This window comes from Bacteroides zhangwenhongii, from assembly GCF_009193325.2.
In the GTDB taxonomy this organism is placed as follows: Bacteria; Bacteroidota; Bacteroidia; order Bacteroidales; family Bacteroidaceae; genus Bacteroides; species Bacteroides zhangwenhongii.
This window is the reverse complement of record NZ_CP059856.1, coordinates 1,151,499-1,266,841: the sequence shown is the minus strand read 5'-3', so window position 1 is coordinate 1,266,841 and position 115,343 is coordinate 1,151,499. Positions and strand designations below refer to the sequence as shown.

Below are 115,343 nucleotides of genomic sequence, written 5' to 3'. Positions count from 1 at the left end.
CGTATATAAATAAGAAGCACCCAGCAACATGCCTGCCAGCAAAAGGTTGATCATCGGCAAGGCATTTATTTCAGGATTAAAAATATGCAGGAATGCGAATAACGATGCCGAGATAAACAGGGAAAGGAATTTATTCAGACGAGTATGTAATAAACGTCCCAATATATAGCCACGCATCAGAATCTCTTCAAACACTGCGACAAGCAGGAAAAACACCCACGCCCCCGCTAAATCCCAAGCCTTGAACTGAAAACCGACTACTTCCACTTCGCCCATAGCCAACGACAAACCGAAGCCTACCATATACAACAGGACAGCCATCAAAAAACCGTACCACAACCCTTTCGTATGTCCTCTGACGGACAGCCCCAAGTCAGAGAACGGGCGGCGTTCAAAACGTAACATGATAGCGGCGGCAGTGAGAACAGCCAGCAGCATACTGCTTTCCAACAGAATATACCCCACCAATCCCGGATGACGGGCCTCCACTCCAAGCACCATCGACAAGAATCCTCTTGCCAGCGTGCCGTACAATCCCATAAATATGAAAAATATTCCTATAAACAATGGGATACACGCCCATACAGGAAGTCTCTTAGGTTCTTTTTTCTCCACAATATCTTCTGCCGTCATTTTACAATTTGTTAATCCACCTGCAAAATTAGATATAAAACATAAAAAAACATCATATAATTTCGTTTTTTCCTATATTTGTCAGAACAAATTCGCATGATTATGAAAATTAAACTACTATTGATAAGCTTCTTATTGGCAGCCAACGCTTTAGGAGCAGTAGCACAAGTGAGTAAAACTTATTATGTAAGCAAACCCGGAACACTTATTTCCATGATGACGGAGGATGAAGCCAACGCCGTCACCCATCTCACCCTGACCGGTAAGCTGAATGCAGAAGACTTCCGACATCTGCGTGACGAATTCGCCAGTCTGAAAGTACTGGACATCTCGAATGCCGAGATCAAGATGTACAGCGGCAAGGCGGGCACTTACCCCAACGGAAAGTTCTACATTTATATGCCGAATTTCATTCCCGCATACGCATTCTCAAATGTTGTAGACGGAGTAACCAAAGGCAAGAAGACGCTGGAGAAGGTAATACTTTCGGAAAAAACCAAAAATATAGAGGATGCAGCCTTCAAAGGTTGCGAAAACTTGAGAATCTGTCAGATTCGCAAAAAGACAGCTCCCAATCTGTTGCCGGAAGCGTTGGCGGACAGCGTTACCGCCATCTTCGTACCTCTAGGCAGCAGCGATTCTTACCGTAATAAGGACAGATGGCAGAACTTCGCTTTCATCGAGGGTGAACCAGTAGAAGCAACCTTGCAAGTGGGACTGATGGGCAAATTGGAAGAAGAGATTCTGAAAGCCGGATTACAACCTAGAGACATCAATTTCCTGACTGTAGAAGGCAAACTGGACAACGCCGATTTCAAACTAATCCGCGACTATATGCCGAATCTGGTAGCGGTCGACATTTCAAAAACAAACGCAACGGCCATCCCCGACTTCACTTTCTCACAGAAAAAATACCTGCTGAAAATAAAACTACCCCGCAATCTGAAATCCATCGGTCAACGTGTATTCAGTAATTGCGGCCGTCTGTGCGGCACATTGGAACTTCCCGCCGGTGTGACGGCTATTGAGTTCGGCGCATTTATGGGATGCGACAATCTTCGCTATGTAGTGGCTACCGGAGACAAGATTACGACCGTCGGAGACAGTTTGTTTGGCGAAGGAGTGCCGAGCAAGTTGATTTATAAGAAATAAATGATTCTAACAACGATAATGGCGGTATCTCTCATGGGGATACCCGTCGCTGACGAGCCCAAAGACTCGGTGATGCGGAAAGAGGCAGACGCGTTCATGGCACGGATGAGTCCGACGCTGCAGCCCACACAGCGTGACGCTATATTTACAGCTATCAACGGAAATACGAAGAAGTTGGAAAATGTAAGAAATGCGCGTAATGGCAAACCTACTTATCCCGCAAATGTAAAAGTGACAGAGCCCGCCGGTAATCTGAGGCTTTACACCCCTACCACTTCCACCAACAATACATTGCTTATCTATCTGCATGGCGGAGGATGGACAATCGGCAGTTTGAACAGTTGTGCCCGGTTTTGCAGCGAAGTCTGTTCGAGAAGCGGCATAAGTGTCCTCGCTGTTGACTATCGTTTATCCCCCGAACACCCTTATCCGACACCGCTTGACGATTGTGAGGAAGCGATCAGATTTGCAATAAAGAATGCAGCCCGTTGGGGATGTTCTCCCAACCGGATAATGGTAGGCGGTGATAGTTCCGGCGGCAATCTCGCCATTTCTTCCACATTGAGAATGAACGAAGGGGATATAGCGGGGCTTTTGCTTTTCTATCCCGTTGTGAAGGCATGGAATGACCATAGCCCTTCATGGCAGAAGTACGACAAGGGATTCGGGCTGGACGGAGATTTAATGGAGGCGTTCAACCAAAGTTATGAGCCATCACCCGATAGGATACACAATCCGGAAATATCCCCCATGTCGGCCACAGACAAAACCTTGAAAAAACTACCTCGTACACTCCTTATCGCAGCCGGACGAGATATCCTGGCTTGTCAAGGGAAAGAGTTTATCGACCGTATCACCTCTCTTGGCGTGAATGCTACCCGACTCGAATTTCCCTCGGCAGTGCATTTGTTTATCACTGTGCCCGGTCAAGAAACAGCTTTCTATGAAGCGGTGAAGCATACAGTGGAGTTTCTTGGCAAATAAAAAGTAATCAAAACTCAACTATGGAGATAAAAACAGCTGTTTTCTTACAAAATAACAAATAAACGAATAAATAAGTGGCTTTAAAAATGCCACTTTCATCCGTTTTCCGTATATTTGCTTCGATATGAATTAAAGAAGGGAATCGTGATATGATGAAACAAATACCATACGGATTGACGGATTTCGGACGCATCCAAAAAGAAAACTATTATTATGTGGATAAGACGATGTTTATCGAAAAGATAGAAATGCAGCCGTCTTATCTCTTCCTCATCCGCCCCCGACGCTTCGGGAAAAGCCTCACGCTGGCGATGTTGGAGGCGTACTATGATGTCCGTTACGCTGACCAGTTTGACGAATTGTTCGGGAAGCTGTATATCGGGCAACATCCCACACCCATACATAACCAGTTTCTCATCATGAGATTCAATTTCTCGGAGGTAAGCTCGAATATCAATGAGGTGGAGGAGTCTTTCCGGATGCATTGCTGCGGGAAGCTTTCCGATTTTGTTTACAGATACGAACATCTGCTGGGAAAAGACATCTGGAAAGTGCTGGATGAAAAAACAAAAGAAGAGCCCGGCGCTTTTTTGTCAGCCATCAACACTTACGCTACCCGCAAGGGAGACATCAAAATCTATCTACTGATCGATGAATACGATAATTTCACGAATACCATCCTATCGACTTACGGAACGGACTTATATCGGAAAGCGACGCATGGCGAAGGGTATATCCGGAGATTCTTCAATGTAATCAAAGCCGCCACGACGGGAATGGGTTCCGCCGTCAACAGACTGTTTATCACGGGAGTAAGCCCGGTGACGATGGACGACGTGACAAGCGGATTCAACATAGGAACGAATATCACAAACGATCCCTGGTTTAACGACCTGGTGGGGTTCAGCGAGAAGGAGCTGCGGGAAATGCTGGCCTATTATAAGGAACAAGGAGCTCTTTCCATGTCGATAGACGACACGGTGGCAATGATGAAACCCAACTATGACAATTATTGCTTCAGTGAAAATAAATTAACGGATTGCATGTTCAACTCGGACATGGTGCTCTATTGCATGAAGTCATTGATATTGCACGGAGTCAAACCTAAAGAGATTGTAGATCCGAATATCCGGACGGACTTTAACAAGCTTGCCTACCTCGTACGTCTTGACCACGGACTGGGAGAAAACTTCTCCGTCATCAAGGAGGTTGCGGAAAAGGGAGAAATAATAACCGAAATTGTCACTCATTTCTCCGCGTTGGAAATGACGGACGTAAGCAACTTCAGGTCGCTGCTGTTCTATTTCGGGCTGCTTTCCATCAAAGGAGTCGATATGATGGGACGTCCTATCCTGCACGTGCCTAACCTGGTGGTTCGAGAACAGCTGTTCAATTTCCTAATTCAAGGATATGCCCGTCATGAAATATTCAAGCTCGACGTGAACAGGTTGCTCACGCTGTTTGAGAATATGTCCTTCAAGGGAGAATGGAAACCGTTGTTCGAATTTGTAGCAGAGGCCATTCGGGAGCAGAGCCGTATCCGAGAATATATAGAAGGGGAAGCCCATATCAAAGGATTCCTACTCGCCTATCTAAGTATGTTCCGCTATTATCAACTGTATCCGGAATATGAAATGAACAAGGGATTCGCTGATTTCTTCTTCAAGCCCAGTCCGGCCGTACCCGTATCTCCACCCTACACTTATCTGCTGGAAGTGAAGTATGCGAAAGCCGGTGCTCCGGAAAAGGAAATAAGGGAGCTTGCCGATGAAGCGCGGGAGCAGCTGATCCGTTATAGCAAGGACGAATGTGTGGCGGAAGCCCGTCAGAAAGGGAAACTGAAACTGACAACGGTCGTATGGAGAAGCTGGGAGCTGGCGCTGATGGAAGAGGTAGAATAACAGAGGGTCAGTTCATTCATTCAAATGAACTGACCCTCTCTTTCTTTTAAGTGGTCACTTATTTGTCTCCGTACATCTTCGCCCGCAATTCCTTAATATGGTCGGAAGTGATATATTCGTCATATTCCATCATCTTGTCGATGATACCGTTCGGTGTCAGTTCGATGATGCGGTTGGCAACGGTCTGGATAAATTCGTGGTCATGAGACGAGAAGAGGATATTTCCTTTGTACGTCTTCAGGTTGTTGTTGAACGCCTGGATAGATTCCAAGTCCAGATGGTTGGTCGGAGTGTCCAGAATGAGGCAGTTGGCATTGCGCAGCTGCATACGGGCAATCATACAACGCATCTTCTCACCTCCAGAGAGTACGCTTACTTTCTTCAGCACCTCTTCGCCGGAGAAAAGCATACGGCCAAGAAAGCCTTTCATATATACCTCGTTGCCTTCTCCGAACTGACTCAACCAATCTACCAGATTCAGGTCGGTATTGAAGAAGTCGGTGTTATCCAGCGGCAGATAAGCAGTCGTGATAGTCACTCCCCAGTTGAAATGCCCTGCATCCGGTTTCATATTTCCGTTAATGATCTCAAACAAAGCTGTCATCGCGCGCGGATTGCGTGAGAGGAATACTACCTTGTCACCTTTCTCTATGTTAAAGTTCACGTCGTTGAAGAGCACTACGCCTTCCTCCGTCTTCTTACTCAGTCCGGAAACCTCCAGAATCTGGTTACCCGGCTCACGTTCAGGAGTAAAAATAATGCCCGGATACTTACGTGAAGAAGGTTTGATTTCTTCTATATTCAACTTCTCAAGCATTTTCTTACGACTAGTAGTCTGCTTGCTCTTCGCTACGTTCGCACTGAACCGACGGATAAACTCTTCCAACTCTTTCTTCTTCTCTTCCGCCTTTGCCTTCTGGTTCTGCTGCTGACGGAGAGCCAACTGGCTGGATTCGTACCAGAAGCTATAGTTACCGGCAAACATATTGATTTTTCCATAGTCAATATCTACGGTGTGCGTACATACAGAGTCGAGGAAGTGACGGTCGTGACTCACCACCAATACCGTATGCTCGAAATTGGAAAGATATTCCTCCAACCAGGTTACCGTCTCCATATCCAAGTCATTGGTAGGCTCGTCGAGCAAAAGATTGTCCGGATTTCCGTACAACGCCTGAGCCAGCATGACACGAACTTTTTCTTTACCGCTCAGTTCACCCATCAATGTATAGTGTTTGTCTTCTTTAATGCCCAATCCGCTCAGCAACATAGCTGCGTCACTTTCGGCATTCCATCCGTCCAACTCGGCAAATTTTTCTTCCAATTCGGATACTTTCAGTCCGTCTTCGTCTGTGAAATCTTCTTTTGCATACAATTCTTCGCGTTGCTTCATGATGTCCCACAACACGGTATGTCCCATCATGACGGTATCCATGACGGTATATGAATCCCACTTGAAGTGGTCCTGACTCAACACTGAGAGACGTTCGCCCGGTCCGAGCGCAATCGTACCTGTTGTAGGGTCCAGATCTCCGTAAATCGTACGGAGAAACGTAGACTTTCCCGCACCGTTCGCACCGATAATACCATAACAATTACCACTCGTAAACTTCAGGTTTACGTCATTAAATAACACTCTTTTACCAAACTGAACCGATACGTTCGAAACTGTAATCATCTTATTATTTACTATTTTACTAGTTACTACTTATTGTTTTAGCGTGCAAAGGTAGACATTTAAAATGAATTATGAGCTATCCGATATGTGCCAATCTGACATAAAAGTGTTACCTTTGCTGCGTTTTCTGGCAAAAACGCCGACTTGGCAAAGTTTTTGCAAGCAAGACTAATGACATCCGGTCAGTCCGGTATGTCGAATAGACGGTATCTCTAAAAAAGATAACGTGTTTTTAAACAATAAATAGTAACTAGTTAAATAGTAAATACCAAAATGGATCCAAAAGAAAAAAAAGTGAAGGAAGAAGAACTGAACGTTGAAGAAACTCAGAACGGTGCGGATGAACAACCGCAAAACGAACAAGCTGAAGAGGCGGCTCCACTGACGCACGAAGAGGAGTTGGAAAAGGAATTGGAAAAGGCTCAGGAGACTATTGATGAGCAGAAGGACAAATATCTGCGCCTGTCCGCCGAATTCGACAATTATCGTAAACGCACCATGAAGGAAAAGGCGGAACTGATTCTGAACGGTGGAGAAAAAAGTCTCAGCAGCATTCTTCCGATAGTGGATGACTTCGAGCGTGCCATCAAAACGATGGAGACGGCAACCGATGTGAGTGCCGTGAAAGAAGGTGTCGAGCTGATTTATAATAAATTCATGGCTGTATTGGGGCAAAACGGTGTAAAGGTTATCGAGACTAAAGACCAACCGTTGGATACCGATTATCACGAAGCCATCGCGGTAATCCCTGCTCCATCTGAGGAACAGAAAGGTAAGATTCTGGATTGTGTACAAACGGGTTATACATTGAACGACAAAGTGCTCCGCCACGCTAAAGTGGTAGTAGGGGAATAAGGACAACCCATAAAACTCATATTTTTTTAAAGAAGCATGGCAGAAAAAAGAGACTATTACGAAGTACTGGAGGTGACAAAGACGGCCACAGTAGAAGAAATAAAAAAGGCTTACCGCAAAAAAGCGATTCAATATCACCCCGACAAGAATCCTGGCGACAAGGAGGCGGAAGAGAAGTTTAAGGAAGCTGCGGAAGCGTATGATGTATTGAGCAATCCGGAAAAACGTTCGCGTTATGACCAGTTCGGTCATGCGGGAGTGAGCGGTGCGGCAGGAAATGGAGGACCGTTCGGCGGTTTCGGTGGCGAAGGCATGTCGATGGATGATATTTTCTCCATGTTCGGTGATATCTTCGGAGGTCGCGGCGGCGGTTTCGGAGGTGGCTTCGGAGGTTTTAGCGGATTCGGTGGAGGCGGTGGAGGCTCACAGCAACGCCGGTATCGGGGTAGCGATCTTCGCGTCAAAGTGAAACTGACTTTGAAGGAGATCTCTACGGGAGTGGAAAAGAAGTTTAAATTAAAGAAATATGTTCCGTGCGATCAGTGTCACGGTTCGGGTGCCGAAGGTGACGGAGGTTCGGAAACGTGTCCTACTTGTAAGGGTAGCGGCTCCGTGATCCGTAACCAGCAGACGATTTTGGGCACGATGCAGACTCGCGTCACGTGTTCTACTTGTGGCGGTGAGGGTAAGATTATCAAGAACAAATGTAAGAAGTGTGGTGGCGACGGAATCATTTACGGTGAAGAAGTGGTGTCGGTGAAAATCCCTGCCGGAGTGGCAGAGGGTATGCAGCTTTCTATGGGTGGCAAAGGAAATGCCGGCAAACACAACGGTGTGGCAGGCGACTTGCTGATTCTCGTAGAGGAAGAACCGCATCAGGACTTGATTCGCGACGAGAATGATTTGATTTATAATCTGTTGCTTAGTTTCCCGACTGCTGCTCTGGGCGGAGCCGTGGAAATTCCGACTATCGACGGCAAAGTGAAAGTGAAGATTGATTCGGGTACTCAACCGGGTAAGGTGCTTCGTTTGCGCGGCAAGGGATTGCCGAATGTGAACGGGTACGGAACAGGGGATTTACTCGTCAACATCAGTATCTATGTGCCGGAAGCGCTCAATAAAGAGGAAAAGAGCACGCTCGAAAAGATGGAGGCTTCGGACAACTTCAAACCTAACACGTCGGTGAAGGAGAAGATTTTCAAGAAGTTCAAGAGTTTCTTCGATTAATTTTTTGCTATAATATATAAGGTATAAGTGAGCTGCAATCTTTTTTGTGGCTCACTTCTGTTTTTAGGGCTTGTCCTTTTAAAAAAAAGACATATATTTGTGTAGCAAATAAATAGAGACTAAATATAGACTTCAAGTATGGCAGAACCTTTTAAGAATATGTACAACGAGCAATTTTTCGACCTATTTACGAAAGATTTGAAACTTGTTATCGATGATTTTGATGCTCACGGGTTTGTTTCTCAAGTTATGGATGATGAATGGGAAGGCAGGGAACTTAAACAGCGCTGCATACATATCACTACCATTCTGAAAAAGTTTTTGCCGGCAGATTACAAAGAGGCAATCGCTAAGATTCTTGAGTTGTTGGATCATGTAAAAAGTACGCGGCCTGATTTTTCGGTGATAGATGATACGAAATTTGGATTGATGCTGGAGTATGGGGCGATTCTGGATAATTATGTCGAGCAATATGGGTTGGATGATTATGAAACGTCTGTCAAGGCGATAGAGAAAATCACGCAGTTCACAAGTTGCGAGTTTGTGACTCATCCTTTTATTATAAAATATCCGGATAAAATGATGAAGCAGATGTTGGTTTGGTCGAAACATGAGCATTGGGGAGTAAGGCGGCTTGCGTCAGAAGGTTGCCGTCCGCGTTTGCCTTGGGCGATGGCTTTGCCGAATCTGAAGAAAGATCCGACACCTATTATTCCTATTTTGGAGAATCTTAAAAATGATCCGGCAAGATTTGTACGGTTGAGCGTTGCCAATAATTTGAATGATATTGCGAAAGATAATCCGGAAATTGTCATTGATTTGGCAAAGAAATGGAAGGGTGAATCGAAAGAGGTAGACTGGATTATTAAACACGGTTGCCGGACGCTCTTAAAGCAAGGGATTCCGGAGGTGATGGAGTTGTTTGGTTTTGATTCTATCAGAAATAATATTAGTGTGAAGGATTTTCAGATTTCAAGTCCTAAGGTTAAAGTCGGGGATTCGTTGGAGTTTGGTTTTAACTTGTTGAATCATAGCAATAAGACAATCAAAATACGGCTTGAATATGGTATTTATTACCAAAAAGCAAATGGAACGCTGACGAAGAAAGTTCATAAAATCAGCGAAAAAGAATATACCGGGAATTCTACCACACGAATAACGCGAAAGCACTCTTTCCGCGTGGTTACGACGAGAAAATTCCATCTCGGGCTTCATCAAATTGCTATAATAATCAATGGGAGTGAATTTGAAAAATATGATTTCGATTTGATTGAGTAATTCGATTGCTGCAACAAATAATATAAATCCTCGATTCTCCGGATGAAAATCGAGGATTTTTTATTTTGATTACTACTATCTTCTTCCTAATACCCCGGATTCTGCTTCAACCTCTCATTCATCACCCGTATTTTCTCCGGTATAGGGAATACAGTTGTATATCCACTTGCTTCATCCGGCAGTTGCGGACGGCTGCTGTAAGCTCTTGTAAACTTCCCGAAGCGGACTAAGTCCTGTCGTCTCCATCCTTCCCAAGCCAGTTCCAGCTGACGTTCGGCAAGGATATTCTCTAAAGTGGCAGTGCGAGGAGAAGCGTTGACACGGCTACGAACTTCATTGAGTTCTTCATCTCCGTTTGCTCCGTTCCGGACTTTCGCTTCACTCTTCATCAACAAAGCGTCTGCATAGCGGAACAATACAATGTCATTCTCCATCAACTTACCGTCTTTTGTGGCAGTCGGGTCGACTTCATACTTTTTCATGCGGGCTCCTGCGGTTTGTTCGTATGAGGTGTCTGTTATATCCAGAGATACTTTCCAGGGCAGATATTCCAGTACCGTTCCATTATCTAGTTTGATTATGTTTCCTTTCAGGTCGTGGACAATTCCTGCAAAATAGCAAATATCAAAACGGGGATCTTGTTCCGCGGTTTCATAACCGAAAGTTTCGAGGGCTTCAATGGTGGCGCTGGGACCGTTCTCACCGCTTAGTCCGTAAGCCTTGGCGTGATTATAGTGGCGGGAACGGAAGAGATATTGCATCTGGTTGGTGTACAGAGTTTTGTTCATCGGGATAGTGAAGACATTCTCTACGGACGGTTCGTTGAATATGGAGAAATTCGTTTCGTATTCCGGTTCCAGTTTGTAGCCCATAGTCTTGAGTTGGTCACAATAGTAGATGACTGTTTCCCAGGCATTGAGTTCGCTGCCGTTCACTGTGAACTTTATATTTTTTCCATCCGGGCGTTGTCCGTCCGTCCAATCATTGTCTGTATAAACTTCGGAGTTCAAAGCCAGTTTGGCCAGTAGGAAAGTTACCACGGGGCGAGTGATACGGCCATAGTAAGGACCGGACTGGTTGCTATGTGCATCGCTCAACAAAGGAGCCGCCTCTTGCAATTCCTTGACAACAAAGTCAAAGACCGTTTTCCGTTCACTTTGCACTACATCTTTCATTGCTACGGAAGAGGATTGAACTAGCGGGATGCGTCCGAACAAATCCATCAGGTAATAATAATACATAGCCCGTATGGCACGTACTTCGGCACGGTATGTCGGCAGTTCCGTAGCGGAATGAGTTTCGGCGAATTTGTCTATCCGTTCCAGTGATTTGTTACTTAACATGACGACTTTATAGAGATATTCCCATGTAGCCTGAATGGCATCATTCTCTATTCCCCAATCGTGCAGGTAAAGTCCTTGCCAAAAACCACCGTCATACCAGTCACCTCCACGGGTGGGGATAATGGCTTCGTCGGAGGTAAAGGTGTTCAGGTCGTAGACTCCCCTACCCGTTCCCTGCAATCCCTGACTATCACTATAACCGCCTACGTATGTATAAAGCGAAGCTACTGCATTGAGATATACTTCCGAGATTGTATTGTAAACGTCATCTTCGGGTAACTTATCTTTCGGATTTTCCTCCAAAAACTTACTACATGAGAATAAACCCAGACACATTGCCAGAAAGAATCCTAACCGACTTTTATTTTTCATATATTGTTTCATCATCTCCTCCTCCATTAAAAGTTAATACTCAATCCCAGTGTGTACGTCCGCGCCAACGGATATCCCCGTTTATCATCCACGCCTAAAGTGGAGTTCACCGTTGAACTGTTAATCATAGGTGAAAGTCCCGAATAACCGGAAATGGTTGCCAGGTTGTTGACTGTAAATGCCAGACGCAGGGAACGGACATATTTCTTCAGTTTCTGTACTTTCTCAATCGGCACGTTCCAACCCAGCGTCACATAGTCGAAGTTGACATAATCTCCCTTTTCCAACCAATAGTCGGTGGCGGTTTGATCCTTGATGTTCTGTTTCGGGGCTTTCTTCATTACGTTATAGTCGGGAAATATATTCATGTTCATATAGGTCAGGGAGGTTCCGTTGTAAATTTTATGTCCGAAAGCTCCGTTAACCTGCAAAGACAGGTCGAAACGCTTGTAGCGGAAACTGATGTTGGAGCCAAGAATCGTTTTAGGTACGGCTTGTCCTGCCACGTAGCGGTCTTCACCATCTTCAAGGCTGACACCTCCGCCATTCAGATCGGCGATGCCATAGGTGTATCCACCGTTTCCATCGGATTCGAGTCCCGTACTGTGGGGAAGATAGAACACGCCCAACGGTTGACCCACCATCTGATATACGATGTGGTTGTATCCTCCGTGAAAGCCTGCTCCGTCGAGGCTGGCAAGACTTTTATATTCGGGGGCAGAAAGCATTTCGCCGTTGTACATACCGCTTAATGAGAGCAGTTTGTTGCGCTGGAAAGTGATATTGGCATTGATATTCAGTTCCATATCCTTGGTCTTCAAGGGGGTGATGCCGATGGCGATTTCCGTACCCCAGTTGCGCATGGAACCGATGTTGGCAAGTAAGGTGTTATAGGTGAAAGGCGGTACGCTTACGTTGTAAAGGTAAAGCATGTCTGTGGTTCGGGAGTTGTAATAGTTGGCGGAAAGCAGCAGGCGGTTGCCGAAAAGAGCTACGTCGATACCGGTATTAAAGGTATGTTTCACTTCCCATTTCAGGTCGGGATTTGTGTTCCGTAAGTCTCCTAAAGATACGACGGCGGAGTTTCCGACGGGGACTACACCGTTCGGCTTTACAAGGTTCAATGTAGTGTATGAGTCAATCCCGCTCTGATTACCTGCCAAACCGTAGCCAATACGGAATTTCAGATTATCCACCATCGGCAACTGCTTCATAAATTCTTCTTCACTAATCACCCATGCGGCAGATGCGGAGGGGAAGAATCCCCATTTATGGTTCGCTCCGAATTTGGAGGAAGCATCTGTACGGGCGTTCAGCGTCAGTACGTAGCGGTCGGCGTATGTATAGTTGAAACGTCCCATGAAAGATGCCAGACGGGGTTGGTCGTAGTAAGAATTAGTGCCTTCCCACAAGCGGAGTGCGCCTGCCTGAAGATTATTATACCCGAATTTGTCGGTGCTGAAATTGCTTACTGTTGTATAATATCCCGTGTAGGTTTCTTTTTGAAGTTCGGCAAGTGCCAGCACGTCAAAGAAATGTTTTTTCCAGTTTTTCTTATAGGTCAGCATCATGTTGCCCAGCAAGGATTCTCGCTTTTTGGTTCCTTTGTAAGCCTGGCCGTTCGCCCAGACGGAGGTGGGAAGGTATTGCGAATTTTCCACGATATTATAGGTATAAGCGCCGAAGAGGTTTAGTTTCAGTCCTTCCAGCAGATTGAAAGTCAAACGGGCGTGCGTGCTGATGTGCGAAGTGGCATCATCGTCCTGCACTTCCATCCATGCCAATGGATTGGTGATTTGGCTGGCAGTCGTTATTCCGTCCCAGGAATTGGTGACGGGGTCTTTATGGTTGGGATAGGTGGGGTTGAATGTGGCTGCCGAATAGAACGTTTTCTGATAATCCACCAGATTATGATTCTTCTGAATGGAACCGAACATTCCCAGCTCGCAGTTCAGGAAGCCGTCGAACATTTTCTGATTCATGTTCATATTCGAAGTGAAGTTTTTCATGTCTTCATTCAAAATCACTCCCTGACGATCCATGAAACCAAGAGAAACGCGATAGCTGGACTCACTGGAACCGCCATAAAAGGCGATGTGATGGTTTTGTTGTAGTCCTGTCTGTTCAATCTCTTTCTGAAAATCGGTGTTATTTCCTTTATCCAGAATGGAAATCCCGCGTTCCGAGGCGACACGGCGGTACTCATCGCCGGACAGCATTTTCAGATTCTTGTAGACGGTGGAAATTCCGAAGCTACCGTTGTAGGCTACCTGTGTTCTGCCGCTCATTCCTTTTTTAGTGGTGACTTCAATCACACCGGAGGCTCCTCGTGAACCGTATTGTGCGGTTTCGGAAGCGTCTTTCAAAATGGTGAAGCTCTCAATATCCGTAGGGTAAATGGAGGTGAGCATACTCAAGTCGCCAAATACTCCGTCGACGATTATCAAAGGGTCATTGCCACTGGTCAGTGAGGTGGTTCCCCGCAGGCGTACCGCATCCAAGGCTGCCGGACCGTTTGATCCGCGTTGGACGGTCAAGCCCGGCACACGTCCGCGGATTGCTTCCAAAGGGTTCGTTATCTGGTCTTTATTCATCTGTGTCTCCGTAATCTTCTCTACGGAACCGGAGAGGGTTTTCAAACTTCCGGTGGCATATCCAACAGTTATCAATGAGTCTATGGGCGTGGTAACGGGTATCTCCTGAGCGAATATATCACTACATGAAGCCGACAAAAGAAAAGTGAGCAATGTTAGTTTACCGTGTCGTCGTATCATAATTGTTAGTTTTTAAGGTAATACTATAAATATAACAAAAAAAGAAGGAATCTGGTTGAGTGGATTCCTTCTTTTTTTTATTTTTGGGACACGGAGTACCGCACGGTTATTTCACGGATTATTTCACGATTATCTCATCTGTGAATATCCAGCCTCCGAACTCTTTTCCGGCTTGAGCCTGATAGCGAATGTATCTTCCTGTCGCATTCCCCTTCCATGAGATGTCCGTAAACTGGATAGGAATTTCTTTGGCGACTTCAAAAGTCCGGTGTTCCAATTCCGTAAAATTGGTTCCATCGTCAGAGACAGAGATTGTGACAGACTCAGGCAAAAACACCTCCGCACCCGTCACTTGCATGAAAGCAGCAGTAACGGAATGAATGGGAGTAACAGTTTCCATATCGATTGTCACATCCAACCGGTCACCGTCAATAAATCCCTGCCAACAACCGTCACCATACGTCCAATCGCCACGTATGCCGTCCGTTAGAGCGGTATTGCCCTGTGCCGGATAATGGGGACTATACGACGAATTGTATATTACCTTCTTACCCAATGCCAGATGGGCAACGGGTTGTACGGATTCCGGACGACTGCCGATTTCATTCTTCAAATCGAAAGGATGATACCCCTTTGCCTGTAACTCTCTCACCGCTTTCAAGGCGCGGGCATGGAAATCCGGCCATGACTTACGCTCGGGAGCAGACCAAGCCACTTCCGCCAATGCGAGGATACGGGGATACATCATATATTCAACCTGTTCGGGAGTGGGAATATATTCCACCCATAAGTTACCCTGCACACCGTAAACAAGTTTAGCCTGTTCTGTAGTCAGGGAAACGGAAACCGGATCGTACGAATACACTTTCTTCAATGGCAGGTATCCGCCGATAGCTTCCGGCTGTGAATAGGGTGCATCCTGATAACTGTCCAGATAACAATAAGCGCCGGGTGTCATGACTGCCCGATGACCGGAGGTTACGGCAGCGATCCCACCTTCTTCTCCACGCCAGGACATAACAGTAGCATTGGGAGCCATACCTCCTTGCAATATCTCGTCCCATCCCAGCAAATGACGACCGTGAGCATTGAGGAACTTCTCAATGCGGTGTATCAGGTAACTTTGCAGTTCATCTACATTGGCAAGATGTTCATCCTTCATTCTCTTTTGACACTTCGGGCACGTTTTCCATGCCGACTTGCCAGCCTCATCACCACCGATATGGATATATTCTGACGGAAAAAGTTCCATGACTTCGGTCAGCACATTTTCGAGAAAGGCAAAGGTTTCTTCATTACCGACACAGAAGTCCGAATTCTTGTACGGCTCGCCCGAACAGGACAGTTGCGGATAAGCAGCCAGCACTTCTTCCGAATGGGAAGGCATTTCTATTTCAGGGATGACCGTCATATAATGCTGACGGGCATATTCAAGTATTTCACAAATGTCTTTCTGAGTATAATAACCACCGGAAGCTCCAGGTTCATCGAAGCGAACGTATCCGCGTCCACCGTTCCACCATTTCTTCCAGTTCGGCTCCGTACGCCAAGCGGCAAAGTCAGTGAGCAAAGGGTATTTCCTTATCTCAATGCGCCAGCCTGCCGCATCAGTCAGATGCAGATGAAGCCGGTTTATTTTATAAAAAGCCAATGCGTCTATCTGCTTCTTCACAAATTCTTTGGAGAAGAAATGGCGGGAAACATCGAGCATAAAACCACGATAAGCAAAACGAGGAGTATCCTCTATTTCAACGGATGCGACGGAATAGCCCGTGCCCGAAGGGGTAAGCAACTGTAACAGTGTCTGCATTCCGTAAAATAATCCGGCTCCGGAAGTTGAACGGATAATGATTCGTCGGGGAGTGACGGACAGTGTGTAACTTTCCGGAGAGGGCAACCGCTCATTCTTTCCGGTTATCAGCAGTGAAAGTACTTGGCGTACGTCCTTTTTCGAACCTTTCTTCAACGAAACAGGAAGTGCTTGCAGACAGTTCTCCCAAAGCCTCGCTTCTTCCCCCTCTAAGTTTGTATAAAGTTTTGTCTTTTCTGATAGAAAAAAGTAGTCCGCACCCCGCTCCATTTTCAATGGAACAGGAATTACGGACTGTGCTTTGATGGGATGCACCGCAAGGCACATCCCTAATATCCATAAGAAAAGACAAACTTTAGCGTGTCTATTTCTTATATTCATTAATCAATACTGATTTCGTCTACAAACAAGAAACTGTTTTTACCTTTTCCACCATGCCATGTCGGCATTGATTTCTCCGGTGATGCAACAACTCTTACATACTGCGTTTTCACCGGAGTAAAGGTCAACTTATGATCATAGACACCGTCTTTATCATCTTCTTTCATTTCCGGATATTCTTCGGAAGCAACTTTAGTGAAGTTCTTTCCGTCATCCGAAACTTCTACGGACATAGTTCTCGCATCGAATACCCAATCGCCTTTGGCAACACAAGTAGAGATGGACACGCTTGAAATCTCTACGGGTTGTTGGAGATCAATCGTCATATCCATGTCATTTCCGTTGAAAGCAATCCAACGGCCGGATTTGTAACTACTGTTTCCTTTCAGACCGTCTATCAATGTAGCAGCTCCCTTGAACATATATTGTTCATTGATTTTCTGATTGGCAACAATCGGCTTCATGCTGGATTTGCTGAAATCAATTTTCTCGGTAAGCACCTTGCTGTCTCCTGAAGGACGAATAGCTTTGGCGGACAAGGTAGCATTTTCCTTGAGTTTCAACACACCTTCATACAAAGGAGAAGCAGCGGTAGGTTCCGTACCGTCCAAAGTATAATGAATAGGGGTCTTATCAATAGTAGATAACGTAATATCCAATGTTCCTTCTGCCGGATTCGGTTCAAATTGGGCTTGCACCTCAAAGACGTGTTTAGCATAATTATATCCTTCGGCTTCATACCATCTGATTAACTGAGGAAGACGAGACAGGAAGTCTGCATAATTCTTCTTATCGGGATTCGTCCACTGAACTTCACACAAAGCAGCCCAACGGGGCAATACCATATATTGCGCATGCGGGAATGTAGCGATATATTCGGTCCAAAGATTAGCTTGTACCCCTTTTATATATTGCTGTTCCTCCGGAGTAAGAGAAGCTGGCATAGGCTCGTAGCTGTATACTCTTTCCATCGGCAGATAACCTCCGATACCGAAAGGTTCATTTTCGATATCTTTAGACTGATAGTAGTCGAAATATAAATAAGTATTCGGAGTCATGATGACATCGTGTTTCTGCCTGGCGGCTTCAATACCTCCTTTTTCGCCGCGCCATGACATTACAGTGGCATTCGGAGCAAGTCCGCCTTCAAGGATTTCATCCCAACCGATAATCTGGCGTCCGTGAGCATTGAGGAACTTCTCGATATGATTGATAATGAAACTCTGCAAACGTTCTTCTTTAGAGTGTTCCTTATCCGATTTCAAGCCCAACGCCTTGGCACGTGCCTGGCACTTCGGACATTGTTCCCATCTTACTTTCGGACATTCGTCACCACCCACATGGATATATTCCGATGGGAAGATTTCAATCAATTCTCCATATACATCCTCGAGGAATTTCAATACCTGATCATTTCCGGCACAAAGCACGTCTTCAGATACTCCCCACTGTCTCCATACTTCGTACGGACCACCGGTACAACCCAGCTCAGGATAAGCGGCAAGGGCAGCTTGCATATGTCCCGGAAGGTCTATTTCAGGAACAACGGTTATGTAACGTTCTGCAGCATATTCTACAATTTCTTTTGCCTGTTCCTGCGTATAGAATCCACCGTAAGGTTTACCGTCATACTCACCGGAGTTGCGTCCGATGACGGTTTCCGTTCTATTGGAACCGATTTCTGTCAGCTTCGGGTATTTCTTGATTTCCAGACGCCATCCTTGATCATCCGTGATATGCCAATGCAAACGGTTCATGTTGTGCAATGCCTGCATATCGATGTAAGTCTTTATTTCATCTACCGTGAAGAAATGACGGCTGGTATCGAAATGGGCGCCACGATAACCAAAACGGGGAGCGTCTTTGATTTCTACGGCCGGGAGGGCTATATTTGTTCCCACGGCAATAGGCAAAGATTTACGCAAAGACTGGATACCATAAAATACTCCGGCTTCCGTAGAACCGGTAATGGTTACTCCGTCACCGGCAACTTTCAATTGATAGGCTTCCGGATTCTCATTTTCTGTCCCCAAAGCCAGGATAATGGCATTTTTTCCTTCTGTTCCGGCCTCAATGGTAAAGTCTTTTCCCGTAGCCGTCTTCAGATAGTCGGCCAGGAATTTCGCATTGCGCTGCATCTTCTCGTTTCCTTCCGGATAGAGAATCTTTACTCCGCTTTTCAGGATAAAGGGGGCTCCCTGCTCTACAACGATTTCCTGCGGCAAGGGAATTACCTGATAATTAGCTTCTTGCTGAACTGACTGGCAAGAAGCAAAAAGCCCTGCCACTGCCAAGCATCCGGTTAATTTCAAAAGTTGTTTCATAAATTAAAAAATTAAGTGTTAAGTTATTAATAAATTTATGGAGTCAAAGATATTATTTTTCTGCCATATTTCACATTTTCCATCATATTCCACGGATAATTTAACAAAATATATTAATTAGGTAAAACACAATAACCCATCAAAAATAGCTTTCTTCATAATATAATTATCTTATTCTTTAATAATATCTGTAAGCTTCACTGCTTGAAATGTCATATGTGCTACACTACTTTCGTATAAAATGCCTATAGTTTCTTTATCAATCATAGTCAGGCAGCTATATCCCCATCCCGGATCTTCATCCAATAAAAGTTGATGTTCCGGCAGCCAAGTAAGTCCTTTATCCAAACTTGCCTTTATTGTAATATGGTCACGTCCTTTTACTGTATTCGGATTTGAAAACAGAAGGATGTCTTTGTTCAACACATTATCCAGTGCTTTGACATTCAGCAAGCTGGCCATACATACGGGCTCATTAAGTGCTTTACGTGAAGAAGCGTGTTCGGTCCAGCTCTTACCCAAATCTTTTGTAATGGATACCGCCCGACTGCCTCCTCTGTTATCACGCATATTCAACATCAAAACTCCCGGTTCTATTTCTACAACTTGGGCTTCTGTGGTATTGGTACGGGCCATGTTATGCATCTTCCATGTCTTACCTTGATCCTTACTATACATAATTCCGGCATTAGGGATACGTGTCGAATCTATAAACTGGGTCGGAAAAACCAATGTGCCGTCACTCATCGTTATTCCGCGTCCCGGTCCTTGAAGTAGAAAGTACCAGGATGGATCTTTCACCTGCTCCGTTATATTGATTGGTTCCGACCACGTTTTACCATCGTCGGTACTTTTCACCATCATCAATTGCGCTGTATGATTCATATCCATTCCCGGATGTGAACTCCACCATGCACGCTGATTGCCCATACCATGCGTCCATGCAGCAACTATCCATACAGTATTTGTTTTTGTGTCTACCAAAATAGAAGGATCCCCTACTCCATTTTGAGCTTTTGGCAAACCACCATACTCACCAAATGAAAGAGGAAGACACATTTTTTCCCATGTCTTTCCTCCATCTGTACTACGGCTCAACCCAACATCAACATATTCTTGCAAATCAACGCTACTATTATAACGAACATCATATACTCCTAACAAAGTTCCTTTATTCGTAGTCACCAATCCCGGAATACGGAAAGCTGCCGATCCGTCATCTCCTGCGTGACGTACGCCGATAGCCATTCGATGAGAGATATTTTTAGGAGAAAGATATTTACAGTCCAAATCCTTGCCATCTACTTTTACCGCACATAGTTCAGAGTTTATTCGGGTATATAAAGAAGTTCCTTTTTTCATCTGCAAACTAATCCAAAAAAAATTTACGCCTGGAAATAATTTATAATTACTCTTAAGTACTACTTTATTGGAAGGTCTCACAACTTCCGCACATTTCACCGAATACGACGGATTGGCAGATAAGGTAGTTCCCGGATGAAAACTGGATATATATTCTACAGGAGCCATACGCTTTTTATCTCTATGCTGCAATGCCTCCGTGCCTCCATAATAGAGTTTTACTGACTGGATATCGTGCTGTGGCGTGCTTTTGCTGAAATCTAATACGACTTCATTCAGTAACTTACTGTCTTTAGCATCCAAACGGATATAAAACAAAACATTGTCTTGCCGTTCTATCAGAATGGGAGTTTGTGTTTCACGGATAAATACTGTATCTGAAGCTCGGACAGTATCTGAGGCTTGAACACTAAAGGAAAATCCTAATAAAATAAGAAGGAGAAAATAATGATTTCTTTTCATAATGGGGGTATTAGTTAGTTTAACGCGGTAAAGATAGGATTTTTCTTATACAAATTAAGTATTTTCTTTAAAATACAATATGAGAGCCACAAACTTTCTCTTTTTTACCAAGTTCTGGTAGGACTTGTTAATACTTTGACCACCATTTTGGCTCTTGTCATCATTGATAAAGTTGGTCGTAAGAAGCTGGTGTATTACGGAGTTTCGGGAATGATTGTTTCTCTGATTCTTATCGGCCTGTACTTCCTTTTCGGAGAAACACTGAATGTCTCAAGCCTCTTCCTTCTTGTTTTCTTCCTGTTCTATGTATTCTGTTGTGCCGTGTCTATCTGCGCTGTGGTGTTCGTGCTCCTTTCGGAGATGTATCCCACCAAGGTTCGCGGACTGGCCATGTCAATAGCAGGATTCGCCTTATGGATCGGAACGTATCTGATCGGACAGTTAACCCCCTGGATGCTCCAGAACCTTACCCCCGCCGGAACATTCTTTCTGTTCGCACTCATGTGCGTGCCGTATATGCTGATTGTATGGAAACTCGTGCCGGAGACGACCGGGAAGTCACTGGAGGAGATTGAAAGATATTGGAACCGCTCGGAACAGTAAAAAAGATCATATTAACTTAACACTTTAAAGATATATGGATTTAAAAAAACTATCGGACCAATACAGGGATGAATTGTTGAACAATGTTCTTCCTTTTTGGCTTCAAAACTCTCAAGACAAAGAGTTTGGCGGCTATTTCACTTGTTTGGATCGTGAAGGCAAAGTATTCGATACAGACAAGTTTATTTGGCTGCAAGGGCGTGAGGTATGGATGTTCTCCATGCTTTACAATAAGGTGGAGAAACGCCAGGAATGGCTGGACTGTGCCGTTCAAGGTGGCGAATTTTTAAAGAAATACGGACATGATAGAAATTACAACTGGTACTTTTCCCTCGACCGTTCGGGTAGACCGTTAGTAGAACCGTATAACATTTTCTCCTATACTTTTGCAACGATGGCTTTCGGACAATTGAGTTTGGCAACCGGTAATCAGGAGTATGCCGATATTGCCAGAAAGACATTCGATATTATCTTGTCCAAAGCTGATAATCCTAAAGGAAAATGGAACAAGCTTCATCCCGGTACGCGTAACCTGAAAAATTTTGCTCTGCCGATGATTCTCTGTAATCTTGCTATGGAAATAGAGCATATTTTAGGTAAAGACTACTTGGAACAGGCTATGGACACTTGCATCCATGAAGTTATGGACGTCTTTTATCGTCCCGAACTTGGTGGAATCATTGTCGAGAATGTAGATATAAACGGTAATCTTGTGGATTGTTTTGAGGGTCGCCAGGTTACTCCCGGTCATGCGATTGAAGCGATGTGGTTTATCATGGACTTGGGTAAACGTCTGCATCGGCCGGAACTGATAGAGAAAGCAAAAAACACGACTCTTACCATGCTTGAATACGGTTGGGATAAGGAGCATGGCGGTATCTTTTACTTTTTAGATCGTAACAGTTTTCCTCCCCAACAATTGGAATGGGACCAGAAACTCTGGTGGGTACATATCGAATCTTTAATTTCATTGTTAAAAGGCTATCAGTTGACAGGAGACAAACAGTGTTTGGATTGGTTTGAAAAAGTACATGATTATACATGGGTACACTTTAGGGACGCTGAGTATCCGGAATGGTACGGATACTTGAATAGAAAAGGTGAAGTATTGTTGCCCTTGAAAGGCGGCAAATGGAAAGGGTGCTTTCATGTACCAAGAGGACTGTTTCAATGCTGGAAAATACTTGAAACTCTTTCGCTACAAACATTTCCCGGATTATTAAATATTGCTGAAACACAATTTAAATCTATTTACTAAATTCAAAATTATGAAACAATGGACCTTAAACATGTCTAAATACCATTGCGGAATTTTAGACTCAAAAAAAGGACTACAATGTACTATGCTGTGTATTGCATTATTAGCACCTAGCTATACTACAGCAAGTACAAATGTAGGGAATGAGCAAAAATCATTCTATGAAGTAACACAACCTTTGTCAATGATGAAAGAGACATCAAACGTTTCTCCAACCGACAATTCTGTTCGTGGAACAATTATTGATGAGAAAGGTGTTCCTCTACCCGGTGTCAGTGTCGCAATTAAAGGCACATCCACCGGTGTGATTTCAGATATTAACGGTTATTACATTATTAACGCAAAAGCAGGAGATATTCTGGTATTCTCGTTTGTAGGCTTCAAATCGCAAGAAATCACAGTCGGTAAGAAACCGGCTCTTGACATCGTAATGAAAGAAGATGTACACGAACTGGAAGAAACGGTTATTGTCGGTATGGGTAAACAACGGAAAGCCAGCGTTATAGGTTCTATCTCTTCTGTTTCAATAAAAGAACTGGAAGTACCGCAACGAAATCTGACTAACGCTCTTTCCGGACGTATTGCCGGTGCAGTGGTCGTACAACGTTCAGGTGAACCAGGACAAGACAATGCTGATTTCTGGGTACGTGGTATTTCTTCGTTCGGAGCTAATCAAAAACCATTAGTATTAGTTGACGGAGTGGAACGGGATATGTCTGATTTGTCAATTGAAGAAGTAGAATCCATTTCTATCTTGAAAGATGCATCGGCAACGGCAGTATATGGTGTGCGCGCAGCCAATGGAGTTGTATTAGTAACTACCCGTAAGGGGGTTGCCCAAAAACCGGTCATAGAAGTAAAATTGGAAACAGGTTTCTCCGATCTCCCGACAATGCCGAAGTTATTGGACGGGGCCAATTACGCATTGCTAGCCAATGAAGCATTGGGTACTGAAAATTATACTCCGGAATACATTGACAATTTGCGAAATGGAACCAATCCTTTTCTATATCCGAATGTAAACTGGATGGATCAACTTTTCCGCAAGTATTCAACTAATACGAATGCAGCTATCAATATTCGTGGAGGTGGTGAAAGAGCACGTTATTATATTAGTGCCAGTTTTATAGAAGATAACGGTAACTTGAAAAATAATCCGGAAGCCGATTACAAATCAAACATTTCACTTCGTCGATATAACTTTCGTTCAAACATTGATTTGACATTGACTAAAACAACCAATTTATCATTGGAAATTGGTGCTAATATGACAGATATGCATCAACCCGGTTTAGGAAATGAGTATGTAGATAACAGATGGTTCAGTCCTGTTGAATTACTTTATTACTATTCCTATTTATCCAATCCGTTATCCGCTCCGGTTCGAGTACCTATCGGAAAAGATGCGTTTGGCAATACAGAATGGGGTTGGGGAGCACCATCACAGGTCGGTGAGGTGAATCCGGCAGAACGTTTGTTTGGCTCCGGCTATAATAAATCATTCCGCTCACAAATTATGAGCCAGATTACATTAAAACAAGACTTGAGCTTCTTATTAAAAGGCCTTGATATACAAGCTTCTTTCTCTTTCGATGCCAATAATCAGACCATACAGAACAGACGTAAAAATTCTTCTACCTATAACATAACGGGAGTTGACGATGAAACCGGAGAATTTCAAGTAGCGGAAATTACCAAAGGAAATGAATTCTTGGGATACAATGTAACTCCATCCAGTAACCGCGCCGAGGAACTGAAAGTGCAATTGAATTACAATCAGATTTTTAATGAAGCACACCGTGTCGGTGCAATGGCGATGTATTATCAGCGTGACTACGTAGACCAGACTGCCGGATCGTCTATCAAATCATTACCTTATAAGAAGCAAGGTCTGGCTTTAAGAACAACTTATGCTTTCAAAGACCGTTACTTTGCTGAATTTAATATGGGATATAATGGTTCGGAGAACTTTCCGAAAGGAAAACGTTTTGGTCTATTCCCGGCAGGAGCATTAGGGTATTTGATATCCAATGAGTCTTTCTGGCCTTTTAAAGCTGTTAATGTATTAAAAATCAGAGGCTCTGTTGGTCTGGTAGGTTCCGAATCATTGCCTGACAATATGCGTTTCGGTTATCTGTCATATTTTGGTGAAGGTTTAGGAGGATACTATTTCGGTATGGCCCCTAGCTTTCACGAAGGTATAGGAGAAGACCAAATCGGGGTAGCTGATCTAACTTGGGAGAAAGGTTTTAAGAAAGATATCGGTATTGAACTGAAAATGTTCGATAGCATGGTTTCTCTGGATCTTGACTATTTCCACGAAAAACGTTCCGATATTCTTATTCAACGTCAGTCTGTTCCTGCAACCATGGGAGTCATCAAACAGCCCTTTGCTAATATGGGTGTAATGGTGAATCAAGGTATAGACGGTACGTTGGAATTTAACCATTCAATTGGAGATTTCCGTTATAAACTCTATGGAAACTTCACCTACACTCATAATGAAATTAAAGAAATGGATGAAGCTCAGAAGAAATATGCATACCGTATGCAAACGGGACATCGTTACGGACAGCATTTTGGGCTAATTGCCTTAGGATTATTTCAAGACCAAAAAGAGATCAATGAAAGTCCTGAACAGAAATTCGGTGATGTACGTCCAGGTGATGTAAAATATTTGGATTATAACGAAGATGGCGTAGTAGATGAAGATGATAAATGTCCGATCGGTTATTCAAGTGTTCCGGAAATTGTGTATGGTTTTGGAGCTCAGCTTTTCTGGAAAGGATTCGACTTCGGTATTTTCTTCAGAGGACAGGCACATGTTACTTACGGTCTAGGAGGGGATACATTCATTCCATTCAATAAAGGAGTAGGGAAAGGTAACTTATTTGAAAAAGCACTTGATCGTTGGACGGAAGATAATCCTAATCCCAATGCATTCTACCCCCGTCTGTCCAATGGGGCCTCATCCAACAATTGGCAATCATCTACGCGCACCATTTATAATGGACGTTTGCTGCGCTTGGCGGACTTGGAACTAGGATATACTTTCAAGAAAAGCTGGATTGCTCCAATTGGCATGAAATCTCTTCGCATCTATTGTTTGGCGAATAATGTTGCATTGTTTGCACCATGGGATATGTGGGACCCGGAAACAGCTTCATTTAATGGTAGCAAATATCCTCTCCCGAGAAAAGTTAATATTGGAATTAGAGCTTCTTTTTAAAACGCATCGAATATGAAAAAATATATTATAGTTTTATTTAGTTTGTTGGCATTGTCGACTAGTTGTACTGACTACTTGGACAAACAGCCCGATGATATGAAAACAGATGAAATGGTTTGGAGTTCCCGCATGGAAACGGAGAAGTATCTGGCCAATTGTTATGGAGGAATTCCCACAGGGCATTTGCATCAACATGAACCTTGGGTTGGGGCAGCCGATGAATGTAATATAACCTGGAATTTCTATCAGGCGGATAACTTCAACAGAGGTGACTGGACACCCTCCAGCGAATTGGTGTGTGATAGATACGCTCGTTTTTATCAAGCTATTCGTGCTACTTTGACATTTGAGAACAATGTAGATCGTTGCGGCGAACTAAGTAGCGAGTTGAAAACACGTTATAAAGCTGAGGTCCGTTTTCTACGTGGATATTATTATTATCTTCTTCTTCGTCAATATGGTCCGGTAGTGTTAATTAAAGAATTGCTCCCTTCGGAAACAGATTTTGCAAATATGCAGCGTGCCCCCTATGATGAATGCGTAGAATATATTTGCCAAATGATGGACTTAGCAGCTTATGACCTACCGATGCATTATTGGGATGACCAGACCCGTTTGGGACGACCGAACAAATTGGTTTGTCTAGCAGTAAAAGCAATTGTACGTAATTTGGCCGCCTCTCCTCAATTTAATGGTAATGCGGAATATGCCAACTTCAAGAATCATGATGGTACCCCACTTATTAATACTACTTACAGTGAACAGAAGTGGAAAGATGCGGCAGCCGCAGCAAAAGCCGTCATAGATATGGCAGAGAAATATCCGGACACTCGTTTGAAACTATACCGGAATGATGAGAATGGGGATACAGAGTTTAATCCGTATAAATCATGTGTGGATGTTCAACTAAAGGCTTGGAATTGTGAGATAATATGGGCCAGGTCAGAAGGACAATATGATGATACATTTCAGCGGTCATGGATGGTACACAATACACCCGGTCCTCACTGTTTGGGTGGAGTAAGTCCCACTTTACGACTGGTAGATGCTTTTCTGATGAAAAACGGAAAGCCTATCGATGTGGCCGGTTCCGGTTATGTTGAAAAAGGATTTGCGGCTGACGGTGGAGATAATTGGAATCCCAACGGATATGATATTACTTCCGAAGAAGGTCGTAAAGGTATCATAGCAGACATCCGTGATAGTAAGGCATGGGGGCATTGGAAAGGTGACTGGAATATGTTCTGCAATCGTGAGCCTCGTTTCTATGCAGCTATCCTATATAATCACAGAGTGATACCTAGTCTGTCGGATGATAAAAACATTCGTAACGAATGGAGTACTGGAAGACAAAAAGATGGTTTCGGACGTGCAGAATTATATTTAGGAGGAGCAGCTCGTCCATCTATTAATTATGCGAACTACTCTAAAACGGGTATGTTAGTATTCAAGCGTAACGACCCGCAGGCAGATATGTATAACCGTGCTTATCCTCAAAACTATGCTTGCACTTACATACGCTATGCTGAAATCTTGTTAGACTATATAGAAGCGTTAAGTAATTATGATCCTACCAATGCGGACATTCGTAAATATTGGGATCAAATTCGTAAAAGAGCAGGTGTGGAAAGCGCGTTTGTCGCTACTCCTGAAATAGCTTCTGACCCAGCTTTAATGCATGAATACATTATTCGTGAACGTCAGATTGAGCTTTGTTTTGAAGGTGACCGTTATTTCACAACTCGTCGTCTTTGGAAAGCCCACACACCGGATAAAATTGTAACAGATCCTGTGACCGGTGAAGAAAAAGACGGTCGAATATATGGTGATGGAGGCAGTATGTGGGGAATGAATGTTGATGCTGGTGATGTAGGTTCAAATGATTTCAATTTTGAAGGTTTCTATAAACGTGCTGTTTTTGAAAAAAGGGTATTCAATAAAGAGTACTATTTATTCCCTATTCCGCAAAAAGAAATGGATAAGTGTCCGGGATTGGTTCAGAATCCATGGTGGAGTGGTAATACTGCTAATTAATAAAAAGTATATAGTTATGAAGAAAATATATTTATACGCAATACTCGCTACATTTGCAAGTATGTCAATGCTGACTTCTTGTGATGCGGATGCGGAGTTTGAAACAGAAGTTCCCGTGAATCCTGTAATGCGTCCTATCATCAGCTTGACGGCAATGGAACAAGAAGATATTTTTGAAGGTGTCATTGATGACAATAAACGTACTATTAAATTGGAAGTCGAAGCTTGGACTGATTTGTCAAATATGACTGTTAATTTGAATATACCGAAACGAGCTACACTTATATCTCCGTCAAGCCCGGAAGGTGTATGGGACTTAACCCAACCGGTAAATGTTGTGATAAACAATATCGAAAGAGATGTGACTTATACAGTAACGGCTAAGAAAAAGGCGGAGTTTATTGAAAAACCTCTTGTAAGTCTGGTGGCAAAAGCAGGCGGTGAGACTGCTACAGGAGAAATTGATTATACTAATCACACAATTAAATTAAATTTTGGTCCTTGGGTGGATTTATCAGAAACGACACTGACTATTGAAGTGAAACCACATGTGAAATTAGTAGATCCTATTGCTTTGGAAACGGTATGCGACTTTAGTGAAACTAAAACGAAATCTATCATTGTAAATGATGTACAGAAAGATGTTACTTACAATTTAGTGGTAACTCAGACCGAATTAGTCTCTACTTTGGTAGACTATACAACACTTAAAGAATATAAATTGGATAATGATGCAAATATTGTTGATAGTAGTCTTGGACTAGGTACAACTGATTTTGCTAAACTAATTGACGGTAAATATATGTCGTCTCCGTCCGATTATGGGGCTGTAGGATGGAGTCCTTTTGCTTGCCAATATAATGGTGCGGCAGATGCAACATTCCTAACAGTCGATGCTGGTAAAATGATGTATCTAGCAAAATTTAGTGCACATCGTTATTGGAATGAAGCAAATACCCAAGTTACCAAATTTGATCTTTATGGTTATTGTCAAGAAGGAGAACCTGCAAAGAATGGTTCTTTAGATGGTTGGACATTACTCGGCAGCTATAATTATAATCCAGATTCCCCAAGTAATTTTGCTGAAGGAGATTGTATTACAATTGAAAAGGAACAGGCCAAACAAGCCCGTTATTATCGAGTAAATGCCAAAGAAACCTGGTTTGTGCATTCTGGTTCCCCTGATGATTGGAGAGCTCGTGTTTATACTTTTACCGAATTCCGATTCTGGGAATATAAATAACATTCAATAACTTTTAGATGGTTGGTAGAGCTGTATAATCCTATCAGTCATCTAATTGCATTTTATAAACTACATAACTTCACAAAATTGATTATGAGAAAATTTATCAAATTCAGTGTACTTTTATTATGCTCTTTGATGGCATTATGTGTTTCATGTTCTTCTTCTGACGGTCCATCAGACGATAAAGAAGTTCCCCCTACTCCTCCGGTAAATCCGGGTGAGCTCTATCCATGGGAAGAGAATCGCACAGCACTTTTGAATTCCACTGATATGGTTCTTATTTATGGAGGAGGACATCACAGGGAACCTTATGATTGGGATGTAGACAGAATAAGTTCTTATGTAACTTATAAAGATAAGGCTGGAACAGAGCACTGGCTCTTCGACGCCTTTTTGTTTCTGGAATTGAAAGACACAGGTAATGGAGGAACCAATAAAACCTACACTTACGAAAATCAAGAAGGTCTGGATGCAGCCAATCAAAAGGATTGGAAAAGATTGGTTGATTATTATTTTGCAAGTAGTACCGGACTGGGAGCATTGAATCGTGCCATATCAAATGCACAAAAGCGTTTGGGAACCCCAAAAACGAAACATAGAGTAGTCATTGCCATTCCGGAACCGGTAACTCACAAGACACCGGCAAATGAAAATTCGACTACCGTATATTGGGGAAACTTGGATGGACATATCATGGATTTTTCCATCGCACAAGATCGGGTAGATGCTTGTAAATGGTACATAGACTATGTCCGCAGCAAATTCAACGAGATGCAGTATCAGAATATAGAATTGGCAGGCTTCTATTGGTTGGCGGAAACAGCTGGAACTACCAGAGATATTATATCTAAAGTAGGAGTTTACGTCAACCAATTCAAATATAGTTTCAACTGGATACCTTATCGTGGGGCAGAAGGACATGATAGATGGGAAACTTTGGGATTCAACAATGCTTACTACCAGCCTAACTATTTCTTTAATACAGAACAGTCATACGCTGTCCTAGAAGAAACTTGTAAAACAGCGAAAAGGGAAAATTTGGATATGGAATTTGAGTTTGATTATCGGGTGTTAGCAAATAATTCAGAACACAATATTTATTATCCCCGTATGAAAGACTATATGAAAGCATTTAAAACTCATCAAATATGGGACACTAAACGCCTAGCATATTATGAAGGCGGTGGAAACCTTCTTTCATTAAAGAGCTCTGCCAATGAAGCTGATCAAGCACTGTATCATGAATTCTGCGAATTTGTGATTACCCGTCCTATTCGTTCCAAATAACAATAACTATCATATTAGATGAAACGTATAAGAAGGTATATTCGTACATTGATTATAGTCAGTATCTTGTTCTTTACGACCCTGATAGTGAAAGCACAGCAAACGCTTCCCTATCAAAATCCGCAACTGTCCGTAGAAGAACGAGTGAACGACTTGTTAGGTCGGATGACTTTGGAAGAGAAAATAGGGCAGATTACCCATCTCCATTCGTACAAAGTATTTGACGGACAAGAACTAAATCCGAATAAGTTAGAAGTAACATGTGGCAACATAGGATACGGGTTCTTTGAGGGTTTTCCACTCACAGCCTCACATTGTCGCAAAAACTTCCGCCGGATACAAGAATATCTGATAAAGCACACACGTTTAGGCATTCCCGGATTCTCGGTTGCGGAGTCTCTTCATGGAGTAGTCCATGAAGGGACTACTATCTATCCGCAGAACATTGCATTAGGAAGCACTTTTAACCCTGAATTGGCGTATGCGAAAACCAAACATATTTCCGGTGAGCTGAACACGATGGGAGTTAAACAAGTACTCTCCCCCTGTATTGATGTAGCACGTGAATTACGCTGGGGACGAGTTGAGGAGTCTTTCGGAGAAGATCCTTTTCTTTGTTCTGCTATGGCAGTAGCGGAGGTGCGAGGGTATATGGATCATGGAATCTCCCCTATGCTAAAACATTACGGCCCTCATGGCAATCCATCAGGAGGATTAAACTTAGCTTCTGTTGACTGTGGGGTTCGTGATTTATTCGACATATATCTGAAACCTTTTGAAACGGTTCTTGCACAAAACCGCGTGATGGCAGTCATGTCAAGCTATAACGCTTGGAATCGAGTTCCCAATTCAGCTTCACATTTCATGTTAACGGAAATTCTTCGAAACAAATTTGGTTTCCGAGGGTATGTATATTCTGATTGGGGAGTAGTGGCTATGTTAAAATCATTCCATAAAACTGCAGGTGATGATTTTGAAGCTGCCCGTCAAGCTTTAGAAGCAGGTCTTGACGTGGAAGCCTCCAGTCCTTGTTTTGAAACATTAGCAAAGCAGGTGAAGAATGGAAACTTTGACATTCGTTACATAAATCAAGCTGTGAAACGTGTATTACGGGCTAAATTTGAATCAGGTTTGTTTGAGGACCCTTTTCAAGAGAAAGCTTCCTATCATCTTCCGTTGCGTGCAAAAGAAAGTATACAGCTTTCTCGTCAGATCGCTGATGAATCTACAGTATTATTGAAGAACGAAGGAGATTTACTACCTTTGGATTGCACAAAACTAAAATCTATCGCGGTAATCGGGCCTAATGCCGATTGTGTGCAATTCGGAGATTATACATGGAGTAAAAACCAAAGTGACGGCATCACGCCACTCCAAGGCATACGAAATCTGCTCGGAAAACGGGTGAAAATAAATTACGCAAAAGGATGTTCGTTAGCGTCAATGGATACGACATTGATAACGGAGGCTGTTAAAGCTGTTCACGATAGTGAGATTGCTCTAGTATTTGTAGGAAGTTCCAGTACGGCATTTGTGCGCCACAGTAATGAACCCTCGACAAGTGGAGAGGGAATAGACCTTAGTGATATTTCCCTAACAGGAGCGCAGGAACAACTCATCCGTTCCGTATGCGCGACAGGCAAACCTGTTGTTGTGGTTTTGGTAGCCGGCAAACCATTTGCCATACCCTATATAAAAGAAAAAGTACCCGCTATATTGGCTCAATGGTATGCTGGAGAACAGGCTGGAAACTCCATTGCTGATATTCTGTTTGGCAAAGTTAATCCTTCTGGAAAACTGCCATTCTCTTTTCCTCAAAGTACAGGTCATTTGCCTACTTATTATAATTATCTTCCTACTGACAAAGGATACTATAAAGAACCTGGCACATATACCTCTCCGGGACGAGATTATGTTTTTTCAAGTCCTGCCCCCTTATGGGCGTTTGGACATGGATTAAGTTATACCCGCTTTGAATACGTGCAAGCCACTACTGATAAAACAAGCTATCAGCCTCATGACACAATACGCATATCCGTAAAAGTAAAAAATAGTGGAGAATTAACGGGAAAAGAAGTTGTTCAGATATATATTCACGATGTGGTTAGCACGGTCATGACACCGGTCAAACAACTGAAGGGGTTTAAAAAGATAGAACTACAACCAGGCGAGGAAAAGCTGGTGCAGCTAAAAGTACCTGTACATGAACTTTACTTGACTAGTAATTTCGGAGACCGATATTTGGAACCTGGTAAGTTCGAAATCCAAGTAGGCACTTCTTCAGACGAAATATATTATAAATTACCAGTATGGGTAGGCAATAAGCCTATTTCTTTAGAGGAAAACAGTTTGTCAAAAGCCCCCGTAATAACCACCGGTAAAATTATACGCATAGAAGGAATTGTTCGTGATGTCCAAGCTACACCAATAGCCGGAGTGAAAGTAAAAACTATAAATTCTGAAGAGGAAGTTATGACTGATGCAAAGGGATCTTATTCCTTACCAGCACATTCAGATGATATTCTCTTGTTCTCCAAAAAAGGCTATGCGAGCCAAAAAGTACGGGCAAGCGGACAACATAAGATCAACATACAAATGATGAAAGAAAACTTTTAAAATTAATCTACTAAATAAAATGAGAAAATACAATTTTTTACTAGTAATGCTTGTGGCTATATTGGCCATTTCATGTTCACAATCTTCTTCTGATACACAAGTCTCAAATCTCGGAACAAAATGGCATTGGGATAAGGGGACTATTGTTATTGAAACTCCTGAACGTCCTACCGGGCAAACTAGTGTAATAGGTTTAAAAGCTCCCAAAATGGAATTTGTTCGTGTAGGATTCGTTGGATTAGGGATGCGTGGTCCGGCAGCGGTAGAACGTTTCACTTATATCCCGGGTGTGGAGATTGTAGCATTGTGTGACTATGAGAAAGAACGTGCGGAAGAATGTCAAAAGTTATTAAAGAAGGCTTCTATGCCCGAGGCTACTGTTTATTCAGGTGAAAAAGGATATGAAGAATTATGCAAACGGGATGATATTGATTTAGTTTATATTGCAACGGATTGGTTACATCATTTCCCTGTAGCTATGTGTGCAATGGAGAATGGCAAGCACACGGCTATTGAAGTGCCTTCCGCTATGAGCCTAAAAGAATGTTGGGCTTTGATTGATATGTCAGAAAAGACCCGTAAACATTGTATGATTTTAGAAAACTGTTGTTATGACTGGTTCGAAATGAATACCTTAAATATGGCTCAACAAGGGGTATTCGGTGAGGTCATTCGTGCACAAGGAGCTTATATTCATAACCTCGATGAGTTTTGGGATTATTATTGGAAAAAAGGAAAGGATGACAAACTTGGATGGAGATTGGAATATAACATGAAACATCGCGGAGATGTATATGCTACTCATGGTCTGGGGCCTGTGGCTCAAGCCTTAAATATCCATCGCGGAGATCGTATGAAAACATTGATTGCAATGGATACAAAATCTGTCATTGGCAAAGACCTGGTTGAAAAAAGAACAGGGGAAACGTGTAACGACTTCCGCAATGGTGACCATACGACTACACTTATTCGTACAGAAAACGGGAAAGTTATTGAAATACAACATAATGTAATGACCCCACAACCCTACAACCGTTTATATCAGCTTACAGGTACTAAGGGACTGGCTAATAAATATCCGACAGAAGGATATGCGTTGGATTCTAATCAGATGAGTGCATCCGGAATGAAGCCCAAAGTGGATAACTTGACCTCACATAACTTTTTACCTGAAAATGAGATGAAAACGTTAGTAGAAAAGTATCAACATCCTATTTTAAAAAAATATGGTGAGATGGCTAAAGAAGTAGGTGGACATGGCGGAATGGATTTTATAATGGATAGCCGTCTGATTTATTGTTTACAGAATGGATTACCATTAGATATGGATATCTATGATTTGGCTGAATGGTGTTGCTTGGCAGAATTAGGTGAATTGTCAATGGACAACAATTGTGCATCTGTCGCATTTCCAGATTTTACCCGTGGTGAATGGAACAAAATACAAGGTTACAAACACGCTTATGCTACTCAGGAAGAAGAAGCCAATAGTATGGAAAAAGCCAAGGCTTTTACTAAAAAACTAAAAGAAAAAAGTAAACTTAGGTAAGTGATCTTTATGTACCGAAATTGAATTAATGAAATACAATATTATGATAAACAGCATCCTGGATTCAATGGCATTATCAAAACTTTTGGATAACGCCATTGAACGGATGAACCGGTACATATCCCTATCAAGAAGAAACTCATTGTTCTTCGGTAGCCATAAAGGTGCTGAACGAAGCGCCATACTCTACACGATAGCACTCACTTGTAGGATGCATAAAGTGAATCTATTTGAGTATCTCACGGATGTGATAAACAGAACAGCCGAATGGCAACCGAACACACCACTTGAAAAATATAGAGAAATGCTTCCTAACAGATGGGAAAAGGCTAATGGATAAAAAGGGCTCATTAGCCTTTTTATTTTATCACACTATAGAGAAGCGCGGAGACGCTTACCAAACAGGTGCACTGATGAAAGGTGGGTGAAAGAGTGCCCTTCACCCGCTATCCTCGATGAACAGGGCGATGTAAAAGGTGAAGGGGATACATGCTATTTCTGTAGACAGAACAGATATACCTTTTATTGACTCTCAAAAGCATAGGTTTAGTCAGTCTAAAGCTAAGCTTTTCATTCCCTAAAGCTATGCTTTAGTCAGGTAAAACAGGTTCTAAAGTAATTTCATTGTCATTACGTTTCCAAGACGATTTTATTAGTCCATATCACTACTGTCCCGTAAAAGTGGATAAATAGTTCTTTGAAATTATTGAAGTATAGTCAATTATACGGTTATTCGAAATGAAACGGACTTGATTTTGCAACTTTGCAGTCGAATACAAATGACTGCAAAGTTGCAAGATAAATATGTTTTCTCTCAACTAACCGCTTTTTTGAACGAAGCACAAGTTCCTGCCTTCTATACTGTAACCACTGCATCGAGGCACGATTCCACAGCAATGTCATCTTTCAGCATTGGATGTCGCCAATCTTCATAAGAAAAGATGGTTGGTTGAACTGTTCTTCAAATGGTTCAAGCAACATCTTAAGATAAAGAAATTCTGGGGCACAACGGAGAACGCTGTTCGCATACAAATCAGTGTGGCTATTACAACATACTGTCTTGTGGCTATTGTCCAACATGATATGAACTTGAGACGCTCGACCTATGAAGTCTTGCAAATTCTCAGCATCTCATTGACAGACATTACTCTTTCCCATATCGTTCGTTGTCAAACAAAGTTAATAGTGAATGAGCCATAAAACCACTATTTTTTAAGTATCTTTTTAATCACAGGAGTCACCAGATCAGCATAACGCATCATACCCACATCGGTAAAATGAATGCCATCTACTGTTGCCTCACGATCGCTTCCAAGCATCATCTTTGAGGATATATAGTATATATTTTTCTCTTTTCCTTTTTTCAACTCATTAAATACACGACGTAAGGTATCATTCAAAGTCTTAATTTTCAGAGCATTGTCGTTATTGTAGTAGGAGTCCATGAACTGTGGATCTTCAATAAAGATGACAGGTGTATGAGGATGCCTGTCACGAAGTATACGGTAAAACTTCTCCATTCGCTCATTCATCTGCTCAACCGTGACATTAGGTACAAAATCAAGCACGAAAACACCGGCATCTACTCCAGCCATCACTTGAGCTACTCCAAGATCAAGAAAAGCATTGCCACTAAACCCGAGATTGATACATTCCCGATTCAAACGGCGTGAGATAATATTGGTGTGAGCCATGCCTGGACGGGAGGCACATCCGCCTTGAAGAATGCTGGTTCCATAAAATACTACAGGTTTTTCACGTATAGGACTTTCCTTTGCGGGCTGATTGATACTGGCGTCAGCATCGATTCCAATCGACAAAGAAACCAGTCCGTCGTATAGCGGTAAATAAATCATAAACTCCCGTTCTTTAGCTTCCATACCGCTGATGAGGCTAGATTCCGTACTTTTTCCCATGGGGCGAGCACTATTCACAAAGTACCAGTTCTTTCCTTCCAGACAATAGAGGTCAAGTCCTTTCACTGCTACATCAGTCATATGATCCATATGGAAGTTAAACAATGATTCCCATTTTACTGCAACTTGAGTCGAATTGCTTCGGAAACGCACTGCCATACCCGATGAATTCCGACTTAGTTGCCACAACGGTAAGCGAGAAATATGTTCCAATGAATCAGGCAAACGTACATACCGCTCTGTGGTAGCAGCGGTAGCCTTTCCCAATAGTTGGAATTCAGCCGCATCATAGTAGGTTACCTGAGCTGACAGATTACTTGCCACAAGTAATAAAATAAGGTTTGCTATCCTCCTATAAATTGAAAATGACATAGTATATATAATTAAAGTTCTTTACTTCACTAATCTGATATTAATATTTTTGCGTCCTTTCACCTCCATTTGTTGAGTGATGAATCTTGCTTTGACAAAAGCTATGGAATCATCAGTCCGAAGGTTGATAGAATAAAATCCCTTTTCATCAGTTTGAGTCTCCTGACCGGATGAAATGGCACGAACCGTAACATAAGCTACCGGAGTGGCTTGTGCATCACGTACAAATCCCTGTACAGTAATAAATTCACCACTTGGCGTGACTTTAATGATTTGAGGAGAATCAACTACAGGAGTCTTCTCAAGTTTACTCCCTACTTCGATAGAAATACGATGGACTATGCGATCTGATGCAGTGCCCACTTTTATCTCAAAAGTCCCGGGTTCCAAGTAGCGATTACCGATATTATCGGTCAGGTAGAGTTCGTGTACGGGGACTTTCAATGTGATCTCTTTCGTTTCGGCCGGATTCAAACTTATCTTTTCAAATGCTTTCAGCTGCTTTACCGGTGTCATAACAGTACTGACAACATCACGTATGTAAAGTTGAACGACTTCTTTGCCGACAACTTCTCCACTGTTTGCAATCTTTACTTTTACGGCTATGGTATCATGAGCTTGATAGTGAGTTTTATCGGCAATCGCTGAAACCAAATCAAATGTAGTATAACTCAATCCATGACCAAAAGCCCAAAGAGGGTTCGGAGAAGAAAATACATAATCTCGTCCCGGCGTTTCATAAGTTCCGGGCTCTTTATAGAATCCCTTGTCGGTGGTCAAATGATTGTAAAAAGCGGGAAGGTGACCGGAGCTTTGAGGAAAGGAAAAACTAATTTTCCCTGATGGATTTACTTTACCAAAGAGAATATCGGCAATGGAATTACCTGCTTGTTCTCCAGCATACCATTGAACTAAAATAGCCGGAACATTTTTCTTAGCGAAAGGTATAGCAAACGGTTTACCGGCTACCAATATTAGGACTACCGGTTTACCTGTTGCACAGACCGCTTCAATCAGTTCTTCTTGAGCACCAGTCAATTCAACACCACTTAAATCAATTCCCTCGCCACTAGTAGAAGGGGCACTGCTGTGGCGTACAAAAGCGGTACTTGAACTGCCAACAAACAGTAATGCAACATCACTCTGTTGAGCCGCACATACAGCTTCTTCAATGCCTGATTGATCAAACGAAGCGATAGAACAGCCTTGGGCATAGTTCACTTTCACCTTTTTGCCTGCCAAACGACAGATGCCTTGTAACGGTGTGATACCATCTTCTTTGTTTTTACTCCATGTATAATCGCCAAATTGCACACAGTCTGCATTAGGACCAATTACTGCCACCGACCGGAGTTTCTTTATATCCAATGGAAGTAAATTACCTTCGTTTTTCAGAAGTACTGTCGACTCATCAGCAATCTGACGTGAAAGTGAAACACACTCTTTGGCACGTAACGGCCAACGATATGAATTTTTCTCAAGGTAAGGGTCTTCAAACAAACCTAATTCAAATTTAGCACGTAACACACGTTTCACCGCCCGGTCGATATAGCGTACATCAAACTCACCAGCCAGCACTTTACTCTCAAGCGATTTGAAACAGAGACTCGACGCTTCAACATCCAAACCAGCCGTAAGTACTTGACTGGCAGCATCAAAATCATTACCAGCTGTTTCGTGAAAGTTTTTCAACATATCAATAACTCCCCAATCTGAGTAAACATAGCCTCGGAAGCCAAAACGGTTACGTAAAATATCAGTTAGCATAAATTTGGAAGCTGAATTGGGTTCGCGGTTCCAAGCATTGTAGCTTGACATAACTGCTAAAATATCGGTTTCAGCCAGTATGGCTTCAAAAGGTTTCAGATAGACATCAAATAAATCACGAATGCCACACTCCACTGATGCCAGATTTAATCCGCCCAATGGATTTCCATGCGGTCCGTAATGCTTTGCCATTGGTGAAATGCCATGATCCATATATCCTTTAACCTCTGCTACAGCCATACGAGCACAAAGGAAGGGGTCCTCACTAAACGATTCTTCCACTCTGCCCCAACGTAACTCACGAGCTACATCTATACAAGGAGCTAACACTTGTTTTACCCCAATTGTATTAAGTTCACCCGCAATATGCTTTGTCATTTCATAAGCCAATTCAGGATTAAATGTACTGCCTATAGCTATATTCTGCGGATAGATAGTAGAACCTTCATGCACCACTCCATGAAGTGACTCCGCTACCGAAAAACCCGGAATACCCAGACGTGTCTGCTCCAGCAAATAGGTTTGAATAATGCGGAAATTCTTCCTGCATTGCGCTGCCGTGAGTGGAAAACCTTCGAAGAAGCCATACCCTTTATCACCACACATCTTTGCTAACTTGGCGGTATTGAGCTTTTGTCCGTCAAATACATCCCACGATTGCAAATGGCTGATTTGAGCTATTTTTTCCTGCAATGTCATACGGTTCAACAGATCGTTTACCCGTTCTTCAGTGGGAAGTGATGGATTCTTGTATGGAAATGCATGCTGTGCATTCAATGAAGAGGCACAACAAAATAAGCATATGATCAGAATATCTTTAATTATAAATTTCATAGTTACGAAAATTTAGTTAACAATTACGGATATAATGAGCAGAAGTCATCATCATATTTTAATATCAGTTCTTTAGCCAAAGATATTGGATTTTCTTCAGAAATGATTGGAAAATCTTCATTTTTCAATGTCCACTCATACTCAAACTGTGTAATATCCTGATGAAATTTCTCTTCATCAAAGTTTTTATGCCTGGTCATAGCGGCAATTACTTCTTCTGTGAAACGTTTCCAGCGTTCCCTGTAGAATGTACGTGTCAATCCTCCCCATCCTCTATTGGCATAATCGTTCAGCTGGGTATCTTTCTGTCCCCATACCGTAAGAATGCACCGTGCATTTTCTTCATAATATTTTTGTTCTTGTTCATTCACTGCAAAATCTCTGGCATCTTTTATCCATTTGCCTATTGAGAAAACAGGACTGCAGCAGAGCAATCGATCTACATCGAGCAAAAGTTGGTCCATACGCTGTCCCCACACCTTAGTTCCTTCCAAATCTTTTTTCCGATAGCAATCGGTAAACTTATCACGATAGTCAGCAAAAAGATTACCTAAAACTTGCCTTCCCACATTAATTACATCAAAATGATATTCAGAATGATATACTTCTTCAGCTTTCAGCAACTCTTTCCAGATTTCCCACAAATCGATATTTTTATAATCGTACCCGGGAAGTGTGTTCCATCCTTCTACACCTTCTAACTGTGGACGAGCATTCATCAATACTGCTTGTCCGCAAAGGGCTGCTGAAGTATAGATCTTCTCATATAGTTGTTTCCATGCTTTAACAATATGATTATCTACATTCCCCCCTCTGCATTGGGCCCAATTTGCAATCCACTGGTGGACAGGCATTGAATTTTGCCATGCACGTTCAAAAACGAATTCATACATTAAAGGATTTACATCAAGACCTTCAAGCGTCACTCCCAAACCATATACGTTATCGCCTCCTTCTTTGAAAAGCCGATCAATTTTAAAATCTACATCATTCAGGTCACCAGCTAAAAAAGTGTTTCCACCAAAATTCCCTAAATAACACCAAATATAAGGTTTCCCGTAGTATTGCTCTGTATCACGCCATATTTCTGTATAATCACAATAATAATCAAGTAAAATCAGTTTATCTTGAGGAACAGCATTTAAAAAGGATTTGATACGGGGTTGAGTCCATTTCTCTTTGGCATGATAAAACATCCACGTCATCTGTAACCATTGAGCAGCAGAATCCACACCTTGGATCGATTTATAAATTTTATCAGATACATTAGACAAAAACTCCTCGTTCCAGTTGGGTGAGTCTACTTCATTGAAAGGATCGATACCATAAATGTGGTTGGTGCCATACACTTTTGTCTGTTCCTCTAAAAAACGACGTTGAATGACTGAATAAAGCGAATCCATGGGATCAATGAAGTGACTACGATACTTTTCATCGTATCCTCCCCATTGACTCATTGTGTAGATCTTGGCTTCCGGATAAAGTTCTTTTAGTTCAGCGGGAACATGTCCTGCAAAAGCAGGTAGAATGGGAGTCATATCAAAAGCCCGTTCACGTTCAAGAATTAACTTCTGTAGTTTTTCTTGGTCTGCCAACCATGATTGAGGTAGCGGACTTTGCCAATAATCGACGTTTGACATACGATGCCAGGGAAGGTGAGCCGGACCTGTAAAATAAGTACGAACCTCCTCATCAGACAGTCCCATCTCCGTCCATACTTTATACCATATAGACTCTTGACCGGTGATAGCCAACGGCATGGTTACTCCATTCAGAGCCATCCAGTCAATAAGTCGTTCCCAATCACTCCATTTCCAGTAGGGCATAGAGTAGCCAAAGGTGCAATAATTAAGAAAGAAACGATTCTTACACTTTGAACGTAAAATAACGGGAGCTTCTACTTCAGGTAGTTGAGCAGGCATTACTACACTATCCGAAGCATACCAAGAGACATGTGCCTGACAGTAATACTTCAAATAATGGTTTAGTCCTACGGCCAATGAATTCCGGTTGTTTCCTTTAATCAGAATCTTCCCATTGTCAGACTCAAGTGTAAAGCGGTCTATATCTACAGAATCAGTCAGAAGTTGAAATTGGAAAGAGTGAGCATATTGAGGAAACAAACGTTCGCACATTTCACTAAGTGTATTTGTAGCCGGATCTTGATTTCTTTGGCAACTCACCATAAAAAAAAGTAGTATAAGATAAAAGTATTTATTGTTCATAAGCATATCGTCTATTCAAATACGAGGAAAATGTTTTTTATAAGAATTTTAAGGGTGTCCTTCTTCGGACACCCTCGATTGCAAATGTGAAATATACTTGTTAATGTGAATCACGGATAGGACGTTCTATAACAAACTTGCAGAACTTATGATAAAGAGCCACGTCAGCCGGTTCACTAGAGTACTTCAAGGTAAGCAATGCGTTATTACTCTGATAGTAAGCCAAGCGGCATTTTTCCCATACACCATACTCCTTGAATTTTGCCATATAGTTTTCCAAACGGTAAGCTTTGCCGTGAGCTGCCAACACATCGTCCTCAAACTCTATCTCCATCTGCATATTACAACGCAAAGCTTCTTTGCAGGCTTCATCAAGACGTGTAAGAGGTATTTTATCATCAAAATAGTAATTGGGCTGGTAGTAAGCATAGTGAAATCCCAGTTCTTTCCAAGACTCGTGACCATCGGAATTGAAGAACGGAATCCAGTTGAAACTATATTTCAGTTCGTTCAGATAGTTGGCAATGGGAGTAATGATATTTCCGGTATGTGAAGCATCCTCGGCAATCCAATAGAATCCGGCTAAGTCGACATATTGATACTCCTTCTCGCTGAAACGGGCACGCACTTGATCGATGAACCACTTACAAGCCTTCACACGGTCGGCTGGTTTGGAGAAGTCGAGCGACATATTATCAATCTCACCCCAATATACACTCGACGAACCTGACACCAATTCATTCTGTACGTCAATAGGCTCAGGAATGCCAATTATTACTTGGCGTTTGTACGCAGGCGCCCCCATGGTAGTCATTGCTTTCTTTACACCGGCTTCGATAGCTGCAATACCAGTTTCTGAATTGAAATAACAATCGATGAGTTTCATCCACTCAGCCTTGGTGGCTGATTCATAGCGCATCCCCTTGGTATACTCTCTCACCGTTTGCCAATTGTCGGAAGTATTGAGGATTTCAAGCATGAGGAAGCTATCAAAGAACCAGTGTGAAGTGTTTTGCTCGTCTACATAAGTAATATAGGGTTGAGCGCGTTCCTGCGTCCAAATGGGACGTTGGTCACCACCCGAGTAAAAAAGTACCATATCGGTATTAGCCAAGATTGACTGACGGTTGGTTTCCCAATCGTATTTCTGGTCGGGCTTAATTTCAATTTCTCCACTGCCGTCTTCTGGAAAAACAGGAACGGTGTGTTCCTCATCGGAACAAGCTACCAATACTGAGCATAAACCTCCCATCAGTAGTGATACAAAAGTAAGAACAATCTTTTTCATACATTTCTTATTCATTGTTTTATGATGTTTAAATAGTTGTTTGAATATCGTTTAAATGATATTAAAAATAACATTAAGTATCGTTTACAGGCCTTTGAACTTTGTGAGTTCGAAAGCTATCAAGCCATGATCGGTAGTAAGCATATATACCTGTACGGCCAATCCGTCCTGACTTTTGGCAAAAATCACATCACCTGTACAAGGAATATTCTCACCAAGCACACTGCTCACTCCATCGAACGCCCAAGGAGAGGTATATCCCGTAGCTGTGTAACCTGAACCTGGTACGCCACCCGGCACATCTGCATTTCCTATTGTATTGCCTTGCTGTGAATCAAAGATGAAGCCATCGCTCATAGAATTAGCATTGGGATTCTTGGTGATGTCAGCCACATAAAGGCGTTGTGCTCCATTGAAGGAACCTGAACCATTCTGAACAGCCAACAATCTCGCGCCATTAAAATCAACATAATCAATACCTTTAGTGAATCCTTGCCAACCCCAATAATGTGAATCGGGAACTGTAAAAGCAAAAGCTCTGTCTGCACTATCACCAACAGGAGCACAAATCACCATATTAGTTTCATTGGCTGGTGTAGATATGTAGCTGAAAGGTTTCTCCGTATTAGTTGTAAGGATCTTCGTATAGTCTTCTACACGTGCACCACTCACATTAGCAAATTCCACATGCGCCTTGCCGCTCATTATGCCATCGACAAAGCTGATAAATACCATGCGATATGAGAAAGGAGACGTAGTGGTTAGTACAGCTTTTCCACTAGTAATGTCGCCTGTGATGTGAATAGAACTACCCATATCAATATTATAGTTCCAGTTAACTCCCATAGGTGCTTGATCGAAAACTGGATCACTGAAAGGTTTATCAAGTATCAATGTGGGAGTGTTTTCTATACCATTTTTCCATACCCATACATTAACATCCGTATAAGGAGTGGCATAGCTTCCTGCACGAGTACTCACGTAAGCCATGGCTACCATGTGTCCATTATCATCGGAGGTAATAGCACGTATGATGCGATTAGATGGTATACCGGTCACATTTACCTTCACCTGATCAAGCAACTTGCCGTTATATCGGTTAAACACCGGCATATTGACGAAATTATTGCTATTACTAAGGATGAGATAATCATCTACTACAGCCATAGTACGATTGGCACCCACTTCAAAACCATGCGAATTTTCTTTCAAAGTTTGGAAACCAAAGAGCCCGGCCACATAACCTACACCATATTCCACAAACTCAGGAGTTTTGTACACTGTTTCGTATACCGTTTTCTTCACACCATCCTGTGCTGTGATAGTAACGGTAGGCATCACACTTAAATCGAGGATTTTTGTCATAGGATCGTAAGCATCCGATTCAATGGTCGCCCATGGAGCAATGGTAATAAGTGCATTTTGCAATTCTCCGTCGATACTTGACGAGGTCTTATAGATAATAATTTGTCCTTTTTTATCCTCTTCAACAGGATCAGCTACTACAATCTGAGCACGTACATTGGCTAGTTCGACCTTAATGATATTGGCACGTTCCGACTTTTTATAAATAGCTGTAAAAGTGTAGTTTTTCTTGGAACCATCGGCTTCAATTAAGGTAGAAGAAAATCCTTCTTTTAAATTGTGAATACCCGACAAAGGGGGATCAAAACGGGCACCTACAGGAAGTGTAGCTTTAAGTCTCATACGAGTAATATCGCCTTGAATAGGTTCTGTATCTGAGATGTAGTAAGGAGCCTGCACTACAGCAGTACCGTTGACACGGTCGATAACGGCTTCATATTCAGTGTTCTCATTACCTGCAAATCGTCCGGTAATGATGAGTTGATCGGTGATTTCACTTTCGGTTCTTACCAAATCGTCAGGGTCAACACATCCCGCTAGGCAAAGCGAGAAAGCCCAAAAAACGTTTATGATATGTTTTAGTTTCATATTATCTACTTATTTAGATGGTAACCATAATTATTTCCAACCAGGAGTTTGCTCACACATTGTGTTATTTCGAAGCTCACTGGAAGGTATCGGGAAAATATTATATTTCTTAGGGAACTTACGATCCTGCGTGTCACATTCTACACGGGTATAAAGAAAGCTTGAACCGGTTTTTTCAATCTTGATACCATGCAGTCGTTGCCCATTGAGTACCTTTTGAGCAATATCCCAACGAACAAGATCATACCAACGATGTCCTTCGAGTCCCAGTTCACATACACGTTCCTTCGAGAGATCTTTAAGATAATTGTCCCAGGTAGACTGCTGAGCTAAAATAGGCAACCCCACACGAGTACGAATCTTGTTGAGATAGTCGTAAGCTTCCTTAAACTTATCTAAACGGGCATAGGCTTCGGAAAGGATAAGAACAATCTCGGCATAACGCATCTCAATCCAGTAGGATGTACTTTCAATATCTACGTAGTTGATATTGTCGCTTTCATCCATAAATTTACGGAAGATATAACCAGTGGTACTAGTGCGCACATAGTCCTGACTTGCCGATGTAGAGAAATCCATGTATCCGTCTTTACCACCTACGTAAAGTTCAAGTTGACGTCCTGTCCAATTGGCACCATTGTAGAGAATAGAAGCATAGAAACGTGGGTCGCGGTTTCCCCATGGTCCTTCGGAATATTCATCCAAATGAGTCCAATCAAACGATTTCCATTCCTGCCCCACCTTGATATCAAATGCAGAAGCATACTCATCGGTAGGCGTAGCGGCTGCACCCAACGTACCAGGTTGCAAGCCTGCTTTTTCTGTGTCATAGGGTGGGCAGAAGAAATGATTAAACATGTGTTGCTTAGTCTTTTGTTGAAAATAGACAGGCAAAATTAGCTCCTTATTATTCACAGTATTGAAAATTTGCATATAACTGTCCTTAGAAGTCCCTGAAAGAAGTTGATATACACCCTTTTTCTCCAGCTTTTCTACCTCTAATGCTGCATTAACAGCATCCTGCCAACGCTTGGCATAGAGAGCGGCACGGGCTTTCATACCATACGCAGCCCCCTTTGTAAGGCGGCCTGCCTCCGATCCTGTCCATTCTTCCGGTAGCACTTGGGCTGCTTTTTCATATTCGTCAAGGATAAAAGTCCAGCAATCGTCTTCTGACGAACGAGCTTGTGCGCGCTGGTTATGATCATCCACCCGGTCTTCGTTGATACGCAGGATTACACCGCCATGACGCAATACCAGCTCTTGATAAGCAAAAGCACGCATAAAACGAACTTCGGCTGTTCGAATGGCTAACTGATCGGAATCTAATTTATCAGCAAAGCCACTATGAACATCGTAAAAATACTCATTAAACCGACGAATCTGCTCGTACATGTCATCCCAATTAGAACGATAATTACCATCAGGACTCATCATATTGTCGTAATAAAAAAGTTTGTTCACGCTGCCCTCAGCTACATTGAACCAAGAATATTTAATGAGGTCACTCACACCATCGTCCATGGCCAGATTAGCTCCCACATTGATATCGGCATTGCTATAAAACACGCCATAGAAACTTTTGACATAAAGATCCAGGTTCTTGATAGAAGCATAGGCTGTAGATTCGCTATAAGTGTCAGTAGGATCGATATCAAGCACATTACACGATTGCAATGTGAGAGTCGACAGAGCCAATCCTAGTAATAGATTTTTTGTTTTCATGCTAATTTATTTTATTAGATGTTGTACACATAGGGTTTAGAACGTTACGTCTACACCAAACGTAAAGGTGCGTTGCTGCGGATAGTAACCTTGAATGACATTGGCCGACTCTGGGTCGAGGTACTTAAACTCGGTGAAAGTAAAAAGGTTGTGGCCGCTGGCAAACAGACGAAGATTGCTGATACCGGCTTTCTTTACCCATGACTGTGGCAAGGTATATCCCAAAGTCACATTTTTGAGGCGTACATAAGCACCATTACGCTTCCAGAAGTCAGATACCTGGGCATTATTAGCATAAGCCACTGTACTGAGACGCGGATATTCAGCATTGGTATTGTCGGGACGCCAGCTGTTCTCTACCAAGTAGTAAGGCGCGTTATCCCATCCGGCATAGAAAGGGCGCGTAAGTGGAGTCTGGTCACGTGCACCGTTATTCCATTCGCCACAAAGCAACTTGTCGCACAAGGCAGCACCTTGCAACTGAACAGAGAGGTCGAACCCTTTCCAGTTGGCGTCGGCCATCAACGAGAACATCATCTCAGGCGTGGTGGGGCGTGCAATCTTCACCTCATCGTCCCAGCTAATGAGTCCATCGCCATTATAATCAAGATAACGAATGTCACCCAATCGGGGAGTTTCGCTAATGGGTAACGGAGCTGCGTCAATCTCGGCTTGTGTCTGATACAGACCTAGCGATTTCAACCCCCAAATGGCCCCTACCGATGTCCCCAGACGGTTCTGCCAAGGTTTAGTATTGTCAGCCTGCGTCATACGCAGTATTTTATTGTGGGCAAACGAAAGGTTACCATTCAGGCTGTAATTGAATTTGCCAATGTGATTACGGTGTTTTACTGTAATCTCGAATCCACGGTTATCAAATGTACCACTGTTTTCAATACTCGGATAATGGCCTCCCAGCGAAGGAGGATATACCCCACCAATGGGACGAAGGATATCGTAAGTATATTTGTAGAAAACATCGAACTCAATGCCCAAAAGACCATTCCATGCCGAAAGTTCGAAACCAACGTTGATAGAACGACATTTCTCCCAAGTAAGATTCTCCATCGGGTAAGATACTTTATTATACAAGGTATTCACCGCTTGTGGAGTGGTACCGAAAACCGTATTGTTTTTTGACCATGCGTACTGTTTGCGGTAGAGGAAAGGATCAACATTGTCGCTACCTAAGATACCGAAAGAGGCTCTTAACTTGAAGCGTTCCACTTGAGGAAAGAGTTCTTTGAAAAAATCTTCTTCAGAAGCAACCCAGCCCAATGAAGCCGATGGGAAGAATCCCCAGCGATTACCCTCTTTAAAGTGATAAGAGCCATCGTACCGGAAAGTAAATTCAGCCAAATAACGGTTATTATAAGCATAGTTGAAACGACCAACATAACCGGCATAGCCCTGGCGGATGCTGCTGGAGAAGTTACCATCGGTGGGATGAATAGTAGATCCAAAAGGTAACTCGTCAATATCGAGTAGTGCGAAATCGGAGCGATAGCCTGTCAGCGTATTTCCTTTACGCTCAGTTTGTTCATAAAGGAATAGTGCACCTACATCATGTAAACCAAACTTTTGGTTGTATGAGATAGAAGGGCGTAATACCACTTGCTGTTCTTTCTCGTCACCGACTGACATCCCCCCTGTTGGCAACAGATTAGAAGCATACTGACGTACATATTTCTTGGACTCGGGTTTATAAAGCATCAATTCGTAAGAGTATTTGAAGCTGTGTGAATCGCGATCTTGCCAGTCCCAACCCACAAACATACCAGCTTTCAAACCTTTGAGGAAGGGGAAAGAGTATTCTATCTTGGCCGATGTCTCCAGACGCATGGTGCGCGTTTTGCTATAGCCCGAATGTCCGGCTGCATAATCAGGATTGGAAGCGCCACGATAACCAGATGCCGGCATCCCTTCATATTCGAGTGGAACAAACGGAGCAGCATAAAGCAATACCCCCACCACATTATTCGTCGTTTGATTCTCATAACTGTCGCCACCTGGCTGATAATAGTCGTTAATTTTACCGGCCACGTTAAGTGACACGCTGATATCTTTGGTTACTTGCGTATCGATATTCGAACGGAAGTTGCCACGTTCCAGCTCAAAACCTTTAATGAAGCCATTCTGTTTCATAAATCCACCACTGAGGAAGTAACGGGTTTTCTCGTTACCACCACTGATAGAAAGATTGTGCTGATGCATTAAAGTAGTACGATAAATAGGTTCCTGCCAATCGGTATTTTCAAAGCCATCGGTAGGATCTCCATTGGTAGTCATGGCAATTTCTTCATCGGTAAAGTAGATTTTCTCACCATCCATGCGGCGAGCATAGTTATACCACTGCATATAGTGTGTACCATTCATAAACTTGGGCAGTGTAGTAGCATGTGACAAAGTGAGCGACCCTTTATAATTAATGGTAGTTTTGCCCTCTGTTCCTCGTTTGGTAGTGACCAATATTACACCTGCAGCAGCTTTCATTCCATACACAGCACACGAGGCAGCATCTTTTAATATAGTAACTGATTCCACTTCATTGGGATTGATATACGCCATGCTGCGTTCTACACCATCTACCAGAATAAGGGGGCCGTCACCTCCATTATATGTGGAATGTCCACGAACCAACAATGAAACATCATCAGCTCCCGGGGCTCCGGTGGCTTGTTGAGATATCAATCCCGGCAACTTGCCGACCAAGGCTTGCGAAACGTTGCTTGTTGTTGACTTCAATAATTCTTTAGAAGATACCGAAGATATTGATCCTGTGAGATGGATCTTTTTCTGGGTACCATAACCGACTACTACCACCTCGTCGAGACTATTAATGTCTTCTTGAAGGGTAACATTAATCATAGAACGGCTGTTTACTTTTACCTCTTGTGTTATCATACCTATATATGATAGCACTAATGTAGCAGATCTGGGTGCATTCAAGGTAAAATGACCATTAAGATCAGTAGTTGTGCCCGTTGCGCTCCCCTTTACGGTCACACTGACTCCGGGTAACGGCAACCCTGTCGCATCTACGACGACTCCATTGACTGTACTTTGCGCATAACTATTCGATGCGCATACAAAAAGTATTGTTAATGAGAAGAATAATATTCTCATAGAACAAAAACGACCTTTTTGCATAGCTTTGTGTTTCATAAGTTAGAAGTTTATTAATAATATGTATATATCTTATTTAAAGTTGGCGTGTTATCATTTCCTCAATTACCTCACTGGCAACAGTAGAAACATCTTTTTGGTTAGCAATATCCCATAAGGATGAATCTTCTTCAAGAACAAACTGTGTACCCACAATCCAACTCTGAATCCATCCGGTAAGAGTGCTCCATACCCCCCATCCGGCATCAGCATTCGAAGCCCAATAATTCCAATCTTCATAATTGAAAGCCCTGAACCATGCACCATCTACGTTCTTGAATTTATCACTACGTACTTGAATACGAATCAAAAAATCGCGCATTTGATTTACAGCCTTTATGTAAGTAGTATCCTGAGTTGCCTTAGCAGCTTCACACAGACCCACAAAGGCAAAGTTTGTTGTATAAAGCATATCAGCAACCGGATCGCCATTGTCAAAAATTAGTGGTGCTTCGTTGTTGCCATATTCCGCATTGGAAGGAGTACGCCCAAAAAGACTTTTCGACTCATCACCCAGTTCTTCGCGAATACCTCCACAAGGCACTTGATTTCTAAGCAGTTCATTTGTCATAAAATGCAGCCAATCCAAGTGTTCCTCTGTTGGTTCCACCCGATAGAGCCATGCTAGCGGCAGAATCATACGGGCACGTTCTTGTTGAATTCCGTTAGTCCACGACCACTGTTCCGGATATCCTTCCATCATCATAGTTATTCCACGTTTCACACGTTCAAGCAGCGGCTGATAATGTGTTTGGTTATACAGCCAAAGATAGCAAGCCCAGTTCCAAGCCTCAAAGTGAGCATGCAGATTTACCAGGTCAGCATTATAGTATGATTTCCAGCCGCGTTTCTGTAAATCGGGCTCAAGAATATTTTGTCCTCTAAATCCATTTAATCCCGTAGTACGGAAATTACCTACAATGCCCTCAACGATTTGCTTATCCCATTTAGGGTTATTCATCAATGCTGATGAAGCAATAGAACCTAATAATGAACGGGCATTATCATCGCCATAATAAGTGCCTTTATGTGTATAAGCCCATCCTAACAGACCATATGATGGGGATTTTGGATCATTGCGTACTGAATCTCTATATTCTGTGAATGAATAGTCAAGTAAATTGGCAGCTACCTTTGTATATTCTGAATTATTCAGTAGTGTACCGGCAGCTGCAAAAGCGAACGAAGCTTCTCCTTGAACATCATCACGCATCCAGTAACGATACATCTGCGTACCGTCATATTTAATACCGGACATATGTCCTTCCAAAATACCTAATGAACCGTCACCATCTTTAAAGTTGCGTGGGAGTTCAGGTCCTACCGGGGCAACACCATTACCCATATATTTATCAGCCCAATCATGCTTCCAATCGGAATGCACCAAGAAATGTCCATTGTAGAACCATTCTACTCCTCTTTTAATGCTATTCATTCCTGCATCTTTCGGCAACATATCAGTAGCTGTATAAGTCGGACGAATATAAGAAGTCCAGGTAGAAAAAATGAATGTCTCTTTATTTAACAACCATTGAAAAATATATTCGAACAATGCCTTTACTCGTTGTTCCGGTAAGTAACGGCTCTCTGCAAAATTACTCATGCAAGTGGCTGAAAGGAGAAGTCGGTCATTGTGAAAATACAGTATCGGTTGAGTGGGCGTATCTTTCAGTCCATAAACCGCCTCGTTGAAGCCTGCCACTTTTGCAGCTACTAACAAGGGATTAGCAACCGGATTTGGGGTTTGCTTCATAATACAGCGTTGAAACGACAGTAAACTCATAGAGGGAAGTAGTGAATTCAATGAATCACATACCACAATACGTTCCAATTCCAAAGTATCGGCTGTCACCCATTCAGTAGTTCCTACGCATTGTGGAAACTCCATAAATACTCGCAATGATTTTTCTTTGATTATTTTCTGGTCAGCTTCATCAAGTTTCACCCCTTCCCTAGGATAGGATTTACTCAATAATAATACGCCCGCCTGTTTTGGGGCTTTCTGTAATGCTTCATGCACCGATGGATAGATACGAAGTCGATATCCTTCCTCATCCAGCAACTTCATCAAGTCATTAGTAGGAGTTCCATAGCATATCACTTCTTCTTTCTGCCGGCACGAAGCCAACAGAAGAAGCAACAGGAATATGCCAATAATTCGTGTTTTTAACATAATGTTTTATTTAGAATAAATAGTTTCCAATATTTTCCAGCATTGAAACAGTCCTCTAGGTACATGAAAACATCCTTTCCATTTACCACCTTTCAAGGGTAACAATACTTCGCCTCTTCTATTCAAGTATCCGTACCATTCCGGATACTCAGCGTCCCTAAAGTGTACCCATGTATAATCATGTACTTTTTCAAACCATTCCAGACACAGTTTGTCTCCTGTCAACTGATAGCCTTTTAACAATGAAATCAGAGATTCAATGTGCACCCACCAGAGTTTCTGGTCCCATTCCAACTGTTGAGGAGGAAAACTGTTACGATCTAAAAAGTAATAAATGCCACCATACTCTTTATCCCAACCATATTCAAGCATGGTAAGAGTCGTATTTTTCGCTTTCTCTATCAGTTCTGGACGATGCAGACGCTTACCCAAGTCCATGATAAACCACATGGCTTCAATCGCGTGGCCGGGAGTGATCTGGCGACCTTCAAAACAATCTACAAGGCTGCCGTTTACATCTACATTCTCGACAATGATTCCACCAAGTTCGGGACGATAAAAGACGTCCATAACTTCATGGATACAAGTGTCTATAGCCTGTTCTAAATAATCTTTACCTAAAATATGCTCTATTTCCATAGCAAGATTGCAGAGAATCATCGGAAGAGCAAAATTCTTTAGATTGCGTGTACTGGGATGAAGCTTGTTCCATTTTCCTTTAGGGTTATCAACTTTGGACAAGATAATATCGAATGTCTTTCTGGCAATATCGGCATACTCCTGATTGCCGGTTGCCAAACTCAATTGTCCGAAAGCCATCGTTGCAAAAGTATAGGAGAAAATGTTATACGGTTCTACCAACGGTCTACCCGAACGATCGAGGGAAAAGTACCAGTTGTAATTTCCGTCATGTCCGTATTTCTTTAAAAATTCGCCACCTTGAACGGCACAGTCCAGCCATTCCTGGCGTTTCTCCACCTTGTTGTAAAGCATGGAGAACGTCCATACCTCACGTCCCTGCAACCAAATGAACTTATCCGTATCGAAAACCTTCCCTTCACGGTCCAGACAGGTGAAATAACCGCCGTATTCACCGTCCTGGGAGTGGTCGATCCAGAATGGAAGGACATTGTCCAACAATTCATTTCGGTACTGATTTGCTAGTTTCTTAAAATCCATAATATTGTTTTTTAAATTAGGTATAGGGCACGCCGAAGACGGAGAAACGTTTCTTGAATGGCCATGCAAAAACCGTCTGTGGCTTCTCTATACTTCTCAGTTGTTGTTAGTATACTCTTATTAAGGTCTTTTTCTTTCTCCTACTGTTCCGAACGGTTCCAGTATCTTTCAATCTCCTCCAGTGACTTCCCGGTCGTCTCCGGCACTAGTTTCCAGACAATCAGCATATACGGCACGCACATGAGGGCGAACAGGAAGAATGTTCCGGCGGGGGTAAGGTTCTGGAGCATCCAGGGGGTTAACTGTCCGATCAGATACGTTCCGATCCATAAGGCGAATCCTGCTATTGACATGGCCAGTCCGCGAACCTTGGTGGGATACATCTCCGAAAGGAGCACGAACACCACAGCGCAGATAGACACGGCACAACAGAATACATAGAACAGGAAGAAAACAAGAAGGAAGAGGCTTGATACTCCCAGGGAATCTCCGAAGAGGAAGTACAGGCCGATGAGAATCAGAGAAACAATCATTCCCGAAACTCCGTAATACACCAGCTTCTTGCGACCAACTTTATCAATGATGACAAGAGCCAAAATGGTGGTCAAAGTATTAACAAGTCCTACCAGAACTTGGTAAAAAAGAGAATCACCTCCTGAAAGTCCTGCATTCTCAAAAATAGAAGGACCGTAATAAAGCACCGCATTGACTCCCATAAATTGACCCAAAATAGCAATGCATACACCTATAATTACTGCCTTCAAAATGCCGGGTTTCATCAATAACGACCATTCTGAGCTTGTTTCAGCAGTCAAAACTGATTGAGTTTCTTTCAATTGGCTTGTTGCTTCTGTAATCGAATTATAGATTCTCTCCAGAATATTTACAGCCTTCCTCTCCTGCCCTCGTACAATTAACCAACGAGGACTCTCCGGTATGAAGAATATGATTATAAAGAATAATATCGCAGGTAACGTTTCCATGCCTAACATACCTCTCCATACCTCAGTTATAAATATCTTATTTAATAGAGGAGCACCCAATAAGGCACCACTTTCCGACCAAGCCAACAACTGATAATTAACCAAATAAGCTCCTAAGAAGCCAACGGTCACAGCCAGTTGATATAAAGAGACTAAACGCCCTCTATACTGTGCTACTGAAACTTCTGAAATGTAAAGAGGAGACACTATGGAAACAACGCCTATCCCGACACCCCCAATTATACGATACACCACTAATTGCGTAAAATCCGTACAGAGAGCACATCCTAAAGCCGATGCGGAGAAGAGAATAGCAGAAATAACCATAGTCAATTTTCTCCCTAATTTATCACTCAAAATGCCGGCAAAAAGGACTCCAATGATTGAACCGACCAACGCACACCCTACATACCATCCCTGCTGCAATGCGTCCAGTTGAAAAAGCTGAGTAACCTGAGCAATTGTACCGGATATAACTGCCGTATCATATCCGAACAAGAAACCGCCCAAAGCAGCCACAACAGAAAGGAATATAAGATAGCCAAAATTAATTGTAGATTGCATAATATTACTTTATTTCAAAATATTCTTTATATCTGTTATACAAATTCCCTGCTTGCAAGTAAGCAGATTGTGGACTCATAAAATGCGAAAATTCAAAGGTTATAGCCTTATCATATCCGGCACGCTTGGCAGCTTCCAATTTCATCCGAAGTTTATCAAACTTAATGGGTAGAAAACGAATAGGCATATCACGATCAAAAGATTCGGCATTTGTCCAGCATTGCATCCCATACTTATCCGCTAATTTTTTATTGACAGAAAAGAAAGCATCCAATTCATCATAATCAATATGTCCATCTTGAAAAGCACATGCATCTACCACCTCATGAATACCATCAAAAATTTCATTCCATTCTTTTTCGTGTTGTTGTACAGAAACTGCATCTTCTTTTGTCAGTTTACCTGTTCCCATAATCGCCTTCTTACCATCAATCCAAGGAGAAATAAAAGTAGGAAGTCCGGCTGAAACATCTTTACATTGCTTTCCCATTGTATAAAATGAATCGATTGCGCCTTTGGTTGCCCGGCTAATTTCTCCGCTAATGTACCAGCCTCCAAAACTTTTATACTTCTCTCCATACATTTTCCAGACTTCGTCTATCACATATTTATTATCCTCAATCTCCCAACTTAAATCACCTGTATCCCAATATCGTCCTGAATCATATAAACCAAAATAAAACTTCATATTATATTTAGCAGCAAGACGCAAATACATATCTACCAAATCAACTGACGGCATATAGCATCCTTTCTTTAATAAATAAGGCGAAGGATAAGTTATAAATTTCCGATAACCGGAACGAATCATTACCACCGTATCTATTCCAATCTTTTTCATGTGTTGGAAATCCATATCCCATTCTTTTTCTCCCCAATTCTGATGAGGAATGTCATGGGAGATTTCATCCAGAAAGGTTCCTGTTATTTTCAGACCATTATTTTTAGGAACAATTAAATTACTCTCCAAACCATTCTTCTCATTTTTAAGAATAGATATTTCACTCTCCTCTTCACCGGTAGCAAATAAAGAAGGAGCCACCAAAGCTGACGCTCCGGCCAAGGCCGCCTTTTTTAGAAAATCTCTACGATTATTTGTTTCCATAGCTTTAATTTTTTGGTTTTTCTACATTGTATATATGTTAACCTATTGAAGTCACAATGTGTTTTAATTAATATCACGCTACAAATATAGGCATATTTATTAAATAAACAATAGATAATAAAATATTTTATTAATAAAGTTACATTTAAACATATAATTCACAAATATAAGTTCAAAAACGATCAGAATAAAAGATAATAGACTCTATGCACTTGATATACAAAAGTAAATAATGAATCGTGAACACCATACCTTATTATATGTATAAAGCAATAAAGAGAATATCACCCACTTGATTCTAATTTTTTCCACACAAAACACCACATTTAATAAAAAAATTAATTATCTTTGTAGATATTACCAAATAACCAAACATATGAACCAACAATTCTTGAAAGAAATAGAAAAGGGCTCTAAAAGCGCTCTCGTCAAAAAGAGGATTATTACACATTATATATATAATGGCAGTTCTACGATTCCCGATCTTTCAAAAGAGCTGGATTTGAGTGTACCAACCGTCACCAAATTTATTGGCGAGATGTGTGATGACGGATATATTAATGATTATGGAAAATTGGAGACCAGTGGCGGGCGCCATCCGAACCTTTATGGACTTAATCCCGAATCCGGTTATTTTTTAGGTGTAGATATCAAAAGATTTGCAGTCAATATCGGTCTGATAAATTTTAAAGGCGATATGGTAGAACTGAAAATGAACATACCTTATAATTTTGAGAATTCAATTGAGGGAATGAATGAGTTGTGCAAGCTGATTCTCAATTTTATAAAAAAGCTCACCATCAACAAAGAGAAAATCTTAAATATTAATGTAAATGTATCCGGACGCGTGAATCCAGAATCCGGATACAGTTTCAGTCAGTTCAATTTCGAAGAAAGACCATTGGCAGATGTGTTGTCTGAGAAACTGAGTTACAAAGTTACTGTCGATAATGATACACGGGCTATGACTTATGGAGAATATATGCAAGGCTGCGTAAAAGGAGAAAAAGATATTATCTTTGTAAACGTAAGTTGGGGATTGGGAATCGGAATTATCATAGATGGTAAGATTTATACAGGTAAATCAGGATTTTCCGGTGAATTCGGTCACATGAGCACTTATGATAATGAAATTATCTGCCACTGCGGCAAAAAAGGGTGCTTAGAAACCGAAGCTTCCGGTTCTGCCCTTCACCGTATCCTTTTAGAACGTATCCGGAACGGAGAAAGCTCTATATTATCAACTAGAATCGCTGCCGAAGAAGATCCCATAACCCTTGATGAGATAATTGCGGCAGTAAACAAAGAAGATCTACTCTGTATCGAAATTGTAGAAGAGATCGGACAGAAGCTAGGAAAACAAATTGCAGGACTGATCAATATTTTTAATCCGGAATTGGTTATTATAGGCGGTACTTTGTCGTTGACTAGTGATTATATAACCCAACCTATAAAGACTGCGGTACGTAAATACTCCCTGAATCTGGTCAACAAGGATTCAGCTATTATCACATCCAAGTTGAAAGATAAGGCTGGTATTGTTGGTGCATGTATGCTGGCACGTAGCAGAATGTTTGAAAGCTAATTAAATTGAAGAACCAATAAATAAAAAAGGAAGTCTAAATAACTAAATACAAGATAGTTAATAGATTTCCTTTTGAGAGCCGCTAGCCAGACTTGAACTGGCGACCTACGCGTTACGAATGCGTTGCTCTACCAACTGAGCTATAGCGGCATTTGTCTCTCGTTTACGGCGTGCAAAATTACAGCTTTATTTGAAACTACAAAAAGAATCCGCCTATTTTTTGAGCTATTTTTATAACAACTTTTGTTTTCGATACTTTTTGTCCCAATAATCAATGATAATTCCGCCTGTGAATAAATTATAAAGTGTTGCATGGTATGACAAAATATATACTAACTTTACCGCATGAAAAAGAAATTCCAACTCGAAGTTCCGGGAGAGGCTGACAAAATCTTACTTCATACTTGTTGCGCTCCTTGTTCGTCAGCTATCATCGAATGTCTGATGCAACACAATATAACCCCTGTCATATACTATTGCAATCCCAATATTTTCCCACAGGAAGAATACAACATAAGAAAAGATGAATGCACCCGTTATGCGCAATCATTAGGACTGGAAATTGTAGACGCCGACTATGACCACGAAGCCTGGCGTTGCCAAATGGCAGGAATGGAACAGGAACCCGAAAGAGGAGGACGTTGCCTGCGTTGCTTCAAGAGCCGCCTGTTGGAAACCGCCCGTTATGCCCACGAGCATGGTTTCTCCGTAATTACCACTACCCTTGCTTCCAGCCGTTGGAAAAGCCTGGAACAGATAAATGAAGCCGGACGATATGCCATGACACATTATCCTGATGTCACATATTGGGAACAGAATTGGCGTAAAGGCGGATTAAGTGAACGACGCATCGCAATCATCAAAGAATATAATTTTTACAATCAACAATATTGCGGTTGCGAATTCAGCATGAGAAAAGAAGAATAAAAACAATCCCATTACCACCTGCAAACCAATGAATCGAAAAAAGAAAGGCAAAAACAGAAAATTATTCAAAAAAGAATCACGTTCCAATTATAAATTGGGATGTATTATCACCATCATTATACTTATACCTATTCTTTACGGCGTTTATTTATATTGTCAGGGCATTGATACTTCTCAAAAAGAAAAGCCACAGACCAGCACATCATTTCAAACTTCATCTGACAAAAAGCAGGAGAACAAGAAGCCGGAAGATAAAAAAACGAAAGGTACGAAACCGGAGAACAATAAGTCGGGAGGTAAAAATCCGACAATTAAAGAGTTGGAAATACCGGTGTCGCTCACCCGACGTCAAGAACAAATCATCCATCACACCGGATACACCGTTTCTTACAATAAAGATTTAAAACTCCCCAATTGGGTTTCATACGAATTGACTCGTAAAGAGACAAAGGGAAAGGAGAAAAGAAGTAACCGTTTTATTACCGACCCGCAGGTCAGAGGCTTGATAGCAACCAATACAGACTATGCACATTCGGGATACGACAAAGGACACATGGCACCGGCTGCAGATATGAAATGGAGTCCGCAAGCTATGAAAGAATCATTTTACTTCAGCAATATGTGTCCGCAACACCCGCAACTAAACAGAAGAGGTTGGAAAAATCTGGAAGAGAAAATCCGAGATTGGGCGATAGCAGACAGCGCCATTATCATTATATGCGGACCTATTATAACCGGACAACCCAAAACGATCGGAAAAAATAAAGTTGTAGTGCCCCAAAAGTTTTTCAAGGTAATCCTCTCCCCTTTCGTAAAGCCTATGCGGGCTATCGGTTTCTTATTCAACAATAAACAGTCAGTAGAGCCACTTTCTACATACGCAGTGACAATAGATAGTATTGAACATCTTACAAACATGGATTTCTTTGCGGCCCTTCCCGATGAAATAGAAAATAAGATAGAAGCAGAAGCTGATTATTTCCAATGGCCGAATTAATCAGAAATACCGTATTATATCTTAAAATCATGCAGTGAACCGATTGATTTCTTCTTTACCAATAAATAAAATCCGGTGGTATATTAATAAAACCTTGCGGCATATTAATAAAACCTGCCGAGATATTAAGCTGTTACTGTTGAGCAACCAGCGTGATACTGTTGTGTAACCTGTCAATTGCACTTGTCCTTCTCCATAGTTGTTCAACTGTAACCCAATAGAACAGTATTAATAGCTACAAAATCATATAAGTAACTCAGTGACAAAGCATTGCAGAAAAAATGCATTTTTTGTTCTCAAAAAGCTAAAAACATCTAGACGTTTTTTGTGAACTTATCTTAATTTTGCCCTATTTTTGCCCATAAACATCTAATTATCAGCAATGTGACATTTTTGTTTTTCCGAGTATAATACTTAATATAAAGACAAAAATGTTGCAGAGGAAAGATTCATCTCAGAAAGAAACCACTCCTATTCAAATTCTTCTTATCTTTGACGCTGCAAAAATAACGTCTCATAAGATGAAGAAAAAAAAGAGAACTATTTTATTATCCATTCTGATTGGAATATTTTTACTTTGCGCTATTGCAGGAGGGACTATTTATTACTACCTGTTTGCTCCCCAATTCCATCCGTCCAAAACCGTATACATTTACGTAGACCGGGACGATACGGCCGATTCTATTACCAATAAAATAAAAAAGTTCGGATATGTCAACAAACTCACCGGATTCCATTGGATGGCCAAATACAAAAATCTCGAACAGAATATACACACGGGACGTTATGCCATCCGTCCGAACGACAATGTATACCATGTATACAGCCGTTTTTCCAGAGGTTACCAAGAGCCGATGAATCTCACAGTTGGAAGTGTCCGTACTTTAGAACGACTGGCACGAAGTATGGGCAAACAGTTAATGATCGATTCTGCCGAGATTGCCCGCCGGTTGTTTGATTCCACCGTCCAAGCCCGACTAGGATACACAGAGGCAACCTTGCCCGGTCTTTTCATTCCCGAAACCTACCAAGTATACTGGGATATGAGTGCGGATGAATTAATCGAACGTATGAGAAAGGAACATGAACGTTTCTGGAACAAAGAACGGTTGGCACAAGCCACTGCGATCGGTATGACACCGGAAGAAGTCAGCACACTTGCTTCCATCGTTGAAGAAGAGACCAATAATAATGAAGAAAAGCCAATGGTAGCCGGATTATACATCAACCGCCTGCACAAAGATATGCCCCTGCAAGCAGACCCGACAATCAAATTTGCCCTACAGGATTTTGGTCTGCGACGTATTACGAACGAGCATTTGAAAATCGATTCGCCATATAACACATATATAAATACCGGATTACCTCCCGGACCTATCCGTATCCCCTCTAAAAAAGGGATAGACAGTGTATTGAATTATACCAAGCACAACTATATTTATATGTGTGCCAAAGAGGACTTTTCCGGGACTCACAATTTCGCATCCAATTATGCCGAACACATGGCAAATGCAAGAAAATATTGGAAAGCGCTGAATGAAAGAAAGATTTTCAAGTAAATTTGTGATAAAACGAACTGAAAAGCCTATCTTTGCCCGATAGAATAACAAACTGTGATCAACACTAAATAAAAAGAAATATATGAGCAAGCAACTCTTACTTGGCGATGAAGCCATTGCACAAGCTGCATTGGATGCCGGACTCTCAGGTGTTTATGCCTATCCCGGTACTCCTTCAACTGAGATTACGGAATATATTCAGATGGCCCCGATAACGACCGAACGGAATATACATAACCGTTGGTGTGCCAACGAAAAAACAGCGATGGAGGCTGCTTTAGGTATGTCTTTCGTCGGCAAGCGGGCCTTAGTCTGCATGAAGCATGTAGGTATGAATGTGGCCGCCGACTGTTTTGTCAACTCTGCCATCACCGGCGTGAAAGGCGGACTGATTGTGATAGCGGCAGACGATCCTAGTATGCACTCCTCACAGAACGAGCAAGACAGCCGTTTCTACGGAGATTTCTCCCTCATCCCTATGTACGAACCCAGTAATCAGCAGGAAGCGTATGACATGGTGTACAGCGGTTTTGAATTTTCCGAGAAAATGGGAGAACCTATTTTAATGCGTATGGTAACCCGTCTTGCGCATTCCCGTTCCGGAGTAGAACGCAAGGAACAGAAACCACAGAATGAAATATCATTCAGCGACGACCCGCGTCAATTCATCCTGTTGCCGGGAAATGCCCGCAAACGCTATAAAGTATTACTTTCACGTCAAGATGAGTTCATAAAGGCCTCCGAAGAATCACCGTACAACAAATATACAGATGGTCCTAACAAGAAACTAGGAATCATCGCATGTGGTATCGGTTACAATTACCTGATGGAAAACTACCCCGAAGGCTGTGAATATCCGGTACTCAAAATCGGACAATATCCACTGCCGAAAAAGCAACTCCATCAATTGGTAGAGTCTTGCGATGAGATTCTTGTTTTGGAAGACGGTCAACCTTTTGTAGAAAAACAACTGAAAGGTTATCTGGGTATTGGTATAAAGGTAAAAGGACGTTTAGACGGCACTTTGTCGCAAGACGGAGAACTGAATCCTGACTCGGTAGCCCGTGCGGTAGGCAAAGAGAACAAATCCGAATTTGGCATTCCGTCTGTGGTAGAGATGCGTCCGCCCGCACTTTGTGAAGGTTGCGGCCATCGCGACATGTATACCACATTGACTGAAGTGCTCAAAGAGGAATATCCCGCCCATAAAGTATTCAGCGACATCGGCTGTTATACACTGGGAGCAAATGCGCCATTCAATGCTATCAACTCATGCGTAGATATGGGTGCTTCTATCACTATGGCAAAAGGTGCAGCCGACGGAGGCCTGTTTCCGGCCGTAGCCGTCATCGGCGACTCCACATTCACTCATTCGGGTATGACGGGATTATTAGACTGCGTAAATGAAAACGCCAATGTGACAATTGTAATATCCGACAACGAGACTACCGCTATGACAGGCGGGCAAGATTCTGCAGGAACCGGACGTATCGAAGCAATCTGTGCAGGTCTCGGTGTAGAGCCCGCCCATATCAGAGTGGTTGTTCCTTTGAAGAAGAATTACGAAGAGATGAAACAGATCATACGCGAAGAAATCGAATATCGTGGCGTATCTGTCATTATTCCACGCAGAGAGTGTATCCAGACATTAGCACGTAAAAAAAGAAGCAAGTAAACCATGAAAAAAGATATTATATTATCAGGAGTAGGCGGACAGGGTATTTTGTCCATTGCTACCGTAATCGGTAAAGCCGCTTTAAAGGAAGGACTTTATATGAAACAAGCAGAAGTGCACGGAATGAGCCAGCGCGGAGGAGACGTTCAATCCAACCTCCGCATCAGCGATCAGCCGATTGCTTCCGATTTGATTCCTTCCGGCAAATGTGATCTTATTATCTCACTGGAACCTATGGAAGGCCTTCGATATCTTCCTTACCTTAGCTCTGAAGGGTGGCTGGTAACGAATGAAACTCCTTTTGTCAATATCCCCAACTATCCGGAAACGGACAAAGTAATGGCAGAAATCAACAAACTACCTCATAAGATAGTATTGAATGTAGATAAAGTTGCCAAAGAAGCCGGTTCCGCACGGGTAGCCAATATCGTCCTGTTGGGAGCAACAATTCCATTTCTTGGCATTGACTACGCAAAAGTGCAGGACAGCATTCGTGAGATTTTCCAACGTAAAGGGGAAGCAATTGTAGAAATGAATCTTAAAGCATTGGCTGCCGGCAAGGAAATTGCGGAAAAGCTTATGTAATAATAGAGACTGCCATGAGTACACAATACTGGGAAGAAGAAATAGAAACCATGAGTCGGGAGAAGTTGCAGGAATTGCAGCTTCAACGCTTGAAGAAAACAATCAGTATCGCTGCAAACGCTCCATACTATAAGGAGGTTTTCAGTAAACATGGTATTACCTCAGACAGCATACAATCGCTGGATGATATCCGTAAAGTACCGTTTACGACCAAAGCCGATATGCGCGCCCACTACCCTTTCGGACTGGTGGCGGGAGATATGAGGAATGATGGTGTGCGTATTCACTCTTCCAGTGGTACTACCGGAAATCCGACAGTTATCGTTCACTCACAACACGACCTTGATTCTTGGGCAAATCTGGTAGCCCGCTGCCTATATACGGTAGGAATCCGTAAAACAGATGTTTTTCAGAATAGTTCAGGATATGGAATGTTTACAGGAGGACTAGGGTTCCAATATGGCGCCGAACGTCTGGGCTGTCTTACCGTTCCTGCCGCAGCCGGTAACAGCAAGCGGCAGATTAAATTCATCAATGACTTTAAGACAACCGCTCTGCATGCCATACCAAGCTATGCCATTCGTCTTGCAGAGGTCTTTCAGGAAGAAGGACTAGACCCAAGAGGCACCACACTGAAAACTTTGGTAATCGGTGCAGAGCCCCATACAGATGAACAACGTCGGAAAATAGAGCGGATGTTGGGTGTGAAAGCATACAACAGCTTCGGTATGACGGAAATGAACGGTCCCGGTGTTGCTTTCGAATGTCTGGAACAGAACGGAATGCACTTTTGGGAGGATTGCTACTTAGTAGAAATCATTGATCCAGAAACAGGCGAACCTGTTCCTGAAGGAGAAACCGGAGAATTAGTACTCACTACCCTTGATCGGGAAATGATGCCGCTCATCCGTTATCGTACCCGCGACTTAACCCGTATTCTTCCGGGAAAATGCCCTTGCGGTCGTACACATATCCGTATTGACCGGATTAAAGGACGTAGTGACGATATGTTTATCATCAAGGGAGTCAATATCTTCCCGATGCAGGTAGAGAAAATTCTGGTACAATTCCCCGAATTGGGCAGCAACTATTTAATTACGCTGGAAACAATCAATAATCAAGATGAAATGATTGTTGAAGTGGAACTGAGCGATCTTTCTACCGACAATTATATTGAATTGGAGAAAATACGCAAGGATATTACCCGTCAACTGAAAGACGAAATCCTGGTTACTCCCAAAGTAAAACTGGTTAAGAAAGGTTCTCTACCTCAAAGTGAGGGGAAAGCCGTTCGTGTGAAAGATTTAAGAGATAACAAGTAAGACTAAAATAGTTCATGTGCTAATATGCCGTCCTTTGTTTCATCATCCGGAATGGCATATTAGCACATTATTAATTAATATCAGATTATATGCAATTACTCAAAAAAAGAATTCTGCAAGATGGAAAATGTTACGAAGGAGGTATTCTGAAAGTGGATAGTTTTATCAACCACCAGATGGATCCTGTTCTGATGAAATCGATCGGAGTCGAATTTGTCCGCCGTTTTGCAGCCACAAACGTAAATAAAATCATGACAATAGAAGCCAGTGGCATTGCTCCGGCTATCATGACAGGTTACCTGATGGATTTGCCTGTCGTATTTGCCAAAAAGAAATCTCCCAAAACGATTCAGAATGCACTAAGTACCACCGTCCACTCGTTTACAAAAGACCGTGATTACGAAGTTGTTATCAGCTCCGATTTTCTGACTCCAAATGACAACATACTTTTTGTAGATGACTTCCTTGCATACGGAAATGCGGCATTAGGTGTTCTTGATCTCATTAAGCAGTCCGGAGCAAATCTGGTAGGAATGGGATTCATCATTGAAAAAGCATTCCAAAACGGACGCAAAGTGCTGGAAGAACAGGGCGTCAGAGTAGAAAGCCTTGCAATCATCGAAGACCTATCTCATTGCTGCATTAAAATCAAAGATCAATAGCCGGAATTGGGATTGAAATACTGCCCCTTCCCTTTTGTTCTTTTCCCATATTGCACCGCTTGCCGGGGACATACATGGTAACATGCCAGGCATGAGGTGCAATTCATTCCCCAGACCGGCTTCTCTTCCGACATAGTAATATTCTCCATCGGACAATTCTTCTCACAACGTCTACATCCGATACAGTCATCTGTTACATAGAAATGCTTAGGTGACATTTGAAAACGATTGAATAAAGGATTGATTATTCTCGTTTTGATAAAAGGAATACTGCCTTCGTGGCAGGAAAACAAGTGTTCTCTTTTACTGATCAAAGTATTTATCCTTTTAAGTTCCGCGACGCTCTCTGCCAACTTCTTCCTCTCTAGTTCCTCGCTATCCACATCAAATCCCGGAAGCAATACATAATTGTTAGGCATGGTGACTGAAAAGCCGGCATGACATTCCCATCCCTTATGTCTGAACGCTTTCGTCAGAACCTGTTGAGTCAAGCCGGTATCATCCCCACAAGAACATACAAAGAACAAATACTGCCCTCTGTACCCCTTCAGCGAGAGTTTTTGGATAAAGCTCAATACAATCTCAGGAGGCGCCCACGAGTAAATAGGAAACACGAATCCGATCGTCTCTTCCTCTTTGAGACAAAACTCCAACACTCCACTCCTCAATGCATCGGGAATGAAAACTAAATCCTCTTTTTGTTCCTTAGACAGCTGATTAGCGATCCACTTTGAATTACCTGTACCTGAGAAATAAAATATCATAGAAAAGTATATAAGAAAGCCGTACCGACGATGTGATGAAACTCTGATAGAACAAGATTTGAGCGCTCGCCCTCTTTGTAATCCACCGGCTTAAAGCTGTCCCGAAGGATGTGGCCCGCCATTGAAGAACGAAGCTTTCTCGGTGCATCAGATTAATTTGAAGAGTTTCCCGATCCAGTCGATACGGCTAATATTTTTGTATCACAAATGTAATAAGAATCCTTGATATTAGCAAGAAAAAAAAGGATTTTGTTTACCTACTAACATTTTTTTATTCTGTTTTCACTGTCGCGCAAAGAAAAAGTGCCAGTTACTAGCCTAGTAACTGACACTTTGTAATTCATAAACTGTTGAGTCTTAAGCAGCTTTTGCTTTAGCAACCACAGCTTTGAAAGCTTCCGGGTGATTCATAGCTAAATCAGCCAAAACCTTACGATTTATTTCAATACCGGCTTTGTGCAGACCGCCCATCAATTTAGAATAAGACATTCCTTCAAGACGTGCTGCTGCATTGATACGCTGTATCCAAAGAGCGCGGAAGTTTCTTTTCTTATTTCTACGGTCACGGAACGCGTAAGTCAAACCCTTTTCCCAAGTGTTTTTAGCTACGGTCCATACATTCTTTCTTGCACCAAAGTAACCTCTGGTTAATTTCAAAATTTTCTTTCTTCTTGCTTTTGAAGCAACATGATTTACTGATCTTGGCATAGTTTTACTTTTTTTGAATGTTAGCGCCGCTACTTCACGCAGCGAACTTCAGGCTAATGCATTCGGTTAATACTTTAATAATACTTTTACGCTTTTGATTACTTCATTGCTAAGAGTTCCTTAACCTGGCTTACATTTGTTGTATCAACAGTTGTAGAGTAGCACAGATTTCTTTTTCTCTTCTTAGTTTTCTTAGTCAAAATGTGACTGTGAAAAGCGTGCTTTCTTTTGATTTTACCTGTTCCGGTAAGGGTAAACCTTTTTTTAGAACCGGAGTTAGTCTTCATCTTTGGCATCTTACTTATTTTTAAATTATTAAATATATAATGGCAACGCACTATACCTGCGCGTTACGCATTTTCTCTTATTCTTCCTCAGCTTCCGGCTTTTCAGCTTTCTGCACAGGAGCGGCAGGTTTCGGCGCTGCCGACTTTTTAGCTGCCTCTTTCTTTTTCGGAGAAAGTTGTATAGTCATACGCTTTCCCTCAAGTATAGGCATCTGATCTACTTTCGCGTAATCTTCAAGGTCGTTGGCAAAACGAAGCAAAAGAACTTCACCTTGCTCCTTAAAAAGGATGGAACGTCCCTTAAAAAACACATAAGCCTTCACCTTATCTCCATCTTCCAAAAAGCCCTTAGCATGCTTCAACTTGAAGTTGTAATCATGATCATCTGTCTGAGGTCCGAAACGGATCTCTTTTACATTGACCTTAACCTGCTTCGCTTTTTGTTCCTTCTGGCGTTTCTTTAATTGATAAAGAAATTTAGAGTAATCAATAATACGACAAACAGGGGGTTGAGCATTAGGAGAAATTTCCACTAAATCCAATTCTTTCTCTTCGGCCATTTTCAAGGCTTGAAAGATAGGATATACTTTCGGTTCAATATCGTCGCCTACAATGCGGACTTCTTTGGCACGAATCTGTTCGTTGATTCTGTATTGCCCTTTAAAAGTGTCATTCTTCATTAAAAACGTTTACTTCCTAGTTTGATCTTTTTATTGTTCTACTAAATATTTATCATGAAACGGCTGCAAAGTTACCATTTATTTATCATATTCTGAACTTCTTCGTTCAAAATTTTAGCAAATTCTTCAAATTTCATGGTTCCCTTATCCCCTTCGCCTTGTCTACGAACAGAAACTTCACCATTTTCTGCTTCTTTTTCGCCGACAATCAGCATATAAGGAATACGTTTCATCTCATTATCACGGATCTTGCGACCTATTTTTTCGTTACGGTCATCTACAATCGCACGGATTTCGTGAGTTTTCAGATACATCTTCACTTGTTCCGCATATTCATTGAACTTCTCACTGATCGGCAGAATAGCAACCTGGTCGGGTGTCAACCACAATGGGAACTTACCAGCGGTATGTTCAATCAGCACGGCAACAAAGCGCTCCATTGATCCGAACGGTGCACGATGGATCATAACCGGACGGTGTTTCTGATTATCAGATCCCATATATTCCAGTTCAAAACGTTCCGGCAAGTTATAGTCTACCTGGATAGTACCCAACTGCCAGCGACGGCCGATTGCATCTTTCACCATAAAGTCGAGCTTAGGACCGTAGAAAGCCGCTTCACCATATTCAATCTTAGCAGGCAATCCTTTTTCTTCACAAGCCTCGATAATAGCCTGCTCTGCCTTTTCCCAATTATCATCGCTACCAATATATTTTTCGCGGTTTACCTTATCGCGCAATGATATCTGAGCCTCAAAATTCTGGAAATTCATAGAACGGAACACAATAGAGATGATATCCATTACACGAAGGAATTCATCTTTTACCTGATCCGGACGACAGAAAATATGAGCGTCATCCTGCGTAAAGCTACGTACACGAGTTAAACCGTGCAACTCACCACTTTGTTCATAACGACAAACTGTTCCAAATTCAGCAATACGCAATGGAAGGTCTTTGTATGAACGCGGGAAGTTCTTATAAATCTCACAATGGTGAGGGCAGTTCATCGGTTTCAAGAAGTACTCTTCTCCTTCTTCCGGAGTATGAATAGGCTGGAAAGCGTCTTTGCCATATTTTGCATAGTGACCGGAAGTCACATACAGTAACTTGTTGCCAATCGGCGGAGTGATTACTTCCTGATAGTCATAGCGAGTCTGGATACGACGCAAGAATTCCTGCAAACGCAGACGTAATGCAGTACCTTTCGGCAACCACATCGGAAGTCCCTTTCCTACCGTCTCCGAGAACATGAACAACTGCATCTCTTTGCCGATCTTACGGTGGTCACGTTTTTTGGCTTCTTCCAACAATACCAGATACTCATCCAGCATTTTCTTCTTCGGGAACGTGATACCATAAATACGTGTCAACATCTTACGGTCTTCCTGACCACGCCAATATGCACCAGCTACCGTAGTCAGTTTGATAGCTTTGATCGGAGCAGTCGTCATCAAGTGAGGACCACGGCAAAGATCAGTAAATGTCCCTTGCGTATAAGTAGTAATATGTCCGTCTTCCAATTCGGAAATCAACTCACATTTATAAGTTTCTCCACGATCGCCAAACATCTTCAATGCATCCGCTTTGGCAATGCTCTCTCTGACTACATCCTCTTTCTTGGCAGCCAGTTCCTGCATCTTAGCTTCAATAGCAGGCAGATCACTTTCCTTGATTACCGCTTCTCCCGGATCTACATCATAATAGAATCCGTTTTCAATGGCCGGACCGATACCGAACTGAATGCCCGGATAAAGTTCCTGCAAAGCTTCAGCCAGCAAGTGAGCACTTGTATGCCAAAAAGCATGTTTGCCTTCTTCATCATCCCATTTATAAAGCACGAAATCAGCATCTTCATTAATAGGACGTCCTAAATCATAAGTCTCGCCATTCACGCCACAAGCCAAAACATCTTGTGCCAAACGCGAACTGATACTTTCTGCAATCTGTAAACCGTTCACTCCTTCGTTATATTCACGAACAGAGCCATCGGGAAATTTTATCTTTATCATAATAGATGATGTTATATTTTCACAATTTGAACGCAAAAGTAAGTAAATCTTTTGAGTTTTCCATTTTTTATCAAATAAATGTTATTCCGTCTGATCCGTAAAACGTTTGATCACGTTATAAGCAGAAACAATACCCAACTCACCGGCTTTACTTAAATCAGAAATGCCCAGTTTGTTATTACCTAAAAATATATGGGTAAGACCTCTATTAAAGTAAGCATCCGCAAAATCGGGATTCAGCTCGATCGCCTTGTCATAATCGGCAATAGCAGCCCGGTAGTCCTTCAGCATAGCAGAGACATTCGCACGGTTATAGTAAGCATAAACAAAGTCCGGCGCCAGATTGATCACCTTGTCCAGGTCTTTCCTTACTACTTCATAATCAACCGCAGTAATCTCTTTACGTTTATCACCCGGAATATCCGTTTCGGCGGCTTGTTCTGCCTTCTGATATTCCAGTTGCTTACAGCGGATAAGCGCACGCATAAAATAAGCCGGGAAGAAATCACCGTCCAACAGAATCGTCTGTGTCAAGTCAGCCACAGCACTTGAGAAGTCCTGTACCAGATAGAAGTCAATCGCACGGGCAAAACGCTTCGGAGCGCTCTTTTCATCAGCCACGATAGCGGACGTATGTGTATCGATCAAAGCAAAATGGAATTTCACCTGTTCTTCTGTCAACGGAGCTTCCATATTCGTAATACGGAGACGTTTAGAGAGGATTCCCGTACGGTTCAAATCCTCAATATACTTGTGGAAATTCACCGAACGTTTCACGTCACTCATTTTCTCATAATAAGTCAAAGCAAACATGGGTTCCAGTGTGATATTTACATTCTTGTCCTGCACACGTCCACGATAATCACTCGTATAGCGCTGTTCGGCTTCAGAGTCATCGGCAATTACTATCTTACGATAGTTATTCATATTCTTATCCGACTTCTTGCGTGTTTTTTCTCCATCTTCATCTCCACTTCCGTCCGCTTTATCTTTATTCTGGGCAACATCCTTATTAGTCACACCGTTCTGCTTGTCAATCTGGGCTTTCATGACCTTAAACTCATCTTGTTCCGCTCCTTTCTTATCCCCAATTTTTCTACGGGCTTCCGAACGCTGATAATATCCGGCCAAAAAGTTAGGATACTGATTGATAACAGTCGTATAGTCTTGTATGGCCCCACGATAATCACCTGTCTGCGCACGGAGCAAACCACGGTTAAAGACAGCCATCATATTATCCGGTTCCATTTGAATGACAAAATCAAAGTCCTCAATTGCCCGGTTGTCGTCCCCTACCCGTGCACGAAGCAGACCACGATTATAATGTCCGATAAAGTTATTGGGATCAATATCCAATGCCAAATCATAGTCACTCATAGCACCTCTCAGATTATTCTGATGAAATCTTGCCAATGCACGATTAATATAATTTCCGGCATTCTTCGCACTTAAATGAATAGCCCGGTCAAAGTCCGATTCCGCCTCTGCATATTTGGATTGCTGCAATTTCACAATTGCCCGTGCAGCCCATGCGTCCGGATCATATTTATCCAATTCAAGCGCCTTATTGAAATCGGTCAAGGCAGCAATGGTGTCCTTCTGCTGCAAAGACACTTCCCCCCTCATTAAATAAGCACGTGTATAACGGGGAGACACTTTCAGCAAACTTTCCAGATCCTCTTTTGCTGAATTATAATCCTTTTTCTGAATATGAGATAACGTTAAATTATGCCACAGAGTGATATTCTCCGGATCATAATGCAAAGCCTTCTGATAATCTTCAATAGCCCCGTCAAATTTGCTCTGACGGATTCTGGCAAGGCCACGAATCTGATAAGCACCTACCACAAACGGATTGCGTTGGATAGCCGCATCACAGTCTGCTTCCGCACCTTGAAAATCTTCCAGATTCAGTTTGGCCAAAGCCCTGAAAAAATAAGGCTCATACAAATAAGGTTTAGCGTTAATTACCTGGTTGAAGTACTGAATGGAAAGTACATAATCCTCAAAATAAAGAGCGTTTCGGGCGATAGTCATCACCCGATCCGTATTTATCTGAGCACATACCAGTGTGGGGAACAGTAATAATACTGTTAATATTCTCTTTATCATCGACATTTTATACTTGTAAACGAAGCAAAAATAATGCTTTTCGTTTACTTAACAGGGATATAAACGTTTTTTATCTTTATTTTACCTGTTTCATCTTATAAGAACTGCGAGCTTTCCCCTTCAACATCGTATTCAGTTTTCCCTTAATCATTTGCTTACGAAGTGGAGAAATATGATCAATAAACATCTTACCGTCCAAATGGTCGAATTCATGTTGCATTACGCGAGCCAGATAGCCTTCTACAACTTCCTCGTGTTCCACAAAATTCTCGTCCATATATTTCACGCGAATCTTATTTCCTCTTTTCACTGTCTCATGGATACCCGGCAGACTCAGACATCCTTCTTCCATACTTACTTCTTCTCCCCCGACCTCTAGTATATGGGGATTGATATAAGCTTTATTAAAATCTTTAAATTCAGGATAATCCTCCGAGAGCGGATCTAACGTAATGGTAACAACACGAATGGGCAAACCGATTTGCGGGGCAGCCAATCCTACACCGTCCGCATGCACCATTGTTTCAAACATATTTGCAATCAACTCTTTCAGATTCGGATAATCCGGAGTTATATCCTCTGCCACCTTTCTTAAAACAGGCTGGCCATATACATAAATAGGTAAAATCATATCTGATATTCTACTAAAAAAATAAGTTATTCTTTGTCTATATTAAAAACGTTTACTTTCCAAATATGTTTGCAGAATAATTGTAGCGCTAATCTCATCTACCAAAGCCTTGTTCTGCCGGTCTTTCTTTTTCAGTCCTGCCTCCAGCATAGTCCGATGCGCAAGAACGGAGGTAAAACGCTCGTCCACATACTCCACAGGAAGCTCAGGAAAACGTTTTTTCAGTGAACGGACAAAAGGTTCTATATTTTTCATATTCTCCGAAACTTCATTATTCATTTGCTTAGGCAATCCAATAATAATCCGCTCTACCGGTTCCTTAGCGATGTAATCACCGATAAAATTCAAAAGCTCATGTGTAGGAACTGTCGTCAAGCCATTGGCAATCAGCTGCATGGTGTCGCTGACAGCTATTCCTGTACGTTTTCTTCCGTAATCTATTGCTACTATTCTGCTCATGGGGCACAAAAATACAAAAAAAGACGCTTCCCGTGAAAGGAAACGTCTCTTTTATTATAATATTTCAAATGTATATTATTCTTCAACAATTGCTACACGGCTCAGTTTAGCATCATCATAGAACATATTGCCAACACCACCCTTATAGTCAACCTTCAACTGAGAAGCAGGAACTCCGAATTCGTTAACCATCAAGTCACGAACAGCTTCAGCTCTCTTCTTACTCAACTTCATGTTGTATTCAGCAGAGCCTGTACCCTTATCAGCATATCCGGTTATAGTAAATACTTTTCCTGGATTTTCCTTGATACCCTTAGCCATAGCTTCGATATTCATGTACTCTCTCTTGCTGATATTGCTCTTACCGATATTGAATACTACAACAAGGCGTGGAACAAATCCGGCTTCTTTCTTAACGATCACTTCCGGTTTCTTATTACGTGCTTCAACCAAGTCACGCTTCAAAGATTCATTTTCACCCTTCAGTGCGTTTACTCTGTCTCTCATATCGTTCAACTGGCTTTCCGGAACCATCGGAACTGTAGGAACTGCATTCCAACCGCGTTTCTTAAATTTATAAGTAACACCTACAGTCAGTCCTAACATAGCTTCCTTATTCTCACCAGCCAATGTATTTTTCATAAACAGGCTACGCATTTCCACGTTGAAGTCCAAAGCAGACGACAAACGGAAACGGTTAATCAAACCTAAATTAAAACCAATATTATCATCTGTCGGTTTCGTCCAAGAATGAACCCATCCTGCACCCACATAAGGGATGAATGAATACAGACGGTCTTCCTTATATCCGCAGAACATATTAGTAAGGTTCAACATAACATCACCATGGAAATTGGCGATATTCCATTTCTGCTTATAATATCCGTTAGACATAACGCCACCTTTTACATAAGCATCATCTTCAAGCAAAGCAGCTCCCTTAGCCTGAAGACCATTATAAGCAATACGCAAACCGATTCCGGGAGTAAACCACTTTCCTACAGCAATATCCAATGCAGGAGCAAGTCGTTTTCCAAAATCCAACTTACTGTCATTATCTCCAAAATACATCTGGGCTCCCAGACCACCGCTAATAAACCAATTAGCTCCAAAGCGGTTTGTCTCTACGCTATAGCTAGTTGCTGCTTTTTCTTTTTCCTGAGCAGGCAGACAAACAGAAACTGCCGCCAATAAAATAAATAATAAACCCTTTTTCATCTCAATTTATTTTAGTAAATAATATATTTCCATCAAAAAGAGAATAAGACGAACTTATTTTCTTAAAAATTACTGCAAATATAGATATTTAATATAATACACGCAAAAAAACACGTAAAAAATCACACCTCCATTCTTTTTTTATAAAACAAAAATAGCCAACGACGAATTTATCATTGGCTATTCTTATTTTTCTGCTGTACCTTTAATATACTAACTTTACATTATCAATCCATAATGTATTTCCCGGAGAACCTATATATGCCCCTCCGTGACTGGATGTAAACTGAAGACACAGATGGGTAGGGACGTCATTCTCATCCCCCCAAGCCACCTCATGAATAGGTACACTTTCGCCTTTACTATTGACCGTGTAACTTTCAGTAACCTGCAGACGCATCATGTGAGCCTTATATTCAGGACGACTTGTAATATCACCATACATAATTTCATAGGAAACATTATTCTTCCAGTCCGTAGAGTGATAATAATAGGTCACCATTGTACCGATACGTTTCGCATACACGTTTCCTTCCGCATCTTCCCAACGTTTCTGCAAAAACAGAATAGCTGCGGGATAATCTTTACCGGGAACATCCGTAATCTTACTGAATCCGGTAGCACGGATACGATTTTCGCGATCCGACATCTTCACCTTGTAGTCGAACTGAAGGGCTACCGGTTTCTTAGTAAACGGAATACCGGTCTGCAGCATCTTCTGTGGATTCTTAGTACCTTTAATAGGTTCATGCACCGATCCGGTAAAAATAGAACCGGCCGCCAGCACCGTGATATTAACCAGTCCCAGCACCTTCACACTTTCCATACGAGTATCCAGCCGCGCACAGTATCCATTCCCTCTTTTTTCAGGGAAAACCGATGTGTTCGTCTTGGTAATTCCGGCTACTTTTGCCATCACGTTTGAAGTACCCCAAGGCGAACCACCCATATTTTTATAAACCTGATCTCCCTTGATTACAGTGGTCGGCCCTATCGCATATACATTCTTTGTATTTCCGCCAATAATGCTCGACTCCTTTATTTGACGGTCTACCCATTGATCCATGTCTCCAAAAGGAAGCATTTCGACTTTATGCTGCGCCATCAAAGACAAGGAAGAAAAAAATGCAACAAAACCTGTCATCAACAGGCGATGAACGATTTTCTGAACCATTACTTTCCTTTCTTTTTTCTTCTTCTTATAAATTATAATCCCATTGTTTTAAAGCAAATCCCCAATTCTCTTCAACCAGACGAATTGTGCGATCATCATATTTATACTTGTTCTTTTTATATCCTTTCTTACCGCCCACATACTTTTCTATGTCAGCACGCGCTTCCGTGAATCCCGGAATAGAAAGTGACTTATAAATATTCTCTGTCATTCCCATCGCATCTGCTTCAAAGTCTTCAAACTTCACCTCCATCAGATTACCTTCGGGGATAAACTGTTTGTCCGATTCATACTTATGATAAAGTTTCGCATAGATAGAAAGGATATTTTCCTCCAATTGTTCATTGCTGATATCCTGCAACTTCAACGGTTGAATCGTATTTGTAAAGAAACTGCGTGTAGATTCGAATACCGTATACGGATTACGCATCAAGTAAATAAACTTAGCGTTCGGGAACATCTTTACCAGTTCTTTCACCCGGCCGGTGTGCGGAGGGTTCTTGCTAAGGAACTGAGTACCATGCGTATTCCACAAAGAAATCTTAATCAGTTTCGTAAATACCTCTTCAAATACTTTCAACTCCGCGTCTGTAATATCATCAAACAACAGATACTTGTCTGCATATTCCTGTTGACATTTCGGCAAGAACCAAAAATTATAATAAGTATAAGGCATCATATTCGACAATGCAAATTCCTCTTCCTGCGGAAGATCCACAGCCAGTTCCATATTGTCGGTCGGACGTTTATCCGGCATCAGCCAACTCATATTCTTTTTAAAGAAAGGCTGCCCCCACATCATCAAATGAGGAAACACAGTCTGATACGTTGTATTATACCCAAAATGCTTGTCGCAAGAGAACACATTATGAACAAAAGTAGTTCCGCTTCTCCAATGTCCCAGAATAAATACCGGATCATGTTCCAATGGCTGGTTGGCCAATAGCTTTTCATACCGGCTATTCTGCAATCCGGCTAATGGAGAGAGTAAACGGCACACCGCCTTTGTCAACCGGTATTTTCCCTTGTAAGCCGCATCTATTTCACGACCGGCAGTGATAGCCTTAAACGTTTTCCAGTCTGCACCTACCAGCGTATTAATCGGAAGTTTATTAAATTCAAGTAATCCCATACTTTTCTTACTTTATTATTTTCACAGCAAAACCCTGACGTTCCAATTCCTTTGCTGCTTTTTCTACAGCTTCATAATGTTCCGGAGCAATTCCCAACTTCGGTAAGTCCAAAACAGGAATATCATCCGTATTGCTCATATCCTTCACCTCAACCCGATCGATAATCATACCGACAGCCGAAGTATTATTTGTAATAGGATCAATCAAGATAAATGAACCGCATGACTTATTCTTCTTATACGGATCAAAGAAAAGTTCTTTGGCAGTAGTCAGCACCACACGTGCAATCTGATTGAGTTGCAATGGCAAACTATCTGCCGTCAATTGTCCATTATCAACAGAAAGGTGTTCCATTGTGTTTACATCCACCTTATATTTAATCGCATCAATACGGGTGCGGCTCAGATTAGTCGTTTGCTTGATAAAGAAAGATTTATTGATATCCATCGGTTCCTCGTCCATCCACACCATCATTGCCTCAAAATTACGGTCGATAATAGGCAAGTTATCCGGATGTACCAGCATTTCACCACGAGACACATCAATCTCATCTTCCAAAGTCAATGTAACAGATTGCGGTGGAAACGCATAATCCAACTCCCCGTCATAAGTTACGATACTTTTTACCTTAGACGTTTTTCCCGAAGGAAGTGCCATCACCGTATCCCCCTTACGGACAATACCGGATGCGACCTTACCGCAGAAACCTCTAAAGTCCAGATTCGGGCGAAGTACATATTGAACCGGGAAACGGAAATCAGACAGATTATGGTCATTATCGATATGAACGGTTTCCAGAAAATCCAACAAAGAGATTCCTTTATACCACGGAGTACGTTCCGATTTATCCACTACATTATCTCCATCCAAAGCGGAAAGAGGAATACAGTTCACATCGGGAATTCCCAACGGAGCAACGAATTTCTTGTATTCGGCAACAATCTCGTTGAACCGTTCTTCCGAGAAGTCCACCAAGTCCATCTTGTTTACGGCCAGTACGACATGCTTGATACCCAACAGAGATACCAGGAAAGTATGGCGGCGTGTCTGTGTAATCACTCCCATACGGGCGTCTACCAGAATAATCGCTAAGTTAGCCGTAGATCCGCCGGTGATCATATTACGAGTATACTGCTCATGTCCCGGAGTATCCGCAATAATAAACTTACGGCCGTTGGTAGAAAAATAACGATAAGCCACATCAATCGTAATACCCTGTTCCCGTTCGGCTTTCAAACCATCGAGCAACAATGCGTAGTCTATATGCTCACCCGCATTTCCCACACGTTTGCTATCACGCTCCAACGCATCCAACTGGTCCTCGTACAATTTCTTACTGTCAAACAACAAACGTCCGATCAGCGTTGATTTCCCATCATCAACCGAACCGGCGGTCAACAGTCTCAGCAAGTCTTTCTGCTCATCTTTATCCAGAAAAGCCTTTATATCTAATTTATTATCTGCCATCACTTGTTACAATTAAAAGTATCCTTCACGTTTCTTCTGCTCCATACTCGCATCCTGGTCGAAGTCAATCACGCGAGTTGTCCGCTCACTCTTAGTAGTAGTCATCATTTCTTCCACAATCTCCTCAATTGTTGAAGCTCCGCTTTCTACAGCACCCGTCAATGGCCAACAACCCAGCGTACGGAAACGGACCATCTTCATTTCAATCTGATCACGGTATTTTTCCGGCAAGCGGTCGTCATCCGCCATAATCAGATTACCATCCATTTGTACTACCGGACGTTCCTTTGCATAATACAACGGGACAATCGGAATATTCTCCAGCCGAATATACTGCCAGATATCCAACTCTGTCCAGTTACTCAACGGGAATACGCGAATACTTTCCCCCTTGTGTACACGGGCATTATAAATATCCCACAATTCAGGGCGCTGGTTTTTCGGATCCCACTGATGGAACTTATCCCGGAAAGAGAAAATACGTTCTTTCGCACGTGATTTCTCTTCATCACGACGGGCTCCCCCGAACGCTGCATCAAACTTATACTTATCCAGAGCACGAAGCAATGCCTGTGTCTTCATCAGGTCAGTGTGCACTTTGCTTCCATGCGTAAAAGGTCCCACCCCTGCATTGAAAGCTTCCATATTACTTTCTACAATCAGATTCCATCCATATTTCTTAGCATATTCGTCACGGAACTGAATCATCTCCTTGAACTTCCATTTCGAATCGATATGCATCAAAGGGAATGGTACTTTACCCGGATAAAACGCTTTTTCCGCCAAACGCACCATCACCGAAGAATCCTTTCCGATACTGTAAAGCATCACCGGATTCTCAAATTCCGCCGCCACCTCGCGGATGATATGAATAGACTCTGCTTCGAGCTCTTTCAAGTGGCTTAATTTATATTCTTCCATTTATTTTAAAAGTTATGAATTACGAATTATGAATTTGCCGACAACCGCATACCAATTCTTCATTCCTAATTCTTCATTCTTCATTTCACATTCTTCACTTTAGGTAAAATCAGCTCCAGCAAACGATTCACAGATTCTTCCAGACTTAGTTTAGAAGTATCCAACGACAAAGCCGGATGTTCCGGTATCTCAAAAGGCGCGGAGATTCCCGTAAAATTCTTTATTTCTCCTTTGCGGGCTTTCGCATACAACCCCTTTACATCGCGTCTCTCACACTCCTCCAACGGAGTACTTACGAAAATCTCCAGAAAATCATCCTTTCCGATTATATTCGCTGCCATTTCGCGAATATCATTATTCGGACTGATAAAAGCAGCAATTGTTATAATGCCGCTGTCCAAAAACAACTTTGACACTTCGGCTATACGGCGAATGTTCTCCACCCGGTCGGTTTCCGAAAAGCCCAAATTATTATTAATTCCGCTACGGATATTATCCCCGTCCAGAATACGGCAAAGCAGTCCACGCTTATGCAGTTCGCGTTCCAATGCAATGGCAACTGTACTTTTCCCCGACCCGCTCAGTCCGGTAAACCATATCATGACACTATGCTGTCCCAAAAGTTCTTCTTTGTCTTGCCGTGTCATCATGCGGTCAAATATAGGATATATATGATTCTTTTCTTCCATCTATAAATTAGTTTTATTAAAAGTTCCAGATCATCGGGATCAGAATAACAGAAATTAAGAAGGTTATAATATTTAGTGGTAATCCGATACGCACAAAATCCATAAACTTATAGTTACCGATACCTTGCACAATCAGATTCGTCTGATAACCAATCGGTGTAGAGAAACTGGCAGATGCAGCCATACAAATTACCACGAAGAAAGGTGTCGGGCTGACTCCCATCTGTGCCGAGATCGACAGTGCCAGAGGGAACGCCAAAGCCGCCGCTGCATTATTGGTTATCAACTCCGTAAACAGATTTGTGATAATAAATAGCATTGCGAGCAACACGTGCGGACCGTAATCATCACTTAACCCAATGATGAACTTAGCAACGCAATCCGCCACTCCCGAATTTACCATCGCCTTACTGATCGCAAAAGCACAAGCAATCGTAATCAGGATATCCCATGAAATGTATTTAGTATATTTGCGGGCAGGGAACAGATTCGTCCATGCCATAATAATAGTAGTAATAGAGACAAAAAAGAACATATCCAGTTTGATATCCGGAAACATTTCCCTCACAATAGGAAGTTCACCCACTGTTGCACCTACAATCATCAACACCAAAAGAAACAAAGCAAACCAACGTTTTTTCTTTCCGGCAGTATCAGGGTCGCTTCCATTTGTCAACAGCACGAATACGGAAGATTCTCCCCATGTCGGAATAAACGTATCATCAGCCATCACCACCAGAGTATCTCCTTCATGAAGCACTATATCTTCCAGATTCGTAACAAAACGTTGTCCGTTACGTGTCTTTATCTCCTTCACTTCCGCCCCATAATGGCGTTGGAAATTAAAATCCTTCAGTTTCTTATTAATACCGGGAAAACGCGCACCCAATACAGCCTCTACCCGGTGCAGCTTCTCCCCTTCCTCTACTTCCTCATCCGGTACCGCCGTATCCGGGCGTGCATCCGGCAACAGACGCTTCGAGAAAACAAACAGATAAATAATACCGGCAATGGCTATAAAGATTCCTACCTTTCCAAGTTCAAACATCGAGAAGCCTTCGAACCCGGCATCCAATATCATACCATGCACTACCAGATTAGTAGAGGTACCGATCAGCGTACAAATACCCCCCAGAATAGTGACATAAGAAAGAGGTATCAAGAATTTTGTAGCAGGAAGCTTCACCGCATTGGCCCAATGCTTGATAATAGGAGCAAAGATAACCACGACAGGAGTATTATTCAAGAAAGCGGAGATGAACGCCACCGAAGGTAAAAGACGCAGCTGTGCCTTAAACACCGTTGTCTTCCCCTGAGGCAACAGCTTCTTTATCACCTGTCCCAGCGTACCCGACTGTCGGATCCCTTCACTCACCAGAAATAGCAAAGCAACGGTTATCATACCTTTGTTGCTAAAGCCTTCAAGCATCTCTTTGGGAGTTAGAATACCGGCACACAAAAATAATACCACTACTGAAAAAAGTATCATACCCGGACGCATCTTATCTGCAACCAAGGCAGCTACCATTCCTAATAGGGCCAATAGTACAAATACAATTTCAAATGTCATATAAACATCAATTAGTGTTCTCTCTTGGGCTCAACAATAAACCAAGGATTCAATAAGTCCTCCTTATTATATCGTAACGGCTCATCCTTTCCGGCTTGATACACTTCCATTCCGGCAGCACGTGCAATCGCATGTCCGGCAGCCGTATCCCACTCCATAGTCGGAGCAAAGCGCGGATACACGTCAGCCTCTCCTTCCGCCACCAGACAGATCTTCATGGAACTTCCACGCGATATCAACTCAATGCCACCGCGTTTCTTCTTCCTCAGGTCTGCAATATATTCTTCCGTTTCAGGCGACAGGTGCGAACGGGAAGCAACGACTATGAAATGATCACGAGGATCATCCAAAGGCAATCGTTCCGAATCTTCGATCATCTGTTTCAATGTCACCGTATCATCTTCCAGACCGACAAGACCGGAACACTTATATGCTCCCACACCCTCAACCGCAAAATAGAGTATTCTCTTTACAGGCACATAAATAACCCCTATCACAGGCACTGAGTCCTGCACCAAAGCAATATTCACTGTAAATTCCCCATTACGCTTGATAAATTCCTTTGTACCATCCAAAGGATCCACAATCCATAAAGTATCCCATTTACGGCGGACCTCATAATCCAGATGTTTCCCTTCTTCACTAAGGATCGGGAAAGGAGTCTTGCTCAAAACGGCAACAATTGCCTCATGTGCTTTTCTGTCCGCTATTGTCAGTGGAGAATTATCAGCCTTTCTTTCTATTTCAAAATCCGATGCCGGATCCTCATAAATAGACAGTATTTCTTCACTTGCTTTCAATGCCGCATCAATAGCAGCCATTACATATTTTTGTTCCATTTAATTCTTTTATTAAAACCTCATTTCCATCAAGGCTGTGGATTCTCCAAATTAAGAATTGACAAAAGTAAAAACTTTCTTTGCTATAAAAGTTTCCCCACCGACATTTATAACTTCTTTTAGTAGAAAGATAAAAATATCTAAATAGATATTCACCCTTTCTCAATAAAAAAGCAGTAACTTCCCAGTTACCGCCTTCTTATTTGGAAACAACATTTGTTCTTTCCAAGTATATATTACCAAAAAGAAATCAATAAACACGATACAGCAACCAGGCTCCCTGGAAGTCCGAACGGTTCGGATACTTGGCTTTAAAAGCATCACGGGCTTCAGCTGCTGCAGCTTTATCGGCAAATGAACTTACGATAACACGATACATCGCCTTATCTGCATTGAATGCGATAGTTGACTGATAACCTTGTGCGTCCAACCAATCTTTCAGACCTTCCGCATTTGCTTTAACGCCAAAACTACCTGCCACTACACTATAATCTTTCAATCCCTCATTGCCGGAAACCACTGTAACTTTTTCCTGGCGAACGCCGGATGTATCTGCCACCTTAGGTGTTGTCACAGGAGCTGCCACTACCGGAGTCACTTCTACCGGAGCTTCCACCTGCGGTTCCGCCAGTTCCTGCTGTTTTGCTTTCTCGTAAGCTTTCTTATAGGCGCTTTCGCTGGATTTACAAGATGCAAAAGCCAGCACCAAGCATACTCCCATTCCCAATACGACTAATTTTTTCATAATCCTATACTCTTGTTTTAATTAATAATTCTATATCCTTGTCCATCTACATTTAGTTTCGGGCAACAAAATAATAGAAATTTTATCATCCGGCAAAGAAATCCGGCAAAAAAACCTCTATTCCGTCTTTTTCTTGTACGAAATAGTACCCGTAGCCTGATAAGTAGGCATTAAAAGTACCTCCGCAATCTGAATATGCTCGGGAGCCGATGCGGCAAAATAGACAGTCTCGGCAATATCATCTCCCGTCAACGGACGAATCCCTTTGTAAAAATTATCAGCAGCCTCTTTATCTCCACGATAACGTACTACCGTAAAATTTGTTTCCACCATACCCGGCTTAATATTCGTTACTCTCAATGGTGTATCCACCAAATCAATCCGCAAACCGTCCGACAGAGCTTTTACAGCAGCTTTAGTCGCACAATACACGCTTCCTCCGGGATAAGCGGCATCACCGGCAATAGAACCGATATTGATAACATGTCCGCGTCCGCGTTCCACCATACCGGGTACTACCATGCGTGTCATAGCCAGCAACCCTCTTATATTCGTATCGATCATGATGTCCCACTCATCCAGACTCCCCTCAAACTCCTTATCCACGCCAATCACCAGTCCGGCATTGTTGACCAGCACATCAATCGCTTTCCATTCTTCGGGCAAAGATTCCAAAGCTGCGGCAGCCTGCTTCCGGTCACGTACATCAAAAGGAAGTATATATACCCGCACACCATACATCTTTTCCAATTCAGCCTTCAGTTCCTCCAACTTCGACACGGTGCGTGCATTCAGAATCAAGTTCCATCCCTCTTTTGCAAACTTACGGGCACAACCTTCACCAATTCCGCTACTGGCACCGGTAATAAAAACAATTTTAGCTTCCATTATGTTTCGATTTACAATATTAGTTGGCAAAAGTACGCCTTAAGTCATATTGGTTAGTCTCGAAAGTCAGTTAAATAAGATTAAACCGAAGAAGAAAAAAATAAATATAAAACTAAGCACTTTTTTTTCGTTTTCATGAACAACCTTTCAATAAAAATGTTATATTTGTTGTATCATAATCATTTTAAACATTACAAATTATGAAAGGATTGAATGTATTAGCAGCTTTTCTGGGTGGTGCAGCCGTAGGCGCAGCCCTTGGTATTTTATTTGCTCCTGAGAAGGGAGAAGATACTCGTCATAAAATTGCAGAGATTCTCCGTAAGAAAGGTATCAAGCTCAACCGTAATGAGATGGAAAATCTTGTTGACGAGATTGCAGCTGAGATGAAAGGAGAAATAGCAGAGTAAATGAGTAACAACAGACTAAAACAGAGCGACCATGTTTGCAGACGATAAAAGTATTGAGAATTTCCAGCAGTTATTTTTCGAGTTCAAGAAATATTTAGAACTTCAGAAAGAATACACCAAATTAGAATTAACGGAAAAGTTAACCATACTATTCTCAACGTTAATCATGATATTAGTACTTATTATCTTAGGCATGGTAGCCCTGTTTTACCTGCTTTTTGCATTGGCTTACATATTAGAGCCATTGGTCGGTGGTCTCATGGCTAGTTTTGCCATTATTGCCGGTATCAACATCGTCCTTATCTTCCTAGTTATTATTTTCCGCAAGCAGCTCATCATCTCTCCGATGGTGAACTTCCTCGCTAATTTATTTTTAACCGATTCAAATAAATAAATTATGAGTGCACAAACACCACCACAGAAAATTACTTTAGAAGAAATCGCAGAACGTAAAAAGAAACTTCTAAATGAGATTCATGCTCAAAAGAAAGCCATGACTGCCACAACACGCGAGATATTCGCTCCGCTAGCTCCGGCTACCAACAAAGCGGATGCCATTATGCGTTCGTTCAATACAGGCATGGCGATATTCGATGGGGTGGTAATGGGAATCAAGATTATGAGGAAGATACGTGCATACTTCAGGAATATGAGATAAAATAAGGGACTTCACTATACCCTACTTAAAAGTCAACAAATCCTCCATTTTAGAAATAAACATATTCAGACACAGAAGGTACGGACGTATTTTAGAAATTTGAGATAAAAAAATCATTTAGTCAATCGCTTGATTGGATACTTTCAAATCGTCTATGATTTGTTGTAGCACATCTTTTAACTTCTGCAAATTTTTACACATAAATTCCATCTTTATTGATACACCCTCTCAATAATTCATCCATATTATTTCGCAATCGAACCACATCAACAGGGCATTTCAATAGTTTTTCCAATTCTTCTTTAATATGAACTAAAGTAAAGATAGAAGGTCTATCAATTTCAACACAAATATCGACATCACTACCCTCATGTTGTTCACCACGAGCAACGGAACCCAATATCCCCATGCGAGAAATACCATATTCAGCAGCATTCTTTCGCATATATTCACGAAGCAAAGATAAATATTCTACAGTAGTCAACATAATAAATCGCTTTTATCTATACCACAAAGAAATGCATTTTCTTTCAAAAACACAATAGATAATCAATAAAAAACATTCTAATTCTTTCTATTATACAAAACTAGAAATCTGAATATTATCTTTAATCAATAAACACGCTATTAAAAAACAATATATCAAATCTTCACAGACAGTTGATATATTCAGAATACATATCAGCATTTTGCTAATATGAGGGGACAGATCAGAAATATACCGCTGTATTTTTTCCCAACCTGCAGAATGTAGGGGATTCATGTGTGTAGCATGAAGTTAGGGAGCTACATATTTCGTTATTATTATATGCTATTTATATAAATCCTCTCCATACAGAAATGGAGATTCAAAATCTTTCAATAGTGGATGCTTAGTGTCCTTCTCACTTAAGATAGCCTTGCCTGTAGGAATTCTCCAACAAATACCAAGTGATTCATCTAATATGCTGATGCCTCCATCATGCTGTGGAGCATAAAAGTTATCACATTTATATTGAAACACTGCAATTTCACTCAATACAGCAAAACCATGAGCAAAACCACGAGGAATAAAGAATTGACGATGATTTTCCCCTGTCAACTCTACCGCTACATGCTGACCATAGGTAGGCGAACCCTTGCGGATATCAACAGCCACATCCAGCACTGCACCCTTTACGCAACGTACCAACTTACTTTGGCTGTAAGGCATAGTTTGAAAATGCAGCCCCCTCATCACTCCATACGAGGACATACTTTCATTATCCTGTACAAACTTAATAGGACGTACCTTTTCATCAAACTCCCTTTGCGAAAACGATTCGAAGAAATACCCCCTGTCATCCTTAAAAAGACGCGGTTCAATGATCACCACCCCTTCAATATTTGTCTTAATAACTTCCATACAGATACTTATCTATTCTTATACATATCCTCGTAGTAGCTCTCATAGGCACCACTGGTGATATTATCCATCCACTCCTGATTATCCAGATACCACTGCACTGTTTTCTCAATCCCCTCTTCAAACTGCAGACTAGGCTCCCAACCCAATTCATTCTTCAGTTTCGTAGAGTCAATGGCATAGCGTAAGTCGTGTCCCATACGGTCCATTACATAAGTAATCAATCCCTCGCTATACCCTTCAGGATTACCCAGCAATCGGTCCACAGTCTTAATAATCACATGAATAATGTCTATGTTCTTCCACTCGTTAAAGCCACCGATGTTATATGTATCCGCAATCTTACCATTATGGAAAATCACGTCTATAGCCCTTGCATGATCTACCACATAGAGCCAGTCACGCACATTCTCTCCCTTACCATATACCGGTAACGGTTTGCGATGACGGATATTGTTAATAAACAATGGAATTAGCTTTTCGGGAAACTGATAAGGTCCATAGTTGTTCGAACAGTTAGTCACGATAGTCGGCATACCATAAGTATCGTGAAAAGCGCGTACAAAGTGGTCGCTACCTGCTTTCGAAGCCGAATAGGGTGAGTGTGGATTATACTTTGTTGTCTCTTTGAAAAACTCATCGCCATATACTTCGTGTGCTGATATTTCTGATGACTTTCCTTCCGGATGCGTTAGTTCCAAGGCTCCGTACACCTCATCTGTTGAAATATGATAGAAACGCTTACCCTCATAGCCTTCCGGAAGATACTCCCAAGTTAACCTGGCAGCTTGTAATAAAGAGAGAGTTCCAAGAACATTAGTACGAGCGAAAGTAAACGGATCTCTGATACTACGATCCACGTGACTTTCGGCAGCTAAATGAATGACCCCATCTACATGATACTGTTTGAAAATCTTCAGCATCATCTCAAAGTCACAAATATCCGCTTTCACAAAAGTGTAGTTTGGTCTATTCTCTACATCTTTTAAGTTAGCCAAATTTCCCGCATAAGTCAACTTGTCCAGATTGATAATATGATAATCGGGATACTTGTTCACAAACAAACGCACCACATGGCTGCCTATAAATCCGGCACCACCGGTAATGATAATATTTCTTTTACTCATAAGTTACTTTTTCCTGTACGTTCCACTTCCTCTACCACCTGCAACAAATACTGCCCATATTGATTCTTCAGCATCGGTTGGGCCAACTCACGCATCTTGTCGGCATCAATCCATCCTTGTCTGAAAGCTATACCTTCCAGACAAGCCACTTTCAGTCCCTGCCGTTTTTCAATCACCTCAATAAAGGTCGATGCTTCACTCAATGAGTCGTGTGTACCCGTATCCAACCAAGCAAAGCCACGTCCCAGTGTCTGTACTTTCAACTCACTATCCCCCAAAAATTGCTGATTCACAGTGGTTATCTCCAATTCCCCACGAGCTGATGGTTTGATGCGCTTCGCTACATCTACCACCCTATTAGGATAGAAATAAAGCCCTACTACCGCATAGTTTGATTTTGGCTGTACAGGTTTTTCCTCAATGCTTAAGCAATTACCTTCATCATCAAACTCCGCAACCCCATAACGTTCCGGATCACTTACCCAATAGCCAAACACGGTAGCTTTATGCTCCTTTTCTGCCATGCACACCGCCTCTTTCAACATGGCACTAAAGCCATTGCCATGAAAGATATTATCCCCTAGTACCAAACAGACCGAATCACTGCCAATAAAATCCTCACCAATAATAAAAGCCTGCGCCAATCCATCAGGTGACGGTTGTTCTGCATACTCAAACCTCACACCATAGTCACTACCATCACCCAACAAACGCTTAAATCCCGGCAAGTCATGTGGAGTAGAAATTATCAATATCTCACGGATACCCGCTAACATCAAAACCGAAATGGGATAATAAATCATCGGTTTATCAAAAATCGGAATTAGTTGTTTACTAATACCCTTGGTAATAGGATACAAACGTGTACCACTACCACCGGCTAAAACAATACCTTTCATATCATTGTATAATTCTATTTCTTTTTACACTCTATTAAATAGTCATTAGCGTTTTAACAATGCTAACACAAACTGCGGCACTTTCCATGCCATTTTCTCCAACTTCGTCAAAGTAGGAGCCATACCGTGCGAAGCATATACCCGTATATCCTCATCCCACATTTTTTTACGCTTAGCACTATCAGTAGAAAGTCCCCCCATACGCATCTTCACAATATACTCTCCCAAATAAGTTGTCGTAAGTCCTCCCGTAATAAGATAGCGTAACAATAAATCGCTATCTGCTGCTATTTTATAGCTTTCGTTATAGAGCCCTAAACGGTTTACCACCTCACGACGAATGTAACAGGTAGGATGCAGTGGTAACCAACCGTGACGTACTTTCCAAAGTCGATAACTACCTCCAATCCAGTTACGTACCACTTTATCTGTATTATTAGGATTCACAAAAAGCCCATCTCCATACAAGAAATCAGCTCGAGTGATTTTCATACGTTCCGCAATACGGCTTACCACCCCATTATCATAGAAGAAATCATCCGAATGCAGCAATCCGATTACATCACCTGTAGCCACACGAATTCCCTTATTAATGGCTTCATACATTCCATGATCAGGCTCCGAGATAATAGTTGAGATACGATCTTCATATTCCCTAACAATCTCTAACGAGCCATCCGTACTCGCCCCATCTACAACAATAAACTCTATATTATTATAGTCCTGTGCCAAGACACTCTCTATGGCATCACGAATCGTCGCCGCACGATTAAAACACGATGTTATTATAGATACTTTCATAAAAAACTGTTTCGAATATTCTAGAACATTTGCATTATTACTTCGGGTTTCCTTTCATTCATCATTGACTTCTCTTTTCCTAATCATCTTTGCAGGTGTCCCCTGATAGATACCATCTGCTTCCGTATTCTTCGTTATCACACTTCCTACAGTAGCTATTGAGTTCTCACGCATCCTTACTCCCGGGCAAACTACCGCCTTGCTACCTACCCAAACTCCATCTTCCAATGTAATAGAAGCATTCCGGTAAGGCATGGAAGAAACTGTATAATCATGATTCCCTGTAAGCAATAATGCGCCTTGCGAAATACATACATTATTACCGATAGTCACATTGTCTAAATTATCTATCCAGCACTGTTCACCTAACCATACGTTATCCCCTATGGTCAGTTTCCAAGGAAACTTGATCGTCACATTATTTTTAATGACCAGTCCCTTACCAATACACGCCCCAAAAGCACGAAGTAAAACAATCTTTACCCTCATGCAAGGGTTCCACGAAGCACGTACCAACAAAGCATTTACAAAGTACCACACTATCATCTTCACTCTACTAGCCCCTTTATCAAAGTCTCCCGCAGAGAAAGCACTTAAATCTACCTTGCTCATACTTTCATTATTTTATTGTATAATTTTACAAACTCCTCTGCCACTTTGTGTTCAGAGTACTTCTCCTCTACCAACTTACGACCATTACGTCCCATCACCTCCAACTCCTTTTCCGAAAGCGTAAGGAAAGCACGCAGAGCCTGTACCGTAGACTCTGTGCCCACTTCTGTCCACCAGCCACAACAATTACTCTTTAAATCTTTCCAAGGTGTACCCTTAGTAGTAATTACAGGTGTTCCACTAGCTAACGCTTCCGCCACTACAATACCAAAATTCTCACTATAAGTAGGCAATACAAAGAGGTCGGCACGTTGGAAAAGTTCCCACTTTTGACTACCATATACCCCGCCTGTAAAGCGGATAATCTCCCCCACACCTAACTTTTCAACCAATAGTTTCAATTCTTCAACGTAAGCAACTTCACCTTCACCAGCCACGTTCACCACATAATCTTCGAGTTCATTTTTCAGTTTTGCCACCGCCTCAATCAAAAATTCAATACCTTTCTTTACATGTACCCGACTCAAAAATAGAATTTCTTTATTTCGTCTCCACGATCTTTTCAGTTCAATGCTCTCTACATCTACCCCATTAGCTATCACCTCAATCTTAGTGTTATAGCCCAAATTCAACAAATTTTTCTTTTCACTTACAGCCGTAGCATGTAAATAATCCGCTCGTTTCACAGCAGCCTTCTGATAGAGTAACAATGCAGGCATTTTGCGTGTCCAGTAATGACGAGCCAAAATCCATGGTTCCAGCATACCATGAGGTGTAAGTACGACCTTATATCCCCATGTCTGCGCCCATCGCTGCAGCAACGCACAACTAGGTGTCCAACAGCAGTTAATATGCACCACATCAGGTTTTATCGACTCCAGCAATTCCTTCCATTCATGTTTCAGTTTAAATCTATTTTTCCATGAAGACAGTTTATGCACCGTACAGTGCTCCATCACCAGTTCATTCATACTTGCATGAGAAGCAACATGCAGTTGTACTAACTGTCCCAGCTCCTTAGCCAGTAGCTGCATATAAAAAGCTGTTCCTCCCCAAGTACGGTCAATACTGGGAGTATAATGTAATATTTTCATTCTAATATACCCATTGCCTGATTCACCATATTCTCCACAAGAAGCGTTTTAGCTAAATCTTTTGCTTTCTCACCCATTTGTACGATCTCTTCATCCTTACTTCCAGTTATCACTTCCACACATTCATCTATTGTCTCAAGAATTCTGCCATTTATTCCATCTTCAATATAGCTATATTCTACACACTGCAATGTCTCCGTAGAACGTTTGAAAGTAAAGACAGGTAGACCATAACCCATTGCCTCTACTATAGATAATCCCACCCATCCCGGCTGGTAATAAATGTCAGCTATCGCAAAAAGTTCTCGTTTTACCTCCACATCATACACCGCCCCAAAGTCATGTACATTGGTATATTTCATAAAATCGGGTTTATTCACTCCATCCCCGATAATAATAAATCCAAAACGTTCTCTATCCAAATTCTCAATTGTTTGCAGTAATAAATCAACTCTACGGTAAGGTGAAGTAAACCTAGCACAGAAAATGAGTATCCTCTCCTCCTTAATAGCATACTTCTCTTTCAGTTCTATCTTCGTCATAGCAGGAATATGTGATATAATCTCCTTCATCCCCGTCACAGTATTATTCAATGCTACTATCGGTTTCCTAGGAAATATTTTCCTCCATTGTTGCTCCTCCTTCGGCATATATAACCATACGCCATCGGCTAAAGATATCATCCCTTTTAATTTCCAATCAACTTTTTGTTCTTCCCTTAAATAACGTTTTACCGAAATCCCCTGACCATAAAGAATAATCCGTTTCCTATGAATAAACTTTGTAAGCAATAATAACCATGTAGTAATATGTGCAAAATGTAACATCAATACCAAAGTGTCATATTCTTTTCGTAATAACTTAAAAGGATTATACCACAGTATCCCATGCCACTGTAAATTCGAGATATAACTTACTCCCACACTTTGCACTTTAAAACCATTCCCTGCTGCTACCTTCTGCGAATTATACACATACACATCAGCCCTTTCACAGCGTTCACGTATCCCTGCAAAAAACTCTTCCCGATAATGCGGTACCTCCGGCTGCACTATAGCTAATTTCCTCAAAGTCATACTAATTATAAATATTTGCTATTGCTTAATTTCGATCAACTGCTCTAAACACTTCGCCAAGTGCCTTTGCCCCTTCTCATTCAAATGAATACCATCTCTATACATCTCCACCGACTCACCAGCATCTATTCCCTTCAGACAAGGAATCTTATTCTTTTCCATCCATTCTATGATAGCCTTTCCCATCACGTTATATTCGCCACACATCACCTCCCCCCTTTCAGCATGTAAATAGACAAACAAAGGTATTCCCACCGAATCCGCAATTTCTTTCAGCTCATCAAATCCCTCATTAACAGGGTATTCCATAGATGATTTGGGTTGCACTGTAGCATTCTCAACCAGCTTCACCACCGTTTCATCAGGATCCAGTTGTTGTTTTGTTTTCTTCCAATAAAAAGAAATCTTAGGTATCACATATCTATCTATAAGTTCCCCAATAGCCCATCTATATTGCTTATCGGGATAATTGGGGTACAAACCGACTACTGGTACATGCGACATCCTATCGTACGCATCATGACTACTGCACACTAATACCACTGCCTTAGCTCCGAATACCCCCTTTTCACGTAGATAAGCCGCACAATTATCCGGCCCCCAACTTCCTGCTGAGATATTCAGCATCTGTATGCCCGTCTCTTCTGAAAAAATGGAAGAAGCCAAATCTTCCTGATCCGTCATAGTACCGCCAAACAGTACCGAATCGCCCAAGCCGAGCACCCTCACTTTCGTAGAATCCGGTTCCTCACATCGTTGCGAATAAGAATTAATGTGGATGTGAGCCCCCAGCCGATATCGGTTTTGATTAGGAGCTGCTATATATTCGTATGCATCACTGGATGTGTAAAGCATCGCATTGCAGAAACCAAAGACAAAACGTAACAGAAATTCTACAGAAAGCAAAAAGACAATTACACTCAATAAAATTAAGAAGAGCCTCTTCATCTGTTTCTATATAAATCAATTTTATTCATTAGCTCGTCCGATCTACCAGTCTTCACCTTTCTACAGAACATTTTACCTGAAGCAAGTAGTTTATCATAGTCCCTTTCCTCATAAATTGCAATAGCATCATCATACTCTATATAATGCAATGGGGTTAGGTCCACTAATCCTGGATAGTTCTTCTTTTTATAGAGTAGTGCATTTTTCCCGAAAGACGAATTAAACACCAATGTATGTAACATCATCTCATCGGGAGCAAAAGTATACTTAAAATATTTTTTAACTTGTTTACCATTTATTCGGTAGTAATCCAACACATATTGCAAACACTCCCTCGAAAGTGCCCACCACGATGAACCCTCATAAATGGGCATTCCTTTGAAGTGATTGCGATATTCAAAGAAAAAGAGTCTCGTAATCCACCGCATCCCTCCGCAAAGCAGGCGCTTTAATTGAGGATTATCAATCTTGCTATCCCTAAAAAAATGGTATGCCTTTATTCGCTCGGGCATCTTACGAGGTTCTCTCAGTTCAGATAAATTAAGAGCCATAATACACTCTTTATTTCTATACGTCTCAAAGTAATGCAAGATCCGAGAATTTGGCCATATCGGATAATCCAAGCCCGAAATATACACAAACCGATCGTACTTCATCTTCGACTCCATAGCTCTTTGTATCAAAGCTAAGATGGCCTCACACTGTGAGTACCCTCCCCAATTAACATTTACGATCTTAATCACACTTAACTCCAATACATCTTGGGGAGTCTGTACATCCTGGGGAGTTATCTGCGACTTTTTGTCCAAATGAACAAAGAACCCCGTTTCTTGATGATAGGCTAAAGCCTTTATTAACCTATTTAGTTGCGTGCAGTCGGTATGTGCACAAATCAGATAAGCTATTTTCATTCAATACTATATTTTGCAAAATGATAATCATCTCATATACAAAAAATGATGGTTTCAATGGCACAAACTGCATAAGCCACATAGGGCGATTGGTGAAACCAGAAAAGTCCAGAGTAAACGTTTCTTGTATCATACGTACATTTTTGATAAATAAAATCACTCATGCAGTAACTGTGGATATTTTTTCATTAGATCCTTATGTTCAATCAAAACACCCACGACTAACCATATTACCAAACATAAATACCAACCACCCTGAAACAGATAACCTTCAAAAATAGAATGAATAGTCATAAACACAAATGTACAATAAACAAGTATGGTATTGGGATCAGTACCTATCTTACCAGGCAACATAAAAGCGGCTATCCAAATAAAAATGATAAAACATCCACCTATTATACCTGACTGTGACAAAACACTAATGTAGCCACCGCCAGATTCATGACGCCCAACTTTTTTATTATTTCCTACACCATGGGCTGCAAAACCAATCCCAACTAATGGAGAAGATTTGAATTCTGCCATACGTTGAGACCATAATTCATCACGTGAAGTCTGCTCAGTCGTTATCTCAAAACTATTTTTCTTTTGGAGCATAGCTCCTGCATTTTTCATTAATATAGGACCAAAAATTACTATTGTTATTGCCACAATTGATATATTCATAAATAAAGACGACATTCGCTTCGACTGCATCTTTACGATAAGTATACTACTAGCTAAAGACAAAACAAATGCCGATCGAGAACCTGAGATAACCACTACATACAGCGATATCAGCGCCATGACATAGCAACCCAATTTCATCCATTTCTCCTTCACAAAGGAACGAAAAGACATACTGATAAAGAACATAGCACTTATGGCTCCCGCTGCACTCGTCCACATAGGATGTGTACAGTAACCTGCAAATTCTTTCACACGTCCCATTGCAGCCAAATATGGATCAAGTTCCATATGATTAGTCCCAGCCAACTTTGCATAAAAATTAGCCATTGTAGCCAATCCAAAACCTATGAATATATTTTTAAGAAATTTCAATTTATAGAGATGCCACTCAATCGACTGTCTTGGAGCACACATATAGAGAATGGTAGAGAAAATGATCAACCGCAAATCTAAAACCATGCCGATGATACTAGCAAACCAAAGAAAAACTATAAAAAAAGAAAATACGCGTGTATGACTATTCCCTGATAGATTAAAACGAATCATTTTATTCAGAATAAATACAAACGACACATAGTATATGAATGTCGGAAACTCTTTAGGAAAAAGATTCGTAAATAGCAAAAAAACGGTCAACAACTCATACCAGTTATTCCGCATATATTTTATTATCGTACGAAGCATATATTAAATATTTCCTTTAAAACATTCAGATTATATTCAAATGAAATAATAGAGCTCTGCTCCACAATATACCGTTTAGAGAAGTACTTCTCTTTTATCGCAGTAGTAGCTTGTATTATCGCCTGTGCAAATTGTTCTTCTGTATCAAATTTTATCAGAATACCTTTCTTCTCAAATTCTCCATATCCTCTTGCCGATACTTTGTGGGCTATAACAGGCAAACCATTACGCAAGCCATCCATCACACGCAGTTTCATTCCTCCTCCCAACCGGGTAGGACAAAGATATATATCACAGTCACGCAACACCGCATCCATATCTTTCGGATTCGCTATCAACTCGATGTTACCAAACCTCTTCAGACGTTCAATCAATTCAGCAGGAGGATTCTTTCCAGCTATCACCACATCCATATCTTTGGGTACACAAGGATAAAGTTCATTCAAGAAGTAGTTGATACCATCCAAGTTTTGCACATTGCCTATCGTTCCGCTGATTACCGCTTTCAGTCTTCTTTCATTAAAAGGTTTCAATGCATTAATATCCAATTGCTCTCCTTTTCTCATAAAGCATCCTCCTACTACCTTTGTTGTGTCCGATGCTCCATAGAACTGTGCGAATAACTCCTTATCCTCTTTTGTCAAGAAGATATTATAATCACAGAGTTGATAGGCCCGCCTCTCATTCCGCTTTACCACGGGAAGAAGCAACATACGATGAAGAACAGAAGGATGATTATCCCGATAATACTCAAACTCACAGTTATGATTCAATACTATTGTCTTTACTCCTCGTCTTTTGCAGAGTTTCGCCAAAGAGCCGGCTATACAATTATGATCAAAAATACACAAATCATACTGATTTGCTTTTAGTAATCTTGTCGCAACAGATTGGAATCGATGCATCTCGCCAGTAACAGGAGATAATAACTTACTAACCAACTGCCGCTCATTCACCCCCACAAAGTGAATTTCAGGAAATTTATCGGTCAAGCTATGCGCCAAATATTCAGTACACACCAACACCTCCAACTCATCTCCCTTAAATACTTCATCAAAAGCTTCAAGATAATTGCGGCAGGCATAGCAACCACCACCAATACCCCAAGGATTATGTTTTAAGATATATAAAATTCTCATAGAACAATAAAATAATAAGCCTAAAGGTCCTGAATCATTTTTGCAATTCTTCGCTGTACTTTCATTTTGTAATATCCTAAGGTCTTCTTCTTCAAGTCGGTAACAGAATTTGCTGTGTTACCCTTAGCGTTAGGATTCCAGCTCTGTGCAACACGATGGATGCAAACTACATCCTTCATGCTCGTATAACCTGGCTGATCAAAATACTGGTAAGGATAAACATGTATGCCATTCTCTAGGACTTGCTTCTTGTTGTTAACATTGCGGTTATCGAAACCATAGTTCTGCGCTAGGCTCATCTGAAGATCAGGAATAATCGTCATATCATAGCGTAGACGCTGTTCCAAACGCTCGTTGTACGAACGGATGAAGTGGCGGTTCTTATAATATTCTAGACATTCACCGATAAAAGGGTGCTCTTTCTCCGCACCAAAACAATGCGAGGTAAGCATTGTATACTCCACTCCCATCTTGTCATGATGCACATAGTACTCTCTTCCGATAAACATACCATCATTGAGAAAAGGATCGAAACTCTTGAACAGCTCCACATCTGTATCCAACCAAATGCCCCCGTAATGATAAACGGCATACAAGCGTACGAAATCCGCTGCAAAAGCCCATTTTCTCACACTCACCGCCTCATTGGCAAACACGTTGTTACACTCCGCCAATCGCTTAGCATCCCACAACACAAATTCATAGTCAGGCAACACCTTTTTCCATGTATCCATGCAAGCCTTCAAGTGCTCTGGATATGAGTCGCCACTAAACCAAGAGTAATGAACAATTTTGGGTATCATAAATCACTATTAAGAGTTAACATTTTCATCAACTAAAGGCTTATATTGGGCTGGATTACCAAACACTAGAGTATTGTCAGGCACATCCTTTCTGACAAAACTGTTGGCAGTAATCTTCACGTTGTTTCCTATATGGATATTACCAGCAACAACAGCTCCTGCATAGATGCTTACATTGTCTCCAATAGTAGGATTACCATCTCTTCCCCATCCGACAGTAACATTCTGATAGAACTCGAAATTACTCCCTATACTACGGGCACTCAGTACAGACGAAAAACCATGTACAATCTTAAGCCCACCCTTGATACGACAATGAATGTCACAATTTTCCATTTTCCTGAGGAGGATATTCAAGAAGAAAGCCCAATAGAAAGGTAACCTATAATAGAACACTGTCCGATATTCCTTGCGAAACAACTGTCCTGCAAATTGTTTCATTCCGACTCCCCCTGTAAAGCGAAATAAATCCTCATCTATTTCTTTTATTCTGCGGCGATAAAAACAATAACAAAGAATGTGAAACGCACCAAAGAAGTAATATAATTTTCTTTTCATCGTTTCATGATTATATTCATTTTCGTAGCATCACCATAAATACAAGGAGAGTCGTAAGGTCTGTCCGGGAAAGCTCCATACTCAAGTTTAATATCCAGATGATGTTCTTTAATAAAAGTTTCGACTCTCTCCGCCAGACTGACAGGATGACCTGTACAGCAGTTGATGAGGCCTGTAACCTCCGATTGAACAACCGAAGAGACCAGTAAATCTGCCAGTTTATCAACTTCTATGAAATCATACTTGTTCTTGCCTGTAGTAAACGGAAATGTTGTTTTCCCTTCTTCCGCAGCCCGCAGCAACTTACCGAATATCGAATTATTACGCATATCGTCACCAAGGATATAAAAACATCTCAACCATTGAAAGACAACATCTTTCTGTTGCGCATACAGCATCATACTACGGCGAAGAGCATCCTTAGCAATACCATACATAGAAATCGGATTGCAAGGCGTATTTTCATCAATTGCTCCTTCCCAATAGCCTACCTCATGCATTGTTCCCATAACTGCCAATTGCTTCAAACCACCATCAATTAAAGCTGTAAGAAAGTAGTAGTGAGCTGAAAGGTCACCCATTTGAGTAGGTGCATTATGAATGAAGCCATTACGCCAAGCCATATGCAAGCAAACATCAGGAGAGCCTAAATTCTCAAAAACATTTCCTTCCGGCAAATCAAAAAGATTTAAATTCTTGCACATAGCCCTGGAATCGATGTCATTTGTACAAATATCGCAAGCTATCACCTCTACACCTTTATCTAAAAGTGATTTGACCACATGACGTCCTATGTAGCCATTCGCACCAGTAACCAATACTTTCATTTATAAAGTCCCTTATTCTTCATTTCCTCAATAGATGCTTCATAATTATCTTCCTGCACCTCTTGAAGATTAACCCATTTTACAAACTGCTCGATGCCATCAGCAAAGTTCCATTTCGGTTCAAAGTTTAAAATCCGGCGAGCTAAGGTAATATCTGCAAAATTATGCCGAATATCACCTAAACGATAATTCCCTGATACAGTAATAGGTACTTGAATCCCATACTTATCACAAAGAGTCTGTGCCACAGTAAGAACATCAATAGCAACTCCAGTACCCACATTAAACACGTACCCATCTGCCTCAGGCACTTCCATTCCCAAAATTGTAGCATCTACAACATCTTCAATATAAACAAAGTCTCTTGTTTCCTTGCCATCCTCAAAAATATTCAATCCGTTACCATTTTTGATACGTGTGGAGAAAATACTCAGGATTCCAGTATAAGGATTAGAAAGAGATTGACCTGGACCATAAACATTTTGGTATCTAAATGATACAGACTCAATGCCAATACTCTTGCAAACGAGATGCACCAACTGACCTTCCACCTGCTTAGTGATGCCATATACAGATGATGGTCGTATGAGACTATCTTCTGTAGTTCCTACTAATTGAACCACACCACCACATTTAGGGCATTTACACTCAAAATCACCCTTACTCATGTCTTCTTCTTTTCTTTCATAAGGATAGACTTCACCACATTTAGGACACACATATTTACCCTCACCATAGATAGCTCTTGACTCTGCCACGACCACACGCTTCACATAATGAGGATTGTTGGCAAGAATATCAAGCAACAAAGCTGTACCACCGATGTTTGTACCAACATATTTCTCTATCTCATACATAGACTGACCGGTACCCGTCTCTGAAGCCAAATGAATGACGTAATTTACACCATCAAGAGCCTCCATCCAATCTTCCCGCTTGTTAACGTCCCCTTTGATAAACTCGACTTTATCCTTAATACTGATATATAGAGGAGATGTATGTTCAGGTTCAGAACCATGGATCTGCTCAGAAAGAGAATCTAACACGACAACTGAATAGCCTTTGGCTAGTAACTTCAAGGCGATGTTGGAACCTATAAAACCAGCACCACCAGTAATTAAAACTTTTTCCATATATAATTATGACTTCTTTAGTTGTTTACGAACTATATTGTTCATCCATTCCATATTCCCGAAAATAGAAACATAGGTTTTTCTGATACAATATTTCACAAAATTCTTTGTAAGAAAGAAAGGGAGGTGAGGTATCTTATATCCCATATATCGCTCCAAATTATTTGTTATGCAAAGGAGATAAGGGCCATGCCAAGGCTGCTTCTTATCTACAAAAAAAGAATGATGTACTGAAACGTATGTCACATCCAAGTTGGCTATTTGATTGGAAACGATCTGATGCTCCACCAAAAAATCAGCCTTGCACAATACAGTGACTTTCGTATGAGGCTTACAGAAGCAAGAGGCATGGCAAATAGAACCATCCGTTGCTACCAATCTTTTACAATTCATCATCATCCAGAACTGTTGTGCCACCGTATGTTTCTCTGGAGCGATTACTGTATATCCATCCTTGGCAAATGCGTTTTCTATCGCTTTCTCTCCCAAATCTTTCCATAGACTTCCAAACTTGCCTTGTGTGCGGGTCAGATAGATGTTGTCATAAACAGGATAATTTCCTGCAATTTCAGCCTCTTTTGTTACATTTTTCCAAATGTTGTCCAACAATCCAAGATACTCCCTTGTATAATATCTATGCCATTTGTCACAAGTATGGTAATAACAATTTTCCGGGACATAGAGCTGTTCAAACCGAGTAGGATCAGTTATCATTCTTACTTGATGCAAATCTATTCCTGCATATTGGAATATCAGTTGAATATACTTAGGAACCTGGGTAGTACAAGAGATAAAAACCAGTTCAGCTCCTTCATTTTGAAGTTTGCGACACTCATCCGTATTGACAAACCAAGCCTTATTGAAATGATCTGTAAAACAATGTCCCCAAATATAAATCCAAAGAGAGCCCACAAAGATTGCCTTTTTCCCGTGTCTTAGCCCTGTGGTATCAAACTTATCCAAAGAAGTTTTTTCCTTGAAATCGGAAGCCAAGGTTATCCCATCGGCTGTGACAACCTCACCTCTTTGCCCTTCCTTAAATGGAAAGACATACGCATCTTTATAGCATATTACTTTGAGAGGCGTTTCCACCAAACAATTCTGCCGGGTTTTCCAAATCACTTCGTCTCTGAACTTATCGTTGACAAAGTCATAATTATACGTAGCCATTATCTAAAATGATTATTTTTCACCTAAGAAAATCAGTCTCGAATATTTGTTCTTTCTTAAGATCAGAATGATTAAAATGCTTATAGCCATAAACAGCAAGGTGGCAGTTAGGCAAATACCGTATTCATAAAACAACTCCCCCATATCAGAATCACCAAAGATATTTAAGGCCTCTACCTTTACTGCGAAACGATTAGACAATAATACTATTTCTCTATGAAAAATATAAATACCTAACGTCATAGTTCCTACCTTGGCAAAAGCTCGTACCAAACCAATATCGCCTAACCTATCACAAATTAAACGAATCAATATAATACATAGTAAACTTGCAAATGTTCCGATAAGTGTTCTTATCACAAAGAGATAAATTGATGGCATATCAAAATGGAAAGGATGCATATACATATTATAATCAACAATGTCATAGCGTAAGCACAAAATAGCGCATATAAAAGCACTGACCAAAGCTATCTTGAACTTATTTCCCCAAAATCTTTCCTCAAATTTATATAAGAGCATACCGATTAAGAAGAAAGGCAACATCGACATACAATGAACAAATTCCACATCATCACGTAAAAAGATGAACAAGGATATGCCCCACACCAAAGCCATATATTTACTTTTCCGATAAATCCACATAAATACGATACCTACTACATACAAGATATAGAGTGCTTTCAAAAACCAAAAACTTGTAAAACAATTCACTCCCAACTTAACCAATCCATATCCCCATTGCTCATGTCTTACATATATCAGCATGAGTCCTACAACAATATAAGTAGAAATAGAAGGCAATAGAATCTGTAAAGTCTTATGTTTCAGGTTGTCCGAAAAGTTCTTTTGGTAAATACCACGAGCAAAATAACCGCTCACCATCATAAAAAGGGGCATGTGAAAAGAGTAGATAAAACCAGAAGTACAAGACCCCCAACATTTTTCCGTATCCACTTGAAGATATTGGAGGCAGTGTCCCCACACTACAAGAAATATTGCAAATGCTTTAATAACATCCCAATAAAAGATTCTTTCTTTTTGTACCATAAACTATTTTAATGAACAATCACTGCCGGATTGCCATAGACAAGCGAATGAGGAGGAATATCCGTTCGCACCACTGTGTTTGCCGCAATTCTTACATGGTCTCCTATTGTTATTCCACCAAAAACGACAGCACCAGAGTAGATGCTTACATGATTTCCTATACTTGGCTTGCCATCCTTACCATATCCAACAGTAACATTTTGATAAACTGAAAAATCCTCTCCTATTCGTTCAGCAAGGACGATTGTCCCCCAGCCATGATGTATATTCACCCCCCCCCCGATATGGGCACACTGGAGCTTACAATCAGGAACTCGCCGTAATATAAGGTTCAAGAAGAGACGAAAAACAAGAGGAATTCGAAAGTAAAACACATTGCGATATTCATTTCTTTTCAAGGCACTGACAAAAGCCGTAACACCTGTCTTTCCACCGTTATAGGTTGCCAAATCCATGTCTATTCTTTTATCCTTTCTTCTAAAGAACAAATAAGCGAAAATATGTGGCCAACCGATAATACCAAAAATCAAATTTACCATATTATTATAAACCTTTAATTTTCAGATATAGTCTATTGACAAGAAAATAAACTGAGACATTCCATCCTGCCAATCTCATTTTTTTATCATTGACAAAAGTAAAACCTTTATCTTTGCAAGCTTGAAGCATTTTTCCTACAGTATTTTGAAACTGCCTTCTATCCAACTGTGGATATTGTGAAGCATTAACAAGTAGATTTTGTATCATCTTCATAAACCAATAGTTCAACCATGATTCTGTGGAAATGCCGACCTTATCCATCCATTTGAGCAAATTAAAGAACACAACAGGTACATCGTCTATGATATTCTTCTTGGCATTAGCCAAATGCATGGCAGACCCCTCTCGCATACGATAATAACATATTGGGAAATCCACCTTCACAGGATGCTGCATCACCATGAGATACTTAGCCATAAACTCACCATCTTCGGAATTCCTAATGCCTATTGTAAAGCGAATATTATATCTTTCTATTACTTCACGTCTATACCAAAGAGTCCAATGGTAAGCACAAACATATCTTAGCAAGAAGTCATTTTTAGATTTTTCTTGAAGGATATTCACTTCTGTGTACTGCCCGAAAACAGAATCCATAACAAGTATGTCACCATCATCGAATTTCTTCAAATCAAACATCACATAATCAGTATCATTATGTCGATTTAGCCATTGATGGATTTGTGTGGTACATCGTACATCTACTACATCATCCGAATCCACAAACCATACCCATTCCCCTCTCGCCGCATCAAGACCAGCATTCCTCGCTTTACTGACTCCACCATTTAGCTGATGAATGACCTTAAACCTTGAATCACTGCGAGCATACTCATCACAGATCACCCCAGAACTATCTGAAGATCCATCATCCACAAGAATAGCCTCAAACTCAAAACCCTGCAATATCGATACACTATCAAGACATTCTTTCAAGTATCTCTCGACATTGTATACCGGTATAATTATTGAAATCATTTTTAATAAACAATCATTAAATATTACACATATTACTTATGGAAACTCCTGATAACTAAACTGCACAATTAATGCTAAGAGAGTAAAAACACAGATTAAATGCCAGTCTCAGTTTGTTCAATTTTTAACCGTCCGCTTTTTAGTGGACAATAATGATTTCATATATACAATCAACTTAATAACATTTTCTCCAGACAAAGAAATGGTATATTTTATCTTTTCCTTTAATCCAACATGTTGAAATAATTTAGAAGGAAAATTCTTTTTATATGCTTTATAGGTGTCCATAATCATTGAAAATGTTTTTCCTCCATCATCTATTTCATTAGAATGTAATTCATATAATAAGAATGATTGAATTATGCACGACCTATACATTGAGTAAACTTTATGGGTTGTTTCTATCGGTACATCTTCATCAATACACAAGTTCGCTAAATGATTTAAAGTTAATATACGATCAAAATGACGAACTGAAAAATGATGAGTTATACTCGTTGCAACGTACCTATAAAAATAGATAGCAGTAGTAAGAGCTACTGTCTTAGATTTTAAATACAAATAGCGTGATATGTATTCATCAGAATTAAATTTGGAATAGCAAACATTATCAAATGTATAATACGTTTTAGCTAAGTTGGTCTTAATTATCATCCATCCATGCAATTTCCATGAAACAGACATATCAAAAGCTTCTAAACTATTATTTATTATCATTTTCGCTGTCAGTTTTTGCCTTCCAAAATGAGAATTTTCTTCTATTACTCCCTCTTTATCTATACATTTTACATTAGGCATTATAATATCCGCCTTCGTATCTTTTGCTCTATCAACTAATAATCTCACATAATTTTTAGACAGTAAATCATCGGCATCTAATATTGCAATATACTCTGTTTCAGCAATAGCAATAGCATTGGCCCTAGCTACTGCAGGCCCCTGATTCGTTTGAGTTATCAGTTTGATTCTAGTGTCTCTTTTAGCGATATCTTCTATTATATCTTTAGTATTATCAGAACTACCATCATCTACAACAATAAGATACCAATTATCGAGGTCTTGTTCTTTAAGTGACCGTATTGTCTCATCAATAGTAGCAGCAGCATTATATGCTGGCATTATAAATGTTACAAATTTATTATTCATAAAGCATTAAATTTGAATGAAAAAGATCGTTGTGTTAGTGATAAAATATCACTAAAAAAGCTGTTATAAAACGCAGCGCGTCCAGCCACACCAAGTGACCACGAGATTCATTTTTCTTTTTCATTATTTATATTTGTATTATCGTCCACCACAAAGCACTCTAAGAAATCTAGGGGATACCAGTTTCAGCAAATAATAGATAACGATACATACTGCCGTTGTTATAAACGGTACAGTGAAATATACCAATACGTCACCTACATAACTATCTGGCAGCAATCTTCCTACCATCTTACCCATATATACCAACACAAACGTCTGATGTATTGCATAAACAAAGAATATAGTGGGTGAAAACTTAGCTAAACATTTCACTACACTTGGCTTTGCCCATCCTATCAGAATAAAACTGCAAAAAGTCCCAACAGGAATAAACAATGAATATAGATACCCCTGATTTCTAAACAACACAGCCAATATCAAGAGGACAAACGCTGTTGCGACACAGACTAACTGATATATTCTATTACTTCCACCAACAAGACCTATCCCATTGTATCTTAAGTAAAGACCTATATTAAAGAAAAATACAGCTGTTATACTTATACCAGGAAGATGCGCCCAAGAGACAGGTAGGAATACATATAACAAAAACCAAATAACAACCGCAAGTTTTCCTCCCTTCTTGATGAAATAATAAAATACTGGAGCCAGCACACACATCACTATCAAATCTCTTAAAAACCACAATGGAGAATCAGAAGGCATTCCATTCACTTTGTCCCACCATAAATGCCACAGTCCATCGTTCCACAAATCTGTAAGAAATATCATGAGGTCTTCAGTTGATTTGCCACGAAATACAATTGAGAAAAGATTGCCGCCAATCAGCACTAACGAAGGTACCAAGTTCCACAGCAAATAAGGAATGAGTAGCGTCACCACTCTCTTTTTCAGCTTCACTTTATACATTTCCAGTGTAAGCGGCTTATTCCCAACAAAGAAATATCCAGCTATCACAAAGAAGCAAGGCACTGCCACTTGGGCAATTGTATTAATCGTCAGCCCCCAATATCCCACACTATCAAATGTTGGATTCATGTGAATGAACACCACCAGAATAATCAGTGGAAGCCGAAGTGCATCGATTGCTAAATTTTTAGTTTCCATTGAGGTATTTTATTTTCTTATTTTCCACCCAAAGCCCATTTCGCCACTAATTTGCTTGAACGTAACAACTCACTTATCAACAGACATACCGCCACAATCATTATAGTAACTACGAAAGAAACGATAAATTCTATCACAGGAGCAGGATGCTCCATGAAATACGAACCTATTACATGTAAATCTTTAGGCAAAAAGAAGTAATGAAGCAGATAAATATCGAGTGTTCGGCGACCGACTAGCACAAGTACCTTCATTAATCTATCGGAAGAAACAAAATAGTTGCGATGACGATAGAACATCGCAAAAAATAGAAGTAATGCAGACAGTTCAAATAGAATCAAATGTAGATGAAAAAATATTCCATCCCAAGCTTTGTTTATTCCCCATGTTGCTATAGCCAAACCTGCGAATATCATGACAATCATAGCTACTGCCACATCCCGATATTCCCACATACATAGTTTGTATAGATATACACGGATAAGTCTGCCCACCACAAAATAAAGAAAATAACGTAGCAGCGGTAATCCCAATATCCCCGACAAAGCATTCATCTGATTATAAATTATCGGCAATGACAAAACATACATTCCCAAAGCACCCCCTATACACACTATCGCATATTTAGTTCCATCCTCTTTCCATGCAAATTTTCTAACAATCCATTCCAATATCACCTGCATCATCAAAAATTCAAAAAGCGACCATGTAAACCAATATCCGGACTTAAATTTATCCATAATACATTCTAGCACGCTACCTCCATTCACTAATAGATACAAACCGCCAAATACAATTGCCGGTAAAAGCAATTGCCGGGCCCTTCTGTATATGTACTCAAATTTCACCCCTCCCGATTTATTAAAAACTGTTTTTACACTAAATAAAAAACCGGAAATAAAGAAAAACAAAGGAAGTTGCACCATAGAAGTAAATGCCCTGAACGAAGAAAGTTGTGCTGCTTCTGGTAGTCCATAACAAAACATAGGGATGTGACCAAACACAATAAAGAGAATAGCTATGCCACGTAGGGCATCAATGTATTCATAGCGGTTTGTATTCATTTTCAACTATACTTATTGAAATAAAAAAATAGCCCTGAACAAATTCATAAATTGATAATCTTATGTCCCTCTATATACATTTAAAACAGGACCTTTCCTTCTTCTTCTATTTTACTCAAAGTCTCACGCAATGGTGACTGCTTGCCCACATAATGATATAATCCAGCAAGTCCCATCAACCATTTAAGTCTATTAAGAAGCATCTGCTTCCATGTGAAGTGTGACTTCTTTATAAGCGTTATATCAGGCCATGGAGTCATTTGTTTGTATTTCAAGTAGATTCCTTGATATGGATTAATACATTCCATATGCCATGGTTTGAATGGCATACAGTAGTGAATAATTACTGGTTGCTTTATAGCTCGTTCTATTTCAGGGTAATACTGTTTACTGATGTAGAGTTTGTCCTCTGTATAAAGGTAATGCTCCAAAAGATTATACTTAAAATCGAGCATTAAGATTTGTCCATGATAAAACATATTGATGATGTCTTGATCATGATTTTTCAGCTGTTCAGGTATGCAACAAGCCACATTCTGCGCCTTTTGGAAGAAACTATCCTTGCGCCAACGTTTTAAATTAATCAGTATTACCCCCGAATTGATATACCCTTCACTCATAGGATAACCCAATCGGTTGTACACTCTCACATAGTCGTTTATACGGTCACGCACACCAGCTACAGCATAATCTGAAATATCTGTGTTCCAAAGGTCAGTCAAAGAAGCCACATTCACCAAATCACAATCTAGATAAAGCACTTTTTCAATGTCTTTCAAACATTCAGCCAAGTACAAACGAAAATAAGCACCAATGTTTAGATAAGCATTACCGATAGGGAAGTTATCAAATACGTGGGAATCTACATTATAAAAATACACCTTCACACCTTCTATTGAACTAATCCACTGGCGAATATATTCTTTATTGGTGTCTGATAAATCACATGATAGCAAGTGAAACGCAATACCAGTTTTCGGATTGTTTTCAATTACTGAAGCCATCACTGTAGCACAATAGGGAGTGTATGGATTATCCATACAGAGAGCAATATGCATCATATCAAATAATTCTTTTAGAGCCTATTAAAGATAATGGATATACAAATCGTAGTAAATAAAATGCTATAATACAATGACGTTGTTGAATAAGTTTAAGGATCAACGCATAAAGTCTCCCACCTTTTAGTGGATTGATATACTTAATCTCTGAACAGCACCTAAAAGTATAAAGGAATTCTTTTCGATTCTTAGTGCTAAATTTCTTCATCAACTCCCCAATGAACAGCCTCGTGGTTAGATCATGAAACTCTTGTTCCAAATAGTACTTATTTCGAACTTTCTTATTCATTTCCAATACTTTGTATGCTTGTACTTTTTTGTATAGAATATATCTATACTGTTCATGCTCAATATAATATTTACCCACCGATGTCGGTATGAAATATTTGTAATCAGGGGTATTAACACAAGCTAAGGAGTTACAGTTATCAAGATATTGTAGATTAAAAAGCGAGTCTTCTCCAAATCGAATTTTGGAATCAAACATTAAATGTGCATTACGTATGATAATCATTCGATATAGTTTACACCATGGAGATTTAAATAAGATTGAGTTTATTTCACGAGAAAGAATTATCCCCATCTCATCATCTTTGTAAAAACCGTCTTTTAATGTTGTGGCATGCCCTTCAGGCATATCTTGCATTCCACTCACGATATAATCTGCATCTCTACTACAAAGATGCTCTAAATATAACTTATCAACATAATCATCCGAATCAATGAAAGTAACGAACTCACCTTTTGCATTTTCCAAACCTACGTTTCTTGCTACACTGACGCCTCTATTGGGTTGATGAATAACCAATATACGTGCATCCTTCTTCACGTATTCATCACATAGCTTATCGCTACCATCTACAGAGCCGTCATCAACTAGAATCAAGTTCCATGATCGATACGTTTGGTTGATAACACTATCTACACAACGTTGAAGTGTGCTTCTTGCATTATATACTGGTATTATTATTGTTACAATCTTGGTATTCATTATACTATAAGCACTCACTGTATAGCTATAAATCCGATAAAGGCATTATAGCCTATATTGAGTTGTATTTTTGATTAATATTTAAGTTATTTGGTCGAGTAAGGAGAGGGATATACGTAAGCACTCACTGTAAAATTCACCCATGTTCATTCTTTTGTCGATTAAGTTCGACGCAAAAGTAAAGGACAAAACAAATAATCAAGAGCCATACAATGAGTGTTTACAGGTAAACAACGATAAATTAATGCTTTTGAACAAAATCCAAATGGATTATCCTCTTAAAACAATACAGGGTAATTTCTCTTAATGCTAATATAACAGAGACAGGGGCTTTGAAAAATCCATAACAAAGCAGTTTAAATAATAATCTAAAATCTTTTAATCTAAACGATTTAACAATATAGAATTTCAAACGATTTCTTTTTAACCATCTATTTATGTCGGAACCAAACAATGAAGCAACTTCCACCCAAGCTTTGAAATTTTCAAAAATTTTACTCTGATTTTCCATCGACTGAGAAATGCCACCTGAATGTCTTCTATAAACAGACATTTGTTCATTCACTCCTTGTATTGCTCCTAATCTACTTGCAGTCAGACAAAGAATAGTATCTCCAGAAGGACAATTTATTGCTGATGCCTTCTGATATAAGTCACTATCCAGTACCTCTTTTTTAACTAAAATGGTAGCTGTATGGAAATAGTCATTCAACAAAGTTGCTGACGTATATGATTCTTTAACTGTCTCTCCATAAGTCGTTTTGTCGACAATGTCAACAAAAACATTTCTACAAGCATGATAAGTAAGTGAGCACTCGGGATGATTCTTAAAAAAATACACTTGTTTTTGTAATTTCAATGGATCCGTCCAATAGTCATCGCCTTCACAGAAAGCTACATATTTCCCACGAATATGCTCATTCAATATACGCCATAATGAACCACCATGTTTGGAATATTGATTTTCAACCTCGTATATAGGCTTAATAATATCTGGATATTTTTCCTCAAATTCTTTAATAATTTCGACAGAATTGTCGGTAGAAGCATCATCATGAACAATAGCCTCAAAACGAAAATTAGTCTTTTGCATCACAAAGCCTTCCAAGCATTTCCGTATGTAAGGTTCATGGTTGTATACCGTGCAACAAATAGTGACTATAATGGGGCGCAGATCTTCTTGTGTCATTTTCTATATAAATTTATTTTCTTCTTATAATCGTTATTAATTCTTTTAGTTCTGTCGAACTCATCAGATAATTGCTTGCCAGATAATAAACTCCACCTGTAAATATAGCCACCAAGAGTTTGACTAGATTTGAGTCAAACAGTTGCTGTACCAATAAACACAAAGTCCCCATCACCAAACTATTTATCAATATAGGAATCAAGTCTTTCATCTGCTTTATAAATCCTATTCTTATTAGTTTACCTGTATAGTAAGTGTTTACAATCAATGAGAATATAGATGACACAATTCCTCCACAGCAAAATATCACAAGCCCGAAGGGTAGTGTACAACAGAGCATCATTAAACCATAGATTTTCTTTATCACTTCGAGTCGAAAGAAAAGGTCGCTACGCCCTTTTACCATCAACAGATTCAAATTAATGGCATGAATAGGATACCACATCATAGAAAAACAGACTATCTGAAGGAGAATAATAGAACCTTCCCATTTTTCCGTAAGAACAAACAGTGTTAATGGACGAGCTATAGCAGCCAATCCTATCATCAAGGGAAAACAGATAAAAGCAGAAAGATGCAATAGCTTACGATAGTTTATCGTCAATCGCTCATCGTCATTTTGAAGTTTGGAAAGCACAGGAAATGTTACTCCTTGCAGCACTCCGGTAAATGTAGACGATGGCAAAGCAGCCCATCCACGAGCACGCTCGTAAATACCCAACTGTGTGGGCGAATAGTACTTTCCCACTATCAACGGAGTAATATTTTGATAGATGGTTTCTAAACAATTTGATGCCAGCATTTTTGAACTGAATCCAAAAAGTTCTTTAAAAGACTTCTTTGAAAAGCGAGTTTTGGGCAACCAACGCACAATGTATATTTTAGCTCCTACAGTTATTGCTGTTCCTACTAACCCTTGTGCAGCCAATGACCATACACCATAACCATTATACGCCATAATGATAGCAATAATGCCTGAAAGGATTGTAGCGCAAACCCCTATCACAGCCGGTGTCTTAAAATCAATGGCAGCTGTTAGTCGTACACTTTGAATACCACCAAACGGACTTATCAACAGACCAAGAGTCACTATACGTGTTAAGTCTTTTAAATTTGGCATATTATAGAAATCTGCAATATACGGGGCCGCACAGAAAAGAATTATGTAAATAATATAACATGCCACAAGATTGTAATAGAACACTGTGGCACAATCTTCTTCTGTTCTGTCGTTTTTACGAATAAGAGCCGTAGTAAGTCCACCATCTGTGAATAAACCCAAAACCGATGTAAATACTGCTATCATGGCCACAGCACCATAATCACTAGGAATAAGTAAGCGAGCAAGAATTACTCCTATTAAAAATGTGATTGTCTTGTTGGATAGGGTATTTATCGTGTTCCAAGCAAGCCCTTTTACTGTTTTTTGTTTTAATGATTCTGACATTAATAATAAGCAAGCGTCCAAAAATCTTTTTGAAGACTAAGTTTAATATTTATTATTCCGGAATGAAGTACCGATTTACATACTATGTATTAAAAAATATTCTTCATATTAATTCAACCAAATAACGGTTTTTCTACCCATCTGATACGAAGATAATCAATAAGGATACATAGAATGAAAATAATAACTACACTCACCACAGCATGAAGGATAATATAAGGCGAAACGTATGCCCCCACATTATCAAGCATGTCACACCACAGCCATTGTCGCATCGTGTTACTATTGGCATGTATCAGCAGCACTCCAAATGTACTGGCTGCAACAACATTTATTAATTTGCTTTGTTTTATTTGCAAATCCTTAAAATACATAAACGAACAAACTGCGGTAATTACCGCCATTATTTTATTAGAGTCTGTTACAAAATAAAAGACTGGAACGGTTTTTCTAATATACTCAGTAAAGAATAGTAGTACGATTACCGAAGCCATAGAAACAACGATTGACAGGCTTGTCATTATTCCCCAATTGATTGATTTGCCTTTCCAATTCAATCCGTATAATCTTATGTACGAAGCTAAAATATATAGCACACAAAACCAAGTCACATAATTCATCCTTACAGGTATATAGTTCGAAGTCCCCAGTATCGTATAAATAAACAAGCATAACATCAACAGACACAGATGCATTCTTTTGTCTAAATTTTGAACTAGTACATTAAGGAATGGGATAAATAAATAGAACATCAAAAAGCATGAAACAAATCCATCTCCAATACTTTCGATAGGCCATAATATCATTAACCATTCTTTGATTGTATAAGATTTATATCCAGTTAATACAAATAAAAGATTAATCACTATATTATAAAATTCTACTTCTAACAATAGTTTTAGGAACTTCTTCAATGTTATTGAAGATTTGCACATAAAGTAGCCTGTAATCATTACGAAACAATTAATTCCTGTCTTTCCCCACATTCCAAACAAATAGAGAAAAATAGATTTGCTACTTGTGGGCTGTAATGACATGACTTCTTCTAATCCGGAATTAACCACATAGTGGTGTGCTATAATTAATAACATCACGATAATTCTATATAATTCCAGATTTGAGCTACGCTGTGCTCCTTGTAAATAAAAAGTACAACGACGGGAATGCCATATTGGAATGAATTCGCGTACGAAGGAAAAGATGGCATTGTGCACACGTGCACACGTGCATGGGGGGGGGGGGGTATTCATCTATGTATCAATCAATTAATATATTTCATTTTTTCAGTTTTCTTATAACTTGTGCCGGATTACCTGCTACTATCACATTAGATCCAACAGGTTTGATAACAATACTTCCAGCTCCAATAATGGAACCAGCTCCAACAATATCCACCTTTCCGGAAACCAAGACGGAAGCTTGACCAATAAAAGCATTTCTTTCAACATGAATATAGGCACCGACCAACGCTTTAGGACCAATAAAACAATTCTCCTCTATTTCTGAATTATGGCATATAACCACATTAGTCCATATAGTCACATTCCTATTTATGACAACATCATTCTGTATTTCCGTCAATGCACCAACCACTACTCCGGTATTAGATATTTTGCTAAAGCGTGAAATGATAGCAGTGGGATGAATTAAAGTAGGAACATGACCACCTTTTCCTATTATTTTTTTCAACAGTTGTTCCTTTATCCCTATATCACCCATAGTTAGCAAGAAAAATTTCCCTGACAAATCACTTAAAAATAAATCTTCAAATGAACCTAAAACTTTATAACCATGATCATAATCACCTGTTTTTTCAGAATTAAAATGATACAATCCTCCAATCAGATAGCCACACGCTTCTGCTATCTCAATAAATAAAGGTGTACTATGACCTATCCCTAATATATATATTTGTTTATCCATCTTACTTCACAATGCAATGCAATATCCTCTGTATATCTTCGTCTGTTAACGCATGATGCATCGGCAAACAAATAACACTATCAGCCATTCTATGCGCATTCGGTAAATTAGAAGGAGAAGCACTCTCTAATCCTCTATAAGTAGAGAAAGTACTTATCAGCGGATAGAAATATCTGCGACCCAATACCCCCTGTTCTTTCATCTTGTAATAGAGTTCATCTCGAGTCATACCATATTTATTCTCATTAATAAAAATAGGGAAATAAGAATAATTGTGCTTCACTCCCGGCATATCATCGAAGAAGGTAATGCCATCTATAGGACGCAACGCTTCACGATACTTGACAGCTACTTGATGGCGTGCTTCAATGGCAGTATCTACCTGCTTCAAATTGAGCAAGCCGTAAGCAGAACGCATCTCGTCCATTTTACTATTAATACCCGGAGCTACTACAGTGACTTCATCCGCAAAACCAAAGTTTTTGAGATAATCAATACGTTTCTTCATCTTCTCATCGTGCATCACCAATGCCCCACCCTCAATGGTATTGTATACCTTAGTAGCATGAAAACTCAATGTGGACAAGTCGCCCGCATTCAGGATACTTTCCCCATTCACCTCGACGCCGAAAGCATGAGCAGCATCATAAATTATTTTCAATCCATATTTATCTGCAATTTCTTGAATAGCTTCAGTATCACATGGCTTTCCGTATACATGCACCGGCATAATAGCGGTAGTATTGGGAGTGATAGCTGCTTCAATCTTATTCGGGTCAATATTGCCCGTAGCGGGATCTATATCAACAAATACAGGCTTAATACCGTTCCACCACAAACTATGGGTAGTAGCGACAAAACTATAAGGAGTAGTAATTACCTCACCCTTAATACGCAATGCCTGCAAGGCAGTGATAAGGGGGAGAGTACCATTGGTAAACAAACTAAGATAAGGGACTTTCAAATAAGCTGCCAACTCTTTTTCGAGCTGTCTATGAAAGGTTCCATTGTTTGTAATCCATTTGCTGGCATATATGTCAGCAATCATCTTCTGAAACTCTTCCAAAGGAGGTAGAAGAGGAGAAGTTACTGTAATTAATTTATTTTCCATTCTATTTTATTTCTCTCCAATCCGTGTATAACTAAATCCCATTTCTTCCAGCTCCACACGATTCCAAATGTTACGTCCATCCACAACATACTTATCAGTCATCACCTTCTGAATTACGTTCCATGTAGGTAAGCGGAATTGTCTCCATTCAGTCATTAATAGCAACGCATCAGCACCATCGGCACAGTCATAGAGATTTTCAGTATAAGTCACAACATTGCCGATACGACGTTTACATTCAGGCATAGCGATGGGATCAAACACTTTCACGGTAGCACCATCCTTCAGCAACTTATCAATGACTACTAGAGCTGGAGCTTCACGCATATCATCAGTATCAGGTTTAAAAGCCAAACCCAATATAGCAATGGTTTTACCCTTTATATCACCCATCATTTGGATAAGCTTGTTGTACACAATGGATTTCTGCTTTTCATTGACACGTTCCACTGCTTCAATGACCTCCATGTGGTAGCCATTATCAATGCCTGTATGTACCAGCGCTTTTACATCTTTCGGAAAGCAACTGCCACCATATCCACAACCGGCATAAAGGAATTTTTGCCCGATACGTACATCAGCTCCAATACCTTTACGTACATGATCTACATTTGCTCCCACTCGTTCACACAAATTGGCTATATCATTCATAAAGCTAATGCGGGTAGCCAGCATGGCATTCGCCGCATACTTAGTCATTTCGGCAGATGGAATATCCATAAAGATTACACGGAAATTCTGGAGCAAGAAAGGTTGATAGAGCTTGGTCATCACCTCTTCGGCTTTCTTACTCTCAACGCCTACCACCACCCGGTCGGGACTCATAAAGTCTTTGATAGCGGCACCCTCTTTCAAGAATTCGGGGTTACTGGCTACATCGAAGGGAACATCTGCCCCACGCTTGTTCAACTCCTCTTGAATGACAGCCTTCACCTTTTGAGCAGTACCTACAGGTACAGTTGATTTAGTCACTAAAATCGTGTACTTGTTAATACTTTGGCCAAATTGACGAGCCACAGCAAGTACATACTTCAAGTCAGCACTACCATCTTCATCAGGAGGAGTCCCTACAGCAGAAAAGACTACTTCTACATCATCCAAGACTTCGGCCAAGTTTGTAGTGAAATTCAGTCGTCCATAACTTACATTACGTTTCACCAACTCCTCCAAACCTGGTTCATAAATAGGCATTTCGCCGGCTTTCAGTATGTTTATTTTATTTGCGTCTACATCCACGCAAGTCACAGTAGCGCCCATTTCGGCAAAACAAGTACCGGACACCAAGCCAACATAACCTGTGCCTACAATTGCTATATTCATATATTATTATTGATAAAATTTCCGCTAATTTTATGCAGAATTAAGAGCATGTCTCATAGGGTAAATACTTGGAAGTATTCACCTATATAAAAATAGATTGATGTATAATTAAAATTTTAAAGTTTATTCTTCCTTTGCTTTGTGTTCTCCATACACGTGATGTCAGTTAGCATTTGCAACTGACTGAATAATCCCGATTAATTTTTCTATCCATTCATCGAAACGAGGACA

The 115,343-nt window shown here is 40.9% G+C and carries 93 protein-coding genes, 1 tRNA gene and 2 pseudogenes (2 of these 96 cut by a window edge); 27 read left to right on the top strand and 69 right to left on the bottom strand.

Annotated elements, in window-relative coordinates; all coding sequences use genetic code 11:
- Positions 1–633: the 5' portion of a CPBP family intramembrane glutamic endopeptidase gene (locus GD630_RS05000; RefSeq protein ID WP_143864600.1), read on the bottom strand. Its footprint begins 264 nt before the window's first position; the window shows 633 of its 897 coding nt (coding positions 1–633); it begins with the start codon at positions 631–633; the stop codon falls past the left edge of the window.
- Between the two features lie 102 nt (positions 634–735).
- Between GD630_RS05000 and GD630_RS04995 the strand changes: the two genes are divergently transcribed.
- From GD630_RS04995 to GD630_RS04985, 3 genes are all read left to right on the top strand, one after another.
- On the top strand, positions 736–1,785 hold the full coding sequence (locus GD630_RS04995; RefSeq protein WP_143864601.1) for a leucine-rich repeat protein: 1,050 nt from the start codon (positions 736–738) through the stop codon (positions 1,783–1,785).
- On the top strand, positions 1,786–2,769 hold the full coding sequence (locus tag GD630_RS04990) for an alpha/beta hydrolase (protein WP_143864602.1): 984 nt from the start codon (positions 1,786–1,788) through the stop codon (positions 2,767–2,769).
- A 149-nt stretch (positions 2,770–2,918) separates the two neighbouring features.
- The gene (locus GD630_RS04985) at positions 2,919–4,670 is read left to right on the top strand and encodes an ATP-binding protein (RefSeq protein ID WP_143864603.1); all 1,752 of its coding nucleotides are present in this window, start codon (positions 2,919–2,921) and stop codon (positions 4,668–4,670) included.
- Positions 4,671–4,728: 58 nt separating this feature from the next.
- Here GD630_RS04985 and GD630_RS04980 read toward each other — a convergent pair whose 3' ends face one another.
- Positions 4,729–6,348 (bottom strand): ABC-F family ATP-binding cassette domain-containing protein, encoded by a 1,620-nt coding sequence (locus GD630_RS04980; protein ID WP_007759604.1) that lies wholly within the window; start codon positions 6,346–6,348, stop codon positions 4,729–4,731.
- Between the two features lie 273 nt (positions 6,349–6,621).
- On the opposite strand from GD630_RS04980, the gene GD630_RS04975 reads away from it, so the two are divergent.
- The 3 genes from GD630_RS04975 to GD630_RS04965 all read left to right on the top strand — a co-directional run bounded on the left by GD630_RS04975 (position 6,622) and on the right by GD630_RS04965 (position 9,708).
- The gene (locus tag GD630_RS04975) at positions 6,622–7,203 is read left to right on the top strand and encodes a nucleotide exchange factor GrpE (RefSeq protein WP_022275529.1); all 582 of its coding nucleotides are present in this window, start codon (positions 6,622–6,624) and stop codon (positions 7,201–7,203) included.
- 36 nt (positions 7,204–7,239) lie between these two features.
- Positions 7,240–8,430, top strand: coding sequence for a molecular chaperone DnaJ (dnaJ, locus tag GD630_RS04970; protein ID WP_143864604.1), 1,191 nt, complete (start codon positions 7,240–7,242; stop codon positions 8,428–8,430).
- Positions 8,431–8,568: 138 nt separating this feature from the next.
- Positions 8,569–9,708, top strand: coding sequence for a DNA alkylation repair protein (locus GD630_RS04965; RefSeq protein ID WP_143864605.1), 1,140 nt, complete (start codon positions 8,569–8,571; stop codon positions 9,706–9,708).
- Positions 9,709–9,794: 86 nt separating this feature from the next.
- Here GD630_RS04965 and GD630_RS04960 read toward each other — a convergent pair whose 3' ends face one another.
- The 5 genes from GD630_RS04960 to GD630_RS04940 form a co-directional block, all read right to left on the bottom strand.
- Complete coding sequence (locus tag GD630_RS04960) at positions 9,795–11,438, bottom strand: RagB/SusD family nutrient uptake outer membrane protein (RefSeq protein ID WP_394368246.1); 1,644 nt, start codon at positions 11,436–11,438, stop codon at positions 9,795–9,797.
- Positions 11,439–11,449: 11 nt separating this feature from the next.
- Positions 11,450–14,197, bottom strand: coding sequence for a SusC/RagA family TonB-linked outer membrane protein (locus GD630_RS04955; RefSeq protein ID WP_238483395.1), 2,748 nt, complete (start codon positions 14,195–14,197; stop codon positions 11,450–11,452).
- Positions 14,198–14,315: 118 nt separating this feature from the next.
- Entirely contained in the window at positions 14,316–16,388 is a 2,073-nt protein-coding gene (locus GD630_RS04950; RefSeq protein ID WP_143864607.1) for a glycoside hydrolase family 20 protein, read from the bottom strand.
- Complete coding sequence (locus GD630_RS04945; RefSeq protein WP_143864608.1) at positions 16,388–18,712, bottom strand: glycoside hydrolase family 20 protein; 2,325 nt, start codon at positions 18,710–18,712, stop codon at positions 16,388–16,390. The genes GD630_RS04950 and GD630_RS04945 overlap by 1 nt, the downstream gene beginning before the upstream one ends.
- Positions 18,713–18,883: 171 nt before the next feature.
- Entirely contained in the window at positions 18,884–20,536 is a 1,653-nt protein-coding gene (locus GD630_RS04940) for a sialidase family protein (RefSeq protein WP_143864609.1), read from the bottom strand.
- Between the two features lie 33 nt (positions 20,537–20,569).
- Between GD630_RS04940 and GD630_RS04935 the strand changes: the two genes are divergently transcribed.
- From GD630_RS04935 to GD630_RS04890, 10 genes and pseudogenes are all read left to right on the top strand, one after another.
- Entirely contained in the window at positions 20,570–21,139 is a 570-nt protein-coding gene (locus GD630_RS04935; RefSeq protein ID WP_262890831.1) for an MFS transporter, read from the top strand.
- 34 nt (positions 21,140–21,173) lie between these two features.
- Complete coding sequence (locus GD630_RS04930; RefSeq protein ID WP_143864610.1) at positions 21,174–22,397, top strand: AGE family epimerase/isomerase; 1,224 nt, start codon at positions 21,174–21,176, stop codon at positions 22,395–22,397.
- Between the two features lie 184 nt (positions 22,398–22,581).
- Entirely contained in the window at positions 22,582–25,626 is a 3,045-nt protein-coding gene (locus GD630_RS04925) for a SusC/RagA family TonB-linked outer membrane protein (protein ID WP_182505707.1), read from the top strand.
- Positions 25,627–25,638: 12 nt separating this feature from the next.
- The gene (locus tag GD630_RS04920) at positions 25,639–27,660 is read left to right on the top strand and encodes a RagB/SusD family nutrient uptake outer membrane protein (RefSeq protein ID WP_143864612.1); all 2,022 of its coding nucleotides are present in this window, start codon (positions 25,639–25,641) and stop codon (positions 27,658–27,660) included.
- A 16-nt stretch (positions 27,661–27,676) separates the two neighbouring features.
- A complete protein-coding gene (locus GD630_RS04915) occupies positions 27,677–28,903 on the top strand; it encodes a DUF5000 domain-containing lipoprotein (protein WP_143864613.1) in 1,227 nt (408 codons plus the stop codon).
- 93 nt (positions 28,904–28,996) lie between these two features.
- Entirely contained in the window at positions 28,997–30,193 is a 1,197-nt protein-coding gene (locus GD630_RS04910; RefSeq protein WP_238482966.1) for a DUF4855 domain-containing protein, read from the top strand.
- 18 nt (positions 30,194–30,211) lie between these two features.
- Positions 30,212–32,809: a glycoside hydrolase family 3 N-terminal domain-containing protein gene (locus GD630_RS04905; RefSeq protein WP_238482965.1), complete on the top strand. Its 2,598-nt coding sequence runs from the start codon at positions 30,212–30,214 to the stop codon at positions 32,807–32,809.
- Positions 32,810–32,828: 19 nt separating this feature from the next.
- Complete coding sequence (locus GD630_RS04900; RefSeq protein WP_143864614.1) at positions 32,829–34,358, top strand: Gfo/Idh/MocA family protein; 1,530 nt, start codon at positions 32,829–32,831, stop codon at positions 34,356–34,358.
- Positions 34,359–34,446: 88 nt separating this feature from the next.
- Positions 34,447–34,698, top strand: a pseudogene (locus GD630_RS04895) (IS66 family transposase); the annotation flags it as partial.
- Between the two features lie 560 nt (positions 34,699–35,258).
- Positions 35,259–35,507 (top strand): annotated as a pseudogene (locus GD630_RS04890) (transposase); the annotation flags it as partial.
- Positions 35,508–35,563: 56 nt separating this feature from the next.
- Here the strand turns inward: GD630_RS04890 and GD630_RS04885 are convergent.
- The 11 genes from GD630_RS04885 to GD630_RS04835 form a co-directional block, all read right to left on the bottom strand.
- A complete protein-coding gene (locus GD630_RS04885) occupies positions 35,564–36,646 on the bottom strand; it encodes an SGNH/GDSL hydrolase family protein (protein ID WP_143864616.1) in 1,083 nt (360 codons plus the stop codon).
- A gap of 21 nt (positions 36,647–36,667) precedes the next feature.
- The gene (locus GD630_RS04880) at positions 36,668–39,247 is read right to left on the bottom strand and encodes a glycoside hydrolase family 3 N-terminal domain-containing protein (RefSeq protein ID WP_143864617.1); all 2,580 of its coding nucleotides are present in this window, start codon (positions 39,245–39,247) and stop codon (positions 36,668–36,670) included.
- Between the two features lie 23 nt (positions 39,248–39,270).
- Positions 39,271–41,472 carry an alpha-N-acetylglucosaminidase gene (locus GD630_RS04875; protein WP_143864618.1) on the bottom strand — a complete coding sequence of 734 codons (2,202 nt, stop codon included), beginning with the start codon at positions 41,470–41,472 and terminating at the stop codon, positions 39,271–39,273.
- Between the two features lie 100 nt (positions 41,473–41,572).
- Positions 41,573–42,760, bottom strand: coding sequence for a DUF4855 domain-containing protein (locus tag GD630_RS04870; RefSeq protein ID WP_229118843.1), 1,188 nt, complete (start codon positions 42,758–42,760; stop codon positions 41,573–41,575).
- Positions 42,761–42,844: 84 nt separating this feature from the next.
- Entirely contained in the window at positions 42,845–44,713 is a 1,869-nt protein-coding gene (locus GD630_RS04865) for a DUF5018 domain-containing protein (protein WP_143864620.1), read from the bottom strand.
- A 30-nt stretch (positions 44,714–44,743) separates the two neighbouring features.
- The gene (locus tag GD630_RS04860) at positions 44,744–46,438 is read right to left on the bottom strand and encodes a RagB/SusD family nutrient uptake outer membrane protein (protein WP_143864621.1); all 1,695 of its coding nucleotides are present in this window, start codon (positions 46,436–46,438) and stop codon (positions 44,744–44,746) included.
- A gap of 36 nt (positions 46,439–46,474) precedes the next feature.
- Positions 46,475–49,603 (bottom strand): SusC/RagA family TonB-linked outer membrane protein, encoded by a 3,129-nt coding sequence (locus tag GD630_RS04855; RefSeq protein WP_143864622.1) that lies wholly within the window; start codon positions 49,601–49,603, stop codon positions 46,475–46,477.
- Between the two features lie 37 nt (positions 49,604–49,640).
- The gene (locus GD630_RS04850) at positions 49,641–51,776 is read right to left on the bottom strand and encodes a hypothetical protein (RefSeq protein ID WP_143864623.1); all 2,136 of its coding nucleotides are present in this window, start codon (positions 51,774–51,776) and stop codon (positions 49,641–49,643) included.
- A gap of 6 nt (positions 51,777–51,782) precedes the next feature.
- Positions 51,783–52,955, bottom strand: a complete 1,173-nt coding sequence (locus tag GD630_RS04845) for an AGE family epimerase/isomerase (RefSeq protein WP_143864624.1) — start codon at positions 52,953–52,955, stop codon at positions 51,783–51,785.
- A gap of 140 nt (positions 52,956–53,095) precedes the next feature.
- Complete coding sequence (locus tag GD630_RS04840) at positions 53,096–54,502, bottom strand: sugar porter family MFS transporter (protein ID WP_143864625.1); 1,407 nt, start codon at positions 54,500–54,502, stop codon at positions 53,096–53,098.
- 4 nt (positions 54,503–54,506) lie between these two features.
- Positions 54,507–55,607: a DUF4434 domain-containing protein gene (locus GD630_RS04835; RefSeq protein ID WP_143864626.1), complete on the bottom strand. Its 1,101-nt coding sequence runs from the start codon at positions 55,605–55,607 to the stop codon at positions 54,507–54,509.
- 376 nt (positions 55,608–55,983) lie between these two features.
- Between GD630_RS04835 and GD630_RS04830 the strand changes: the two genes are divergently transcribed.
- Positions 55,984–57,192 carry an ROK family transcriptional regulator gene (locus GD630_RS04830; RefSeq protein WP_143864627.1) on the top strand — a complete coding sequence of 403 codons (1,209 nt, stop codon included), beginning with the start codon at positions 55,984–55,986 and terminating at the stop codon, positions 57,190–57,192.
- A gap of 77 nt (positions 57,193–57,269) precedes the next feature.
- Here the strand turns inward: GD630_RS04830 and GD630_RS04825 are convergent.
- Positions 57,270–57,342, bottom strand: a tRNA-Thr gene (locus GD630_RS04825).
- A 195-nt stretch (positions 57,343–57,537) separates the two neighbouring features.
- Between GD630_RS04825 and GD630_RS04820 the strand changes: the two genes are divergently transcribed.
- From GD630_RS04820 to xpt, 7 genes are all read left to right on the top strand, one after another.
- Positions 57,538–58,119 carry an epoxyqueuosine reductase QueH gene (locus GD630_RS04820; RefSeq protein ID WP_143864628.1) on the top strand — a complete coding sequence of 194 codons (582 nt, stop codon included), beginning with the start codon at positions 57,538–57,540 and terminating at the stop codon, positions 58,117–58,119.
- A gap of 28 nt (positions 58,120–58,147) precedes the next feature.
- A complete protein-coding gene (locus tag GD630_RS04815) occupies positions 58,148–59,116 on the top strand; it encodes a DNA/RNA non-specific endonuclease (RefSeq protein WP_143864629.1) in 969 nt (322 codons plus the stop codon).
- Between the two features lie 521 nt (positions 59,117–59,637).
- Positions 59,638–60,675 carry an endolytic transglycosylase MltG gene (mltG, locus tag GD630_RS04810; RefSeq protein ID WP_143864630.1) on the top strand — a complete coding sequence of 346 codons (1,038 nt, stop codon included), beginning with the start codon at positions 59,638–59,640 and terminating at the stop codon, positions 60,673–60,675.
- Between the two features lie 82 nt (positions 60,676–60,757).
- Positions 60,758–62,350, top strand: coding sequence for a thiamine pyrophosphate-dependent enzyme (locus GD630_RS04805; protein ID WP_143864631.1), 1,593 nt, complete (start codon positions 60,758–60,760; stop codon positions 62,348–62,350).
- Positions 62,351–62,353: 3 nt separating this feature from the next.
- A complete protein-coding gene (locus GD630_RS04800) occupies positions 62,354–62,935 on the top strand; it encodes an indolepyruvate oxidoreductase subunit beta (protein WP_143864632.1) in 582 nt (193 codons plus the stop codon).
- A 14-nt stretch (positions 62,936–62,949) separates the two neighbouring features.
- On the top strand, positions 62,950–64,257 hold the full coding sequence (locus GD630_RS04795) for a phenylacetate--CoA ligase (protein WP_007759373.1): 1,308 nt from the start codon (positions 62,950–62,952) through the stop codon (positions 64,255–64,257).
- 89 nt (positions 64,258–64,346) lie between these two features.
- A complete protein-coding gene (gene xpt / locus GD630_RS04790) occupies positions 64,347–64,919 on the top strand; it encodes a xanthine phosphoribosyltransferase (protein WP_007759372.1) in 573 nt (190 codons plus the stop codon).
- On the opposite strand, the gene GD630_RS04785 is transcribed toward xpt, so the two are convergent.
- The 18 genes from GD630_RS04785 to GD630_RS04700 all read right to left on the bottom strand — a co-directional run bounded on the left by GD630_RS04785 (position 64,913) and on the right by GD630_RS04700 (position 83,216).
- Positions 64,913–65,683 carry an EFR1 family ferrodoxin gene (locus GD630_RS04785; protein ID WP_143864633.1) on the bottom strand — a complete coding sequence of 257 codons (771 nt, stop codon included), beginning with the start codon at positions 65,681–65,683 and terminating at the stop codon, positions 64,913–64,915. The two genes, xpt and GD630_RS04785, sit on opposite strands and share 7 nt — an antisense overlap.
- 357 nt (positions 65,684–66,040) lie before the next feature.
- Positions 66,041–66,391, bottom strand: a complete 351-nt coding sequence (rplT, locus tag GD630_RS04780; RefSeq protein ID WP_004297540.1) for a 50S ribosomal protein L20 — start codon at positions 66,389–66,391, stop codon at positions 66,041–66,043.
- A gap of 98 nt (positions 66,392–66,489) precedes the next feature.
- Complete coding sequence (gene rpmI, locus GD630_RS04775) at positions 66,490–66,687, bottom strand: 50S ribosomal protein L35 (protein ID WP_004326827.1); 198 nt, start codon at positions 66,685–66,687, stop codon at positions 66,490–66,492.
- Between the two features lie 68 nt (positions 66,688–66,755).
- Positions 66,756–67,358 (bottom strand): translation initiation factor IF-3, encoded by a 603-nt coding sequence (gene infC / locus GD630_RS04770; protein ID WP_143864634.1) that lies wholly within the window; start codon positions 67,356–67,358, stop codon positions 66,756–66,758.
- 71 nt (positions 67,359–67,429) lie between these two features.
- Positions 67,430–69,370 (bottom strand): threonine--tRNA ligase, encoded by a 1,941-nt coding sequence (gene thrS / locus GD630_RS04765; protein WP_143864635.1) that lies wholly within the window; start codon positions 69,368–69,370, stop codon positions 67,430–67,432.
- Between the two features lie 81 nt (positions 69,371–69,451).
- Positions 69,452–71,482 (bottom strand): tetratricopeptide repeat protein, encoded by a 2,031-nt coding sequence (locus tag GD630_RS04760; RefSeq protein ID WP_143864636.1) that lies wholly within the window; start codon positions 71,480–71,482, stop codon positions 69,452–69,454.
- A 76-nt stretch (positions 71,483–71,558) separates the two neighbouring features.
- Positions 71,559–72,113 (bottom strand): peptide deformylase, encoded by a 555-nt coding sequence (gene def, locus GD630_RS04755; protein ID WP_143864637.1) that lies wholly within the window; start codon positions 72,111–72,113, stop codon positions 71,559–71,561.
- A gap of 42 nt (positions 72,114–72,155) precedes the next feature.
- Positions 72,156–72,572, bottom strand: coding sequence for a Holliday junction resolvase RuvX (ruvX, locus tag GD630_RS04750; protein ID WP_022276045.1), 417 nt, complete (start codon positions 72,570–72,572; stop codon positions 72,156–72,158).
- A gap of 75 nt (positions 72,573–72,647) precedes the next feature.
- Complete coding sequence (locus GD630_RS04745) at positions 72,648–73,790, bottom strand: OmpA family protein (protein ID WP_182505706.1); 1,143 nt, start codon at positions 73,788–73,790, stop codon at positions 72,648–72,650.
- A gap of 205 nt (positions 73,791–73,995) precedes the next feature.
- Entirely contained in the window at positions 73,996–74,964 is a 969-nt protein-coding gene (locus GD630_RS04740) for a PCMD domain-containing protein (protein ID WP_007759351.1), read from the bottom strand.
- Between the two features lie 25 nt (positions 74,965–74,989).
- Positions 74,990–76,096, bottom strand: coding sequence for a sulfotransferase family protein (locus GD630_RS04735; protein WP_007759347.1), 1,107 nt, complete (start codon positions 76,094–76,096; stop codon positions 74,990–74,992).
- A gap of 7 nt (positions 76,097–76,103) precedes the next feature.
- Positions 76,104–77,564 (bottom strand): sulfate adenylyltransferase subunit CysN, encoded by a 1,461-nt coding sequence (gene cysN / locus GD630_RS04730; protein ID WP_007753737.1) that lies wholly within the window; start codon positions 77,562–77,564, stop codon positions 76,104–76,106.
- A 12-nt stretch (positions 77,565–77,576) separates the two neighbouring features.
- Positions 77,577–78,485, bottom strand: coding sequence for a sulfate adenylyltransferase subunit CysD (gene cysD / locus GD630_RS04725; RefSeq protein WP_007759335.1), 909 nt, complete (start codon positions 78,483–78,485; stop codon positions 77,577–77,579).
- Between the two features lie 80 nt (positions 78,486–78,565).
- On the bottom strand, positions 78,566–79,174 hold the full coding sequence (gene cysC, locus GD630_RS04720; protein ID WP_007753733.1) for an adenylyl-sulfate kinase: 609 nt from the start codon (positions 79,172–79,174) through the stop codon (positions 78,566–78,568).
- A 16-nt stretch (positions 79,175–79,190) separates the two neighbouring features.
- A complete protein-coding gene (locus tag GD630_RS04715; protein WP_143864638.1) occupies positions 79,191–80,744 on the bottom strand; it encodes an SLC13 family permease in 1,554 nt (517 codons plus the stop codon).
- Between the two features lie 11 nt (positions 80,745–80,755).
- Positions 80,756–81,583, bottom strand: coding sequence for a 3'(2'),5'-bisphosphate nucleotidase CysQ (cysQ, locus tag GD630_RS04710; RefSeq protein ID WP_182505705.1), 828 nt, complete (start codon positions 81,581–81,583; stop codon positions 80,756–80,758).
- A gap of 250 nt (positions 81,584–81,833) precedes the next feature.
- Positions 81,834–82,328 carry an SPOR domain-containing protein gene (locus GD630_RS04705; protein WP_007759326.1) on the bottom strand — a complete coding sequence of 165 codons (495 nt, stop codon included), beginning with the start codon at positions 82,326–82,328 and terminating at the stop codon, positions 81,834–81,836.
- A gap of 117 nt (positions 82,329–82,445) precedes the next feature.
- The gene (locus tag GD630_RS04700; protein WP_007759322.1) at positions 82,446–83,216 is read right to left on the bottom strand and encodes an SDR family oxidoreductase; all 771 of its coding nucleotides are present in this window, start codon (positions 83,214–83,216) and stop codon (positions 82,446–82,448) included.
- A gap of 200 nt (positions 83,217–83,416) precedes the next feature.
- Between GD630_RS04700 and GD630_RS04695 the strand changes: the two genes are divergently transcribed.
- Genes GD630_RS04695 through GD630_RS04685 form a run of 3 tightly spaced genes read left to right on the top strand, consistent with a single transcriptional unit; the run spans position 83,417 to position 84,284 of the window.
- On the top strand, positions 83,417–83,626 hold the full coding sequence (locus tag GD630_RS04695) for a YtxH domain-containing protein (protein WP_007753720.1): 210 nt from the start codon (positions 83,417–83,419) through the stop codon (positions 83,624–83,626).
- Between the two features lie 31 nt (positions 83,627–83,657).
- Complete coding sequence (locus tag GD630_RS04690; RefSeq protein WP_007759320.1) at positions 83,658–84,020, top strand: phage holin family protein; 363 nt, start codon at positions 83,658–83,660, stop codon at positions 84,018–84,020.
- Positions 84,021–84,023: 3 nt separating this feature from the next.
- Entirely contained in the window at positions 84,024–84,284 is a 261-nt protein-coding gene (locus GD630_RS04685; protein ID WP_007759319.1) for a hypothetical protein, read from the top strand.
- A 193-nt stretch (positions 84,285–84,477) separates the two neighbouring features.
- Here the strand turns inward: GD630_RS04685 and GD630_RS04680 are convergent, their stop codons facing one another.
- From GD630_RS04680 to GD630_RS04525, 32 genes are all read right to left on the bottom strand, one after another.
- Positions 84,478–84,771 (bottom strand): nucleotidyltransferase family protein, encoded by a 294-nt coding sequence (locus GD630_RS04680; protein ID WP_143864639.1) that lies wholly within the window; start codon positions 84,769–84,771, stop codon positions 84,478–84,480.
- Between the two features lie 324 nt (positions 84,772–85,095).
- On the bottom strand, positions 85,096–85,668 hold the full coding sequence (rfbC, locus tag GD630_RS04675; protein WP_143864640.1) for a dTDP-4-dehydrorhamnose 3,5-epimerase: 573 nt from the start codon (positions 85,666–85,668) through the stop codon (positions 85,096–85,098).
- 8 nt (positions 85,669–85,676) lie between these two features.
- Complete coding sequence (rfbB, locus tag GD630_RS04670) at positions 85,677–86,795, bottom strand: dTDP-glucose 4,6-dehydratase (protein ID WP_143864641.1); 1,119 nt, start codon at positions 86,793–86,795, stop codon at positions 85,677–85,679.
- The gene (gene rfbA / locus GD630_RS04665; RefSeq protein ID WP_143864642.1) at positions 86,792–87,694 is read right to left on the bottom strand and encodes a glucose-1-phosphate thymidylyltransferase RfbA; all 903 of its coding nucleotides are present in this window, start codon (positions 87,692–87,694) and stop codon (positions 86,792–86,794) included. Before rfbA ends, rfbB begins: the two co-directional genes overlap by 4 nt.
- 45 nt (positions 87,695–87,739) lie before the next feature.
- Positions 87,740–88,495 carry a glycosyltransferase family 2 protein gene (locus GD630_RS04660; RefSeq protein ID WP_143864643.1) on the bottom strand — a complete coding sequence of 252 codons (756 nt, stop codon included), beginning with the start codon at positions 88,493–88,495 and terminating at the stop codon, positions 87,740–87,742.
- 54 nt (positions 88,496–88,549) lie between these two features.
- Positions 88,550–89,107 (bottom strand): WcaF family extracellular polysaccharide biosynthesis acetyltransferase, encoded by a 558-nt coding sequence (locus GD630_RS04655; RefSeq protein WP_143864644.1) that lies wholly within the window; start codon positions 89,105–89,107, stop codon positions 88,550–88,552.
- Positions 89,104–90,201, bottom strand: coding sequence for a glycosyltransferase (locus GD630_RS04650; RefSeq protein ID WP_143864645.1), 1,098 nt, complete (start codon positions 90,199–90,201; stop codon positions 89,104–89,106). Before GD630_RS04650 ends, GD630_RS04655 begins: the two co-directional genes overlap by 4 nt.
- Positions 90,198–91,277, bottom strand: a complete 1,080-nt coding sequence (locus tag GD630_RS04645) for a glycosyltransferase (protein WP_143864646.1) — start codon at positions 91,275–91,277, stop codon at positions 90,198–90,200. The genes GD630_RS04650 and GD630_RS04645 overlap by 4 nt, the downstream gene beginning before the upstream one ends.
- Positions 91,278–91,295: 18 nt before the next feature.
- Positions 91,296–92,225: an SGNH/GDSL hydrolase family protein gene (locus GD630_RS04640; RefSeq protein WP_143864647.1), complete on the bottom strand. Its 930-nt coding sequence runs from the start codon at positions 92,223–92,225 to the stop codon at positions 91,296–91,298.
- Positions 92,222–93,136, bottom strand: a complete 915-nt coding sequence (locus GD630_RS04635) for a beta-1,6-N-acetylglucosaminyltransferase (protein WP_143864648.1) — start codon at positions 93,134–93,136, stop codon at positions 92,222–92,224. Before GD630_RS04635 ends, GD630_RS04640 begins: the two co-directional genes overlap by 4 nt.
- Positions 93,137–93,292: 156 nt before the next feature.
- Positions 93,293–94,354 (bottom strand): O-antigen ligase family protein, encoded by a 1,062-nt coding sequence (locus GD630_RS04630; protein WP_143864649.1) that lies wholly within the window; start codon positions 94,352–94,354, stop codon positions 93,293–93,295.
- Between the two features lie 122 nt (positions 94,355–94,476).
- Complete coding sequence (locus GD630_RS04625; protein ID WP_143864650.1) at positions 94,477–95,631, bottom strand: glycosyltransferase; 1,155 nt, start codon at positions 95,629–95,631, stop codon at positions 94,477–94,479.
- Positions 95,632–95,651: 20 nt separating this feature from the next.
- The gene (locus tag GD630_RS04620) at positions 95,652–96,434 is read right to left on the bottom strand and encodes a glycosyltransferase family 32 protein (protein ID WP_143864651.1); all 783 of its coding nucleotides are present in this window, start codon (positions 96,432–96,434) and stop codon (positions 95,652–95,654) included.
- Positions 96,435–96,443: 9 nt separating this feature from the next.
- Positions 96,444–96,992, bottom strand: a complete 549-nt coding sequence (locus tag GD630_RS04615; protein ID WP_143864652.1) for a serine acetyltransferase — start codon at positions 96,990–96,992, stop codon at positions 96,444–96,446.
- Entirely contained in the window at positions 96,989–97,819 is an 831-nt protein-coding gene (locus tag GD630_RS04610) for an NAD-dependent epimerase/dehydratase family protein (RefSeq protein ID WP_143864653.1), read from the bottom strand. The genes GD630_RS04615 and GD630_RS04610 overlap by 4 nt, the downstream gene beginning before the upstream one ends.
- Positions 97,816–98,952, bottom strand: a complete 1,137-nt coding sequence (locus tag GD630_RS04605; protein ID WP_143864654.1) for an SDR family NAD(P)-dependent oxidoreductase — start codon at positions 98,950–98,952, stop codon at positions 97,816–97,818. Before GD630_RS04605 ends, GD630_RS04610 begins: the two co-directional genes overlap by 4 nt.
- A 6-nt stretch (positions 98,953–98,958) precedes the next feature.
- The gene (locus GD630_RS04600; protein ID WP_143864655.1) at positions 98,959–100,122 is read right to left on the bottom strand and encodes a glycosyltransferase family 61 protein; all 1,164 of its coding nucleotides are present in this window, start codon (positions 100,120–100,122) and stop codon (positions 98,959–98,961) included.
- 12 nt (positions 100,123–100,134) lie between these two features.
- Positions 100,135–101,172 carry an acyltransferase family protein gene (locus tag GD630_RS04595; protein ID WP_143864656.1) on the bottom strand — a complete coding sequence of 346 codons (1,038 nt, stop codon included), beginning with the start codon at positions 101,170–101,172 and terminating at the stop codon, positions 100,135–100,137.
- 8 nt (positions 101,173–101,180) lie between these two features.
- Positions 101,181–101,711, bottom strand: coding sequence for a serine O-acetyltransferase (locus GD630_RS04590; protein ID WP_143864657.1), 531 nt, complete (start codon positions 101,709–101,711; stop codon positions 101,181–101,183).
- A gap of 4 nt (positions 101,712–101,715) precedes the next feature.
- Positions 101,716–102,690 (bottom strand): glycosyltransferase family 2 protein, encoded by a 975-nt coding sequence (locus GD630_RS04585; protein ID WP_143864658.1) that lies wholly within the window; start codon positions 102,688–102,690, stop codon positions 101,716–101,718.
- Between the two features lie 117 nt (positions 102,691–102,807).
- Positions 102,808–103,836, bottom strand: coding sequence for a glycosyltransferase family 2 protein (locus tag GD630_RS04580; RefSeq protein ID WP_143864659.1), 1,029 nt, complete (start codon positions 103,834–103,836; stop codon positions 102,808–102,810).
- A 138-nt stretch (positions 103,837–103,974) separates the two neighbouring features.
- Positions 103,975–105,006 carry an acyltransferase family protein gene (locus GD630_RS04575; protein WP_143864660.1) on the bottom strand — a complete coding sequence of 344 codons (1,032 nt, stop codon included), beginning with the start codon at positions 105,004–105,006 and terminating at the stop codon, positions 103,975–103,977.
- 17 nt (positions 105,007–105,023) lie between these two features.
- A complete protein-coding gene (locus GD630_RS04570; RefSeq protein WP_143864661.1) occupies positions 105,024–106,070 on the bottom strand; it encodes an acyltransferase family protein in 1,047 nt (348 codons plus the stop codon).
- A gap of 80 nt (positions 106,071–106,150) precedes the next feature.
- Entirely contained in the window at positions 106,151–107,131 is a 981-nt protein-coding gene (locus tag GD630_RS04565; protein WP_143864662.1) for a glycosyltransferase family 8 protein, read from the bottom strand.
- A 1-nt stretch (position 107,132) separates the two neighbouring features.
- Positions 107,133–108,122 (bottom strand): glycosyltransferase family 2 protein, encoded by a 990-nt coding sequence (locus GD630_RS04560; RefSeq protein WP_143864663.1) that lies wholly within the window; start codon positions 108,120–108,122, stop codon positions 107,133–107,135.
- Positions 108,123–108,363: 241 nt separating this feature from the next.
- Positions 108,364–109,311: a glycosyltransferase family 2 protein gene (locus GD630_RS04555; RefSeq protein WP_143864664.1), complete on the bottom strand. Its 948-nt coding sequence runs from the start codon at positions 109,309–109,311 to the stop codon at positions 108,364–108,366.
- A 13-nt stretch (positions 109,312–109,324) separates the two neighbouring features.
- Entirely contained in the window at positions 109,325–110,758 is a 1,434-nt protein-coding gene (locus GD630_RS04550) for a lipopolysaccharide biosynthesis protein (RefSeq protein WP_143864665.1), read from the bottom strand.
- A gap of 113 nt (positions 110,759–110,871) precedes the next feature.
- Positions 110,872–112,008 carry an acyltransferase family protein gene (locus tag GD630_RS04545; RefSeq protein WP_152276045.1) on the bottom strand — a complete coding sequence of 379 codons (1,137 nt, stop codon included), beginning with the start codon at positions 112,006–112,008 and terminating at the stop codon, positions 110,872–110,874.
- A 25-nt stretch (positions 112,009–112,033) separates the two neighbouring features.
- The gene (locus GD630_RS04540) at positions 112,034–112,681 is read right to left on the bottom strand and encodes an LbetaH domain-containing protein (RefSeq protein ID WP_143864667.1); all 648 of its coding nucleotides are present in this window, start codon (positions 112,679–112,681) and stop codon (positions 112,034–112,036) included.
- A gap of 1 nt (position 112,682) precedes the next feature.
- On the bottom strand, positions 112,683–113,792 hold the full coding sequence (locus GD630_RS04535; RefSeq protein WP_143864668.1) for a DegT/DnrJ/EryC1/StrS family aminotransferase: 1,110 nt from the start codon (positions 113,790–113,792) through the stop codon (positions 112,683–112,685).
- A 6-nt stretch (positions 113,793–113,798) separates the two neighbouring features.
- Positions 113,799–115,112: a UDP-glucose dehydrogenase family protein gene (locus tag GD630_RS04530; RefSeq protein ID WP_143864669.1), complete on the bottom strand. Its 1,314-nt coding sequence runs from the start codon at positions 115,110–115,112 to the stop codon at positions 113,799–113,801.
- A gap of 162 nt (positions 115,113–115,274) precedes the next feature.
- On the bottom strand, positions 115,275–115,343 hold the final stretch of the coding sequence (locus GD630_RS04525) for a DUF4276 family protein (protein WP_143864670.1). 606 nt of this gene lie beyond the right edge of the window; only the last 69 of its 675 coding nucleotides appear in the window; its start codon lies beyond the right edge, outside the window — the gene reads right to left on this strand; it ends in the stop codon at positions 115,275–115,277.

What these genes read in the sequence shown, in the direction of transcription:
- GD630_RS04995 (WP_143864601.1), top strand. Translation starts at nt 736, where the DNA reads ATGAAAATTAAACTACTATTGATAAGCTTCTTATTGGCAGCCAACGCT.
- GD630_RS04990 (WP_143864602.1), top strand. Translation starts at nt 1,786, where the DNA reads ATGATTCTAACAACGATAATGGCGGTATCTCTCATGGGGATACCCGTC.
- GD630_RS04985 (WP_143864603.1), top strand. Translation starts at nt 2,919, where the DNA reads ATGATGAAACAAATACCATACGGATTGACGGATTTCGGACGCATCCAA.
- GD630_RS04980 (WP_007759604.1), bottom strand. Translation starts at nt 6,348, where the DNA reads ATGATTACAGTTTCGAACGTATCGGTTCAGTTTGGTAAAAGAGTGTTA.
- GD630_RS04975 (WP_022275529.1), top strand. Translation starts at nt 6,622, where the DNA reads ATGGATCCAAAAGAAAAAAAAGTGAAGGAAGAAGAACTGAACGTTGAA.
- dnaJ (WP_143864604.1), top strand. Translation starts at nt 7,240, where the DNA reads ATGGCAGAAAAAAGAGACTATTACGAAGTACTGGAGGTGACAAAGACG.
- GD630_RS04965 (WP_143864605.1), top strand. Translation starts at nt 8,569, where the DNA reads ATGGCAGAACCTTTTAAGAATATGTACAACGAGCAATTTTTCGACCTA.
- GD630_RS04960 (WP_394368246.1), bottom strand. Translation starts at nt 11,438, where the DNA reads ATGATGAAACAATATATGAAAAATAAAAGTCGGTTAGGATTCTTTCTG.
- GD630_RS04955 (WP_238483395.1), bottom strand. Translation starts at nt 14,197, where the DNA reads ATGATACGACGACACGGTAAACTAACATTGCTCACTTTTCTTTTGTCG.
- GD630_RS04950 (WP_143864607.1), bottom strand. Translation starts at nt 16,388, where the DNA reads ATGAATATAAGAAATAGACACGCTAAAGTTTGTCTTTTCTTATGGATA.
- GD630_RS04945 (WP_143864608.1), bottom strand. Translation starts at nt 18,712, where the DNA reads ATGAAACAACTTTTGAAATTAACCGGATGCTTGGCAGTGGCAGGGCTT.
- GD630_RS04940 (WP_143864609.1), bottom strand. Translation starts at nt 20,536, where the DNA reads ATGAAAAGAAATCATTATTTTCTCCTTCTTATTTTATTAGGATTTTCC.
- GD630_RS04930 (WP_143864610.1), top strand. Translation starts at nt 21,174, where the DNA reads ATGGATTTAAAAAAACTATCGGACCAATACAGGGATGAATTGTTGAAC.
- GD630_RS04925 (WP_182505707.1), top strand. Translation starts at nt 22,582, where the DNA reads ATGATGAAAGAGACATCAAACGTTTCTCCAACCGACAATTCTGTTCGT.
- GD630_RS04920 (WP_143864612.1), top strand. Translation starts at nt 25,639, where the DNA reads ATGAAAAAATATATTATAGTTTTATTTAGTTTGTTGGCATTGTCGACT.
- GD630_RS04915 (WP_143864613.1), top strand. Translation starts at nt 27,677, where the DNA reads ATGAAGAAAATATATTTATACGCAATACTCGCTACATTTGCAAGTATG.
- GD630_RS04910 (WP_238482966.1), top strand. Translation starts at nt 28,997, where the DNA reads ATGAGAAAATTTATCAAATTCAGTGTACTTTTATTATGCTCTTTGATG.
- GD630_RS04905 (WP_238482965.1), top strand. Translation starts at nt 30,212, where the DNA reads ATGAAACGTATAAGAAGGTATATTCGTACATTGATTATAGTCAGTATC.
- GD630_RS04900 (WP_143864614.1), top strand. Translation starts at nt 32,829, where the DNA reads ATGAGAAAATACAATTTTTTACTAGTAATGCTTGTGGCTATATTGGCC.
- GD630_RS04885 (WP_143864616.1), bottom strand. Translation starts at nt 36,646, where the DNA reads ATGTCATTTTCAATTTATAGGAGGATAGCAAACCTTATTTTATTACTT.
- GD630_RS04880 (WP_143864617.1), bottom strand. Translation starts at nt 39,247, where the DNA reads ATGAAATTTATAATTAAAGATATTCTGATCATATGCTTATTTTGTTGT.
- GD630_RS04875 (WP_143864618.1), bottom strand. Translation starts at nt 41,472, where the DNA reads ATGAACAATAAATACTTTTATCTTATACTACTTTTTTTTATGGTGAGT.
- GD630_RS04870 (WP_229118843.1), bottom strand. Translation starts at nt 42,760, where the DNA reads ATGAAAAAGATTGTTCTTACTTTTGTATCACTACTGATGGGAGGTTTA.
- GD630_RS04865 (WP_143864620.1), bottom strand. Translation starts at nt 44,713, where the DNA reads ATGAAACTAAAACATATCATAAACGTTTTTTGGGCTTTCTCGCTTTGC.
- GD630_RS04860 (WP_143864621.1), bottom strand. Translation starts at nt 46,438, where the DNA reads ATGAAAACAAAAAATCTATTACTAGGATTGGCTCTGTCGACTCTCACA.
- GD630_RS04855 (WP_143864622.1), bottom strand. Translation starts at nt 49,603, where the DNA reads ATGAAACACAAAGCTATGCAAAAAGGTCGTTTTTGTTCTATGAGAATA.
- GD630_RS04850 (WP_143864623.1), bottom strand. Translation starts at nt 51,776, where the DNA reads ATGTTAAAAACACGAATTATTGGCATATTCCTGTTGCTTCTTCTGTTG.
- GD630_RS04845 (WP_143864624.1), bottom strand. Translation starts at nt 52,955, where the DNA reads ATGGATTTTAAGAAACTAGCAAATCAGTACCGAAATGAATTGTTGGAC.
- GD630_RS04840 (WP_143864625.1), bottom strand. Translation starts at nt 54,502, where the DNA reads ATGCAATCTACAATTAATTTTGGCTATCTTATATTCCTTTCTGTTGTG.
- GD630_RS04835 (WP_143864626.1), bottom strand. Translation starts at nt 55,607, where the DNA reads ATGGAAACAAATAATCGTAGAGATTTTCTAAAAAAGGCGGCCTTGGCC.
- GD630_RS04830 (WP_143864627.1), top strand. Translation starts at nt 55,984, where the DNA reads ATGAACCAACAATTCTTGAAAGAAATAGAAAAGGGCTCTAAAAGCGCT.
- GD630_RS04820 (WP_143864628.1), top strand. Translation starts at nt 57,538, where the DNA reads ATGAAAAAGAAATTCCAACTCGAAGTTCCGGGAGAGGCTGACAAAATC.
- GD630_RS04815 (WP_143864629.1), top strand. Translation starts at nt 58,148, where the DNA reads ATGAATCGAAAAAAGAAAGGCAAAAACAGAAAATTATTCAAAAAAGAA.
- mltG (WP_143864630.1), top strand. Translation starts at nt 59,638, where the DNA reads ATGAAGAAAAAAAAGAGAACTATTTTATTATCCATTCTGATTGGAATA.
- GD630_RS04805 (WP_143864631.1), top strand. Translation starts at nt 60,758, where the DNA reads ATGAGCAAGCAACTCTTACTTGGCGATGAAGCCATTGCACAAGCTGCA.
- GD630_RS04800 (WP_143864632.1), top strand. Translation starts at nt 62,354, where the DNA reads ATGAAAAAAGATATTATATTATCAGGAGTAGGCGGACAGGGTATTTTG.
- GD630_RS04795 (WP_007759373.1), top strand. Translation starts at nt 62,950, where the DNA reads ATGAGTACACAATACTGGGAAGAAGAAATAGAAACCATGAGTCGGGAG.
- xpt (WP_007759372.1), top strand. Translation starts at nt 64,347, where the DNA reads ATGCAATTACTCAAAAAAAGAATTCTGCAAGATGGAAAATGTTACGAA.
- GD630_RS04785 (WP_143864633.1), bottom strand. Translation starts at nt 65,683, where the DNA reads ATGATATTTTATTTCTCAGGTACAGGTAATTCAAAGTGGATCGCTAAT.
- rplT (WP_004297540.1), bottom strand. Translation starts at nt 66,391, where the DNA reads ATGCCAAGATCAGTAAATCATGTTGCTTCAAAAGCAAGAAGAAAGAAA.
- rpmI (WP_004326827.1), bottom strand. Translation starts at nt 66,687, where the DNA reads ATGCCAAAGATGAAGACTAACTCCGGTTCTAAAAAAAGGTTTACCCTT.
- infC (WP_143864634.1), bottom strand. Translation starts at nt 67,358, where the DNA reads ATGAAGAATGACACTTTTAAAGGGCAATACAGAATCAACGAACAGATT.
- thrS (WP_143864635.1), bottom strand. Translation starts at nt 69,370, where the DNA reads ATGATAAAGATAAAATTTCCCGATGGCTCTGTTCGTGAATATAACGAA.
- GD630_RS04760 (WP_143864636.1), bottom strand. Translation starts at nt 71,482, where the DNA reads ATGATAAAGAGAATATTAACAGTATTATTACTGTTCCCCACACTGGTA.
- def (WP_143864637.1), bottom strand. Translation starts at nt 72,113, where the DNA reads ATGATTTTACCTATTTATGTATATGGCCAGCCTGTTTTAAGAAAGGTG.
- ruvX (WP_022276045.1), bottom strand. Translation starts at nt 72,572, where the DNA reads ATGAGCAGAATAGTAGCAATAGATTACGGAAGAAAACGTACAGGAATA.
- GD630_RS04745 (WP_182505706.1), bottom strand. Translation starts at nt 73,790, where the DNA reads ATGAAAAAGGGTTTATTATTTATTTTATTGGCGGCAGTTTCTGTTTGT.
- GD630_RS04740 (WP_007759351.1), bottom strand. Translation starts at nt 74,964, where the DNA reads ATGGTTCAGAAAATCGTTCATCGCCTGTTGATGACAGGTTTTGTTGCA.
- GD630_RS04735 (WP_007759347.1), bottom strand. Translation starts at nt 76,096, where the DNA reads ATGGGATTACTTGAATTTAATAAACTTCCGATTAATACGCTGGTAGGT.
- cysN (WP_007753737.1), bottom strand. Translation starts at nt 77,564, where the DNA reads ATGGCAGATAATAAATTAGATATAAAGGCTTTTCTGGATAAAGATGAG.
- cysD (WP_007759335.1), bottom strand. Translation starts at nt 78,485, where the DNA reads ATGGAAGAATATAAATTAAGCCACTTGAAAGAGCTCGAAGCAGAGTCT.
- cysC (WP_007753733.1), bottom strand. Translation starts at nt 79,174, where the DNA reads ATGGAAGAAAAGAATCATATATATCCTATATTTGACCGCATGATGACA.
- GD630_RS04715 (WP_143864638.1), bottom strand. Translation starts at nt 80,744, where the DNA reads ATGACATTTGAAATTGTATTTGTACTATTGGCCCTATTAGGAATGGTA.
- cysQ (WP_182505705.1), bottom strand. Translation starts at nt 81,583, where the DNA reads ATGGAACAAAAATATGTAATGGCTGCTATTGATGCGGCATTGAAAGCA.
- GD630_RS04705 (WP_007759326.1), bottom strand. Translation starts at nt 82,328, where the DNA reads ATGAAAAAATTAGTCGTATTGGGAATGGGAGTATGCTTGGTGCTGGCT.
- GD630_RS04700 (WP_007759322.1), bottom strand. Translation starts at nt 83,216, where the DNA reads ATGGAAGCTAAAATTGTTTTTATTACCGGTGCCAGTAGCGGAATTGGT.
- GD630_RS04695 (WP_007753720.1), top strand. Translation starts at nt 83,417, where the DNA reads ATGAAAGGATTGAATGTATTAGCAGCTTTTCTGGGTGGTGCAGCCGTA.
- GD630_RS04690 (WP_007759320.1), top strand. Translation starts at nt 83,658, where the DNA reads ATGTTTGCAGACGATAAAAGTATTGAGAATTTCCAGCAGTTATTTTTC.
- GD630_RS04685 (WP_007759319.1), top strand. Translation starts at nt 84,024, where the DNA reads ATGAGTGCACAAACACCACCACAGAAAATTACTTTAGAAGAAATCGCA.
- GD630_RS04680 (WP_143864639.1), bottom strand. Translation starts at nt 84,771, where the DNA reads ATGTTGACTACTGTAGAATATTTATCTTTGCTTCGTGAATATATGCGA.
- rfbC (WP_143864640.1), bottom strand. Translation starts at nt 85,668, where the DNA reads ATGGAAGTTATTAAGACAAATATTGAAGGGGTGGTGATCATTGAACCG.
- rfbB (WP_143864641.1), bottom strand. Translation starts at nt 86,795, where the DNA reads ATGAGTAAAAGAAATATTATCATTACCGGTGGTGCCGGATTTATAGGC.
- rfbA (WP_143864642.1), bottom strand. Translation starts at nt 87,694, where the DNA reads ATGAAAGGTATTGTTTTAGCCGGTGGTAGTGGTACACGTTTGTATCCT.
- GD630_RS04660 (WP_143864643.1), bottom strand. Translation starts at nt 88,495, where the DNA reads ATGAAAGTATCTATAATAACATCGTGTTTTAATCGTGCGGCGACGATT.
- GD630_RS04655 (WP_143864644.1), bottom strand. Translation starts at nt 89,107, where the DNA reads ATGAGCAAGGTAGATTTAAGTGCTTTCTCTGCGGGAGACTTTGATAAA.
- GD630_RS04650 (WP_143864645.1), bottom strand. Translation starts at nt 90,201, where the DNA reads ATGAAAATATTACATTATACTCCCAGTATTGACCGTACTTGGGGAGGA.
- GD630_RS04645 (WP_143864646.1), bottom strand. Translation starts at nt 91,277, where the DNA reads ATGACTTTGAGGAAATTAGCTATAGTGCAGCCGGAGGTACCGCATTAT.
- GD630_RS04640 (WP_143864647.1), bottom strand. Translation starts at nt 92,225, where the DNA reads ATGAAGAGGCTCTTCTTAATTTTATTGAGTGTAATTGTCTTTTTGCTT.
- GD630_RS04635 (WP_143864648.1), bottom strand. Translation starts at nt 93,136, where the DNA reads ATGAAAATAGCTTATCTGATTTGTGCACATACCGACTGCACGCAACTA.
- GD630_RS04630 (WP_143864649.1), bottom strand. Translation starts at nt 94,354, where the DNA reads ATGATTCGTTTTAATCTATCAGGGAATAGTCATACACGCGTATTTTCT.
- GD630_RS04625 (WP_143864650.1), bottom strand. Translation starts at nt 95,631, where the DNA reads ATGAGAATTTTATATATCTTAAAACATAATCCTTGGGGTATTGGTGGT.
- GD630_RS04620 (WP_143864651.1), bottom strand. Translation starts at nt 96,434, where the DNA reads ATGATACCCAAAATTGTTCATTACTCTTGGTTTAGTGGCGACTCATAT.
- GD630_RS04615 (WP_143864652.1), bottom strand. Translation starts at nt 96,992, where the DNA reads ATGAAAAGAAAATTATATTACTTCTTTGGTGCGTTTCACATTCTTTGT.
- GD630_RS04610 (WP_143864653.1), bottom strand. Translation starts at nt 97,819, where the DNA reads ATGAAAGTATTGGTTACTGGTGCGAATGGCTACATAGGACGTCATGTG.
- GD630_RS04605 (WP_143864654.1), bottom strand. Translation starts at nt 98,952, where the DNA reads ATGGAAAAAGTTTTAATTACTGGTGGTGCTGGTTTTATAGGTTCCAAC.
- GD630_RS04600 (WP_143864655.1), bottom strand. Translation starts at nt 100,122, where the DNA reads ATGGCTACGTATAATTATGACTTTGTCAACGATAAGTTCAGAGACGAA.
- GD630_RS04595 (WP_143864656.1), bottom strand. Translation starts at nt 101,172, where the DNA reads ATGGTACAAAAAGAAAGAATCTTTTATTGGGATGTTATTAAAGCATTT.
- GD630_RS04590 (WP_143864657.1), bottom strand. Translation starts at nt 101,711, where the DNA reads ATGGTAAATTTGATTTTTGGTATTATCGGTTGGCCACATATTTTCGCT.
- GD630_RS04585 (WP_143864658.1), bottom strand. Translation starts at nt 102,690, where the DNA reads ATGATTTCAATAATTATACCGGTATACAATGTCGAGAGATACTTGAAA.
- GD630_RS04580 (WP_143864659.1), bottom strand. Translation starts at nt 103,836, where the DNA reads ATGAATAATAAATTTGTAACATTTATAATGCCAGCATATAATGCTGCT.
- GD630_RS04575 (WP_143864660.1), bottom strand. Translation starts at nt 105,006, where the DNA reads ATGGAAACTAAAAATTTAGCAATCGATGCACTTCGGCTTCCACTGATT.
- GD630_RS04570 (WP_143864661.1), bottom strand. Translation starts at nt 106,070, where the DNA reads ATGAATACAAACCGCTATGAATACATTGATGCCCTACGTGGCATAGCT.
- GD630_RS04565 (WP_143864662.1), bottom strand. Translation starts at nt 107,131, where the DNA reads ATGATGCATATTGCTCTCTGTATGGATAATCCATACACTCCCTATTGT.
- GD630_RS04560 (WP_143864663.1), bottom strand. Translation starts at nt 108,122, where the DNA reads ATGAATACCAAGATTGTAACAATAATAATACCAGTATATAATGCAAGA.
- GD630_RS04555 (WP_143864664.1), bottom strand. Translation starts at nt 109,311, where the DNA reads ATGACACAAGAAGATCTGCGCCCCATTATAGTCACTATTTGTTGCACG.
- GD630_RS04550 (WP_143864665.1), bottom strand. Translation starts at nt 110,758, where the DNA reads ATGTCAGAATCATTAAAACAAAAAACAGTAAAAGGGCTTGCTTGGAAC.
- GD630_RS04545 (WP_152276045.1), bottom strand. Translation starts at nt 112,008, where the DNA reads ATGAATACCCCCCCCCCCCCATGCACGTGTGCACGTGTGCACAATGCC.
- GD630_RS04540 (WP_143864667.1), bottom strand. Translation starts at nt 112,681, where the DNA reads ATGGATAAACAAATATATATATTAGGGATAGGTCATAGTACACCTTTA.
- GD630_RS04535 (WP_143864668.1), bottom strand. Translation starts at nt 113,792, where the DNA reads ATGGAAAATAAATTAATTACAGTAACTTCTCCTCTTCTACCTCCTTTG.
- GD630_RS04530 (WP_143864669.1), bottom strand. Translation starts at nt 115,112, where the DNA reads ATGAATATAGCAATTGTAGGCACAGGTTATGTTGGCTTGGTGTCCGGT.